Source organism: Variovorax ureilyticus (genome assembly GCF_037889935.1).
GTDB lineage: Bacteria > Pseudomonadota > Gammaproteobacteria > Burkholderiales > Burkholderiaceae_C > Variovorax > Variovorax ureilyticus.
On record NZ_JBBKZU010000003.1, the window covers coordinates 224,218 to 334,556 of the forward strand.

Below are 110,339 nucleotides of genomic sequence, written 5' to 3' on the forward strand. Positions count from 1 at the left end.
GGACCTCGCCGAGGTTCTTCTCGCGCTCGATGCCTACCGCGAACCCAGCTACGTCCTTCTGATGCAGCTTCATGCCCTGCAGGGGCACAGCGCGGGGGTCGAAGCCGCCTACACGCGCTGCGCGGACGTCCTGCGCGCGGAGTTCGGCATCCGCCCGGGTCCGCAGACCGAGAAAGCGTACCTGCGGATGACCGAAGACCTCCGGCGGCTGTGGTCCCACCGCGTCGAACGGCCCGGCGTGCGGTTCGCCGAGAGCGCCGCGGGGGCCATTGCCTACACGGTGATCGGCTCGGGCGAGCAAGCACTGGTCGTTTGCCCTGGCTTCTTGTGCCACATCGAGATTGCGTTGGAGCATCCCCCGATTCGCGCGTGCATCGAGGCGCTGGCCGAGCACTTCCGCGTGGTGCTGTTCGACCGGCGCGGTATCGGCATGTCCGAGCGTCTTCGCGCCGCGAGCACGCCCGCCGCCCTGGCTCAGGACATCGAGGCGATCCTCGACGACGCGCAGGTGGAGAAGGCGTGGCTCTTCGGTTCGTCCGAGGGCTCCCTCGGCGCGATGCGCTTGGCGGTGGACCAGCCGGATCGCGTCGCGGGACTGTGCCTTTTCGGGGCACTGGCGCGGGGATCCGCTGCGCCGGACTATCCGTGGGCCTTGCCCGCCGCCGCCTACGACGTCTGGCTGAAGCGGCTCGTGGCCGGATGGGGCGGCCCGGTCGGCATCGAGACCTTCGCGCCGAGCGAGCAGGACGATCCCGCGGTGCGGGCCTGGTGGGCACGCCTCGTGCGCCATGCCGCGTCGCCCGGCGGCCTGGAAGCCATCCTGGCGGGCCTGCGCGATGCCGACATGCGCCCGGAACTGACGCGCATCAGGGTGCCGACGCTCGTGATGCACAGGCGTGGCGATCGCGCGGTCCGGTTCGAAGCCGGCGAGCATCTGGCCCGGACGATTCCCGGCGCGGTCTGGCATCCACTGGAAGGTGCCGATCACTTCTGGTGGGCGGGCGACAGTCGACCGGTCGTCCAGGCGATAGCGGACTTCGCCGCTCCGGCGGAGCGTTAGCATGTCGATCGCACCCTGCATCCGTCCGTCCACGCCGTCATGTCTGCACCTCTGATCGCGGCCCTGTTCTTCACGGTGGCGCTGCTCGTCATCACGACCTATTTCATCTTCGGGTCGGTGCCGCTGCTGATACTCAAGCACGACACGCCCATGGACTCGCGGTTCGTGCAGGGCTTCTTCGACACCTACTATCGGATCGCGATGTTCGCCGCCGGTGCGACGGCCGTGAGCTACGTGCTGGCCGGGCGCCCGGCCTTTGCGGCCGAAGCCGCGGCTCTCGCGGTGCTGGCCATCGCGCTGCGCCGGAAGATCGTCTCGAAGATGAACGCGGTGCGCGATCAGATGCAGGTCGACGCGGCAGGCGCCATACGGGCATTTCGCCATGTCCACATCGCGGCGATATCGATCAACCTGGTGCAGCTCGTGCTGATCGTCTGGACCCTGATCGCCGTTTCGATGGCGCAGCGATAGCGCCAGGCAGCGCCAATCAGCACCGATCGTCCAGACGACGGCATCCGGCCGCAGATTAGGATGTCGCATGCCATCCGCAACCGACATCTCCGATTTCCTGGCCGCCGAATTTCCACAGACCAAGTGCAGGGTGGATGCCGTCGGCGGCATGTCCGCCACGGTGCGCCACGAAGTCGGGCCCCACGAACTGCGTCCCGGCGGAACGGTCTCCGGGCCGGTTCTTATGACGGTCGCAGACGTCGCCCTGTACGTCGCGATCCTCGGCGAGATCGGCATCGTGCCGCTGGCGGTGACGACCAACCTCAACATCAACTTCCTGCGAAAGCCGCCGGCGGATCGAGCCATCGTCGGTGTCTGCAAGCTCATCAAGGTGGGGCGGACGCTGGCGGTCGGGGAAGTCGCCCTGTATTCGGAGGGCCTGCCCGAACCGGTCGCGCACGTCGTGGGCACCTACGCATTGCCGCCAGACAGGCCGCGGTGAGACCGCTGCCCTTCAACTTTCGCCCGGGCTGCCGATAACCCGTTCCGGACCCTCATCGAACGGAAAGAACCATGGTTTCAGCAGTCGGCACAAGCACCAGCACTGCCACGGGCGCAAGCAGCAACATCAGTTCGCAGATCGCGGCGCTGCAACAGCAGTTGACTGCGCTGCAAAAGCAGTTGACCAAGCTGCAGAAGGGCGACAGCACGCAGGACATCCAGATGCAGGACAACCTGCTGTCCCGCCAGAGCGCGATGATCCAGACGGAAATCACCGCGCTGCAGGCCGCCTCGACGCAGAAGAGCGCCATGCACGGTGCCCAGGCCGCGAGCAATTCGCGGGCTGCGATGGACGCGGTATCGGCCAGCTCGATCGACACGCGTATCTGAAGGCGGCTGCCATGGCGCAGTCGGGGGCTTCGTGCCGACCCTCATGGAGAACGGCCGATGCCGGCCGACAATGAGGCGAACGCCAAGGAGATCGCATGACCTGGAGCCGGGCAGCCACCGTGATCGTCGTCCTGTGCAGCGCGTTGTTGGCCGGATGCGCCAGCGATCCGTCGCGCCTGCCGCTCGGCGTCGATCGCGCCCAGGCGCTGCAGCAGCTCGGGCCGCCCACGTCCGTCTATCCGATGCCCGATGGAGGGCAGCGCCTGCAGTACTCGTACGGGCCGGCCGGCTTCGCGGTGTTCAACGTCGATGTCGATGCCACCGGCCATGTGCGGTCGGTGCGGCAGGAACTGAACGAAGGCCTGTTCGGCAGCACGATCCGTCCCGGCGAATGGCGGGTGGAAGACGTGTTGCGCACCTACGGCCCACCCTACGAGCAAAGCCGCGTGACCTCCTTCGACGGCGTGGTGTGGTCGTGGCGTTACCTGCAGATCAACAACCGGCGCTTTCTCTACATCTACATCGATCCGACGGGGCGGGTCGATCACTACAACGTCGGCGACGACCTGCTGGACCGTCGGTGGCGGTGGTGACCGGCGCGTCCGCTCAGAACACCCCGAAGACCTTGAGCAGGATGATCACGCCGATGGGCACGCCACAAAGCCAGAGAATGAGACTCTTCATGTTGGACTCCTGTCGATGAGCCCATGATGGTCGGCACGGGTGCGGGCGCAAGAAAGACAAAGCCACTGACGGGCGTCCGCATCCGGCCTACGCGCTGCGCCTTGGCCCCCATTGGCGGCGCGGGGCCGATGCGGTGTCTACCGTAGCGTCTGCACCAGCCGCAGCATCGCCTCGATGCCCGCATCGAACCGCGGCGTGAGCATGGTGCCCAGATGGGGCATGAGCAACTGCAGCATGCCGATGCCCGCGAGCAGGGTCAGCGGGAAGCCGACCGCGAAGATGCTGAACTGCGGCGAGGCGCGGTTGAGGATGCCCATCGCCAGGTTGAGCGTGAGCAGCGTGGTGACCAGCGGCAGCGACAGCATCAGACCGGTCGCGAAGATCTGCCCCCCGCCGCTGGCGATGACCATCCATCCGTTGGTGTTGAGCGGCGCGTCCGAGATCGGCAGCGCCTGAAAGCTCTCGGCCAGTGCTGCGATCATCATCAGGTGGCCATCGACCGCGATGAAGATCAGCATCGCGAGCATGTTCAGGAAACGCGCCACCACCATGGTCGCGCCGCCGTTCATCGGGTCGAAGAAGGACGCGAACGACAGGCCCATCTGCAGGCCGATGTATTCGCCCGCCGCCAGAACCGCGGTGAAGACCAGCTTCATGGTGAAGCCCATGGCCGCGCCGATGAGGACCTGCTGGATGATGATCCAGACGCCGCCCGCCGAGACGACCGGCACGTCGGGCATCGGGCCGAGCGTCGGCGCGAGCAGGATCGCGAACACGGCCGCGAAGCCCACCTTGACCTGCCGCGGGACGGTCGCCTCGCCGAGGACCGGCGCGGTGCTGACCAGCGCCAGCATGCGAACGAAGGGCCACAGGAAGGCCACCAGCCAAGCGGTGAGCTGTGCGGAGGTGACCGAGAAGACCTGCGGCATCAGGTTGGCGCCGGGCCGCCCCAAGGCAACCTGCGGCCCCCTTGGGGGGCAGCGACACACGAAGTGAGGAGCGTAGGGGTCATGCAGGCCCTAGCCCACGAGCTGCGGAATGCTCATGAACAGTGCGCGGATGTAGTCGAGCATCTTCTCGAGCATCCACGGTCCGGCAACGATCAGCGTGAGGAAGATCGCCACCAGCTTGGGGATGAAGGAGAGCGTCGCTTCGTTGATCTGCGTGGCCGCCTGGAAGATGCTGATCACCAGACCGATCACCAGCGCCACCAGCAGCAGCGGCGCGCCGAGCATCAGCGACACCTGGATGGCCTGGCTGCCGATGGTCATGACGGTTTCGGGGGTCATGGCCGGCCTCCCGCCGGGCCGCCCCAAGGGAGGGCCGCGCCCCCTCGGGGGGCAGCGACGACACGAAGTGCGGAGCGTGGGGGCATCATGGCCTTAGGTGAAGAAGCTCTGCGCGAGCGCGCCGATCAGGAGTTGCCAGCCGTCCGCCAGCACGAAGAGCATCAGCTTGAACGGCAGCGCGATGCTCGCCGGCGGCACCATCATCATCCCCATCGACATCAGAACGCTCGCGACCACCATGTCGATGATGAGGAAGGGGATGAAGATGGTGAAGCCGATCTGGAAGGCGGTCTTCAGCTCGCTGATGACGAAGGCGGGCAGCAGGATGCGCAGCGGCACGTCCTCGGGGCCTTGCATCTCGGGTGCCTTGGCCAGCTTCGCGAAGAGCGCGAGGTCGTTCTCGCGCGTCTGCCGCAGCATGAAGGTCTTGAAGGGTTCGATGCCGCGTTCCAGTGCCTTCTCGGCGCTGATCTTGTTGTCCGCGAAGGGCTTGTAGGCGTCGCTGTAGGCCTTGTCGAACACCGGCGACATCACGAAGAAGGTGAGGAAGAGCGACAGCCCGACCAGGATCTGGTTCGGCGGCGAGGCCTGCGTGCCGATCGCGGTGCGCAAGAGGCCCAGGACGATCAGGATGCGCGTGAAGCTGGTCATCGACAGCAGCAGCGCGGGCAGGAAGGTGATCGAGGTCAGCATCACCAGCGTCTGCACGCTGAGCGACCAGGTCTGGCTGCCGCCGGGGCCGGGCGTGCTGGTCAGGCCCGGCAGGCCCTGCGTCCAGGCCGCGAGCGGCAGCGTGGCCGCGAGCAGCACCACGCCGCCCCGAAGGCTTCGGCGAAAAAGGTTGCGCATCATGGAGCCGGGCGGGTCTTGCCGGTGATGGATTCGCGCAGCTTCTGCGCGAAGAGTTCGATGGGTTTGAGCGCTGCGGCGTTGGCGGCAACCGGGTCTTGCGGCATCGCCTGCGCGGGCAAGGTGTGCAGCGTGTTGATCTGGCTGTGCGTCACGCCGAGCACGAGCCAGTTGCCGCCGACCTCGACGACCACGACGCGCTCGCGCTGTCCGATGTTCGAGCTCGACACCACCTTCACGACGTTGCCGCCATTGAAGCGCTGCAACCCGAAGCGCCGCGCGAGCCACGCGCAAAGAAAGATCAGCCCCAGCACCACCACCATGCCGAACCCCGCCTGCAGCAGCCCGCCCGCGCCGACCGCCGGCGCAGCCTCTGCACCGCCGTGCGAAGGCACCGTAGGCAGCACCGCATGCGCCGGCAGCGCCGCAAGCGCCACCACAGCCGTAGAAAAGCGAGCGCACAAGGCCAGAAATCCCGTGGAACCGGCTTTGCCGGGCCACCGGGATTGCCCCCTGGAAGGGGGTGCAGAGCCACACGAAGTGGGCGAGGCTGGGGGTGAGCCAAGTGATCCCGTGGAACCGGCTTTGCCGGGCCACCGGGATTGCCCCCTGGAAGGGGGTGCAGAGCCACACGAAGTGGGCGAGGCTGGGGGTGAGCCAAGTGATCCCGCGGAACCGGCTTTGCCGGGCCGCTGGGATTGCCCCCTGGAAGGGGGTGTCAGAGCCACACGAAGTGGGCGAGGCTGGGGGTAAGCCATTACCTTGCGAGTTTCTGCATGCGCTCGGAGGGCGTGATGATGTCCGTCAGGCGAATGCCGTACTTCTCGTTCACCACCACCACTTCGCCCTGCGCAATCAGGTAGCCGTTGATCAGCACGTCCAGCGGCTGGCCGGCCAGCGCGTCGAGCTCGACGACCGAGCCCTGCGAGAGCTGGAGCAGGTTCTTGATGGTGATGCGGGTGCGGCCGATCTCGGCGGTGAGCTGCACCGGCACTTCCATCACGCGCGCGATGTCGAGCGCGGTGACGCCGGCCGCGACCGATGCCGTTTCCTGGATCTGCTGGAAGACCTGCGACGCGGCGGGCGCGGGGGCCGGTTCGGGCGATGCTGCGGTCTGCTCGGCCAGTGCGGCGGCCCAGTCGTCGGCTTCGCTGGCTGAAGAAGTGTTGTCAGTCATGGTCGTTCTTCGAATCGCTGTCTTGGTGAGTGATCATGTTTTGCACGCGCAGGGCGTAGCGGTCGTTCGAGATGCCGTAGCCGCACTCCATCACCGGCACCCCGTCGACCTTGGCGACGACGCTTTCGGGCAGGTCGATGGGCAGCACGTCGCCCACCTGGAGCTTGAGGATCTCGCCGATCGTGGAGGACATCGTCACGAAATCCGCGGTGAGCTCGACGTCGGCGGCCTGCATCTGCCTGGACATCTGCTTGACCCAGCGCTTGTCGATCTCGACCTCGTCCTGGATCGGGTTCGAGAGCAGGTCGCGGATCGGCTCGATCATCGAATACGGAATGCACACGTGCAGGAAGCCGCCGATGGGGCCGAACTCGATCTGCAGCGTGGTGTTCACCACCACTTCGTTGGGCGCGACGATGTTGGCGAGCTTGCCGTGCATCTCCGCGCGGATGTAGTCGAAGGCCAGCGGATGCACCGGCTGCCAGGCCTCGGCATAGCACTGCAGCGAGAGGTCGAGCAGCCGCTTGATGATGCGCTGCTCGGTGCGCGTGAAGTCGCGGCCTTCCACGCGCACGTGGTAGCGGCCGTCGCTGCCGAAGAGGTTGTCCACGACGAGGAAGACCAGCTTCGGATCGAACACGAAGAGCGCGGTGCCGCGCAGCGGCTTCATGTGCAGCATGTTGATGTTCGCCGGCACCGGAAGGTGGCGCACGAACTCGCCGTACTGCTGGATCTGCACCGGGCCCACCGAGATGTCGGGGCTGCGGCGCATGAAGTTCAGCAGTGCGCTGCGCAGGCCGCGCGCGAAGCGGTCGTTGATGACCTCCAGCGTGTGCATGCGGCCGCGCACCACGCGGTCGGGCGCACCGAGGTCATAGGCTGGAAGTCCGTCGGCGGGCGGCGCGGGCTTCGATGTCTGGTCGACGCTGCCGCCGGTGACGCCGTTCAGCAGCGCATCGACCTCGTCCTGCGAGAGGACCTGTTCATAGGCCATGGGTCGCTTGCCTTCGGGTGGTTATTGCACCACGAAGGTGTTGAACGAGACGCTGGCGATGCCTTGCGGCGGCAGGGTGTCGTTGAGCGGACGGTTCAGCTCGTCGCGCACTTCGCCCGCGATCCGGGACTTGTCCTCGGTGGACATCAGCGTGTCGGGCGCGCGGTTCGACAGCAGCAGCAGCGCGCGGCTGCGCAGCTCGGGCATGAACTCGACGATCTGCGCCTTGGCGGCCTCGTCCTTCACCTTGAGCGTCATGCCGACGTGCAGGTACTTCCGGCCTTCGGCCTGGAGGTTGACCGTCATCGGCTCGAGCGTGACGAAGATCGGCTTCTCGGGCACGGGCTTCGCGGCTTCGGCCGGCGCGGCGCCCGGCTTGTGCTGGAAGTACATGGTGCCGGCCACACCGGCGGCGAGCACGGCAACGCCGATCAGCAGGCCGATCATGAGCTTCGACGAGCGGGGTGCTGCGGCAGGCGCGGCGGTAGCGGCGGGAGATGAAGTAGCCATGTTGAAGCGAGGTAACTGGTTCGGTCTATTCTTTGCGAACTCCCCTGCAGGCGAACGGCTGATCAAGCGTGGAAAAACGCTTCAGATCCGTTCATTGCAGAAGGCAAGGTTCACGCGAAGGTGTCCAGGCCGGCGGTGGCGCGGCGCGGGCTGGACGCCGACGCCGCCGTGGCCACCGGCTGCGTTGCGGCGCTGTCTGCGCGCGCCGAACCCGGATAGTCCGGCTGGCCTTGAGAGCGCTGCGGGTTCTGTTCGGCGAAGGCGCTGCCGCCGTTCGGCTGGCGGGCCTCCGCGCCGACCGAGGTCTGGCCGAGGTTGATGCCCTGTTCGGCCAGCGTGGTGCGCAGTTGCGGCAGCGCGGCCTCGACCGCCTTGCGCACCGATTCGTGCGCGGAGACGAACATCGCCTGCGCCTGGTTGTCGCCCATGGTCAGCGTGACCTTGAGCGGGCCGAGGTTGGCGGGATTGAGGTTGAGCTCCGCGACCTGGTGGCCGCCGGTGCTCATGCGGATCATCTGGTGGCCGATGGCCGTGCCCCACTCGCTCGTGCCGACCTCGGGGGCGACAGCCAGGGGGGGCGTGGCTTTCGCGGGCTCGGCGGCGCGGTCGAGGGCTGGTGCGGCGCTGGCTTGCAGGCCCGCCAGGGCTGGCGGCGCGGGGTCGGGGGTGGCATCGGCCGAGGCTGTGTCCGTGTGCACGGCCGGCGCGTCGGGCTTGGCGGCTTCGACGGCGGCCGTGGCTTGCGACACCGCTGCGGATGGGTCCGTGGCCGCTGCGGCCGCGTTGGCGTCGGCGGCGGATGCGGGCTTCGCGGCAACGGGCGACTTGGCATCTGCGTTTGGCGGGATGACCGGTGCAGATTCCGGTGCCGGTGCCGGTGCCGGTGCCGGCGCCGGCGCGTTGGCGGCGGCAGCCGTCGTGGCGTCCCCGTCCGAAGACGTCGCAGCCGCCGTTGCGGCCGCGGCGATCGGCAGGCTGGCGCTGTCCACACGATCCGCCGCCGGCTTCGCCGCGTGAGCGTCCTGGCCGCCGTCCTTGGCGGAGAGTTGCGGGGCGTCCCCGGCAGCGGTCTCTTTGGACGATGCGGCGCCTGCGGCGAGTGCATCTGCCGTTGCTGCGGCCCCTGACTTCGCTGCCGCCTCGGGCGTCAGCTTGGCCTGCGCGGCGGAAGGCACGATGGGCGCGGACAGCGGCGCGAGAAGCGCCATGACATCGTCCGCGCTGAGCTCGGTCTTCTTTTCCCCGGGGCGGGTCGTCTTGCGGCCTGCAAGCGTCTCGGTGCCGCGCGCCTCGGCGGTCTGCTGTGCGTCCGGGTCGCTCGTTGCGCGCGAGCGGTCGAGCGCGGCGCCGAAGCTGCGGCCGTCCGACGGCTCGGCGTTGCGCCCACGCGGACCGGAGGTGGCGCCCTGCAGGCCGGAGAGATTGATGGAAGGCGAAATGGCGGTGGGCATGGGGGCTCCGGAAGCTTCAGAGGGTCGGGTTCGCGGCGCGGTCGAAGAACTTGCGTGCCGCGCGTTCGTCGCTCTCGCGCTGTTCGCGCTTGGCCTGCGCCATCAGCTCCTGCCGGCGCACGCGCTCGGCGAGCGTGTCGAAGGAATTGAGGCGGCGCTTGTTGTTGCGCCAGTCGTCGCGGCCGCGGTCCAGCCGCGTCATGGCCTGCGCGACGATGGCCCGCTGCTGGTCGATCGCGCCGTCGAGCGTGACCAGGAAGGCCTGGTAGTTGCGCAGCTTGGCGGTGGCGAGGCCCTCGCTCATCAGCGCCTGCAGCTGCAGGGCGTAGTCCTGGCGGTACTTCATCAGCATCTCCAGCTTCTGGCTGGCGGTGAGCTGTGCGCTTTGCAGCAGGCCGAGCCGCTTGGCGGACTCGTCGGTCTGCGTGCGGGCGAGGTCGGTCAGCATTTCAAGGGGGAGTCGCTGGGGCATGGTCTTTCCTTGCGGGGTCAGCCGGGCTCGAAGAGCTTGGTCATGCGCGCAATCGATGCGGCGTAGTCGGTGCGTTCTTCCATGGCCTGCTGCAGGAAGGCCTCGATGCGCGGATACATCGCGATCGCCTGGTCGAGCTGGATGTCGTGGCCGGGCGCATAGGCGCCGACGCTGATCAGGTCGCGGTTGCGCTGGTAGCGCGAGAGCATCTGCTTGAAGCGGCGCACCACGTCGAACTGCGTGGGCGGGATCAGCGCGGTCATTGCGCGGCTGATCGACGCCTCGATGTCGATGGCCGGGTAGTGGCCCGCCTCGGCGAGCGTGCGAGAGAGCACCACGTGGCCGTCGAGGATCGCGCGCGCCGAATCGGCGATCGGGTCCTGCTGGTCGTCGCCCTCCGACAGCACGGTGTAGAACGCGGTGATCGATCCGCCGTGACCGTTGGCATCGCGTGCGCCGTTGCCGGCGCGCTCCACCAGTGCAGGCAGCTTCGCGAACACCGAGGGTGGATAGCCCTTGGTGGCGGGCGGCTCGCCCACGGCCAGCGCGATCTCGCGCTGCGCCATGGCATAGCGGGTGAGCGAATCCATGATGAGCAGCACGTCCTTGCCCTGGTCGCGGAAGTACTCCGCCAGGCAGGTGGCATAGGCCGCGCCCTGCAGGCGCAGCAGCGGCGAGTTGTCGGCCGGTGCGGCGACCACCACCGAACGCGCGAGGCCTTCCTCGCCGAGCGTGTTCTCGATGAAGTCCTTCACTTCGCGGCCGCGTTCGCCGATCAGGCCGACCACGATCACCTCCGCGCTCGTGTAGCGGGCCATCATGCCCAGCAGCACGCTCTTGCCCACGCCGGAGCCGGCGAAAAGGCCCATGCGCTGGCCCCGGCCGACGGTGAGCATCGCGTTGATCGCGCGCACGCCGACGTCGAGCACCGAGTCGATCGGCGCGCGCGTGAGCGGATTCATCGGCGGCGACGAGAGCGGCACCTTGCGCGCGATGTCGAGCGGGCCGAGCCCGTCCAGGGGCCTTCCCGCGGCATCCACGACGCGGCCGAGCATGCCTTCGCCGACGGGCAGACGCTTGGCGTGGCCTTCGCCCGCAAGAGACGAACCCGTGCCGCCATTGCGCGGAATCACGCGTGCGCCGGGAAGCAGGCCGGACACTTCGCTTTGAGGCATCAGGAAGAGCTTGTCGCCCGCGAAGCCGACCACTTCGGCTTCGGCATGGCGATGCGTGTGGCCCGGCGGCAGTTCGACCAGACAGTCGCTGCCCACCGGCAGTTGCAGCCCCACGGCTTCGAGCACGAGACCCACCGCGCGCGTGAGGCGGCCCGACTGCACGCTGATCGGCGCGCGGCTCACGTCGTGGCGCGCGCGTGCGAGCGTGTCGAGCCAGGATTGAAGATGGCGGTCGGACGACCCGAGAGGCGTGGCAACGGTCATCGATCAGATTCCCTGCGCGTCCGCATCTCGACGGAGTGCGGTGGTCACGTTCTTCCAGCGGGTTTCCAGGCTGGCGTCGCGTTCTCCGCTCGCGGACTGCACGCGGCAGCCGCCGCGCGTCATGGTGTCGTCGGCGCGCACCTGCCAGCCGGCGGCCTCCAGTTCGTTGCCGAGGCTGTTCTTCACCAACGCGACGTCGTCCGGATGCAGGAGCAGGCGCGGCTCCCCCTGCAGGGCGGGTTCGGCGTGCAGCAGATCCTGCACCAGCGGCAGCACCCATTCGGGTTCGGCACTCAGGGTGCGGTGAACCACCTGCCGCGCGATGTCGAGTGCGAGCGTGAGAAGCGCATCGGCGACTTCGCCTTCGGCGCGGCGCAGTGCTTCCGGGAGGGTGGTCGCGATGGCGCGAAGCTGTTCGGCATGAGCGCTCGCGGCCGCGAGTCCCGCGGCGACGCCTTCGGCATGGCCTTCGGCGAGTCCTTGCGCGCGACCCTTGTCGAGGCCTTCCTTGCGGCCTTCGGCTTCGCCGGCTGCGCGCGCCTCGCGGCGCAGTTGGGCAAGCTCGGCGGCATGCAGCAGGGCGGGCGAGGGCGCCACCTCGGCGGATGCGGCAGCGAGGCGCTGGCAAGCGTCTGCCGGTTGCGCTTCGGTGAGCGTGTCCATCTCCCAGCGCTGCCAGGCCGACCGCACCGGCTTGCCGGGGCGGGAGGGCTGTGGCGCCGCGGCGCGTGCGGGCGGCGCGGGCGTCGCGGGCGGCGCGGGTGGCGTGTAGGCCGACGCGAGCAGCGCGCGCGCACCGGGGGCGAAGGCGTGCCGGGCCTGCTTAGACAAAGTCATCGGTGCCAGGCGCTGCGATCACGATTTCGCCGGTCTCGGCAAGACGGCGTGCCACCTGCAGGATCGACTTCTGTTCGGCCTCGACCTGCGACACGCGCACGGGTCCGCGCAGTTCCATGTCCTCGCGCAGCGTCTCGGCGGCGCGCTGCGACATGTTGGCGAGGAACTTGTCGCGCAGCTCCTGCGGCGCGCCCTTGAGCGCGATGATGAGCGAGTCGGACTCGATGTCCTTGAGCAGGCGCTGGATGCTGCGGTCCTCGAGGCCCAGGAGGTTCTCGAAGACGAACATCTCGTCCACGATGCGCTGGGCCAGCGCGTCGTCGACTTCGCGCACATGGGCGATCGCTTCCTCTTCCTGCGCGCTCGCCATGAGGTTGACGATCTCCGCCGCGGTGCGCACACCGCCGAGACGGCTGCGCTTGAGGCCCTGGCCGGACAGCATCTCGGTGAGCACGTCGGTGAGCTCGCTGAGCGCCGAAGGCTGCACGCCGCCGAAGGTTGCGATCCGCATGATCACGTCGTGGCGCAGGCGCGTCGGCAGCTTCTCCAGCACTTCCGACGCCTTCATGCGGTCCAGGTGAATGAGCACCGTCGCGAGGATCTGCGGATGCTCGTCGCGGATGAGTTCGGCGACTTCGCCGGCTTCGAGCTGGTTGAGGCGCTCGATGCCGCTGTGCGGCTCGTCCGCCTGCAGGATGTCTTCGAGCAGGTTGCTCGCGCGGTCGTCGCCGAGCGCCTTCCTGAGCACCGCGCGGATGTAGCTGCTCGAGCCGAGATGCAGGGCGGAGAGCTGCTCGGTCTCCTGCCTGAATTCGGCGAGCACCGACGAGAGTTCCTCCTTCGAGACGGCGCTGAGCTTCGCCATCGCGAGGCCGAGCGTCTGCACCTCGGCGGTGGGCAGGTGGTGGAGCGCGGCGGCCGCGCGGTCTTCACCGAGCGCCAGCAGGAGGATGGCGCTCTTGCGGGTTCCGAGTTCACTGATCATTGCTGTTCATCCAGTGCTGGATCAGGGTGGCGACGAGCTTGGGGTCCTGCTCGGCGAGCTGATGGGCGTAGTCCATGTCGGCCTTCTGGCGTGCGGCTTCACGCACGCGCAGTGCTTCTTCCGGCGAAACCTGCGGCGCGTCGTCCAGCTTCGGTTCGTCGCCGCCGGACTCCGGCATGGCGGCCACCGGCTCCGGCGCCGGCGGCGGCGCGAGGTGCTTGCGCAGCAGCGGGCGAAGCACCGCGAACCACGCGAAGAGCGCCAGCAGCGCAACCAGCAGGTAGCCGCCGATCGTCTTGGCCAGGTCGATGTACTGCGGGTCTCGCCAAGCCGGCACTTCCGGCGCGGCCGGCTCGCGGTCGTCGGCGAAGGCGCTGTTGACCACGTTGAGCGAATCGCCGCGCTCCTGGCTGAAGCCCATCGCTTCCTTGGCGAGGTTGCGGATCTGGTCGATCTCGACCGGCGTCAGCGCGCGTTGCGTCGTCTTGCCGCCTTCGACCGCGTCCTTGTAGTTCACGACCACCGCGACCGACAGGCGCCGGACGCCGCCCGCGCTCTGCTGCACGTGGCGGATCGAGCGGTCGAGCTCGTAGTTGGTCGTCACGTCCTTGCGCGAGCTGCCGGGAGCGGAGGCTGCGGCGGTCGACACGGCCGAATTGGCTGCGTTGGCGGCAGCGGCGTTCTGGGCACCGCGGGCCCCCTGTGCGTTCTGTGCGCCCGGCGCACCTTGCACGCCGGGCTGGCCGGGCTGGGGCGGATTGGTGATCGGCGCGGTCGGGTTCACCGGCGGCTGGTTCGACAGCGCGCCCGGCACGCCGCCCGGAGGCACCGCGCCGCGCTGGTTCGATTCGCTCGACTGCTGGCTGCGAACCGCGGCGCGCGACGGGTCCGCGTTGGGGCTGTACTTCTCGTCGGTGTGCTCGACGATCGAGAAGTCGATGTCCGCCGCGACCTGCGCGCGCACGTTGTTCGCGCCGACGATCGGCTGCAGGATCGCCTCGATGCGGCGGATGTAGCCCTGCTCGATTTCCTGCGTGTACTTGAGCTGGCTCACGTCGAGCCCGCGCGCGCCGCTGTTCGCGGCCGACAGCAGGTTGCCGCGCTGGTCGACCACGGTCACGCTCTTGGCGTCCAGCTCGGGCACGCTGCTGGAGATCATGTGCGCGATCGCGCTGACCGTGCCTTCGTCGATGCTGCGGCCGCGCTGCAGTGTGAGCACCACCGAGGCGGAAGGCTTCTTCTGCTCGCGCACGAAGAGCGAAGGCTTCGGGATCGCGAGGTGCACGCGCGCCGACTCGACGCTGGCGATGGATTCGATCGAGCGCGCGAGCTCGCCTTCGAGCGCGCGCTGGTAGTTGACCTGTTCGGCGAACTGGCTGGTGCCGAACTTCTGGTTGTCCATCAGCTCGAAGCCCACGCCGCCGGCCTTGGGCAGGCCCTGCGCTGCGAGCTTCAGGCGTGCCTCGGGCACCTTGTCGGCCGGGATGAGGATCGCGCCGCCGCCTTCGGCGAACTTGTAGGGCACGTTCATCTGCTGCAGCGACGCGATGATCGCGCCGCCGTCGCGGTCCGACACGTTGGTGTAGAGCACCTTGTACTCGGGCCCGTGGTTCCACAGCGTGAATGCGGCGGCTGCTGCAACCAGCGCAGCGCCGCCGACGATCATGGGCAGCTTGGGCTGCCCACGAATCCGCTCGAGAAACGGGGGAAGCGAGGAGGCCGCCGGCGGCGCCGCGTTCGCTGGCGTTGCCGCAGCGGTCATTCGCTGGCCCTCGCCTTGGCTGTCGCGCAGTCGCGGTCCGTCGTCATGGTGATGCTTGAAGTTTTCTGTTCAGATTTCATGCCGGAGGCCGATGACTAGGGTCAGCGGACTTTTCGTTTCGCGATCGATTGTCAGGAGACGTCCGGAAATCGATGGGCCGAACAGCGGGGGTTTTTGCCATCTGTTGGCGGCTTGCATGCGGGTCTTCCCTTGATACGCTGAAGGGACGACGAAGCGCCTGCGCGCTTCCTTAGCAACCGCCAAGCGCGAATCAAGAAAGAACCCGAATGTCGATCTCCGCCATCGAATCCGTCCTGCAGCAAATGCGTGCCACGGCCGTGCAGGCAGGCTTCGCGCCCGCATCGACCGCGGCCGCTGCGCCCGCCGAATCAGGCGGCTTCGCGGCCGAACTCAAGCGCTCGCTGGTCAACATCAGCGGCGCGCAGAACCACGCCTACGGCCAGGCCGAAGCTTTCGAACTCGGCAAGCCGGGCGTTGCGCTCAATGACGTGATGGTCGATCTTCAGAAGGCGAACGTTGCGTTCCAGACCGGTATTCAAGTGCGCAATCGCCTCGTGGCCGCCTACCAGGAAGTGATGAGCCTGCAGGCGTAGTGACGCTCGCCCCCAGCCTCGCCCACTTCGTGTGGCTCGGGCACCCCCTTTCCGGGGGCAACCCCAGCGGCCCGGCGGAGCCGGTTCCGCGGGGTTTCTGGGTTTGCGGGTCGGTCAGTTTTTTGGGTTGCGCCCTAAAGGTTTGAAAGCCCCTGTCGATAACAACCTCAACGATGGAATTCGAAACCCCCCAAGGGCAAGAGCCAGCGTTAAGGACCAGAGCTTTCAACCCTTTCTTCTTACTAGGAGTCGAGAATGACGTCTGTCATTAACACCAACAGTCTGTCCCTGCTCACGCAGAACAACCTGAACAAGTCGCAGTCCGCGCTGAACAGCGCGATCGAGCGTCTGTCGTCGGGCATGCGCATCAATAGCGCCAAGGACGATGCCGCGGGTCAGGCCATCGCGAACCGCTTCACGGCCAACATCAAGGGCCTGACGCAAGCAACGCGCAATGCCAACGACGGCATCTCGATCGCTCAGACGACCGAAGGCGCGCTGACCGAAGTCAACAACAACCTGCAGCGCATCCGCGAACTGTCGGTGCAGGCCGCCAACGGCACGAACTCTGCCAGCGACCTCGACTCGATCCAGTCCGAAATCTCGCAGCGCCTTGACGAAATCAACCGTGTTTCGGATCAAACGCAATTCAACGGCGTAAAGGTCCTGTCGGCCGATGCCGGCAAGCTGAAGGTGCAAGTCGGCGCCAACGACGGTGAAACCATCGACATCGACCTGCAAGAGATCAGCGCCAAGACGCTGGGCCTCGATGGCTTCAATATCAACGGCAAGGGCGCCGCCAACAAGACCGCCACCGCCACCGATCTGCTGGTCGCTGGCTGGGCTCAAGGCGCGACGACGAACGGCAACACTGTCTACACAAAGACCCCGAGCCAGGCCGCCACCGCCAATGATGTCTTGGGCAAGATCCAGGACAAGGGCACGGTTGCCATCGGCACCACGACCTACACCTACAGCGCTGCCACCAAGAGCTACACCGCGGCCGATACGGCCCGCACCGGAGCTCCGCTGGTCTCGTCCCTGACGCCGCCTGCTGGCCAATCTGTGACTGCGACTGTGACCCTGGGCGGCAAGTCCACGGACGTCAAGATCGACAGCAATGGCGCGCTGACTGACGCTGCCGACGGCTCGGCCCTGTTCCTGGACGCAGACTTCAACCTCACCAAGACTGGCAATGGCACCACCGTTGCCGCGACGGTTTCCTCGTTGACGACGACGGCCACCGGTATGCAAACCGGCGACAAGATCAAGATCGGCGCTACGGGTGCTACCTACACTGCCACCGCAACCGCCGACACGTTCAGCGTGACGGGCGAGCCGATCTCGGCTTCTGCAGTGGGCGCGCTGGTCAACTCGGGTGTCGCCTCGTCGATCGACATCGACGGCGCCGGTGCAACTGCTGCCTATGCGGTCAGTGCCGCAGGCGCGGTCACGCAAGCGGCCGCTGCGCAGTTCGTCGACATCAGCGGCGCGCTCGTGACGAACGCGGTCCAGACCATCACGATGCATAGCAACGGGATCGTTACCGACGCGAACGCAAACACGGTCTACGCCGACGCAGCTTCGCCGGGCAAGTTGACGACCAACGCCGTCAGCAACTCCACGGCCACGACCGACCCGCTCGCCGCCATCGACGCCGCCCTCTCGAAGGTCGACAAGCTGCGCTCTTCTCTCGGTGCGGTGCAAAACCGTTTCGACTCCACGATCGCCAACCTCGGCACCACCATCACCAACCTGTCGTCGTCGCGCTCGCGCATCGAAGACGCGGACTACGCGGTGGAAGTGTCGAACATGACGCGCGCCCAGATCCTGCAGCAAGCCGGCACCTCGGTGCTGTCGCAGGCCAACCAGACCACGCAAGGCGTGCTGTCCCTCCTGCGTTGATCAACTAGCAGATAGCGAAAGGAATGCCAGGTCCCCTCCCGCAAGGGAAGGTCCTGGCGGCGCCAGGCCTCGTGGCCTGCGCTGTGCCCTGCGGCCATGGCAAGGACAAGGCCGCAGAGCACAGCGAACCCCGCAACCAAGGTGGAAATCATGTCGAACCCGATGCCAGCCATTCCCGCGAAGGACAGCCCTTGGACGCAGTTGCTTGTCGGGCGCGCCGGCGGCGCTTCGCCGGCAGCAACGGGCGCCGGTGCCGGCAAGGCGGCCGAGGCGACGCCCGCGCAGGTCGAGCAAGCCGTCGGCGAAGTGAATGCCGGACTGGACAGCCGTTCGATCGGTCTCCAGTTCGAGATCGACAGGGACACCGACAAGGTCATCGTGAAGGTGGTCGACCGCGTCAATGGCGAGGTGATCCGCCAGATCCCGAACGAGGAAGTGATCCGCATCGCGAAGGTCATGGGCAAGGCGCCGGGGCTGCTGGTCAGCCAGCAGGCCTGAGATCGCGAGCGCCTCTTCATTCAAAAGACAGGAAACCGACAACATGGCAACCATCAGCAGCGTGGGCGTGGGCTCCAATCTGGATCTGGCCAGCCTGCTCACCCAACTCCAGACAGCGGAAAGCCAGCCGCTGACGGCGCTGGATACCAAGGCAAAGAGCTTCACGAGCAAGCTGACGGCGTACGGGACGGTCCAGAGCGCTCTCAGCACCTTGCAAACCGCTGCGCAGAAGCTGTCCGATCCAGCGCTCTTCCAGACCGTCACAGGCACACCCACGGTGAGCGGCATCCTCGCTGCGACCTCGACCGACCCCAGTTCCGCCGGCAACTACACCATCAAGGTATCGCAGCTCGCGCAGGCCCAGTCGATGATCGCCACGGGGCAGGCGAGCGCGACGACCGCGATCGGCAGCGGCAAGATCACGATCGACTTCGGCACCATCACCGGCGGCACGCTGGATGCCGCGACCGGCACATACACCGGTTCCGGCTTCACGGCGTACAGCTCGCGCACCGCGAAATCGCTCACCATCGATTCGCCCAACAACACGCTCACCGGCATCCGCGATGCGATCAATGCGGCCAATGCCGGCGTCACGGCGAGCATCGTCAATGACGGCAGCGGCACGCCTTATCGGCTGGTGCTGAACTCCACCACGACCGGCGAGACGTCGAGCATGCGGATCTCGGTGAACGGCGACGCCGCGCTGCAGAGCCTGATGGGCAACGATCCGGCCGGCACGCAGAACCTGAAGCAGACCGTTGCGGCGCAGAACGCCAAGCTCGACGTGAACGGCATCGCGATCACCAGCACGACCAACACGGTCAAGGAAGCGATCCAGGGGACGACGCTGACCCTGGTGCAGACCGGCACGACCGGCCTGTCGATGAAGGCCAACACGAGCACCGTGACCTCCGCGATCAATGACTTCGTCAAGGCCTACAACAGCCTGCAAAGCACCGCGAAGAGCCTGACGGCCTACGACACCGACACCAACACGGGCGGCGCACTGGTCGGCGATACGACCTTGCGCAACATCATGAACCGCGTCCGGCAGGTGCTCGCGACGCCCCAGAGCACCGGCGCGAACGACCTGAAGGTGCTGAACGAGATCGGAGTGGCCTTCCAGAAGGACGGCACGCTGCTGGTGGATTCGACCAAGTTGGCCTCGGCGCTCGACACCAATCTGGAAGGCGTTTCGAATCTCTTCGCGAGCGGGACCGGAAGCACCTCGGGCTTCGGCAAGCAGCTGGATTCGCTGATCACCGACTTCACCAAGACCGGCGGCAGTCTGTCCGTGGCGACCGATGGCGTGACCGCGACGATCAAGGATCTCGACGAGCAGTACAACACGATGCAGGCGCGCGTCGATGCCACCATGGCGCGCTATCGCACGCAGTTCACGGCGCTCGACGTTCTGGTCAGCAGCATGAAGAGCACGCAGACCTACCTCACGCAGCAGTTCGATGCGATGAACTCGAGCTCCAGCAAGTAAGCCCCGCCGAAGCCCACCATGTACACCTCCCACAACTTCAGGACCGGCGCCAGCGCTTACGCCCGCATCGGCGTGGAAACCGGGGCGATGAGTGCGTCGCCGCACCAGTTGATCTGCATGCTGTTCGACGGTGCGAAGGCGGCCATCGGCATGGCACGGCATCACATGGCCGAAGGCGACGTGGTCGCGAAGGGCAATGCGGTCTCGAAGGCGATCAACATCGTCGAGAACGGCCTCAAGGCCAGCCTCGACGCCGATGCGGCCGGCGCGTCGGGGGCCGATCTGGTGAAGAACCTGACCGCGCTCTACGACTACATCGTGCAGCGGCTGCTGTACGCGAACCTGCGCAACGACGCGAAGGCGCTCGACGAGGCCGATCGGCTGCTCGACGATCTCGCCGGCGCCTGGCGCGAGATCGACGCCGGCGCGGCGGCCGCCTGATGCGGCCACAGTTTGAGAAGACGAGGGACAACATGGCAGTCACGAGTGAAGTCGTCCATTGCTACAGCGAGCTCGCGATGCGTGTGTCGCTGATGGCTGAGTTGGCGCGTGGAAAGGAATGGGGTCGGCTGCCGGAGCTCGAGGCGCAATGCGCTGCGCTCGTCGAGCGGCTCAAGGTGCTGCAGCCGCTGGAAGTGCTGGACCCGGCGCAGTATGACGAGATGCGTCGCCTGATCGCGCGAATCTGCGTGGACCAGGAAGAAGTCAGCGGCCTGGTGAAGCCGCAGATCGAGGAACTCATCGCGCGCATGGGCTCGCTGCATCAGCAGCAGACGCTGGGCAAGGCCTACGGGCGGCCGCACTGATCGCGACTGAGACGGCCCCATGATCGCTTTGTCCGGGTTGGTCGACACGCTCCTTTCCGCGAAGACGTCGCCGCGGCTGGACGTGCTCGCCATCAAGAGCGAGGCCGAGATCGGTCCACCCGGACCGGCGATGCAGGTGGGCAAGGTCGCGAACGACGTGCGGCTGCCGTCGGATGCGGCACTCGAAAGACTGGTGCCCGGCGCCCTGGGTGAGGCGGCGCACCGCGAAGGCTCGCCGATGCGCGCCGCCAAAGCCGAACTGTCGGCCACGGCCCGAGTCATCAGCGCGTTGCTGGCGGATGAGCATGGCGATGCCGGCCCGGTGCGAGGTGCCGCGCCGGCATGGGCTTCCGCGAAGGCGCCGGATGCGGTTGCGCTCGCGGGCACGCTGTCGCAGAACGTATCGAAGAGCGGACTGTTCTACGAATCGCATCTTGCGCAGTTCGCGGCGGGTGGCCGCACGCTGGCGCAAATGGCCGAGGAGCCGCAGGCGCGCTGGTCGGGTCCCGGGCTCGCAGTGGCGCTGGCGGCCGAGGCACAGCCGGTTGCGGCGGGTGCGGCGGTGACTTCTCCGCAGGCCGAAGCGCCGCCGCAGGCTGTCGCGCAAGGCATCGTACCGGCGGTGGATGAACTGGCCGCGAACACCGGGAAGCCTGCAGGGCAGGGCGGCGCCGCCGGGGTGCACGAGCCGAAGCCTGCGACGGCACCATCGCCTTCGGGCGAGGTGCCGCCCGCCGCCGATCCAGACCTCGAATCTCATCATGAGGCTGCGCGTGTCCAGGCGGCCTACCGCTGGGCCGAAGCGCCCGCGGTGACGACCGAAGCCAGGCCCGGGCATGCCGACGCAGAAGCCGCGACGGTTCGCCACGCCGTCCACGCTCAGGTCGCCGGCCCCGCCCCTGTTGCGAACGAGATGATCCATCCGCAGTCCATCGCGCTGGTGCATCAACAGCTCGATCTGCTCGCCACGTCGGTCTTCCGTTGGAGCGGCGAGGCCTGGCCCGGCGTGCCGATGCAATGGTCGATCGAGCAGGAGGGCGACGAGTGCGAGGCGCATGCCGGTGGCGAAGAAGCCGCTCGACCCTGGTCGACCACCGTGTCGATGCGTCTGCCACGCCTGGGCGTGGTCGATGTGCGGCTCAGCCTGGTGGGGACGGGCGTGCATGCGCGCCTGAATGCGGCCGACGCGGACACCGTCGCCCTGCTGCAGTCGGACGGCGGCGCATTGGCGCGGCGGTTGGACGCGATCGGCCTGCGGCTGCAGGACTTCCAGGTTGCGGGGATGGATCCGTCATGACCGCCGGTGCGAACGACCGCCAGAGTGCGGTGGCGCTGTCGCATGCGGACGCCTCGAAGGCGCCCGTGGTCGTGGCGAAGGGCTACGGCGTGGTGGCCGAATCGATCATGCGCGAAGCGAAGGCGAACGGACTCTATGTGCACGAGTCCGCGGATCTCGTCCGTCTGCTCATGCAGGTGAACCTCGACCGGCAGATCCCGCCGCAGCTCTACCGTGCGGTGGCCGAGCTGATGGCCTGGATTCACAGTCTCGAAAGTGACACGAATCCGAATCGGGGCCGCACGTCATGAACTATTTCACACGAAGTTTTTTGAATTGATACTTTTTGTTTCGTATTAATGAGAATTCATAGAGGTGGCGATTAATTGGCCCGAGGATTATCGAGTTATTGGCCGACTGAATACTTTTTCATCCATCAATGAATTTGCATCGGCCGTTTGCTTGTATTCATTCTACTTACTTCCCGCTGGCTGGCGTTTCTTGGGATTGGGAGTAGCTCCGGTTCTCGTCAGATAAGTCTCACTTTGTTGCACGACAGATTGTTCAGATGTTAATAATTGTTAAGACCTGCCGATAGACTAGAACCTGTATCAAACGGAGTGCAGAGTGGAATTGGAAAACGAAGGCGCCGCGACGAATGGCGACATCTCGAAAGAGATCGGTGACATCAATCTCGCCTACATGCTGCTCGCGCAAAAACTCGCCAAGCAGGATCGCGCCGCGGCCATGTATCGTCTGGGAGTCGGCCGCGAACTGGCGGATTTGCTGGCCAATATGTCCTTGACCCAGATCGTCAAAATGGCGGCGTCGAATTTCCTGCTCTGCAGTTTCCGCCTGGACGATCATCCGATGTTCGCTGTATTTGGCGAGGAAAAGGATACGACCCTCCAGCAGGCGCATATGTCGATCCTGATGGCTGCTCGGAAAATCCAGTCGCGCGAAGCGGACGCAATGGCATGACAAAAAAAAGCGTTCTCGGCGAGGTGCGCGAGGTTCAATTGGCCATCGAGCTGATCGAACTCGGCGCGCGGCTGCAATTTCTTGAATCGGAAGTCGGCCTGAGCCGCGAACGCCTGATTCGTCTCTACAAGGAATTGAAAGGCGTTTCGCCGCCCAAGGGTCTTTTGCCTTTTTCGACGGATTGGTACATGACCTGGCTGGCCAATATCCATTCCTCGATGTTCTACAACATGTACCGCTTCATGCTGGAAGAGGCGGATGAGACGCCGCTGCGTGCGCTCATCAAGAGCTACCGCCTGTACATGGAGCAGATCGAGACGCATGGCGGCGAGGTCGTGCTCGACTTCACGCGCGCCTACACGATGGTGCGCTTCTTCGAGAGCGACATGCTCCAGCTGAGCACCTGCAGCCGCTGCGGTGGCCGTTTCGTCGCGCATGCGCACGACAACAAGCACGGCTATGTGTGCGTGCTTTGCCGTCCGCCGTCGCGTGCGGGCAAGGCGCGCGGCCCGAAGCGTGTGGAAGCGTCGACCGAAACCGAAACCGAGTCCGAGTCCGACACCGTCCTGCCGCGTGCCCAACCGCAGGCTGCGGCCCGCAGCCACTGAGGCGATTCATTCAATTCGAAATCGAACCCATTTGATTTGACGCCTGAGGGCAAAAGGGGAAACGTGTGCTCGTGCTGGTCGGATACCTGGTGGTGGTGGGAACCGTTTTCGGGGGTTATGCCCTCATGGGCGGTCATTTCGGCGTCCTGTTCCAGCCGATCGAAGTGCTGATGATCGGGGGCGCCGCATTGGGTGCGTTCATTGCCGGCAACAACGGCAAGACGATCAAGGCGACGATGAAGGAATTGCCGCTGCTCCTGCGTTCGTCCAAGCACAACCAGCAGCTCTACATGGACCTGCTTGCCCTGCTGTACGAGCTGCTCGCCAAGGCGCGCAAGGAGGGCATGATGAAGCTCGAGTCCGACGTGGAGAACCCCAAGGACAGCGAGATCTTCAACCGCTATCCGGAGATCATGGGCGAGCACGAGCTCATGGAGTTCCTCTGCGACTACCTGCGCCTGATGGTCAGCGGCAACACCGACGCCTTCGAGATCGAGGCGCTGATGGACCACGAGATCGAGACCATCCGCCACGAGGCCGAAGTGCCTTCGCACAGCCTGGCGCGCGTCGGCGATGCGCTTCCCGCATTGGGCATCGTGGCCGCGGTGCTGGGCGTGGTGCACGCGCTCGGTTCGGCCAATCTCCCGCCTTCCGAGATGGGCTCGCTGATCGCCCACGCGATGGTGGGCACCTTTCTCGGCGTGCTCATGGCCTATGGCTTCGTGATGCCGCTGGCGACCGTGATCGACCAGAAGGTCGAAGAGGGCATGAAGGTCTTCCAGTGCGCCAAGGTCACCCTGCTCGCGAGCCTGAACGGCTATGCGCCCCAACTGGCGGTGGAGTTCGGCCGCAAGGTGCTGTTCTCGACCGAGCGTCCGACGTTCAGCGAGCTCGACGAGCACGTCCGCGAGGTCAAGGCCCGCTGACCGCCGGGGCGTAGACCATGAGCGCAGACAAGCATCGCGTCATCATCAAGAAGGTCGCCGGGGAGGGCGGGGGCCACCATGGCGGCGGCTGGAAGATCGCCTACGCCGACTTCATGACGGCCATGATGGCCTTCTTCCTCGTGATGTGGCTGCTGTCGATCTCGACGCCCAAGCAGCGCGAAGGCATCGCCGAGCACTTCCGCATGCCGCTGAAGGTGGCCCTGAGCGGCGGCGAGAAGAACAGCCTCAGCTCGAGCGTGATTCCCGGCGGCGGCCCGGACCCGATCGCCCAGGAAGGCGAGGAGAAGCTCTCCGACGCCGAGCGCGCCGAGATGGAAGACGCCGCGCGCCTGGCGGACATGAAGAAGCGGCTGGACGACATGATCGAGAGCAGCCCGATCTTCAAGCAGCTGCGCTCGCAGATCCTGATCGACATCACGACCGAAGGCCTGCGCCTGCAGATCGTGGACAGCGACAAGCGTCCGATGTTCGACCTCGCGAGCGCGCGCGTCGTGCCGCACATGCGGGCGATCCTGCGCGAGCTGGGGCCGACGCTCAACGACCTGCCCAACAAGATCACCCTCTCGGGCCACACCGACGCCATCGTCTACACCAACGGCGACAGGGCCTACGGCAACTGGGAGCTCTCGGCCGACCGCGCCAATGCATCGCGGCGCGAGCTCGTGACGGGCGGCATGAAAGAGAACAAGGTGCTGCGCGTCGTCGGCCTCGCCGACAGCATGCACCTGGACAACGCCGAGCCGCGCAACCCGATCAACCGGCGCATCAGCATCATCGTCCTGAACCGGCAGACACAGGACCGCATCGAGCGCGAGAACAGCGGCGAACTCGACAAGCCCAGAGTCGGCACGTCGTTGCGCCCGAGCACGGAGGCCGCCGACCTGAAGCCGGCGTCGTTCGAACCATCCGCGCCCACCCAGTAGCAGCGAAGCAAAAAAAATGGACCTCAGTCAGTTTTCCCAAGCATTCTTCGTCGAAGCCATCGAGCTTCTGGCCGAGATGGAGCAACTGCTCCTCGAGCTCGATGTCGATTCGCCGGACATCGAACAGCTCAATGCCATTTTTCGTGCGGCCCATTCGATCAAGGGCGGCGCGGCCACCTTCGGCTTTTCCGCGTTGACCGAAACGACGCATCTGCTGGAGACCCTTCTGGACCGGGCGCGCCATGCACAGCTTCGCCTGAGCGCTCCCATGATCGATGCCTTTTTGGAAACGAAGGACGCCTTGCAAGAACAACTCACCGCCTACCAGGCTGGCAAAGAACCCGCGCCCGACATGGTGGCGCACATCTGCGCCGTGCTGCAGAAACTCGCGCTCGAGACCGCCGATGGCAAGAGCCTCGCTGCGGCGCCTGCACCTGCACCTGCACCTGCACCGGCGCCAGTCGCTGCGCCCGTGGCTGCCGCGGCGCCCGCGCCCGAGGCGACCGCTTCGGACGGTGCGCTGCGCATCCGCCTGAGCGGCCTGTCGGACAGCGAATGCGAACTGCTCGCGGACGAACTCGCCAATCTCGGCAAGATCGTCTCGCGCACGCGCAGCAACGAGCAGTTGATCGTGATGCTCGACACCACCTGCGAGCCCGACGAGATCATCGCGGTGTGCTGCTTCGTCATCGACGAGTCGCAGATCGACATCGCGCGCGAGGTGGCTGCGCCCGCGGCCGAGGCCGAGCCCGTCGCAGCCGAAGCTGCAGCGGAAGCCGCAGCCGCTGCCGCGCCTGTGGCGCCGGCCGCCGCACCCGTACGCGCGCAGGCCGCCGCAGCGCCGGTTCCGGCAGCCGCCGCACCTGCCGCAGCCGCTGCCGCGGCCGGGAAGGAATCGAGCTCGATCCGCGTCGATGTCGAGAAGGTTGACCAGCTCATCAACCTCGTGGGCGAACTGGTCATCACGCAATCCATGCTCACGCAGGCCGCGACGATGCTCGACCCGGTCGCCTACGAGCGCTTCCTCAGCGGCCTGGGCCATCTGGAGCGCAACGCCCGCGATCTGCAGGAATCGGTCATGTCCATCCGCATGATGCCGATGGACTACGTCTTCAGCCGCTTCCCGCGCGTGATCCGCGACGTGAGCGCCAAGCTCGGCAAGCAGGTGCGGCTGGACACCAACGGCCGCGAGACCGAACTCGACAAGGGCCTGATCGAACGCATCGTCGATCCGCTCACGCACCTGGTGCGCAACAGCCTCGACCACGGCATCGAGACGCCCGACATCCGCACCGCCAAGGGCAAGGAAGCGACGGGCCAGCTGCTGCTGTCCGCGCAGCACCACGGCGGCAACATCGTGATCGAAGTCAGCGACGACGGCGCCGGCCTGAACCGCGAGAAGATCCTCGCCAAGGCCTTGCAGCAGGGGCTCGCGGTGAGCGAATCGATGCCCGACGAGGAAGTCTGGCAGCTCATCTTCGCGCCCGGCTTCTCCACTGCCGAGCAGGTGACCGACATCTCGGGCCGCGGCGTGGGCATGGACGTGGTCAAGCGCAACATCCAGGAGATGGGCGGCCACGTCGAGATCCAGTCGCGCGGCGGCCATGGCACGACCACCCGCATCGTGCTGCCGCTCACGCTCGCGATCCTCAACGGCATGTCGGTCAAGGTGGGCAACGAGGCCTACATCCTGCCGCTGTCCTACGTGATCGAGTCGCTGCAGCCGCTGCCGGAGCACCTGCACTCGATCACCAGCGACGGCCATGTCATCAAGGTGCGCGGCGAATACCTGCCGCTGATCGAACTGCACCGCGTGTTCGACGTGTCGGGCGCGCAGGTGAACCCGACGCAGGGCATCCTCGTGATCGTGCAGGCCGACGACGCGCGCTTCGCGCTCCTCGTGGACGAGCTGCTCGGACAGCACCAGGTGGTGGTGAAGAACCTGGAGACCAACTACCGCAAGGTGCCCGGCATCTCGGCGGCCACCATCCTCGGCGACGGCAGCGTGGCTTTCATCATCGACGTCGGCGCGATGCCGCGCATCCAGCGCGCCCAGGCCGCCAGTGCGGCGGCGCTCGCCGGCGCTTCGAGGATGGCGGCCGTCGAAGCTTGAGCTTCTTCATGCAATTGCCCCGTGCACCCGGTCGCGACCGGGTGTCTGACCTGAGAAATTGACGGAGACATTTGCAATGCGTTTTGACTTCTTTCGCCGCCAGGGATCCAAGGGTGACGTCGCGGTCGATGAACTGGTGGCACCGGTGGCGCACGGCACCCAGGAGCCATCGCCGGAGAGCGCGCTGCTGGAAGAGGCGGAGGCCAACGGCTATGTGGGCTATGCGTTGCAGCTCGATGCGCAGATGCGCGTGCAGGGCATTCGCTTCGCCTGGCGCGATGCGACCGGTGGCGCCGACGCCTCCGCACAATGCAAGGCGCTGATCGAGTGCATCGCCAAGCATCTCAATCCGCCCAAGGGCTGGCGCCTCGGGCGGCTGGCCGTGTACCTCGACGTCACGGTCGATGCGCTGTTCCACAACGAGTTGCAGGCACTCCCTCCGGGGAACGTGGTGCTGTGCATGGGCATGGACGACCTTGCCGATCCCGACACGCGCTCGATGCTGGTCTTCCTGCGCGAGCAGGGCTTCGGCTTCATGCTGCGCGACGCACCGGCGCTGCCCCAGGACCCGGAGCTGCTCGAGATCGTCACGCACTTCGACGTTGGGGCGGGCGATCCGGCGCTGATTGCCGAAGTGCGGGAGGGCGAGCCGGTCGGTCGTGCGCCGATCCAGCTCATCGCGACGCGCATGAACGGATGGGACCGCTTCGAGACCTGCGCGGATCACCGCGTCGACGTGTTCGTCGAAGCCAGCCGGCCGCCGCCGCCGGTGAAGCAGGTCGGCGAGCTGCAGCCCGAGTCGCTGCTGATCGTGCGGCTGATGCAGATGCTCCAGCGCAACGAGAACGTGCGCTCGATCGAGGCCGCGCTCAAGCGCGATGCGGCGCTCACCTACCGGCTGCTGCGTCACATCAATTCGCCGGCGATCGGCGTGGGCGTGGAGATCACATCGCTTCGGCACGCGGTCTCGATGCTCGGCTACCAGCCGCTCTTCCGCTGGCTCTCGGTGCTGCTGGCGACCAGCAATCGCACGAGTTCCCACTTCATGATGAAGCGCGCGATCATGCGCGGCCGCTTCGTCGAGCTCATGGGGCAGGGCATGCTGCCCGCGAGCGATTCGGACAACCTCTTCGTGGTCGGCATGTTCTCTCTCATCGACCAGCTCCTGGGCGTGACGATGGAAGAGGTCCTGAGCAAGGTGCAGCTGACCGAATCGGTGCAGCAGGCCATCCTGTCGCGAAAGGGCGTCTACGCGCCCTTCCTGTCGCTCGTGGAAGCCTGCGAGACGGACAGCGGCGACGCCCCGCGCCTGGCCGAGGCGCTGTTCGTCAGCGCGGGCCAGGTCAACGCCGCGCACCTGTCCGCCATGGTCTGGTCGCAAGAGGCCAGCGCGCTCGAAATGCCCTGAGTGCCCTAAACCCCCGGGGATTCGCTGCCGATATACAGGCATGCAGGGCAGGCCCGTCACCGATCGATGCATCGCAGGCGGGCTCGCCAGGCACCTTGAAAGCAACGCACCGACGATGGCAGTGAACACCGAATTCCTTTTCACCGACGGCGACTTCGCCAAAGTGCGAACGCTGATCCACCGCCGTGCTGGCATCGCCCTCGGCGAGCAGAAGCGACAGATGGTCTACAGCCGTCTGTCCAGGCGGTTGCGCGAGCTGCGGCTGCCCGAGTTCTCGGCCTACCTGGAGATGCTCGAATCGACCCAGGACGGCGACGAGTGGCAGTCGTTCATCAATTCGCTGACCACGAACCTGACCTCCTTCTTCCGCGAGGCGCATCACTTCCCGGTGCTGGCCGAGCATGTGCGCAAGGTGCAGCAACCGGTCACCGTCTGGTGCGCGGCCGCCTCGACCGGCGAGGAACCCTATTCGCTCGCGATCACGCTGATGGAGGCCCTCGGCGCACGCGCGAGCTCGGCGAAGGTGATCGCGACCGACATCGACACCGCGGTACTGGCGAAGGGCCAGGCGGGCGTGTTCACCGCCGAGCAGGTCAGCCGGCTGTCGCCCGAGCGGCTGCGGCGGTTCTTCGACAAGGGCACCGGCGCGAACGCGGGCAAGGTCCGCGTGCGCTCCGAAGTGGCGGCGATGGTGAAGTTCTCTCGGCTCAACCTGCTCGACCCCGCGTGGTCGGTCAAGGAGCCGGTGGACGCGATCTTCTGCCGCAACGTGATGATCTATTTCGACAAGCCGACGCAGAAGAAGGTGCTCGACCGCTTTGCGCCGCTGCTCAAGCCGGGTGGTCTGCTGTTCGCCGGGCATTCGGAGAATGCGTCGCTCGTCAACCAGACCTTCAAGCCGCTGGGGCATACGGTGTACGAGCTGGCGCGCGGCGCCGCGAAGGCGGTGGCGGCATGAACCCGGTCGCCCCCGGTTCGGTTGCAAGCCACCACTACTTCGACCGCGACGTGGGCAGCATGGCGGTGAAGCTGCTGCCGTCGGAGTACTACGTGACGACGACCGACACGGTGCTGACCACGGTGCTGGGCTCATGCGTGTCGGCATGTCTCGTGGACATCGACAACGGCGTCGCCGGCATGAACCACTTCATGCTGCCGGACGACGGCGACGCGAGTGCGCGAGACCAGGCCGAGTCGATGCGCTACGGCGCCTACGCGATGGACGTGCTGATCCGCGACCTGCTGCGCGCCGGAGCACGCCGCGAGCGGCTCCAGGCGAAAGTGTTCGGCGGCGGCGCGGTGCTCGCCAACATGACCACGCTCAACATCGGCGACCGCAATGCGGACTTCGTGCTGCGCTACCTGCGTGCCGAGCGCATCGCCATCGCTGCACAGGACTTGCGCGGACCGTACGCGCGGCGCGTGTGCTTCATCCCGGCCAGCGGCAAGGCGGTGGTGCGCAAGCTGCGCGGGCAGGCCGAGGTGCAGACCATTCGGCAGGAGGAGGGCGAGCTGCTTCGCAAGCTGGTCAGCCCTCGCGCGAACCCCGGCCTGTTCCGGCCCAACAACCATGCCGCCGGCGACACGAGCCCATCGGCGAAGAACAAAGGAAGCTGGTGAGCACGAACAACGCAAACAAGATCAAGGTGCTGTGCGTCGACGATTCGGCGCTGATCCGCAGCGTGATGACCGAGATCATCAACAGCCAGCCCGACATGACGGTGGTCGGGACGGCCGCCGATCCGATCGTCGCGCGCGAGTTGATCAAGCAGACGAACCCGGACGTCCTGACGCTCGACGTCGAAATGCCGCGCATGGACGGGCTCGAGTTTCTCGAGAAGCTCATGCGCCTGCGACCGATGCCGGTGGTGATGGTTTCGTCGCTGACCGAGCGTGGCTCCGAGATCGCCCTGCGCGCCCTGGAATTGGGCGCAATCGATTTCGTGACCAAGCCGCGCCTCGGAGTGCGCGACGGCTTGCTGAACTACACCGAGCTGATCGCGGGCAAGATCCGCACCGCGTCCTGCGCGCGGTTGCTGGCGGCGCGCGGTGGCGCGGCCGCCAAGCCGCAGGGAGAGGTCGCGCAGGAAGCCCTGCTGCGCAGCCCGCTGCTGAGTACCGAGAAGCTCATCATCATCGGCGCATCGACCGGCGGCACGGAGGCGATCCGCGAAGTGCTGCAGCCCTTGCCGCCCGATTGCCCGGCGGTGCTCATCGCGCAGCACATGCCGGCGGGATTCACGAAGTCCTTCGCGCAGCGGCTGGACGGCCTGTGCCGCATCACCGTCAAGGAAGCGGAGCACGGGGAACGCGTGCTGCCGGGCTATGCCTACATCGCGCCGGGCGCCTACCACCTCTCGCTCGCGCGCAGCGGCGCGAACTATGTCGCGCATCTCGACCAGGAGCCGCCGGTGAACCGGCATCGTCCGTCGATCGACGTGCTGTTCGATTCCGCGGCGCGGCATGCGGGCAAGAACGCGATCGGAATGATCCTCACCGGCATGGGCAAGGACGGGGCCGAGGGCCTGTTGCGCATGAAGAAGGCCGGCGCCCACACGCTGGCGCAGGACGAGGCGAGCTGCGTGGTCTTCGGCATGCCGAAGGAAGCGATTGCATTGGGCGCGGCGGACGAGGTCGCGCCCTTGAGCGAGATGAGCCGGCGTGTGCTTGCCCACCTGCGCACCTTCGGGGCGAGAACGAACCGTGTGTAGATGGGCCCACCCCCAGCCTCGCCCACTTCGTGTGGCTCTGCACCCCCTTGCAGGGGGCGCACCTGGCGGCCCGGCGGAGCCGGTTCCGCGGGTGCCCTGAATGGGGCCGGGGCGATAGATAGGGGCGTGAGTGTGTGAAGTTGAAGTGAACCTTTTTGGAGCGATGAACGTGATTGACAAGAGCATCAAGATCCTGGTCGTGGATGACTTCCCGACCATGCGGCGCATCGTGCGCAACCTTCTGAAGGAACTCGAGTTCCTCAACGTCGACGAGGCCGAGGACGGCGCGGCGGGCTTGGAGAAGCTGCGCGGCGGCAGCTTCGGGTTCGTGGTGTCGGACTGGAACATGCCCAACATGGACGGCCTGACGATGTTGCAGAACATCCGCGCCGATCCGGAGCTGTCGAAGCTGCCGGTGCTGATGGTGACGGCCGAGGCCAAGAAGGAAAACATCGTGGCCGCCGCGCAGGCCGGCGCGAACGGCTATGTGGTCAAGCCTTTCACGGCGGCCACCCTCGAAGAGAAGATCACCAAGATCTTTGAAAAACTGGCCAAGTGACCTTTTGCGGAGCGCATCGCGCGCCGCGGAGCAAATCAAATGAATCAAACCATCGACAACGATCACGGGAACACCGCTGAACAGTTGCTGGGCCGCATCGGGCAGCTGACGCGGCAGCTGCGTGAAGGCATGCGCGAGCTGGGCCTCGACAAACAGGTCGAGAAGGCCGCGCAGGCGATTCCCGGTGCACGCGACCGCCTAAACTACGTGGCGGAAACCACGGAGCGCGCCGCGCATCGTGCGCTGAATGCGATCGACATCGCGCAGCCGCTGCAGGAAGGGCTCGCCGCCGACGCCAAGGGCCTCACCCAGCGGTGGGACGAGTGGTTCAAGAACCCGATCGAGCTGGATCACGCGCGCCAGCTCGTGACGGACACGCGCGAGTACCTGGGCGACGTGCCACAAAAGGCCAGCGCGATCAATGCGCAGCTCATGGAGATCCTGATGGCGCAGGACTTCCAGGACCTGACCGGGCAGGTCATCAAGAAGATGATGGAAGTGGTCAACGAGGTCGAGACGCAACTGCTGCAGGTGCTGATCGACAACTCGCCGGCCGAGAAGCGGCAGGAGATTGTCGCTTCGAATAGCCTGATGAACGGGCCGCAGATCAAGCCTGGCAATGCAGACGCGGTGACCGACCAGTCGCAGGTCGACGATCTGCTGGCGAGCCTGGGGTTCTGAACCCGCTCCGGTCTCGCTCACTTCGTTTCGCGCGCGGTTGTTCGACGCGTGGGGGCGGGATCACGCCGACGGCGTACTCTGCTCCGCGAATGTCCCCCGGCCTGCGGCCTCCTCCGTTATTTCGCTGCGCAGAGCACGCCATCGGCGCGATCCGTCACCGCGGTTGTTTATCGGCCGGCTCAACACGGCGGCTCCCGTGGGGAGGATGCCGGGTGGTCCCCGCAGCGAAATAAAGGAGGAGCCCGAAGGGCGGGGGACATTCGCGGAGGGGACCACCCGGTGTCCTCCCCACGCACCCCGAAAAGCGACCGGTGATTGCCCGAGATAGAGCCAGTTACCCCCCTTGATCGGGCGATTGCTCCAGCAGCCCAGGTCGAATAATCAGCCACGAGCCGGTGGTCTTCACCGATGCTCGATGGAGCATGAATGGCTGAGGAAAGCGATCTCGAAAAAACGGAACCTGCCTCTGCGCGGCGCCTGGAGAAGGCGCGCGAAGAAGGCAACGTCGCCCGTTCCCGCGAGCTGACCACGCTGGTCATGCTGGGCACCGCCATGGGCGGCCTGTGGTTCTCCGCGGGGTCGCTCGGCGGCACCCTGGAGCGTGCACTGCAAAAGGGCCTGCGCTTCGAACGCGACTCGGCGTTCGATCCGTCGCAGATGATGGTCCAGGCCGGCTCGATGGTGCTGCACGCGCTCATGGCCATCGCACCGCTGTTCGTGATGATGGTGGTGGCCGCGGTGGTCGCGCCGATGATGCTCGGCGGCTGGCTGTTCTCGGGCAAGGCGGTGTCGCCGAACTTCGGCAAGCTCAATCCGGTCGCCGGCATCGGCCGGATGTTCTCGGCGCAGTCGCTCGTCGAACTCGTCAAGGCGCTGTCGAAGTCGGCGCTGATCGGCGGCGTTGCCTGGCTGGTGATCGCGCGCGACCTCGACGGCGTGATGCAGCTCATGGTGCTGCCGGTGAGCGCCGCGATTCCCCAGACCATCATGATGGTCGCGCGCGACTGCGCGCTGATCGCCGCCGCACTGCTGGTGGTCGCGATGATCGACGTGCCGTGGCAGCTCTTCAGCTACTACCGCAAGCTGCGCATGTCGCGCGAGGACCTGCGCCAGGAGCACAAGGAAAGCGAAGGCGATCCGCAGATCAAGGCGCAGATCCGCCGCCAGCAGCAGGCAATCGCACGGCGCCGGATGATGTCCGAGGTGCCGAAGGCCGACATCGTCGTGACCAACCCGACGCACTTCGCGGTCGCACTCAAGTACATCGACGGCGACATGCGCGCCCCGCGCGTGGTCGCCAAGGGCACGGACCTGATCGCACAGCGCATCCGAGAGCTCGCCGTGCAACACAAGGTGGCGGTGCTCGAGGCGCCGCCGCTCACGCGGGCGCTCTACAAGCACACGCGGCTGGGTGACGAGATCCCGTCCGGCCTCTACACGGCGGTCGCCGAAGTGCTCGCCTGGGTCTACCAGCTCAAGCGCTGGAAGAACGAGGGCATCGGCGATGCGCCGCGCACGCCGACCGATCTGCCGATCCCCGAGGCGCTCGCCTACACACCGAAGACCGCATGAATTCCATGGCCAGCTTGATGCGTCTGCCGACGCAATTCTTCTCCGGCAACCAGTTCAAGGGGCTGGCGGGGCCGATCCTCATCATCCTCATCCTGAGCATGATGGTGCTGCCGCTGCCGCCTTTCCTGCTCGACCTGCTGTTCACCTTCAACATCGCGATGTCGGTGATGGTGCTGCTGGTGAGCATGTACACCATGAAGGCGCTCGATTTCGCGGCCTTCCCGGCGGTGCTGCTGTTCTCGACGCTGCTGCGCCTGTCGCTCAACGTCGCATCCACGCGCGTGGTGCTGATGCACGGGCACACCGGGCCCGACGCGGCGGGCAAGGTGATCGAGGCCTTCGGCCACTTCCTCGTCGGCGGCAACTTCGCGGTCGGCGTGATGGTGTTCGTCATCCTCGTGATCATCAATTTCATGGTCATCACGAAGGGTGCGGGCCGCATCGCGGAGGTCGGCGCGCGCTTCATGCTCGATGCGATGCCGGGCAAGCAGATGGCGATCGATGCCGACCTGAACGCAGGCCTCATCGGCGAGGACGTGGCCCGCAAGCGCCGGACCGAAGTCGCGCAGGAAGCCGACTTCTACGGCTCGATGGACGGTGCCAGCAAGTTCGTGCGCGGCGACGCGGTTGCGGGCCTCATGATCATGGTCATCAACATCATCGGCGGCCTGGTCGTCGGCGTCGTGCAGCACGGGCTGGACTTCTCGACCGCCGGCACGACGTACACGCTGCTCGCGATCGGCGACGGCCTGGTCGCGCAGATCCCGGCGCTCGTGATCTCGACCGCGGCCGGCGTGATCGTGTCGCGCGTGACGACCGAGGAAGACGTCGGCCGCCAGCTCACCGGGCAGCTGTTCTCGAACCCGCAGGTGCTGTTCCTCACGGCCGGCATCATCGGCCTGATGGGGATGATCCCCGGCATGCCGAACCTGGCTTTCCTGCTGATCGCAGGCGCTCTGGCGTGGGGCGGCCGGGCATTGTTGCGCCGCAAGCCGCCCGAAACGGCGGAGCGGGGCGCTGCCGTGCAGGTCGCGCAGACGCCCGCGGCCGAAGCGGCGGCCGAGGCCAGCTGGGACGACGTGGCGATGGTCGACCCGCTCGGCATGGAAGTCGGCTACCGGCTGATCCCGCTGGTGGACCAGTCGCAGCAGGGCGAGCTGCTGGGCCGCATCAAGAGCATCCGCAAGAAGATCGCGCAGGAGATCGGCTTCCTGGTGCCCGTGGTGCACATCCGCGACAACCTGGAGATCAAGCCCAACAGCTACGTCATCAGCCTGAAGGGCGTGGAGATCGGCCGCGGCGAAGCGTTTCCGAACCAATGGATGGCGATCAACCCGGGACAGGTCACGGGCAACCTGCCGGGCACGCCGACGACGGACCCGGCCTTCGGCCTGCCGGCGGTGTGGATCGACGGCAGCCTGCGCCAGCAGGCGCAGATCTACGGCTACACGGTGGTCGACGCGTGCACCGTGATGGCGACGCACCTGAACCACCTGATCCAGACCCATGCGGCGGAACTGCTCGGCCGGCAGGAAGTGCAGCAGCTGCTCGACCAGATCACCAAGGCCGAACCGAAGCTCACCGAGGACCTCGTGCCCAAGGTCGTGTCGCTCAGCACGCTGCACAAGGTGCTGCAGAACCTGCTCGACGAGGAAGTCTCGATCCGCGACATGCGCACCATCCTCGACGTCATCGCCGAGCATGCGCCCACGATCAAGGATGCGACCGAGCTCACGTCGATGGTGCGTCTCGCATTGGGCCGCGCGATCACGCAGCAGCTCTTCCCGGGCGATGCCGAGCTGCAGGTGATCGGCCTCGACGCGTCGCTCGACGCTGTGCTGCAGCAGGCCATGACCAGCAGCAGCGGCATCGAACCCGGCCTCGCCGACAACCTCTTGCGCCAGACGCAGGCCGCCATCACGCGCCAGGAGCAGATCGGCCTGGCGCCGGTGCTCGTGGTGCAGCACTCGCTGCGCGTGCTGCTCGCGCGCTTCCTGCGGCGCAGCCTGCCTCAACTGAAGGTGCTCTCCCACGCGGAGATCCCTGACACCCGCAACATCAAGATCACCGCCACCATTGGAGGAAGAGCGTGAGTATCCCGACAGACGTGCGGACGACGGCCCGCAGATTCGTTGCCGCCACCAGCCGCGAGGCGCTGCGCCTGGTGCGCGAGGCGCTCGGCGCGGAAGCCATCGTCCTGAGCAACCGCGCATCGGCCGAAGGCGTCGAGATCGTGGCGATGCTGGAGAGCGATGTCACGCAGGCGCTGCAGAGCGCCGCGCCGATGGAGCCGGCTACTGCGCCTGCACCGCAGGTTGCCGCGCCGGTTGCGCCGGCTCCGCTCGTCGCGCCCGCGATGGCTGTCGCACCCGCGGCACCGGTTGCATCCGTTGCACCTGTCGCTGCCGCCATCCCGAGGCCGGTCCCGGTCGTTTCGGCCCCTGCGATCCAGCCCAGGCCCGAGCCGCAACCCGCCACGGCACAAACCGACGTCGTGCTCAACGAACTCCACTCGATGCGCGGCATGATCGAGGAACAGCTCGCCAGCGTCGTGTGGAACGACAAGCAGCGCCAGGACCCGGTGCGCGGCCGCCTGCTGCGCACGCTGCTCGGTGCAGGCTTCAGCGCGCGTCTGTCGAAGGCGCTGCTCGAGAAGCTGCCCACCGGCCAGAGCTACGCACAAGGAATGGCCTTCGCGCGCTCGGAACTGATCCGCGCGCTCCCGGTGCACGAGGACGAGGATGCGCTGCTGTCGCAGGGCGGCGTCTATGCGCTGATGGGCCCGACCGGCGTGGGCAAGACCACGACCACCGCCAAGCTGGCCGCGCGTTGCGTGATGCGCTTCGGCGCCGACAAGCTCGCATTGGTGACCACCGACAGCTATCGGATCGGCGCCTACGAGCAATTGCGCATCTACGGCCAGATCCTCGACGTGCCGGTGTATGGCGTGAAGGACGCGGCCGACCTGCACCTCGTGCTGCAGGACCTGCGCGACAAGCACATGGTGCTCATCGATACCGTCGGCATGAGCCAGCGCGATCGCGCGGTGTCCGACCAGATCGCGATGCTGTGCAGCACGCACCGGCCGGTGAAGCGGCTGCTGCTGCTCAACGCGACCAGCCACGGCGACACGCTCAACGAAGTGGTGCACGCCTATCGTCATGGCGGCGGCAACGAGCTCGCGGGCTGCATCTTCACGAAGACGGACGAGTCCACGCATCCGGGCGCGCTGATCGACACCGTCATCCGCCACCGCCTGCCGGTGCACTACATCTCCAGCGGCCAGAAGGTGCCCGAGAACCTGATGCCCGCCGATCGCGCGCAGCTGGTGGACAGCGTCTTCCAGCCGCGGCGCCACAACGCGCTCTTCGTGCCAAGCGAAGTCGAGATGCACGACGAGCCGGCAGGCGCCGCGCCGTCCGCGCAAGTGGTGCAGGCGCAGGTCGAGACCGATCGGCTGCGCACGCAGTACCAGAACCTCATCCGCGCGATGGCGCACGATGCGCAGGAACTCGCGACCGCCGCGGGTGCGCTCGCCGGTGCGCAGATCGGCTTCGAAGCCGCGCGGCGCTTCTGGCGCCATGCGGGCGACGAGAGCATCGGCCAGAAGACCGTGCAGGACGACCTCTTGGTGCACGCCCGCAGCGAGATCGCCGTCGGTTGCGACGGCCATGTGCTCGCGCTGTCGGGACAGGTGGGCCTGCGTTCGAATGGCGGGGACGATGTCTACGAATGCCAGAGCAGCCTGCTCCTGTCCGATCGCCACGGGCAGCCGCTGTCGGCGCCGAACCAGTGGCTTTCGACGGCTGGGACGCGCGGCGGCGATGCGCGGCGCAAGCCGGGCGTGCGCCAGGTGCAGTGGCTGGGCAGGCAGTCGCTGGGCAAGCCGGTGGTGCACCTGCTGCCGAGGATGCCCGCAGTCGAACTGATGGCGGAGTGGCAGTCGCAGAGCCAGCAATGGCTGGCCCGCGTGCCCGGCTCCACCAGCGTGATCGAGCTGCGCACCGGCGAGTCGAGCGCGTTGGCGCGCATCGATGCCGAATTCAGCGAGCCGGTACCGGCCGTCTTCAAGGGCAAGCCGGCGATGCAATGCGAGGCCCACGCGATGGTCCAGCTGCGCGTCGCTGCGGACAAGCCCGCGCTGCCGCCGATGCGCGGCGTTGTGCGGCGCGTGCTCGACGAGCGCGGCCAGAAGATCCTCGCGCAGACCTGCATGCTGTCGAACGCGGACATGCGCGTCAGCGCGCGTCAGCTCGCGCAGTGGCAGGCCTGGGCGGCCGACGCGGAGCCGTGCTTCCGCCTCATCCGCCAGGGGCTGCAGCTCGCGGGCGGAATGGGCGAGCTGGGCGATCCGGACATGCTCAAGCGCCTGCTGATCGCGGGCCAGGTGACCACCACCGCGTGGCGACTGCTGCACGCGCGGGGCGAGTGGGCGGACCGCGCGCGCATGCTGCTCAACCAGTTGACCGGGCGTCCCGCGAAGTCGGGCCGGCCGCTCACCGGCAATGCTCTGTACGTGGGCGTGAGCAAGCTCTTCGTGCTGCTGGAGGCGCTCGGCACCGAGTCCACCGCGCCGATGCAGCCGCAACTGCGCGCCATCGAAAAGCAGGCGTGAGGAGCACTGCATGAGCAAGCGGGTTGCGGATCAGGCGGACGGACTGCGCCGCCTCCTGGCGAACACGCCGACGCGCGTCATCGCGATCGCGGGCATGAGCCGCGGCGATGGCGCGACCACCACCGCGATGAATCTCGCAGCGGCGCTGGTGCACCAGGGCAAGGATGTGTCGCTCATCGACGAGCAGGACGCCGATGACGCTTCGGCCGCTTCGGTGTGGGGCGTCGACGTGCCGGGCATGGCCGCCGAATGCGGCGTGGAGGTGCGGCCGCCGCCGCATCCGCCCTGCGATCCGAGGACGCTTCGCCACGGCGGCGTGGTGCTGATCGACGCCGCGCTCGACGACGAAGGCCGTCTGTCGCCGCTCGCGCAGCAGGCCGACGAACTGGTGTTGGTGCTGCAGTCGAACGCCCCGTCGATCACCGCGGCCTACGCGGGCATCAAGCGCCTGCACTACGCGCACGGCCTGATGCAGATCCGCCTCCTTGTCAACCGCGCGTCGGGCGCGGTCGAGGCGCAGAAGATCATGACCAACCTTGCGAACACCGGCAGCCGCTATCTCGCGGTGTCGCTGGAGCCCGCGGGCTGGGTTCGCGCCGATGCGCACCATGCCGATGCCCGTCGTCTCGGCCGGACGGTGGTGGAAGCGTTTCCGGCGAGCCCGGCCTCGATGGACTTCCGCCGCATCGCGGTCGACGTGCTGGGCTGGCCGTGGCGCGCACCCGCACGCGGCGCGCGCGCGAACGGCCATGCCAAGAACGACAGCCGCATCGCGATGCCTGCGCCGCGCGCACTCCACATGCCGAGCGCGGCCGCCGCCTGAACCAGATCAACCAATGCAACAAGGACCGCACGTGTACACCGCCCAGGGAACCATCGAGAAGTCCCATCTGCTGCAGCAGCATCAGCCGCTGGTGCGCCGCATCGCGCTGCAGATGATCGCCAAGCTCCCCGCCAGCGTCGAACTCGACGATCTGATCCAGGCCGGCATGATCGGCCTGCTGGATGCGTCGAGCCGCTACCAGGACAACAAGGGTGCGCAGTTCGAGACCTTCGTGAGCCAGCGCATCCGCGGCGCGATGCTCGACGAACTGCGCTCCAGCGACTGGGGCTCGCGCGGCCTGCGCCAGTCGGCCCGAAATGTGGAGAGGGCCATCCAGAAGCTCGAGCATCGCCTCGGCCGTCCGCCCACCGAGGGCGAGATCGCCAGGGAGCTGAAGGTGGACCTGGAGGCCTACCAGTCGCTCCTGCAGGAGATCCAGGGCTGCCAGCTTCTCTACGTCGAGGATTTCGCCAAGGGCGAAGCCGAGAACCCCTTCATCGACCTGCACGCGCAGGACGCGCGGCGCAGCCAGCGCAGCAGCGACGACCCGCTGGAGCAATTGCTCGAAAGCGGCTTCCGTCATCAGCTGGTGGATGCGATCCAGCAGTTGCCCGAGCGCGACCAGCTGCTGCTGAACCTCTACTACGAGGAGGAGCTGAACCTGCGCGAGATCGGCGCAATCCTCGAAGTGAGCCAGAGCCGCGTGTGCCAGCTTCACAGCCAGGCCATCAGCCGGCTGCGGGCACGATTGAAAGAGCTGCTGTAGCGCGTCGGACGCTCGTCTATCATGCCGCCGGAGTGCCAACCAAGGTCCGGAGGGATGCCGAGATGAGGAGAGCCACCATCGCATGGGGCGCGCTGTGCGCGGCCGGCATTGCGTCAGCGCAGACGAGCGCGGTCCAGAGTTCCAGCGACGGCAGCAGCGTCACGCTCTTCGGCATCGCGGACGTGACCTACGGCTACGGCACCGGCAGCATCGCGAGCAAGTCCCAGCTCTACAGCGGCGGCAACACGGCATCGCGGCTCGGGTTTCGCGGCGTCGAGGATCTCGGCGGCGGAATGGCCGCGGGGTACTGGCTGGAAGCGGGCCTGAACATCGACGATGGCTCCACCGGAACCACGAACACCAACAACCAGCCGAACGGCTCGGTCGGCGGATTCAACTTCAACCGCCGTGCGACTGTGAGCCTGATGGACTTCTGGGGCGAGATGCGCGCGGGCCGCGACTTCACGGCGCACTACCGGAACCGGACCGACGTCGACCCCTTCAGCAACAACGGCGCCGGCACCAGCCAGCCGCAGGCCGGATCGATCGGCGGGCCCACGTCCACGCGTGCGTCGAACATCATTGCGTACTACCTGCCGCCCAATCTCGGCGGCTTCTTCGGCGAAGTGCAGTACTACTTCGGCGAGAACGGGTCGCCTGCGCCGATCGAGCACGACGGCACCGGCTACAGCGGACGTGTCGGCTATGCCACCGGACCGTTCGCGATCGCCCTGGCGGCAGGCAGGACGAAGTTCGCGCGCACCGCCACCAGCGGCGACATCGACTCGGCCAACCTCGGCGTTTCGTGGGACTTCAAGGTGGTGAAGGTCATGGGCGGCTACTACCGCGACAAGGTGGACAAGCTCCCGGAGATCACCGCGACGGGCTACCTGGTCGGCGCGGTCGTGCCGGTCGGCTTCGACCAGTTCAAGGTCTCGTGGTCCACCTACGGCACCGATGCAACGGGCGATCCGACGGCGCGCAAGTGGGCGTTCGGCTACGTCTACAACTTCTCGAAGCGCACCGCCCTCTACGCCACCTATGCGCGCGTGAGCAACAGCGGCGGATCGACGACCGCGGTGAACGGCAGCCTGACCGATCCGAATCGCAGCTCGAGCGGCTACGACCTTGGCATGAAGCTCGCCTTCTGATCAGGCGCGCAGGAAGCGTTCGGCCAGCAGCACCCAGTACGCGGAGCCGACCGCGACGTTGGCGTCGTTGAAGTCGTAGCCCGGGTTGTGGACCATGCAGGCGCCGTGGCTGTCGCCGTCGCCGTTGCCGATCAGCACGTAGCAGCCCGGGACCTTCTCCAGCATGAACGCGAAGTCCTCGCTGCCCGACAGCGGCTGTCCCTGGAGCGTCACGCGATCGGCGCCGACCAGTTCGGTCGCCACCTCGCGCGCGAAGGCGGTTTCTTCCGGCGTGTTGACCAGCACCGCGTAGCCGGGCCGCCACTCGATCTTCGCCTGCACATCGAAGCTCTCGGCCTGGGACCGGATCACCGACTTGATGCGCTTCTCCAGCGTGCTGCGCACCTCGCGGTCGAGTGCACGCACGCTGAGTTCGAGCGTCGCCGTTTGCGGGATCACGTTGTTGGCCTTGCCGGAATGAATCGCGCCGACCGTGACCACCGCCATCTGCAGCGGATCGATGTTGCGCGACACGATGGTCTGCAGCGCCATCACGATGCTCGCGGCGGCCACGATGGGATCGGCGGTGCGGTGCGGCAGCGCCCCGTGTCCGCCGACGCCGGTCAGCGTGACCGTGGCGTAGTCCGACGAGGCCATCGCCGCACCCTCGCGCAGCACCAGCCGGCCCTGCGGCATGCCCGGCATGTTGTGCATCGCGAAGACCGCGTCGCAAGGGTACTTGTCGAAGAGGCCGTCTTCCATCATGCGCAGTGCGCCGCCACCGCCTTCCTCGGCCGGCTGGAAGATGAGATTCAGCGTGCCGTCGAAGCGGCCGCGATGGGCCAGATGGTGCGCGGCTGCGAGCAGCATCGCGGTGTGGCCGTCGTGCCCGCAGGCGTGCATCACGCCGGCATGGCTGCTCGAATAGGCAAGGCCGGTTGCTTCGTCGATCGGCAGGGCGTCCATGTCGGCGCGGATGCCGAGACGACGCTTACCGTTGCCGCGGACCATGCGCCCGACGAGACCCGTGCCGCCGAGGCCACGTTCGACCTCGTAGCCCCACGCTGCGAGCTTCTCGGCCACCAGCGAGGAGGTTCGGTGCTCGTCGAAGGCGAGTTCGGGGTGCTGGTGGATGTCGCGGCGCAGCCCGATGAATTCGTCGGCCTGTTGGTGCAGTTGATCGAGCAGGGAGGTGGTCATCGGGCTTCCTTACTGCGGCTGCAGGTTGATGGACTTCGCGATCGCGCGGTAGCGGGCGATTTCGGTTTCGTAGAACTTCGCGGCTTCCGCCAGCGACATCTGCGGCGAGGCAAGCTGGGTCTGAACCGCCAGTTGCGAACGCACCGCCGGATCCTTCAGCGTCGCGCCGATGGCCTTGTGCAGGCGCTGCACCACGTCTTCCGGCGTGTTCTTCGGCACCATGAAGCCGCTCCAGATCTTGTAGGAGAAGTCCTTGAGCTCCTTGCCTTCGCTCACCGTCGGCACGTCCTTGAGCAGTTCGGAGCGCTGTCCGCCGAGCTGGCCGATGACCTTGAGGCGGCCCTGATCGGCCATCGCACCCATCGCCGCGCTGTAGACCAGCACCGCGAAATCGACCTGGCCGCCGCCGATGTCGGTCAGCAGCGGCGCGTTGCCCTTGTAGGGCGCGTGGATCATCTGCGTGCCGGTGCGGTGCTGCACGTCTTCCATGATCAGGTGATAGAGCGAGCCGACGCCGACGCTGCCGTAGGTGAGCGGCTTGTCCTTGGACTTGCGCGCGAGCGCGATCAGCTCGTCGACGCTGTTGGCCGGCAGGTCCTTGCGCGCGACGAAGACCATCACCGCATCGGTCATCGGATGCACCAGCCGGAAGTCTTCGGCCTTGAGCTTGACCGCCGCGTTGGCCAGCGGCGCCAGGATGACTTCATTGGGCGAGCCCTGGAAGAGGTAGTAGCCGTCGGCCGGCGCCGAGAGCACCTTCTGTGCGGCGATCGCGCCGGCAGCGCCGCCCAGGTTCTCGACGATCACCGGCTGCCCCAGCTCCTTGCCGAGCGGGGTGGTGAAGATGCGCGCCGCCGCGTCGGACGGGCCGCCCGCGGGGTAGGGCACCATGAGATTGACCGTCTTGGTCGGATAGGCCTGAGCGAAGACGGTGCCGGCCGCTGCCAGGAGCAGACCGGCGATCGAACGCTGGAAGAACTGTTTCATGTGACTCCTGGGTGCGCTGGCGTGAGCGTCTGCGTGTGTTGGATGACGTTGGCGTGACCAAAAAAACGGACCGCGCTCGCATCGTAGGAGCCAGTCATGAGAACATCCAATGCATTGTTGTGCGAAATAGCATGAGTTCAATGCATAGATCGATGCGAGGTTTTCCATGACGCTGGTCCAGCTCCGGCACCTGATCTCGCTGGCGGAGAGCGGGTCGTTCAGCAAGTCCGCGCAGTCCCTCTACATCACGCAGCCGGCGCTCAGCCGGAGCATCCGCGCGCTGGAGGACGAACTCGGCATGCTCCTGTTCGACCGGGTCGGGCGGCGAATCGAACTCACCGCCTTCGGCCGCGAGGTGGTGGAGCGTGCGAAGCAGCTCGTGTTCGAGGCGGGCGAACTGCGTGACAGCGGCCGCCGCATGCGCGAGGGGCGGGGCGGCGTGCTTCGCATCGGCATGGGCTCGGGCCCCGGCGCGATGCTGATGACGCCGCTGCTCATGCGCATGGCGACGCGGCATCCTAAAGTGCGGGTGGTCATCGCGCGCGGCGGGACGGACATGCTGGCGCAGTCGTTGCGCGACCGTCTGCTGGATGCCCTGGTGGTCGATGCCCGTTCGCTCCAGCCGGCGGACGATCTGCTCGTCAGCGAGCTGCGCGAGATGCGCGGCGTCTTCATGTGCCGGCGCGGCCATCCGCTGACGCGCTTGCGCAAGGGCGTGACATTCGAGGCGGTGCAGCGCTATCCGATCGCGTCGACGCCGCTGAGCGACGAGGTCGCGCGCGGCTTGATCGAAACCTACGGCCCCGAGGCGCACCCGGAGCGGTGCGTCACGGTGCAATGCGAAGAGGTAGCGAGCCTGGTCGACGTGGCCCGTCGGAGCGACGCGGTGCTATTGGCGATTCGCGCCGCCGCGCCGGACCTGGTCGAACTGAAGATGACTCCGCCGATCGATCGTGTGGCCCGCTTCGGCCTGGTGACCCTGCGGCGCCGCACCGAGGCGCCGGGCTTGTCGATCGTGAGGGAGTTGATGCAGGAGCTGATGCACGACTGAACCGAGGGTACGGGCGAGATCATCTTTTGGATGATCTCGCCGCTCTCTTCTCGTGTGTGACAGCCTGATTTCGAGTGATCTTCACCGGACCGGCGAAGAAGCTGAACTTTATCGGTCGCGCTTGACGCGGTCCATCAGACTGTTCCTAAAGCGACGCCCGCGACGCTCGGATTCAATCCCGATCGTGGTGCCGGCCTTCGTGCCGACCATGATCCCTGTGGCGATGGCCGTGATCGTCCTTGTAGTAGTAGCCCGGCGCGGGGCGGTAGTAGACCGGAGGCGGCGCGACATAGACCGGAGGCGGAGCAACGTAGACCGGACGCGGCGGAGCGACATAGACCGGCGCCGGGACGTACACGGGGGCAGGCGCAGGAACCACAGGGAGCACGCCCGGGAGATTGATGCCCACACCCACGCTCACGTCGGCGGCATGGGCCGGTGCGGCAAGAAGCAGGGCGGTCGCCGCAGCACCGGCAGCGGCCAACTGGAAGAAAGAGGATCGATCGAGGCTCAAGGGCGACTCCTGTCGATAGGTGTGCGATGCGGGCACCGGGGTGCCAAGGCTGCAGGGAGGCCGCATCGTCACAGGCCACAAAAAAGGAAAAGGGTCTGCTGCATTCTTGATAGCAACAAACCCTTTTCTACATTGGTGCCGGAGAGATGATTCGAACACCCGACCTTCTCATTACGAATGAGCTGCTCTACCGACTGAGCTACACCGGCTAAGCCCTCGATTATAGCGGTTCGTGATAGCCCGTCACGCGCTCGACCTCATTTTTTGACCCCAAAACCACAGCGACCCGTTCGTGCAGCTTGGTCGGCGCGATGTCGAGGATGCGTTGCCGCCCGTTGGTCGCGGCGCCGCCGGCCTGTTCCACGAGCCAGCTCATGGGGTTGGCTTCGTACATGAGGCGCAGCTTGCCGGCCTTTTCGGGCTCGCGCTTGTCCCACGGATACATGAAGACGCCGCCGCGCATCAGGATGCGGTGCACGTCGGCGACCATGCTGGCGATCCAGCGCATGTTGAAGTCCTTGCCGCGCGGGCCGTCCTTGCCGGCCAGGCATTCGTCGATGTAGCGCTTCACCGGGGCGTCCCAGTGGCGCATGTTGCTCATGTTGATCGCGAATTCCTTGGTGTCGGCCGGGATCTTGATGTCTTCCTGCGTCAGCATGAAGGAACCCTGCTCGCGGTCGAGCGTGAACATCGCGACGCCGTTGCCGACGGTGAGCACCAGCGTGGTCTGCGGGCCGTAGATGCAATAACCTGCGGCCACCTGCTTGCTGCCGGCCTGGAGAAAGTCCGACTCCTGCACCCCGGGCGTGTCGTCAGGCTTCTTGAGCACGCTGAAGATGGTGCCGATGCTGACGTTCACGTCGATGTTGCTGGAGCCATCGAGGGGATCGAACAGCAGCAGGTATTCGCCCTGCGGGTAGCGGTTGGGCACCACGTAGATGCTGTCCATTTCCTCGCTGGCCATGGCGGCGAGGTGGCCGCCCCATTCGTTGGCCTCGATCAGCACCTCGTTGGCGATGATGTCGAGCCTCTTCTGGACTTCGCCCTGCACGTTCTCGCTGTCGGCGCTGCCGAGCACGCCGCCGAGCGCGCCCTTGTTGACCGCCTGGCTGATGCTCTTGCAGGCGCGGGCGACCACTTCGAGCAGCAGGCGGAGCTGGCCGGGAATGAGTCCGTCGGCGCGTTGCTGCTCGACGAGGTAGCGGGTGAGTGAAATCTTTTGAGCCATGTATTTCCTTGGGAGGTCAGATCGCGAGGGCGCGAGTGACGACTTCGAGGGTGTCCTTGCTGAGATCGGGCCGTGCCGCCACGCGCGCGATCGCCTCGCGCGCGGCGCTGCGGTACGGCTCGGCGAGCTTGCTCCAGCGGTCGAGCGCACGCGCGAGGCGGGCGGCGACCTGCGGGTTGATTGCGTCGAGTTCGATCACGCGATCGCTCCAGAACACGTAACCGGCCGCGTCCGTGCGGTGCAGGGCGCCGGGGTTGGCGTTGCAGTAGCTGAAGATCACGCTGCGCGCGCGGTTCGGGTTCTTGATCGAGAAGTCCGGGTGCTTCATGAGTTGCCTGACCAGCGGCAGGATGTCGCCGCCGCGGTCGGGCGCGCCGGCCTGCAGCGAGAACCACTTGTCGATGACCAGCGCCTCGTTCTTGAAGATCTCGTGGAAACGCGCGAGCGCCTGTGCCGCCAGCGCATGGCCCGAGGAGACCAGCGCGCTGAGCGCGTTGAAGCGGTCGGTCATGTTGCCCGCGTCCTTGAAACGCTGCAGCGTCTTGCCCGGCCAGACCGCATCGCCTGAAGTGCGTGCGGCAAGGCACAGATTGACGAGCGCCATGCCCGCGAGCGCGCGGCGGCCCGAGGAAACCGGGTCAGGCGCGTAGGCGCCGGTGTCGCGGTTCTGCTCGTAGGCCTGCTCCCAGTCGGCGAAGAGGGCGGTCGCGAGCTGGCCGCGCATCGCTTCGCGCACCGCATGCACGCGCTGCGGATCGACCACGTCGAGTTGCTCGGCAATGTAGGTTTCCGATGGCAGCGTCAGCACCAGTTCCTTGAACGCGGCATCGAGCTGTGGATGCCGCAGCACGCTGCGCATCGCCTCGATGAAGGCGTGGTTCAGCGGCGGCTCGTGCGCGTCGCCGGGCGTTGCGATGGCGTGCAGCGCAGCGCGCAAGGCCAGACGCTGGCCGGCTTCCCAGCGGTTGAAGGGATCGGTGTCGTTGGCCAGCAGCGTGAGCAGCTGGGCGTCGCTGTATTCGTAGTCGAGGATCACCGGCGCGCTGAAGCCGCGCAGGATCGACGGCACCGGCTCGGCGTCGACGTTGACGAAGGTCAGCTGCTCGCCGGCGCGCGTGAGCACCAGCGTGCGCGTGCCCTGGGTGGCCTCGGCATCACCCTCGAGCTGCACCGGCAGTTCGCGGCCGTCCGTGCCGAGCAGGCCGATGTTGACCGGGATGACGAAGGGTTCCTTGACCGGCTGGCCCGGGGTCGGAGGGCAGCTCTGCACGAAGCTCAGCGTGTAGGTGCGGGCGGCCGCGTCGTACACGCCGTGCGCTGTGAGACGCGGCGTGCCGGCCTGGCTGTACCAGCGCTTGAACTGCGGCAGCAGGCGGGCGAGGTCCGAATCGGGATTGGCGTCGGCGATCGCCTGCGCGAAGTCGTCGCAGGTGACGGCCTGGCCGTCGTGGCGCTCGAAGTAGAGCGTGATGCCGCGCTCGAAGCCCTTGCGGCCGACCAGCGTCTGCATCATGCGCACCACCTCCGCACCCTTCTCGTAGATCGTGACGGTGTAGAAGTTGCTGATCTCGATGTAGCTGTCGGGCCGCACCGGGTGGGCCATCGGGCCGGCGTCCTCGGGGAACTGCGCGGTGCGCAGCACACGGACGTCCTCGATGCGCTTGACCGCGCGTGCGGACGCCTCGGCGCACAGGTCCTGGCTGAACTCCTGATCGCGGAAGACCGTGAGGCCTTCCTTCAGCGAGAGCTGGAACCAGTCGCGGCAGGTCACGCGGTCGCCGCTCCAGTTGTGGAAGTACTCGTGGCCGACCACGCTCTCGATGTTGCTGTAGTCGGCGTCGGTGGCGGTGGCCTGGTTGGCCAGAACGTACTTCGTGTTGAAGATGTTCAGGCCCTTGTTCTCCATCGCGCCCATGTTGAAGTCGCTGGTCGCGACGATCATGAAGCGGTCGAGGTCGAGCGAGAGGCCGAAGCGCGCCTCGTCCCACATCACCGAGTTGATGAGCGAGTTCATCGCGTGCTCGGTCTTGTCGAGGTCGCCCGCGCGCACGTAGACCTGCAGCAGGTGCTCCTTGCCGCTGCGCGCCTTGATGCGCTGCTCGCGTGCCACCAGCTTGCCCGCGACCAGCGCGAACAGGTAGCTCGGCTTGCGGAAGGGGTCGACCCACTTCGCGAAGTGGCGGCCCTCGGGCAGCTCGCCCTGCTCGACGAGGTTGCCGTTCGACAGCAGCACCGGATATGCCGCCTTCGACGCACGGATCGTGACGGTGTAGCTCGCCATCACGTCCGGACGGTCGAGGAAATAGGTGATGCGGCGGAAGCCTTCGGCCTCGCACTGGGTGAAGAAGGTGTCCTCGCTGACGAACAGGCCCATCAGCTTGGTGTTCTTGTTCGGGCAGCAGGTGGTGAAGATCTCCAGCTCGAAGGTGTCCGGCAGGTTGTCGATCACGAGCTGGTCGGCTTCCATGCGGAAGGACGCGCCCTGGCCGTCGACCAGCACGCGCGCGAGGTTCAGTTCGTCACCGTCCAGGCGAAGAGGTTCGGGCGCGACTTGCGGGTTGCGGCGCAGGCGCATGCGGTTGAGCACGCGCGTCTTGGCCGGGTCCAGGTCGAAGGTGAGGTCGACCGTGTCGATCCAGTAGGCAGGCGCGCTGTAGTCCTCGCGGCGGATCGCGACGGGCTGGTCTTGGGCATCACGCAACAGCATCGAATGTCTCCAGGAAGTTTGAATGGGCGAGTTCGTTGTAGTCGCGCACGGCCGCGATGACATGCGGCCCTGCGAGTTCTGCGGCACTGTGGGTGGTGCACACGGCGACGGCCCGCATGCCGCCCCGGCGTGCGGCCTCGATGCCGAAGGGGGCGTCTTCGAAGACGACGCAGCGCGAGGGCGCGACGCCGATGCGCCGCGCGGCCTCGAGGAAGATCGCCGGCTCGGGCTTGCCCGGCAGGCCCTCGTCGCCGCCGACGATCGCGTGCGGGTGCGGATCGAGCCGCAGGTTCGAGAGGGTGAAGGCGATGTTGTGCCTGTCGCCAGCGGTGCCGACCGCGATCTTCAAGCCGCGTGCGGCCGCCGACCTCGCGAAAGCGCTGAAGCCCGCCACTTCGCTGAACTGCGCGCCGAAGAGTTCGCGGTAGATCGATTCCTTCTCGTGCGTGATCTCGGCGCTTTCGGCTTCGGTGACTTCGCGGCCCATCAACTCACACGCGCATTCGAACGCAGTGCGGCCGGTGGTGCGGCGCATGAAATCCGGCACGTCGATCGCGAGGCCCTTGCGCACGCCATATTCGACCCACGCCTTGGCGTGCCATGGCATCGAGTCGACCATGGTGCCGTCCATGTCGAAGATCAACGCGCCCACCTTGTGCATCGGCCCCTTCATCAGATGCCCTGCTTCAATGAAGCTTCGATGAAGGGATCGAGATCGCCGTCCAGCACCTTCTGCGTCGCCGAGATTTCGACGTTGGTGCGCAAGTCCTTGATTCGGCTGTTGTCCAGCACGTAGCTGCGGATCTGGTGGCCCCAGCCCACGTCGGTCTTGCTGTCCTCGAGCTTCTGCTGCTCTTCCATGCGCTTGCGCATCTCGTGGTCGTACAGGCGCGAGCGCAGGCGCTTCCAGGCGACGTCGCGGTTGCTGTGCTGGCTGCGGCCGTCCTGGCACTGCACCACGATGCCGGTCGGGATGTGCGTGAGTCGCACCGCCGAATCGGTCTTGTTGATGTGCTGGCCGCCCGCGCCGCTGGCGCGGAAGGTGTCGGTGCGCACGTCGGCCGGGTTGATCTCGATCTCGATCGAGTCGTCGATTTCCGGATAGACGAAGATGCTCGCGAAGCTGGTGTGACGGCCGCCCGACGAATCGAAGGGCGACTTGCGCACCAGGCGATGCACGCCGGTTTCGGTGCGCAGCAGGCCGAAGGCGTAGTCGCCTTCCACCTTGATCGTGGCGCTCTTGATGCCGGCGGTGTCGCCCGGGGTTTCGTCCTCGATCTGCGTCTTGAAGCCCTTGCGCTCGGCGTACTTGAGGTATTGGCGCAGGAGCATGCTGGCCCAGTCGCAGGCCTCGGTGCCGCCGGCGCCGGCCTGGATGTCGACGAAGGCATTCAGCGGGTCGGCCGGGTTGCTGAACATCCGGCGGAACTCGAGCTGCTTGATGTCGGCTTCGAGCTTGGCGGCGTCATCGGCGATGGCCTGCAGGCCGTCCATGTCGCCTTCTTCCTTCGACATCTCGAAGAGCTCGGTGTTGTCCGAGAGGCCGCTGGTCAGCCGGTCGATGGTGACCACCACGTCGTCCAGCGACTTCTTTTCCTTGCCCAGTTCCTGGGCCTTCTTGGGATCGTTCCAGACGTTCGGATCTTCGAGCGATGCGTTGACTGTCCTCAGACGTTCGGCCTTGGCATCGTAGTCAAAGATACCTCCGTAGATCGACCGTGCGGGCGCTCAGGTCCGCAAGGGTTGCGCCGATTTGGTTGATTTGCTCTGCATCCATGGGGTGTCCTGACGGTGTTCGGGAAAACCGGACATTTTCTCATGCCGGGCAAGGCCGGGTCCCCAGCATGGCGGCACGCCGGCAGGGGGCATCAAGCGGCGAAGAATTCCTCGATCAGCGATGCCACGCGGGCAGGCTGGTCGTGATGCAGCATGTGGCCGGCGTCCTCCACCCGGCCGATGCGCACGTCGGGCACTTTTTTCAGGCGCTCGTGGTATTCGTCCAGCGAATAGCGGCCCTTCCACCATTGCGAGAGGCTGTCGTCGGACGCCTCCACGGCCAGCACCGGCGCGGTGATCGAGGCGTAAAGCGCCAGCATCTCGTCGACACGGAAGATGTGCGCATTGATGATCTTGTGCGCCGGGTCGCCGAGGATTTCCCAGCGGTCGCCGCCATCGGCGTGCGGCCTGGCGACCGACCAGTGCGCGGCGAGCCAGTCGGCCTTGTCCTGCGAAAGGCGCGGATTGGTCTTCATGAGCCGGCGCGCGACGCCGTCGACCGCCGGATAGCGCGCGAGGTCCATTTCGCCGCGATGCAGGCGCTTGATCTCGTCGATCCATTTGCCGTAACGCTCGGGCGCTTGCTCGGGCTTCAGCGCCGGCATGCCGAAGCCTTCCAGGTTGACCAGCCGCCGGATGCGCTGCGGCCGCACGCCCGAATACTGCATCGAGACGTTGCCCCCCATGCTGTGGCCGACCAGGTCGACGGAGCGGTCGCCTGCGTAATGGTCGAGCAGCCAGTCGAGATCGGCGAGGTAGTCCGGCATCCAGTAGTTGTCGACCTTGCCGCCGTCCGTGAGCCCGAACCCGCGAAAGTCGGGCGCGATGACCCAGCGCTCGTCCTGCATGGCGTCGACCACGAATTGCCACGACGCAGCCACGTCCATCCAGCCGTGCAGCAGCACCAGTGGCGGCCGGTCGGGCGTGGGTTCGCCCCACTGGCGCACGTGGTAGCTCAGGTTGCGAACCGGGACGAATTCGCTGCGGGAGATGCGGAGGGCTTGGTACATGGAGCCGGGATGATACGAACGAAGCCGCCCCTGAGACTGTCACCCGCGGAACCGGCGAGATACGATCCATTCATGCAAACAATCCAACTCGGTCAGAGCGACCTCCACGTCACGCCGATCTGCCTCGGCACCATGACCTTCGGCGAACAGGTCAACGAACCCACTGCCCATGCGATCCTGGACCGCGCCCTCGAACGCGGCATCGATTTCATCGACACGGCCGAGATGTATGCCGTCCCCGCCCGCAAGGAAACCTTCGGCGCCACCGAGACCATCATCGGCAACTGGTTCGCGAAGAACCCGGGCCTGCGCCAGAAGATCGTGCTGGCGACGAAGGTGGCCGGCCCCTCGCGGGGGATGCCGTGGGTGCGCGAAGGCAGCGGCATGACCGCGGCGGACATTGCCGCTTCGTGCGAGGCCAGCCTCAAGCGGCTGAGGACCGATGTGATCGACCTCTATCAGATCCACTGGCCCGAGCGCCACGTGCCGGCCTTCGGCTCGATCTACTACGACCCGACCAAGGAAAGGTCCGCCACGTCGATCCACGAGCAACTCGAAGCGCTCGGCAAGCTGGTCAAGGCCGGCAAGGTGCGGGCGATCGGGCTGTCGAACGAGACCCCGTACGGCGTCCACGAGTTCGTCCGCCTGGCCGAGCAGCACGGCTTGCCGCGCGTGGCGACGGTGCAGAACGTCTATTGCCTGATCAGCCGCGCGCTGGAGAACGGCCTGGACGAGACCATGCACCGCCTGGGTGTGTCGCTGCTGGCCTATTCGCCGCTCGCCTTCGGCCTGCTGACCGGCAAATACGACCAAAGCGGCACCGAAGGGCCGGATGCGCCCAAGGGTGCGCGCATTTCCAGCTATGAGTCGGTGCGCAAGCAGCGCTGGGGCCGCGCCGACGCGCTGGTGGCCGCCCGCCGCTACAACGCGCTCGCGCGCGAGCACGGCATGACGCCGGCGAAGCTGGCGCTGGCCTTCTGCTACACCAAGTGGCAGGTGGCGAGCACGATCATCGGCGTGACCTCGGTGGCGCAGCTGGACGAAGACCTCGACGCCTGGGGCACCACGCTGTCCCCCGAACTGCTGGCGGAAATCGACAAGATCCGCTGGGAAATGCGCGACCCTGCGGCGTGAAAAAGGCCCCCCGGCTTTTCACGCGCTTTGCGCGTGTAACTCCACCCCCCGAAGGGGCGGCGCGGCCGCCTTGGGGCGGCCCGGCGGCGGCCGCATGACCAAGAAGACGCACGTCTCGGAAACGCCCGCAACGCAGTTGTTGCGGGCGAACGGCATCGCGTTCAGCGAGCATCCCTACGAATACGTCGAGCACGGCGGTGCGCAGCACAGCGCCGAAGCGCTCGGTCTCGACCCGTTCAGCGTCGTCAAGACCCTCGTGATGCAGGACCAGGACGCCAAGCCGCTCATCGTGCTGATGCACGGCAACCGCACGGTATCCACCAAGAACCTCGCGCGGCAGATCGGCGCGAAGTCGGTGGAGCCGTGCAAGCCCGAGGTCGCGAACCGCCACAGCGGCTATCTGGTCGGCGGCACCTCGCCCTTCGGCACGCGCCGCGCGATGCCGGTCTACATCGAATCGACCATCCTCGAACTGCCGCGCATCGCCATCAATGGCGGGCGGCGCGGCTACCTGGTGGGCATCGACCCGCAGGTGTGCGTCAGGTTGCTCGACGCGAAACCGGTGCAATGCGCGCTGGCAGAATAGCCGGCTGCCTCGATGGGAGGCGAGCCGCCGGGTTTGCCGGCCCGGAGACACCGTGAGTTCCTACCTTCCTGCGATCTTCGCGATCGTTCTTTCGTACCTGCTGGGTTCGCTGTCCTTTGCGGTCATCGTCAGCAAGGCGCTCGGCATGGCCGATCCGCGCAGCTATGGCAGCAAGAATCCCGGCGCCACGAACGTGCTGCGATCCGGCAACAAGGGGGCAGCACTGGCCACGCTGCTGCTGGATGCGCTCAAGGGGTGGGTTCCGGTCTTCGTGGTCAATCACTATGGCAGCCACTGGGGTTTGGGGCAGGGCACGGCGGCCGTGGCCGGTTTCGCGGCCTTCCTCGGTCACCTTTACCCCGTGTTCTTCGGATTCCAGGGCGGCAAGGGCGTTGCGACGGCCGCGGGCGCGCTGGTCGGGATCGACTGGCTGCTGGGCTTGGCGACCGGCTGCACCTGGCTGATCGTTGCCATCTTCTTCCGCTATTCGTCGCTGGCCTCGATCGTCGCGGCGTTCTTTGCGCCGGCCTACTACCTGATCGGCGGCCGGATCGCATGGCCGCTGGATCTCACGGTGCTGCTGTCGCTCGTGTCCATCAGCCTGCTGCTGATCTGGCGGCACCGCGAAAACATCCGTCGGCTGGCCGCCGGCACCGAGTCGAAGCTCGGCTCGAAAACCAAGAAATAGGAGCACGCCATGGCATCCATCCAGCGTTTTCACGTCGGCCCGCGCCTGAGCGAAACAGCCGTCCACAACGGCACCATCTACCTTGCCGGGCAGGTGCCCGACGACACCACGCAGGACATCCGCGGCCAGACGGCACAGGTGCTCGCGATGGTCGACCGCCTCCTGGCCGAGGCCGGCAGCGACAAGTCGCGCATCCTGATGACGCAGATCTTTCTGGCCGACATCAACGACATCGGCGTGATGAACGAGGTGTGGGACGCCTGGATCCCTGCCGGCAACACGCCGCCGCGCGCGACGGTGCAAGCCGCAATGGCCAACCCGGGCTACAGGATCGAGATCGTGGTGACGGCCGCGGCGGCCTAGTACCGTTTCTCCAGCACCATCTGGTCCGCATCGCGCCGCATCGAGAAGCGGCTGATGAAGCTGTTGCCGAGCAGGATGTACGGCATCGGCTGCTGCGAGACGACCGCGTCGACGTCATAGACCTCGACGTCGCCGACTCGCACCGAATTGAGACGCACCCGATAGCCCGGCGCTACCCCGTTTGCGGTGTTCATCTGCACCGGCGTGCCTTTGGTGTAGTCGAGTCCGATGCGTTGCGCGTCCGCCATCGACATCGCCACGGCCGTAGCGCCGGTGTCCAGCATGAAGCTGACCGTGCGGCCGTTGATGGCGCCTTGCGTCAGGAAGTGGCCGCCGCTCGATACGGGCAGCACGATGCGCGTGCCGCCGGCCCCGCCGCCGCCGCCGCCGCCGATGCTGACCGGCGTGTCCATGCGAATCGAGACCCGTTTGCCGCCCGACTCGACGGTCGCCTGGTCGCCCTGCAGGCCAACGAGCTTGACACCCTGGAAGGTCTCGCCGACGGCCACGGTCTTCGGCGCGCTGCCATCCACGACCAGGATCGCGCGGCTGCCGATGGTGCCGGTCAGCATGACCGACTGGGCATGCGCGAAGGCGCATGCCGCGACGAGCAGCGCAGGAACGAGCGGTTTCACGGCGCGGCGCTCAATCGCGAAAGTTATTGAAAGTCAGGGGCAGGTCCGACACATCCTTCTTGATCAGCGCCATCGCGGCCTGAAGGTCGTCGCGCTTGGCGCCGGTCACGCGCACCGCGTCGCCCTGGATCGCCGCCTGCACCTTGAGCTTGCTGTCCTTGATGAGGCGCTGGATCTTCTTGGCGGTCTCGGATTCGATGCCGTTCTTGACCTTGAACACCTGCTTGACCTTGTCGCCGCCGATCTTCTGGACGTCGCCCTTGTCGAGAAAGCGCACGTCGACGCTTCGCTTGGTGAGCTTGTTGCGCAGGATGTCTTCGACCTGCACGAGTTGGAACTCGGCGTCGCCGATCAGGGTGATTTCCTTGTCCTTGAGTTCGACGGCGGCTGCGGTGCCCTTGAAGTCGAAGCGGGTGGCGATTTCCTTGGCGGTGTTCTCCACTGCGTTCTTGACCTCGGGCAGGTTGGGTTCACAAACAGTGTCGAAAGACGGCATGAAGGCTCCGGCAGCAACAGAATGAAAAGAGGGCCGCACGCAGTGCCGCGCGGCGTACGAATGCGACAATTCTCCCATGATCGTGGAGCACAACGTACCGCTGCAGCAGCACAACAGCTTCGGCATCGTCGCGCGCGCGCAGCATCTCGTGCGCATCGGCGAAGAAGCCGACGTGGCTGCGTTATTGGCGGACGATAGATGGCGAGAGGCGCCCAAGTTCGTGCTCGGCGGCGGCAGCAACATCGTGCTGACGGGCGACGTCAAGCCGCTGGTGCTCAAGGTCGAGATCAAGGGCCGGCGGCTGGTGGAAGAAACCTCGCGCGCCTGGATCGTCGAGGCGGGCGCCGGCGAGATCTGGCACGACACGGTGCGCTGGACCCTGGAACAGGGCTACCCCGGGCTCGAAAACTTCGCGCTCATTCCGGGCACGGTGGGCGGCTCTCCCGTGCAGAACATCGGGGCCTATGGCGTCGAACTGCAGGACCGCTTCCATTCGCTCGACGCGATCGATATCGAAACCGGCCGCTCGTTCACGCTCGATGCGGCGCAGTGCGCCTTCGGCTATCGCGACTCGGTCTTCAAGCACGTCGGCGCCGGCGAGAACGATTTCGGGCTTGCCGGACGGGCGTTGATCACGCGGGTGCGGTTTCGCCTGCCCAGGCCCTGGAAGCCGGAACTCGGCTATCTCGACCTCGAACGCAAGATGGGCGAGACCGGCAACTTCTCGCCGAGTGCCATGGAGATCTTCGACTGGATCTGCGCGATCCGCCGTGCGAAGCTGCCCGACTGGCGCGTGCTCGGCAACGCCGGGAGTTTCTTCAAGAATCCGACCGTGACGCCGGAGCAGTGCGCGGACATCATCGCGCGCGACCCGAAGATCGTTCACTACCCGATGGCGGACGGCAGCATCAAGCTGGCAGCCGGCTGGCTGATCGATGCCTGCGGCTGGAAGGGGAAGTCGGTCGGGAATGCGGGCGTCTACGAACGTCAGGCGCTGGTCCTGGTGAACCGGGGCGGCAAGGAAAACCCGGTGACCGGCGGCGAAGTGATGACGTTGGCCAAGGCCATTCAGACCAGCGTGTACGAGCGCTTCGGCATCCGTCTGGAGCCCGAGCCGGTAGTCGTCTGAGCGGCCGAGCCTGGAGGGCATTCGCCTTCCCGCGGGCACGAAAAAAGCAGGCGCGTGGCCTGCTTTTCTGTTGGTTTGCCGACTGATGATCCGGCGACCTACTCGCCCTTGCCGTCGTCGTTCGTGAGCTTCGGCAGCGCCGCACCCTGGCTCGACACGAGCAGGCCCGTCTGCGTGTAGATCTTCAGCTTGTCGCGCGTGTCGGTGATGTCGAGGTTGCGCATCGTCAACTGGCCGATCCGGTCCGCCGGCGAGAACGTCGATTCGCCCTTTTCCATGGTCAGCCGCTCGGGCTGGTAGGTCAGGTTGGGCGATTCGGTGTTCAGGATCGAGTAGTCGTTGCCGCGGCGCAGCTCGATCGTGACTTCACCCGTGACGGCGCGTGCGACCCAGCGCTGGGCGGTTTCGCGCAGCATGATGGCTTGCGGATCGAACCAGCGGCCCTGATAGAGCAGGCGTCCCAGGCGGCGGCCGTGGTCGCGGTATTGCTCGATCGTGTCTTCGTTGTGGATGCCGGTGACCAGCCGCTCGTAGGCGATGAACAGCAGCGCGAGCCCGGGGGCTTCGTAGATGCCGCGGCTCTTCGCTTCGATGATGCGGTTCTCGATCTGGTCGCTCATGCCCAGGCCGTGGCGGCCGCCGACGCGGTTGGCTTCGAGGATCAGGTCCACGAGGCTCGCGTATTCGACGCCGTTGATCGCCACGGGGCGGCCTTCGACGAAGCGCACCGTCACTTCTTCGCGCTTGACCTCGACTTCGTCCTTCCAGAAGGCGACGCCCATGATCGGCTGCACGATCTTCATGCCGCTGTTCAGGTGCTCGAGGTCCTTGGCCTCGTGCGTGGCGCCGAGCATGTTGGAGTCCGTGGAGTAGGCCTTCTCGGCCGACATCTTGTAGGCGAAGCCGGCCTTCTGCATGAACGCCGACATCTCGGCGCGGCCGCCCAGTTCGTCGATGAAAGTCTGGTCGAGCCAGGGCTTGTAGATCTTCAGCGCCGGGTTGGTGAGCAGCCCGTAGCGGTAGAAGCGCTCGATGTCGTTGCCCTTGTAGGTGCTGCCGTCGCCCCAGATGTTGACGTCGTCTTCCTTCATGGCCGACACGAGCATCGTGCCGGTGACCGCGCGGCCGAGCGGCGTGGTGTTGAAGTAGGTCAGGCCTGCCGTCGTGACGTGGAAGGCGCCGGCCTGCAACGCGGCGATGCCTTCGGCCGCGAGTTGCGTGCGGCAGTCGATCAGGCGGGCCTTCTCGGCGCCGTAGAGCATCGCCTTGCGCGGGATCTCGTCGTAGTCCGGCTCGTCGGGCTGGCCGAGGTTGGCGGTGTAGGCGTAGGGGATGGCGCCCTTGTTGCGCATCCAGTGCAGCGCCGCGCTGGTGTCGAGGCCGCCGGAGAAGGCGATGCCGACCTTCTGGCCGACCGGAACGTTCTGAAGAATGGTGGACATGCTCGAATCCCGTTTCAACCGAAGTGGCAGATGTAGCTGTAGGGCTCTCCGCTCACGCGGATCTCGAAGGACGAGTTGCCGGGAACGCTGAACTTCTCGCCCACGCCCGAGGCCACCCAGGTGTCGCTGCCGGCGAGCTTGTACTCGCAGCGGCCGCTCGTGCCTTCCATGATTTCCGGCGCGCCGGTGTTGAAGGTGAGCGTGGACGGCAGGATCACGCCGACCGATTTCTTGGTGCCGTCGGCGAGCGTGAGGCCATGGCTCACGCACTTGCCGTCGAAGTACACATTCGCCTTGGTCGTGACCGAGACGTTCTGGAGGGATTCGGTTGTGCTCATGAATAGGAGGGCGTGGTGCCGGCTGCGCTGGGCATCCGGCGGCGCGCCCCTTGCAGGACGCGCCCGTGCGTTGATTGGAAAGCCCGTGATTTTAGGCTTCCGGCCGGCCCTCCCGGCCAATCGGGCTCAACGCCAGCCGCGCGAGTAGCCGAAGCCCAGCGAGATGCCGATCGGCGGCCAGGCGTAGGCAGGCGGCGCGTAGTAAGCGGGGGCCGGGTAGTAGGCCGGGGCCGCCGGCTGCACGTAGACGGGGGCGGGACCATAGACCGGCGCCGGTGCGACGGCACCGCCGCCGGAGACCACCACGCCCTGCTCGGGCACGACGTTGTCCCAGCTCTGGGGAGCGGGCGCCTGCGGTTGCGCGTACTGCTGCTGTCCGTATGGCTCCTGTCCATACTGCTGCTGTCCATACTGCTGCTGACCGTACTGCTGCTGACCGTACTGCTGCTGCGCAGGAACGGGCGACGTGATGCCGTAGCTGTTGGCATCGACCCAGATGCTCGCGCCCGGCGGCGTGCGGGTCTGCGTCGTGTACTGGCGGCCGGCGTATTCGTAGGTGACGTGGTAGCTGACGCTGCCATTGGGTTCGGTGATCGGCGACGAGGTGATCACGCGGGCCTGCACCTGTTCCGCGTGGGCCATCGTGGCGGCGCCGCCGAGTGCGGCGGCGAACGCGGAAATGGCGGAAATCCTGCGAATCATCTTCGTGTTCATGTCAAAAAAACTCCTGAAATGGCCTCCGTGGCCTCCGTAACGAGATTGGACGCCGTTCGGCTGACTGGGTTCAACTGTTTACACGGGCGACACAACGTGGCTTTTCCACTGAGCCGCGTCGAATCCCGTTGTCACGTTCCGCCCGGAACCCCACTGAACGACGGGTCGCTTGATGAGGCTGGGATGGGCCAGGAGAACGGCTCGCGCCGAGGGCGCGTCGACGACTGCCGCGCGTGTGGCGTCGTCGAGGCGGCGCCACGTGGTTCCGCGTCGATTGACCAACGCCTCCCAACCCGGCGATTCCAGCCATCGAGCGAGTTCGGCCTCGGGCACGCCGTCCTTCTTGAAGTCATGGAAGCGGTACGCGACGCCATGCGCGTCGAGCCAGGTGCGGGCGCGCTTCACGGTGTCGCAATTGGTGATGCCATAGAGAGTCGTCATCCCCCGATGATGCCCGCGGTGCTCCTGGGCGACAATTCAGGGCTCCATGAAAACCCTTGCCGACTGGCTCGCGCACGCCGAGCACCTGCATCCCAAGAACATCGAACTCGGCCTCGACCGGGTCCGCGCCGTGGCCGAAAAGGTCGGCCTTTCGTTCGAATGTCCCGTGATCACGGTGGCCGGCACCAATGGCAAGGGTTCCACCTGCGCGATGCTGGAGTCGATCCTCACGCATGCGGGTTATCGCACCGCCGTCTTTACCTCGCCGCACCTGGTCCGTTTCGAGGAGCGACTCCGCCTGCGCGGAGAGGCCGTCGACGGCGCCGAACTCGCGAAGCATTTCGAAACCGTCGAGCGCATGCGCGGCGAAGTCGCCCTGACCTATTTCGAGTTCACGACGCTGGCCATCCTGCTGTGCATCGCCGCGAACAAGCCCGATGTGGCCATCCTGGAAGTCGGCCTGGGCGGCCGGCTCGATGCGGTGAACATCGTCGATGCCGATTGCGCGGTGATCACCAGCATCGACCTCGATCACATGGAATACCTCGGCCCCGATCGCGAGAGCATCGGGCGCGAAAAGGCCGGCGTCCTGCGAGCGGGCCGTCCCGCGATCGTGAGCGACCCCGTGCCGCCGCAGAGCGTGATCGAGCATGCCAATGCCATCGGCGCCGATCTCTGGCTCGTCGGGCGCGACTTCAACGTGGCGGGCGACAAGCAGCAGTGGGGCTGGAGCGGCCGCGGCCGGCGCTACAGCGGGCTCGCCTATCCGGCGCTTCGCGGCGCCAATCAGCTGGTCAATGCCGCGGGCGTGCTCGCTGCGCTCGAGTCGCTGCGGCCGCGTCTTCCGATCACCGCGCAGGCGGTGCGCAATGGCCTTGCGATGGTGGAACTGCCCGGGCGCTTCCAGATCATCCCGGGCGAGCCCGCGCTCGTGCTGGACGTCGCGCACAACGCGCACGCGGTCGCGGCGCTGGCGGAGAACCTCGACGCGATGGGCTTCTATCCGACGACGCACGGTGTGTTCGGCGTCATGGCCGACAAGGATCTGGACCCGATCCTCTCGCGCATCGGACCGATGATCGACCGCTGGTATTTCACCGATCTGCCGACGCCGCGCGCTGCCGGGGCGGACGACCTGCTCGCCCGCTGGCAGGCGCAAAACAAGCGCACCGATGTCGCAGGCAGCGTGCATCACTCCCCGATGGAGGCACTGCAGGCGGCCATCGTTCGGGCAGACCCCACTGATAGAATCGTGGTCTTCGGATCGTTCTTCACCGTGGGTGGTGTGCTCGAGCACGGAACCCCCCGTCTGCGGGCCAGGCACCTGTCCTCCGGTTCCTGAATCAGCCTGATTTCCGGCGCTCTTTCCACTTCACGCTGCACTCCATCAGGAAAACGAATTTCATGGCGTTCTTCAAGTTCCGCGAACGCGGTCCTCAGGGCAACGAAGGGCGAAATTCCGCCGTCGCCGCACCGCCGGCGGAAAGCATTGAAGCCATGCGCCGGCGCGCGCGGCACCGGCTGCTCGGCGCGGCCGTGCTGGTGCTCATCGGCGTGGTCGGCTTTCCCCTGCTGTTCGACACACAGCCTCGGCCGGTCGCCGTCGACATTCCGATCGAGATCCCGGACCGGAACAAGGCCAAGCCGCTGGTCGTCCCGCCCACCCCCGCACCTGCGCCCGCCGCGGGCGCCAAGCCGAGCACGTCGTCCGTGCCGGCCGGGGACGATGGCGTGATCACCGAGGCCGCGGACGGTACCGAGATCCCTGCTTCGAAGCTGGCGGCCGTGACGCCGCCCGCCGCGGCCAAGTCCGAGCCCGCGCCTGCACCAAAGCCCGAAGCCAGGCCGGAGCCCAAGCCCGAACCCAAGGTGAAGCCGGAGCCGAAGACCGAGGCCAGATCGGAGCCGAAGTCGGAGCCGAAGTCCGAACCCAAGCCCGCCGCCCCCAAGCCGGCGCCTTCCGATGACGGCAGCCGGGCTCGCGCATTGCTCGACGGCAAGCCGGCCACCGCCACCGCGACGGCTGCGAAGACGGCCGCTGCTTCCGAAGACAACGGTCGCTTCGTCGTGCAGGTCGGTGCCTTTGCCGATTCGGACAAGGCCAGGGAGGTGCGCCAGAAGCTTGAAAAGGCTGGCCTCAAGACCTATACGAATGTCGCGAAGACGTCCGACGGCGAGCGCACGCGGGTGCGCGTCGGGCCTTTCGCCTCGCGTGCCGAGGCGGACAAGGCGGCGAGCAAGGTCAAGGGCTTGTCTTTGCCGGCGGCCGTCCTCAGCTTGTAGCCTGCGGCGAAGCGACGTGGTTCTTCTCGACTGGATCGCGGTCGTGCTTGTCGTGGTGTCGATGTTGCTGGGGCTGCTGCGCGGACTGGTGTTCGAAGTCGTGCTGCTGGCGGGATGGGTCGCTGCCTTCCTGTGCGCCCAATGGCTGGCGGACGACGTGGGCCGGTGGCTGCCGTTCGGCGAGCCCGCAGCGACCTGGCGTTATGCGGCGGGATTCGTCCTGGTGTTTGTCGCTGTCGCCTTCAGCGTGGGGCTGGTAGCGACGGTGACTCGGAAGCTGGTGACCGCGATCGGGTTGCGTCCGGTGGATCGCGTTCTCGGTGGCGTCTTCGGCGTGGCGCGCGGCGCGCTGGCGCTGCTCGCCCTGGCGGTTGTTGTTCATTTGCTGGCGTTGAGCGACAGTGCCTGGTGGCACGAATCGCGCAGCGCCATTGTTCTCGACGCGGCATTGCAGGGCCTGAAGCCTGCCTTGCCTGAAAAGTTGGCAAGCTACCTGCCCTGAGAGGATTGCTTCATGTGTGGAATCGTCGGCGTTGTCAGCAACGCTCCCGTCAATCAGCTGCTCTACGACGCGCTGCTGCTCCTGCAGCATCGCGGCCAGGATGCCGCCGGCATCGTCACCTTGCAGCAGCGCAAGTTCTTCATGCACAAGGCCAAGGGCATGGTTCGCGACGTGTTCCGCACGCGCAACATGCGGGCGCTGCCCGGTGACATCGGCCTGGGGCAGGTGCGCTATCCCACCGCTGGCAATGCCTACAGCGAGGAAGAAGCGCAGCCGTTCTACGTGAACGCGCCGTTCGGCATCGTGCTGGTCCACAACGGCAACCTCACGAACGCCCACGCGCTGCGTGCCGAGCTGTTCTCCACCGATCACCGCCATACCAACACCGAGAGCGATTCGGAAGTGCTGCTCAACGTGCTGGCGCACGAGATCGATCGCGCGACGCGCGGCGGCGCGTTCACCTCGGCGACGCTGTTCGAAGCCGTGCGCAACGTGCACAAGCGGCTGCGCGGCTCGTATGCCGTGGTGGCGCTGATCGCAGGTCATGGCCTGCTTGCGTTTCGCGATCCCTATGGCATCCGGCCGCTCGCGATCGGCCGCGGTGCCGACGGCACAGTGATGGTGGCAAGCGAATCGGTTGCGCTCGAAGGCTCCGGCCATGTGTTCGAACGCAACATCGCCCCGGGCGAAGCGGTCTTCGTGGACCTGCAGGGGCAGGTGCACTCGGAGCAGTGCGCGGACTCGCCGACGCTCAACCCCTGCATCTTCGAATTCGTCTACCTGGCCCGGCCCGATTCGGTGCTCGACGGCATCTCGGTCTACCAGGCCCGCCTCAATCTCGGCGAGACGCTGGCCAAGCGCGTGGTCTCGACCGTGCCGCCCAGCGAGATCGACGTCATCATCCCGATCCCCGAATCGAGCCGGCCGAGCGCGACGCAACTGGCGCATTTGCTGGGCATTCCATACCGCGAAGGTTTCGTCAAGAACCGCTATGTCGGCCGCACCTTCATCATGCCGGGGCAGGGCGTGCGCAAGAAGTCCGTGCGCCAGAAGCTCAACGTGATCGGCAGCGAATTCAAGGGCCGCAATGTGCTGCTGGTCGACGACTCGATCGTTCGCGGCACCACCAGCCGCGAGATCGTCCAGATGGCGCGCGACGCCGGCGCCCGCAAGGTCTATCTCGCCAGCGCCGCACCGCCGGTGCGCTATCCGAACGTCTACGGCATCGACATGCCGACCAAGGACGAGCTGGTGGCGCACGACCGCACCATCGAGGAAATCCGCGAACTGATCGGCTGCGATGCCTTGATCTACCAGGACGTCGATGCGATGAAGCGCGCGATCGGTTCGATCAACCCCAAGCTCGACGGCTTCGACGCCTCCTGCTTCGACGGCGTCTACGTGACCGGCGACATCGACACCGAGGCGATCACGCGCATGAACGGCAACCGTCCGCGCATCGAGGAGACCGAGGAGGATTCCTCGCGCCTCGCACTGCCCAACCTGAGCTGAGCGCCGACGTGACAGACCACTCCCTTCCGCCGGGCTTGCACCGCGACACGCTGGCCGTGCGCACGGCCCTCGAGCGCAGCCAGTACGGCGAGAACTCCGAGGCCTTGTTCCTCACCAGCAGTTTCGTTCAGCCGGACGCAGAGACCTCGGCGCGACGCTTCGCCGGCACCGAAGACGGCTTTACCTACACCCGCACGTCAAATCCCACCGTCGCGAGTTTCGAGAGACGCCTCGCGGCGCTCGAAGGCACCGAGGCGGCCATCGGCGCATCGAGCGGCATGGGCGCGATCCTCATGATGTGCATGGGGCTGCTCAAGGCCGGCGACCATGTGGTGTGCTCGCGCTCCGTGTTCGGATCGACGCTCAACCTGATCGGCCGCGAGTTCGGCAAGTTCGGCGTCGAGACCACCTTCGTGTCGCAGACCGACGTCGCCGAATGGAAAGCCGCGATCCGTCCAACGACCAAGCTGCTCTTCGCCGAAACGCCGACCAATCCGCTGACCGACGTGTGCGACATCCGCGCGCTCGCCGATCTCGCGCATGACGCCGGCGCGCTGCTCGCGGTGGACAACTGCTTCTGCTCTCCGGCGCTGCAGCGTCCCACCGAACTGGGCGCGGACCTCGTCATCCATTCGGGCACCAAGTACCTCGAAGGGCAGGGCCGTGTGCTGGCCGGCGCGATCTGCGGTTCGGCCAAGCTGATCAACGAGGTGTTCGGCCCGGTGGTCCGGACCGCGGGCATGGCGCTTTCGCCGTTCAATGCGTGGGTCGTGCTCAAGGGCCTCGAAACGCTCGGCATCCGCATGCAGGCCCATTGCGCCGGCGCACTCGCGCTCGCGCAATGGCTCGAAACGCAGCCGGGCGTTTCGCGCGTCTACTACCCGGGGCTGAAATCTCATCCGCAGCATGAGCTTGCGATGCGGCAGCAGTCCGGCATGGGCGGCGCGGTCGTGTCCTTCGACGTGCTCGGCGATACCCCCGAAGTGGCGCGTGCCAATGCCTTCCAGGTAATCGACAGCACCCGTGTGCTGAGCATCACCGCCAACCTCGGCGACACCAAGACGACCATCACACATCCGGCCACGACTTCGCACGGGCGCCTGACCGAGGCGCAGCGACAGGCGGCCGGCATCAGCCAGGGCCTGATCCGCGTCGCGGTCGGGCTGGATCACCTCGACGACATCAAGGCCGACTTGCTGCGCGGCCTCGGCACCCTCGCATGACGCAAAAGACCCGTACCCGTTTCGCCCCTTCGCCGACCGGCTTCATCCACCTCGGCAACATCCGCTCCGCGCTCTATCCGTGGGCGTTCGCGCGCTCCACCGGCGGCGATTTCATTCTGCGGATCGAAGATACCGACCTCGAGCGTTCGACGCAGGCGGCGGTCGATGTCATCCTCGAAGGCATGGAGTGGCTCGGCCTCGACCACGATGAAGGCCCGTACTACCAGATGCAGCGCATGGACCGCTACAAGGCAGTCCTCGCGGAGATGCAGACGGCCGGCCTGGTGTACCCGTGCTACATGAGCGTTGCGGAACTCGATGCGTTGCGCGAGAAGCAGATGGCCGCGAAAGAGAAGCCGCGCTACGACGGCACCTGGCGCCCCGAACCCGGCAAGACGCTGCCGCAGATTCCCGAAGGCGTGCAGCCCGTGCTGCGCTTCCGCAATCCGCAGGGCGGCGTGGTCGCGTGGGACGACAAGGTCAAGGGCCGCATCGAGATCAGCAACGACGAGCTCGACGATCTGGTCATCGCGCGCCCGGACGGCACGCCCACCTACAACTTCTGCGTGGTGGTCGACGACATCGACATGGCGATCACGCACGTCATCCGTGGCGACGACCACGTGAACAACACGCCGCGCCAGATCAACATCTTCCGCGCACTGGGCAAGGAACCGCCGGTGTACGCGCACCTTCCGACCGTGCTCAACGAGCAGGGCGAGAAGATGAGCAAGCGCAACGGCGCCAAGCCCGTCACGCAGTTCCGCGACGAAGGCTTCCTGCCCGATGCCATGGTTAACTACCTCGCGCGCCTGGGCTGGAGCCACGGCGACGACGAGATCTTCTCGCGCGCACAGTTCATCGAGTGGTTCGATCTCGATCACCTGGGCCGCAGCGCGGCGCAGTTCGACGAGGCCAAGCTGCGTTGGGTGAATGCGCAACATCTGAAGGCCATGGCCGACGAGGCCTTGGCACCGCTCGTGGCGGACCGGTTGAAGAAGCGAGGCATCGGGGCCGACGAACGACTGCCGGCGATCTGCGGCCTGTTCAAGGATCGTTGCGAGACGACCGTTGCGCTCGCCGGCTGGGCTGCGGCCTTCTATGCGGACGTGTCGGCGAGCGAAGCCGATCGTGCGCAGCACCTGACCGATGCGGTTCGGCCCGCGATCGCGACGCTGGCGGACAAGCTCGCCACCGCCGTCTGGGACAAGCCTTCGATCGCCGCAGCCATCAAGGAAGTGCTCGCTGCACATGGCCTTAAAATGCCGGCTCTCGCGATGCCCGTGCGGGTTCTGGTGATGGGAACACCCCAGACTCCGTCGCTCGACGCAGTGCTCTCACTCTTCTCTCGCGAAAAAATTTTGGAGCGGTTGAAGAAAGGCTAAAAAGCTGTATATAATTTGAGGCTCGACACCCGGTAGGGGAAACCTTCAAAAGGGGGTATAGCTCAGCTGGGAGAGCGCTTGCATGGCATGCAAGAGGTCAGCGGTTCGATCCCGCTTACCTCCACCAACAGGGCGTCGAGAAGTGTTAGTCAGTCCAGGTTTTGACCCTATCGTCTAGAGGCCTAGGACATCACCCTTTCACGGTGAGTACCGGGGTTCGAATCCCCGTAGGGTCGCCAAGTTTTGTGGCACTTGGCTCAAGCATCGCAAGATGTGAGAGCGAAAGTCACACCGACGCGGAGTGGTAGTTCAGTTGGTTAGAATACCGGCCTGTCACGCCGGGGGTCGCGGGTTCGAGTCCCGTCCACTCCGCCAAAAAACGGAAAGCCGTTGCAAGTCACCGACCTGCAACGGCTTTTTCCTTTTCTGCCCCCCAAAATTGTTCCGCTGACCTCCTCAATTTGCAGGATGCGCGATGCCGCGTCCCACCGGCAGACTCGCACCCTCATAACGAGGAGGTTCCAGATGGGTTTCGTTCATGTCGTCTGGGGAGGCGCAAGTCTTGTCGCGATCGCGGTGGGTTGGCTCTTGATCGCCTGGCGCGGTGGCAAGCATCTGAACGAACGCCTCACCGAGCAGCTTTCACGCTCGGCCGCCCTCGAGCGGGAGTGCAGCACCCTTCGCTGACCAGAGGCGCTGCCGGGTCGCTCTTCTCTCAACTTTCATCCTTCCCTGTCGATAAGCGGTAGCGGTGCGCGAACGCTTTCGGTTTCACGTGCCGTGCATCGTGGAGCCAGGAAGAAGTGAAACGCAGCAAATCGCGAACAGAATCGGTCTTTGAAACAACCGCCGCATTGATGCTGGCCCTGTCGCTGTCCGCTTGTGGCGGCGGTGGAGGTGGTGGGGGAGGCGGCTACATTCCCTCGGGGACGACAGCGACGAGTTCGGGCGACGTGAAGTCGGACGGCAGCAACGCGGTCAAGGCGTCCTGCGTCAACTGCGCGGCGATCAACGACAGCACGTACGCAGGTTCGGGCACCGGCGTCTGGCAGGCGGCCAACGGTTCGTCCGTCCCGGTCGATATGCCGCTCTCCATCTCGGGCCTCAACGGACAGACGGTGACGCTGGTGTTCACCAACGAGAGCACCACGGCTGAAGCGCTTCCGGGACTCGTGGTGCGATCGAGTTCTGAAATCGCAACGACCATCAACAAGGCGTCGGTGCAGCAACCGATCGACGAAGACGATGCTGCCAAGGGCGCGATCCGCGAATTCAACCGATCCGGTTTCGGCAAGCTGCTCGACCCCGCGTCGAAGGCGTCGCCGGGCGTCATGAAATCGATGGCGCCGTCGGCCGCCTATGCCGTCGCCGATCAGCGCAGCATCTTCCTGTATGACCACACGCAGCGCACGGTGCAACTCGCCGCCCAGCGGACCACCGGCGACGGCACGCTCGTCAACGTGTGGGTCCAAACAGGCGAACTCGACGCGGCCCGCGTGTCGAGCGCACTCGCGGCGCGGATGCTCGACAAGTTCGCCACGCAGGGCGGCATCTATGACATGCTGGTCCGCGTCGGCGGACCGCTTTGGGGCGAGCACGGCATGAGCCAGCTGATCGCCGGCAGCGGCCAGCCGCTGGACATCTTCATCGTGAACTTCAAGCCCGACCACCAGCCTTATGGCCTCGTGGGCTACTTCTGGGGATTGAACAATTTCAAGACCGGGAGCGGCGACCTCGCCTACAGCAACGAATCGCTGAGCCTGTATCTCGATTCCGAGTCGCTCTATCTCGATGGCGAAAACGGCGTGAAGCAGATCGCCACCGTCATGGCGCACGAAGGCATGCACATGCAGAACTTCTACCGGCGCGGCGTGAAGATGGGTTCGGACTACACCTACGACACCTGGCTCGAGGAGATGTCGGCGCTGATGATGGAGGACTGGGCGAGCTTCAACATCGACCCGAGCCACAACGCGATCCGCGATTCGCGCTACCCGTACTACCTGAGTTACAACGGCGCCGGCAGCTACAACTGCGGCCTCACCGAGTGGACGCCGATGGGCGCCACCTGCGAGAGCTACGCGGTCACGGGCTCGTTCGGCGGCTTCCTCAACCGCCAGCTCGGGCTCGACTTCTACAAGGCACTGCTGGCGAGCAGCGGCGCGAAGGACTCGACCGAGATCCTCGACAAGGCGATCAAGTCGCGGCGACCCGATTCGAGCGTCGGCCAGGAGCTGCGCCGCTTCGCGGCGGCATCGGCGGGGCTGATTCCGCTGGGGGCCGGCATCGCCGAATACAGCATGCCGGCGCGCATCGAAGACGTCTTCAATCTGCCAGCCATCGATCCCGCGAGCCTCGGCAGCGGCAACCGCAAGCTGCCGCAGGCCGCGCCATCGCTGCTGCAGGCGCTCGCGAGCTTCCCGGTGATCCGGTCGAACGTCGCGGGGACCTACAGCGAAGCGGTGCGCGTTCCGCCGGGCACCACGCTGTCCGTGATCATCAACTGATCGAGCCGGTCGAGGCCCGGGCTCCGCGGGAGCCCCGGCTTTCGTCTAGCGCTTCGTGACGACCACTTCGAGGTACTCGCTCGGCACCACCAGGGAGTGGGGTCCGGCGCGGTTCATGTCCTCCAGCAGCGCTGTCAGATCGTTTTCGAGGGCCTGCGCACCGTCAACCGGCAACGCGGCAAAAGCCTTGTGCACCGGGCCGTACCAAGTGCGAAACACCTCGACGAAATGCGCGGCCGAGCGATACCTGAAATTGAACATCCGCCGGGTCACCGAGATCGACTCGGCCTTGTCGCCGAAGAGCGATTGCAGATGCGATTCCACGCCCCACTTCGGCGGCGGCTGCACACCGGCAGGCGGCGGCACATGGCGGCCCAGCGTCTTGAACATCTGGCCGATGAAGCCCTCGGGCGACCAGTTGGCCATGCCGATGCGACCACCGGGCCGGCACACGCGCATCATCTCGGCGGCGGACTTCGCGTGGTCGGGCGCGAACATCACGCCGAAGGTCGAGATCACCGCATCGAAGCTCGCTTCGTCGAAGGGCAATGCCTCGACGTCGGCGGTCTTGAACTCCACCTTCAGCCGTTCGGCGCGTGCACGCTCGGCGCCGCGGTCGAGCAGTGCTGCGACATAGTCGGTCGAGGTCACGCGGCAGCCGCGCCGCGCGGCGGCCAGCGTCGCGTTGCCGTTGCCGGCCGCGACGTCGAGCACACGCTCGTCCCAGCGCAGGTCGCAGGCCTCGGCCAGCATTTCGCCGACGAGTTGCAGCGTGGTGCCGATCACGGCGTAGTCGCCGCTGGCCCAGGCTGCCTGCTGGCGTGTTTTCAAGGCGTTGAAGTCGATCGGTGCATTCATGGAAAGAGGCTCCTTGTGGACTGCGAACTGGATGTCGTGAACGGCCCTGCGGCCGTGCATGCACTGTGGGCCTTGCGCCCCGATCCGTCCTGCCCGCGCGTCGCCCGTGTCTGCCCGATCGTCCGCATCTCCGCCGACACAGCCATGGGAACCGGCCGATGGTCCGGGTTTCATGACCCCTCATCCGGCCATGCGGCATAGCTCTTCCCGCTGCTGTTCGCGCTGCGTCATCGCGCTCAGAATCTTCAGGTTCCGAGTCCCTCACATGGAGGCAACCATGGCAGCGGACAGCATTGCAGCAGCGTGGCACCGTGCCGAATCGGCCTTGCAGCGCCACCCCGAGATGGGTCTTCACGACGATGCGCCGGCCACCGCGCGCTGGGCAAAAGGCTTGCGCGTGATCGCGAGCCACGCCAACGGCACGCAGGTGCAGACGGACATGGCCACCGAACTCGGCGGCACCGGAGACCGTGTCACGCCGGGCTGGCTGCTGCGCGCGGGGATGGCATCGTGCACGGCCACGCGCATCGCGATGGCCGCCACGGCGCAGGACATCGAGCTCACATTGCTCGAAGTGGTGACGAGCAGCCGCTCCGACCTGCGCGGTCTGCTGGGCATGCACGAGTCCGACGGCTCGCCGGTGCCCGCGACGCCGCGCGACGTGCAGATGCACGTGCGCATCGCTGCGCGCGGTGCTTCCGACGAGCGGCTTCGCACGCTGGTCGAGCAAAGTTGCGAATGCTCGCCGATGGCACGCGCCGTGCGCGACGCGGTGCCGATCGGCCTGCGCATCGACATCGCCAGTGGCTGATTCCGGCCATGGACGCGCTGTCTGAAACGCTCCGCGTGGTGCGCCTCGTCGGGGCCATCTTCATCAACGCGCGCTTCACTGCGCCATGGTGCTACCAGTCGCCGCGCGCGGACGCGGTCGCGCCGCTCCTGGAGCCCGGCGCCGAGCGGCTGGTGATCTTTCACCTCATCACCGAGGGGGAGTGCCACGTCGAGATGGGCGGCGATGACGAACCGGTGCGCCTCATCGCGGGCGATGCAGTCATCTTTCCGCAGGGCCATGCGCACCGCATGACCTCCGAGCCCGGCCTGGTGCCTGCGGCGGGCGAGCAGCTCGACCGCGTGCTCGCGCGCCGTCCGCGCCAACTGGCCTATGGAGGCGGCGGGCCGACGACGCGGCTGGTGTGCGGCTATCTGGCCTGTGACGCGCGGTTGGCGGGCATGCTGCTCGCCGGCCTGCCACCGCTCGTGCGCGTGAACGTGCGCGGATCGAACGCCGGCGCGTGGCTCGAAGCGTCGGTGCGCTATGCATTGGGGGAGGCGCGCTCGCCTCGGCCGGGCGGGGCGGGCGTGCTCGCCAAGCTCGCCGAAGTGCTGTTCATCGAAGTGCTGCGCCTGTACATGAACGAGCAGGGCGAGGGCCGCACCGGATGGCTCGCCGGCGTGGGCGACCGCATCGTCGGCGCGGCGCTGCATTCGATGCACAAGCAGCCCGCGCATGCGTGGACGCTCGATGAGCTGGCTCGCGAAGCTGGGAGTTCACGCTCCGTGCTGGCAGAGCGCTTCCAGCATCTGGTGGGCAACTCGCCGATGCAGTACCTCACGCAGTGGCGCATGCTGCTGGCGGCCAATCTGCTGACCCGCAGCAACGCACCGCTCGCGAGCATCGCCGAGGATGTGGGATATCAAACGGACACCGCGTTCAGCCGGGCATTCCGGCGCGAGTTCGGTGCGCCGCCGGCGGCTTGGCGGCGCACACAGGCGCTGCGCTCTCAGGAGCGCGGTGCGCTGATCAGGCAATGAGCTCGGCCGGGACCTTGCCGCCGTTGGCCGCGAGCCGGGTCATCACCTGGCGGTGCAGCCAGATGTTCATCTTGGCCGAGTCGCTCGTGTCCTCGCCGTAGCTCAGTTCGAAGGCGAGCTGCTTGCGCGCGGCGAGGCTGCTGTCCAGGCCGAGCAGCTTCATCAGGTCGACGATGGACGTGCGCCAGTTGAGGCTGCTGGCGCCGGGCATGCCGTCGAGCAAGGCTTCGACGTCGACCACCGTGATCGCGGCCGGCGGCGCCGCGGGCGCGCTGGTTGAGGCGGCTGCGTCCGTGGGGGCCGGTGCGGGCTGCTCTGCCGTGGCGGCGTTGGCCGACGGGAAGATCTTGGCGAGGATGCTGCTGAAGATGCTCATGAATGACTCCGCTGCGTGTTGGAGGGCTGATGGAAAGGCGGATTCTGCGATCGGCGTGTGTCACAAGAACCCGGAGACTTGTGCATTTCGCCACGATGGGCGATCGGAAGAGACTTTGTTACATCGGTCCGCGTGCCGGTGGGGCGGGCTTGCCACCGGGCGTCGCGAGCCATTCGCAGGAGGTGCCCGGCTGCACCGAGACGAACCGGTCGACCACCATGTGCTCGCGTGGCGGGCCTTCCATCGGTTCGCGCACCTCGATGCGCCCGTCGAAGTTCGCGAGCAGCGGAGCCTTGGGCGCGCCCTGCCAGCGCAGGTACGCCTCCTCCAACGCGAGATAGTCGCCGGCCTGTGCCACGGGCCAGCGCTGGCCGGTCGTGCAGTCGGTGAAGATCGCCGAGTCGGCAAAGTAGACGAAGTCGCCGCGCCAGCGCACGGGCTGCTGCGCATGAAGGCTGGTCGCGAGGACCGCCATCAGGAGGCTGGCCGCGGCCCGCATCCGTCCGCGCATGGGCTGTCGATTCATTTTCGGCTTCCCCGTGTGATGCACATGGGCCGACAGCTTAGCGGTGTGCAGGAGCGCACGGATCGCGTACAAACCTCCTTCCGACGATTCCCCGAATTCCGAAGGCATCTCATGTCCAGTTCTCCATTCGATCTCGACGACACGGCCGACAGCGGCGGCATGCGCAAGGGATTGACCAGTTACGGCGACCAGGGCTTTTCGCTCTTCTTGCGCAAGGCGTTCATCAAGGGCGCGGGCTTCACCGATTCGGCGCTCGATCGTCCTGTCGTCGGCATCGCAGACACCGGCAGCGCCTACAACCCGTGCCACGGCAATGCGCCGCAGCTCATCGAGGCGGTCAAGCGCGGCGTGATGCTCGCGGGCGGGCTGCCGATGGCGTTTCCGACGATCTCGATCCACGAGAGCTTCGCCGCGCCGACCAGCATGTACCTGCGCAACCTGATGTCGATGGATACCGAGGAGATGATCCGCGCGCAGCCGATGGACGCGGTGGTGCTCATCGGCGGCTGCGACAAGACCGTGCCCGCGCAGCTCATGGGCGCGGCATCGGCGGGGTTGCCGGCGATCCAGCTCATCACCGGCTCGATGCTCACCGGCAGCCATCGCGGCGAGCGCGTCGGCGCCTGCACCGACTGCCGCCGCTACTGGGCTCGCTTTCGCGCCGAGGAGATCGACGCTGTCGAGACCGCCGAGGTCAACAACGAACTGGTGGCCAGCGTCGGCACCTGCTCGGTGATGGGCACCGCGAGCACCATGGCCTGCCTCGCGGAAGCGATGGGCATGACGGTGCCCGGCGGGGCCTCGCCGCCGGCGGTCACGGCAGACCGCATCCGCATCGCCGAGCAGACCGGCGCGCAGGCGGTGCAGATCGCGCGCGATCGGCTCACCATCGACAAGGTGCTCACGCCCGCCGCCTTCGAGAACGCGATGCGCGTGCTGCTGGCCATCGGCGGCTCGACCAATGGCATCGTGCATCTCGCGGCGATCGCGGGCCGCGTGGGCCTGGACATCGACCTCGCCACGCTCGATCGCATGGGCCGCGAGACGCCGGTGCTGCTCGATCTCAAGCCCTCGGGCCAGCACTACATGGAGGACTTCCACGCGGCCGGTGGCATGGCGACGCTGCTGCGTGAACTCAAGCCGCTGCTGCGGCTCGATGCGCTCACCGTCACCGGCCGCACGCTCGGCGAGGAGATCGAGCGCGCCGGCCCCGGCTTCAGGCAGGACGTGGTGCGCAGCGTTGCGAAGCCGATCTATCCGCAGGGCGGCATCGCGGTGCTGCGCGGCAATCTCGCGCCGGGCGGCGCGATCATCAAGCAGTCGGCCGCGGATGCGGCGCTCATGGAGCACGAGGGCAGGGCGGTGGTGTTCGAGAACCTCGAGGACCTCGCGCGCCGCATCGACAGCGACGAACTCGACGTGACGCAGGACGACATCCTCGTGCTCAAGAACATCGGCCCCAAGGGCGCGCCTGGCATGCCGGAGGCGGGCTACATGCCGATCCCGCGCAAGCTCGCGCGTGCGGGCGTGAAAGACATCGTGCGCATTTCCGACGGACGCATGAGCGGCACCGCCTTCGGCACCATCGTGCTGCACGTCACGCCCGAATCGGCGGTGGGCGGCCCGCTGGCCTATGTGCGAAGCGGCGACCGCATCCGCCTGAGCGTCGCGAACCGCGAACTCTCGCTGCTCGTGACCGACGAAGAACTCGCACGCCGCGCGGGCGAATCGCCCATCACCCCGCCGACCGCCGAGCGCGGCTATCGCAAACTCTTCCTCGATGCGGTCACGCAGGCGGATCAGGGAGCCGACTTCGATTTCCTTCGCGCAACCAGGAAGACAGGAACCCAACCATGACGCAGTACTGGCTCATGAAATCCGAACCCGACGACGTCTCGATCGACGACGCGATCGCCGCGCCCGATTCGACGGTGGGGTGGACCGGCGTGCGCGGTTTCCAGGCTCGCAAGTACATGAAGGAAGTCATGAAGGTCGGCGACGGCGTGCTGTTCTATCACTCCAGCTGCCCGCAGCCCGGCATCGTCGGTATCGCGCGCATCGTCTCGGGGCCCAAGCCCGACCCGACGCAGTTCGATCCGAAGTCGCCGTACTACGACCCGGATTCCAAGCCCGAGTCGCCGCGCTGGATCCTGGTGGACGTGCAGGCGCTGCGCAAGACGAAGCTGCTGTCGCTGCCGGAGATGCGGGCCCATCCCGCGCTGGCCGACATGATCGTGCTGCGCAAGGGCAACCGGTTGTCGATCACGCCGGTCGACGAAAAGCACTGGCGGCTGATCACCGAGGAACTGCTGGCCTGATGTGGCCGCACGCGGCCTCAGGCGCTCTGGATCACCGCCATGATGTTGCCCTCGCTGTCCTTGAACCATGCGGCCATTGCCCCGCCGGCGGTCACGATGCCATCGGCATCCCTGCCGGGCATGTCGTAGTTCTCGAACACCACGCCGCGCGCCTTCAACTCGGCCACTTCCTTGCGAATGTCCGCGACCTGCCAGAAGGCCTGGCTGGCCTGCGAGCTGCCTGCGTTCGGCGTCGGGTACAGGAACGCGCCGGTGCCGCCGCCGAAGTCGTAGTGCACGCCGCCCGCGATCTCGGCCTTCGGCTTGAAGCCGAGCTTTCCTTCGTAGAACTGCCGGGCGCGGGCAAGGTCCCTGGCCGGGATGTAGGCGTAGAGCGGAGACTGCTGCAGCATGGCGTTCCCTTCGCAACGTTCGAACGACAGCCATTCTTGCGCCGCGCAGCGGCCCGCGCGCGGAGGTCCCCCGATGCACCCTGTGTCAGTGGGTGGTTGCCGTCGCGCTCTGCTCGTCGGCGGACTCGGACTTGTCGCCTTCGAGGGCGACTGCGTCCTCCTTGGCTTCCCGCCACCACGCCAGCAGCTGGTTGAAATCTCCGGCGAAACCACGCCGGAGCAGTTCTTCCGCATAGCGCGAGCAGAAGGCGGCGGCCGCCATGTCCAGGATCGTGCGGGCCGCTGCCTGCTCGCACGTGAGGTAGACCGTTTTCAATTCGGCCACCTGGGCGCGCTGCGGGTCCGCAAGTGCGGGTGGGGCCGCCACTCCGGCCAGAGCGGCCATCGAAAGGGAAAGAGCCCGAACGAGTTTCATGGCGTACCCCTTTTCCGTCTGCTTCACCGCTTTTCCTCTTGGAGATCAGCATAGGCGCCGGACGGACGACTTGCATCCCTCGCCCGGGGGTAGCACGTAAGATCGGCGCTCCACCCCGCCTTTTGTCTTACATCCCGTGTCGCTGCTTTTCAAGTGCATCCTCGGTGCCGTTGCGGTGCTTCTCATCGCGCTGCTGTCGAAGACGAAGAACTTCTATGTTGCGGGCCTCGTGCCGCTCTTTCCCACCTTTGCACTGATCGCGCACTACATCGTGGGCACCGAGCGGTCGGCGGCCGACCTGCGCACCACCGCTCTTTTCGGGCTCCTGTCGCTGGCGCCCTATGCGATCTATCTCGCGGTGGTGTATTGGCTCAGCGTGAAGACCTCGCTGCCGGTGACGCTGGTCGCGGCGACGGTGGCCTGGTGCGTGGGGGCGGCGCTGCTGCTGGGCATCTGGTCTCACTGGACTTCCGGCCTCGGTTGAGCGCAGGGCGCACAATGCGCGCGACATGGAGGAGTGCGTTCGCATGCCGTTCATACTTCAACTGCTCGCCGACTACGGCTATCTGGCCGTCTTCATCGGCTGCCTGCTGGAGGGCGAGACCATCCTCGTCCTCGCAGGATTCGCCTGCCATCAGGGTCATCTCTCCGTGCCGGTGACCCTCGCGGTCGCGGTGATCGGCGCGACATTGGGCGACCAGCTCTTCTACTGGATCGGCCGCTATAAGGGGACGATGCTTCTGGCGCGACTGCCCTCGCTGGCGCAGCGCGCGGAGCGCGTCGCCGCCTCGCTGAAGCGCTATGACGGGCTGGTGGTCATGGGGGTGCGCTTCGTCTACGGATTGCGCATCGCGGGGCCGATCGCGATCGGCGCCATGCGCATGCCACCGCGCCGCTTCGTCGCTTTCAATCTCCTCGGTGCGATCTTGTGGGCGCCGCTGATCGCCTCGGTCGGATTCCTGTTCGGCTCCGCGCTCGATGTGTTGCTCGGTGACGTGGAACGCATCGAGCTGATCGGCACGGTGCTGATCGTCGGCATCGCGCTCGCGATTGCCCTGGTCCGGCGGTGGCGGCGGTCCAGGGCGACGCCGCGCTAGAGGGGCCGGCCCGAGGCGACGATTGGCAACAGCAGGCGACGCCTCTCGCCGCACAATGGCACTCACCGGGAGATGCGCCATGAGACACGCGAACACACGGCAATCCAGTGGGCTGAGTCGTCCCGGCGTGGCGTCGCGGAACGTGCGAAGCGCGAAGGTGCTGCGATGACCGCGGAACTCGGTGGACTCGACGCGGTGAACCCTGCCGACCGTGCGAGTGCGTACGAGGCACTGGTGGTGGCGGGCCGCGCATCGACGCCGGTCTTCCTTCGTGGACTGGCGAGCGCGGATGCCGACGTGCGCGAGAAATCGGCGCAGGGTCTTGCTGAAACTGGCGATCCGATTGCAGCCGATGCCTTGGCCGACGCGCTCTCCGACGCCGAGCCGCTGGTGCGCGGCCGCGCGGCGCAGGCGCTGGCGGCGATCGGCGACTGGCGGTCGCTCGACGCGCTGGTGCGCACCATCGACGACTATCCCGATGTGCTGCACTCGCCGCACACCATCGCGACCTATGTGCTGATCGCGCGCGGCCGCGACGTGCTGCCGGCGGTCGCGCCGCTGCTCGATGCGCCGCATCCTGTCACGCGACACCGTGCGTTCCTGGTGGTTCGGACACTGGTCTGCGCCATGCCCGAGGCGGGCGGCTGGGAGACGCTCTGGCAAGCGCTCGGCGCCTACGACCCCGACGGCCGCGACGATGCCGCACGCGCGGTCTCGGCGGCGAAGTGGGCGCAATGGATTTCGGCGCGCTGCCCGTAAGTCCGGCCCTGCCATGCGCAGCGGTGGATTCGGACGATTCTCGTAGATCCAGCCTGGCGCCATTCCTAGAGTGACCTCCCGCAGTGCCCGGGCGCCGAAGCACTGCGCCATCAAAAAGGCCACAAGGAGGAAACGAAATGAAAAGTGCCAATCGCCCGGCTCAGAAGGGCTTCACGCTGATCGAACTGATGATCGTCGTGGCGATCATCGGGATCCTCGCGACGGTGGCAGTGCCCACCTACCACGACTACACCGCCAAGGCGCAATTGGTCGAAGCTTTCACCATCGCAGACGGCGTCAAGGGCGAAGTCGAGATGAGCTTCATGCAGGAGGGGCAGTGCCCGGCCAACGCGTCGGGAGGCGTCGGGAATATCGACAAGGCCGCCGACATCGCCGGCAAATACGTTGCGTCGGTCACGACTGCGGGCGCCGTCGCCACCGGCTGCACGGTCGAAGTGGCGTTTCAGTCCTCCCGAGTGAACTCGAAGCTCAGCAACAGGAAGATGAAGTTCACTTTGGACTACGGCAAGAATTCATCGAGGTGGAAGTGCGAAACAGATGTCGACACCTCGATCCGCCCAAAGACCTGCGGCGATTCCGGTTCCCCGATCTGACCCGGGGCGCTCCTTCCTCGCTCGCTTCCTATTCGGCCAACCCGTCGAGAATCGGGCAGTCCGGTCGATGATCCCCATGGCAGCAATCCGCGAGCCGCTCCAGGGTGCGCTTCATCGCCTCCATTTCCTCGATGCGCCGATGCAGATCCTGGGCATGTGCAAGTGCGATTCGCTTCACGTCCGCACTCGCTCGCTGCTTGTTCTGCCAGAGCTTCAGAAGCTCCGCGATCTCGGCCATGCTGAAGCCGAGATCGCGTGCCCGGCGGATGAAACGCAGGGTGTGCACATTGCTTTCGGTGTATTGACGGTAGCCCGCGTCGGTGCGCGCCACGCCGGGCACGAGGCCGAGCGATTCGTAGTGCCGGACCATCTTGGCCGAGACGCCCGAACGCGCGGCAGCCTCGCCGATGTTGAAGGGGCCGTTCATCGCGCAATTCCTTTCCAGCGGCGCAGCAGCAGCGCATTGCTCACTACGCTCACACTGCTGAAGGCCATGGCCGCGCCGGCAATCACCGGGCTCAGCAGGCCCAGGGCCGCGAGCGGTATGCCGATCACGTTATAGGCAAAGGCCCAGAAGAGGTTCTGGCGGATCTTCGCGTAGGTGCGGCGCGAAATGTCGATCGCATCGCTCACCAGAGCCGGGTCGCCGCGCATCAGCGTGATGCCGGCTGCATGCATCGCGACGTCGGTGCCGGTGCTCATCGCGATGCCGACGTCGGCCGCCGCGAGCGCCGGCGCGTCGTTGATGCCATCGCCGACCATCGCGACGCGTTCCCCGTCGCGCTTGAGTTCGGCGACGATGGCGGCCTTGTCTTCGGGTAGCACTTCGGCGCGTACGGTGTCGATCTTCAGATCGCGGGCCACGGCTTCGGCGCTGCCGCGGTTGTCACCCGAAACGAGCGCGGTTCGGATGCCTTGCGCCTGAAGCTGCTGGATGGCCGCTGCCGCGCTGGCCTTCGGCGTGTCGCCGAAGGCCAGCAGGCCCAGCAGCACGGGGTGATCCGTCACCTCCGCCAGCCACGAGACGGTGCGGCCTTCCGACTGCAACTGGAGCGCTCGCGCATCGAGCTTGCCGAGCGGCACCGCGAGCTCGCGCATGAAGCGCGTACTGCCGAGCCGGAGCTGGCGGCCTTCGACGACCGCCGACATGCCGCGCCCGGCGACTGCGCGGACGGTGCCTGCCTCGGGGATGTCGATGCCGTCGCGCTTTGCTGCGTCGAGCACTGCGCGCGCGAGCGGGTGTTCGCTGCCCCACTGGATCGCCGCGCTCGCACGCAGAAGCGCCCTCTGGTCGTTCTCGTCGACCGGCTCGCAGGCGACGAGCACCGGCTTGCCTTCGGTCAGCGTGCCGGTCTTGTCGAATGCGACGACCTTGATGCTGTGCGCCACCTCGAGCGCCTCGGCGTCCTTGATGAGCACGCCGTGCCGCGCGGCGACACCGGTGCCGGCCATGATAGCGGTGGGCGTGGCGAGCCCCAATGCACACGGGCAGGCGATGACGAGCACCGCGACCGCGTTCAGGATCGCCGCTTCCCAGTTGCCGGTGGCGATGCCCCAGCCGAGGAGGGTGAGCGCCGCGATGCCGATGACGACCGGCACGAAGACGTTGCTGACTTGGTCGACCAGGCGCTGGATCGGCGCCTTCTTCGCCTGTGCGGATTCGACCAGCCGAACGATGCGGGCGAGCGCGGATTCCGCACCCACGGCGGTGGTGCGCACCACGAGCAGGCCCTGGCCGTTGACCGAGCCGCCGGTCACCGCGTTCCCGGCCTGCTTGCCCACGGGCAGGCTTTCGCCGGTGATGAGGGATTCGTCGACTTCGCTTGCGCCTTCGACCACCACCGCGTCCACCGGCACCCGCTCGCCGGGGCGGATGACGACGAGGTCGTCGAGGCGGACGCGCGCGAGCGGTAGTTCCTGCTCGACGCCCTGGCGCCGCACGCGCGCGCGTTCGGGGCGCAGTGCGTTCAGCGCGCGGATGGCTTCGGTGGTCTGCCGCTTGGCCCGCGTTTCGAGCCACTTGCCGAGCAGCACCAGCGTGATGACGACCGCCGAGGCCTCGAAATACAGGTGCGGCATGCCATGGTCGCCATGGGTGAAAAGAAGGTAGACGCTGAGTCCGTAGGCGGCCGACGTGCCAAGCGCCACGAGCAGGTCCATGTTTCCGGCGCGCGCCTTGAGCGCCTTCCAGCCCGAGCGGTAGAAGCGCGCGCCCAGCCAGAACTGCACCGGCGTGGCCAGCGCGAGTTGCAGCCAGCCGCCCGGCATCCAGTCCTCGCCCAAGAGCAGCCCGAACATCGGCAGCACCAGCGGAACGGAGAGCAGGGCGGCCGCGATCACCGGCCATGCGTCGTTTCGGCCGCGCGCCTTGCCAGTCGCGCCTTGCGATGCCGAGGCGTCGGTGGCCCCGTCCGGTGCTTCCTCGCCGAGGCCGTAGCCCGCTTTTTCAACCGCAGCGCGGAGGGTGTCGCGCACAACGGAGCCATCGGTGCGGACGGTGGCTGCCTCGGTGGCGAGGTTGACGCTCGCCTCGGTCACGCCGGGAACACTCGCCAGCGACCGTTCGACCCGGGCGACGCAGGACGCGCAGGTCATGCCTTCGATGGGGAGCGACCATTCCTGGAAACCGGGAGTCGACGGGGGAGAAAGCGTCAGGCTGGAATTCATGTTGACCATATGGGACGCAGTTTCAACCTTTCCATCATGGGAGGGTCAAGTGCCTGCCAATTGACCAGAAATGCCGACCTTTCGTACTACCGTACTACTTCGATCGGCCTTTTGTATTTTTGTGTTACATAAAGTATGCTTTCCCGATTCCAGAAGGAGCAATGCATGGGCGCCAGCCATATGGACAGGATGTCGTCCACGAGTTCTGACTGCCGGATGTGGGTGGACGATCCGGCCGGCTTTTCGACGGGCAAGGTGGGCCGGCTTCATCACGACTACCACCGCCATCCGCTGTTCCAGTTGCCCGAACTGGAAGCGCTCGCGAAGGAACTCTCGCCGCTGAAGCAATGTCGTTTCGTCCGCCCGGGCATCACGCAGTCGTCGGCCTTCGCCCATGACAGCGTTCCACCGGACGGGCGCAGCATCGAAGACGTCTTCCGCCGCATCGAGGAGCCCGGCTCGTGGATCGCGCTGTACGACGTCGAGGTCATCCCGCGCTACAAGGAACTGCTTGACCACATCCTCGGCAACGTGCGCGACGTCATCGAGCGCGAGCAGGGCGAGATGTTCCAGGTGACCGGCTTCATCTTCATTTCGGCGCCGCCGTCGGTGACGCCATTCCATATCGATCGCGAGAACAACTTCTGGCTGATGCTGCACGGCCGCAAGGTGCTCAATGTGTGGGACCACACCGACCGCACGGTGGTGCCGATCGACGCGGTGGAGGACTTCATCGTCGCGCATTCGCTGCGCAGGGTAAGGCTCAAGGACGAGTACCGCGCCCGCAGCCACGAGTTCGACGTGCGCGCGGGAGACGGGGTCTATTTCCCGAGCACCTCGCCACACATGACCCGGTCCGATCCCGAATGGGCCGCGGCCGGCGACCGTGTGGCGATCTCGATCGGCGTCAATTTCTACACGCCCGTGACCCGCCGCGCGGCGCAGATCCACCAGATCAACCGGCTGCTGCGCAAGTGCGGCCTGTCGCCCGCGGGGCCGGGGGAGTCGGCGGCGGTGGATGCGGTCAAGGCGCCGATCGGCAAGTTGACCGGCATCGCGCGCTCGTCGCTGGCGCGCGTCCTGCGGCCGATCCTGCACAAGGGAATGGGCCGCTACAAGGCGCCGCCCGGCTCCTTCTGAGCGATCGCGCGCGCCTCACTGGCGCAGCATGTCGCGCGCCGTCACCGGCGGCGCGTCGTTGCCCCATGACCCACGGACGTAGGTGAGCACGGCGGCCACGTCGGTGTCGTCGAGCACGATGCGGAACGGCGGCATGCCGTAGGGGCGCGGGTTACCCGCTGTGGTCGGCAGGAACCCGCCGTGGCGCACGATCTGGATCAGGTTGACGGGCGAATTCATCAGCACCGCGCGATTGCCGGCCAGCGGCGGATAGGCGCCGACCGCGCCCTGGCCTTGGTCGCCATGGCAGTAGGCGCAGCGCTGGTCGAAGATGCGCTGGCCGTGCTCCATCACGCGGGCCTCGCGCTTGGGCGAAGTCGTCGAGGCCACCGCGGTCGAGGTGCTCGGCAGCTCCTTGAGGTAGCTGGCCATCGCGAGCAGGTCCGCCTCCGTCAGATGCTGCGTGCTGCCATACACGACGTCTGCCATCGGCCCCATCACGGAGCCGCGTTCCGAGCGCCCGTTCTTGAGCAGTTCGACCACGTCGTGCGGTGCCCATTCGGCCACGCCGGCCTCGCGGTTCGAGGTGAGCGACGGCGCATACCAGTTCTGCACCGCGATGAGTCCTCCCGAGAGGCCGAGCTTTTCCTGCGTGGCGCCGAGCACGTTGCGCGTGCCGTGGCATGCGATGCAGTGGCCAAGGCCGTCGACGAGGTAGGCGCCGCGATTCCACTCTGTCGACTTGTCGGGATTCGAATCGAAGGTGCCTGCCGTGAACGAGAGAGCGCGCCACACCGCGAGGGCGGCCTGGGTGTCGTACGGAAAGCGCAGCTCGTGCGGCCGGTTCGGCTCCGGCGAGGGCGGCACCGTGCGCAGGTACGCGAAGATCGCGTCCGAATCCTCGCGCGTCACGCGGGTGAAGTTCGGGTAGGGAAAGGCGGGATAGAGCAGGCGACCGTCCTTCGACCGCCCGTTGTGCAGTGCGCGCCAGAAGTGGTCGGAATTCCAGCGCCCGATGCCGGCGGCGGGGTCGGGCGTGAGGTTGCTCGCGAAGACCGTGCCGAACGGCGTCTCGATGCCGACGCCGCCGGCATAGGGGGCGGCGCCCAGTGCGGAGTGACAGCCGGCGCAGTTCCCGGCCAGCGCGAGATAGCGCCCGCGCTCGACGAGCTGGGCTGTGGAATTGAAGGCAGTCGGCGGGTCCGGCAGCTTGGTCTCGCCGCGCAGGTTGAGTCCGACGATGGCGAAGGCGGCAAGGATGCCCAGCGTCGCCAGGAAGATCAGGACATAGAGAAGACGTCGCATGGCGGTGCGTGGGGCTCAGTTGTTGAGCGCGCTGCAGGCCATCGGCACCGGGCTCGGCGGTGCGGCGATGGGCTTGGGGTCCGCGGGCACGGGCTGCATCGCGAGCCAGCTCGCGACCGCGTTGATGTCGGCGGCGGTGAGCTTGCGTCCGACCTCCGTCATGCAGTCGGGCGCGAGTGCGTGGCGGTCGTCGGTGAGCCACGCGCCGAGTTGCGACGAAAGGTAGAGCCGCGGCAGGCCCACGAGTGCGGGGATGCCCGGCAGCACACCGGTCAGCGCCTCTCCATGGCAGCGCACGCAGGCCGGGATGTTGCGGCCCGGATCGCCTTCGAATACCAGCGCCTTGCCGCGCGCGAGCATCTCCGGCGTCGCATCGGTGGTGCGGGGCGGGGCGGGGTAGGGCAGCTGGATCGACGCGAAATAGTCGGCGATCTCATGCAGGTAGGCGTCGGACATGTGCCGCACCATGTGCGTCATGTCGGAGTTCAGGCGCCGTCCGTCGCGGAAGCTTTGCAGCTGGTTGAAGAGATACGCCGCCGGCTTGCCCGAGAGGCGCGGGAAGTAGCCTGCCTCGGTGCTCGAACCTTCGCGGCCGTGGCATGCAATGCAGGCGGCCACGCGCTGCTCGATGGTGTCGGGAACACGCCCCGGCGGCGGTGCGGCGAGGCCCGGTGTCGCCGCCAATGCGCAGGCGGCAAGCAGGGCCGCCGTGCCCAGGTGGCGCAGGGATCGTGGGTTCTTCTTCATTCGTGCGGAGCGTAACCCGCGGACGGGAATCGCGACAGCCCCGCGCGGCGCACAGAAGAACGGGCGCGCTACAGTGGCCGCATGCGCACACGCTTCGAGATGATGACCGGCTGGCAGCGTCTGCTGTGCGGCGCGCTGGTGGGCCTTGCCGTGGGCTTCGGGCTCCGGTTTCCGTCATCGCGGCTCGATGGCATTGCGTGCGGCCTGATCGGCTGGTGCGTCGGTGCGGCGACGTATCTCCTGCCGGCTTGGTGGCTGGCGGAAGTCTCCGACGCGCAAGGCACCCGGCGCCGGGCCCAGGCCCTCGACCAGCCCCGCGCGTCGATTCTTGCGGTGATGCTGATCGCCGTCGGCGTCAGCGTGATCGTGATCGGGATGCTCCTGCAGCGCGTGCCGCAGTTGTGCGGTACGCAGCGCCTCGGACACATCGCGCTTGGCTTGCTGGCGCTCGCATGTTCGTGGCTGCTGATCCACACCATCTACGCATTCCACTACGCGCACCGCTACTACCAGGCGGAACCCGGCGAGAAGGACGGGCATGTGGCGGGTCTCGACTTTCCGGGCGAGGCCGAGCCGGACTACTTCGACTTCCTCTACTACAGCTTCGTGGTCGGCATGACCTCGCAGGTGTCGGACGTTCAGGTGCTCTCGCGCGAGATGCGGCGGATCACCCTGGTCCACGGCGTCCTGTCGTTCGCCTTCAACATGCTCGTGCTGGCCTTGTCGATCAACGTGGTGGCCTCGGCCATGCAGGGCTCGTCGTCGCCATCGTGCGGCTCAGGCGCCGCGTGTTCCGCCGCCGAGCCTGACAAGACCTGTCGATAGCGCGACGCCGCACACGATCACCACGGCGCAGATCAGCATCCACTGCGTGATCTCCTCGCCGAGGAACACGGCGCCATAGAACACCGCGAAGACCGGCACCAGGAAGGTCACGGTCAAGGCGCGTGCCGGTCCCGCGTTCTCGATCAGCCGAAAGAACAGGATATAGGCCAGCCCGGTGCACGCGATCCCCACCGCCGCCAGTGCCAGCCATGCCCGCAGGCTCGGCATCTGGACGGGCCAGAGCCAGAGCGCCGGCACCGCCAGCGCGAGCGTGGCGCCGATCTGGCTGCCTGCGGCGGTCGCGAGCGCGGGCACGCCGACGAGATGCTTGCGCGTGAGGCTCGCCGCGAAGGCATAGCAGACGCACGCTGCGAGGCATGCCGCGATGGCCCATCGCGCGGCACCTTCGTCGGCGCCCGAATGCAAGCCCGCGCCACGCCCCGCCAGCATCGCGACCCCGATGAAGCCGATCACCAGTCCGACGATGCGCGAGCGGTCCGGCCGGTCGCCGAACCATGCCCATGCGACGAGCGCGCCGAACATCGGCACGGTGGCGTTGAGCACCGCCGCGAGTCCGCTGTTGATCGTCAGCAGCGCGAAGGCGAAGAAGGCGAAGGGCATGCCCGAATTGAGCACGCCAATGCCGAGCGCCGGCTTCCAATATTGGCGGAACGACGACCATTGGCCGCGCAACACGAGCAGCGGCAGCAGGAAGACCGTCGCGATCGCCACGCGCACCGCAGCCGTCGGCAAGGCGCCGAATTCGGCCGCGCCGATGCGCATGAACAGGAAGGAGGCCCCCCACAGGGCGGCCAGCAGCAGCAGATCGACCAGCCAGCGCCGGTTGGCTGCCGGCGCTGTCGATGCGGAAGGCGATGTCTTGGCGGGGACTGTCTCGTTGGCCGCGTATTCGACGTCGCTCATGGATGGGCGCCCTCGAGTTCGAGCAGCGCGCTCTTGCGCTCGAGTCCGCCGGCATAGCCGGTGAGCGAACCGTCCGAGCCCAGCACGCGATGGCACGGGACGATCACGCTGATCGGATTGCGGCCCACCGCCGCCCCGACGGCGCGCACCGCTGCCGGCCTGCCGACGCCGGCGCTGACCGCGCCGTAGCTGGTGGTCTGTCCGGTCGGAATCGCGAGCAGCGCGCGCCACACCGATTGCTGGAATGCGGTGCCGTGCGAGAGATCGAGCGGCAGATCGAAATGCTGCCGGCGACCGGCGAAGTAGTCGTCGAGTTGCCTGGCCGCCTCGCGCAGCACCGGATGGTCGTCGTTGCGTTGCCAGCCCGTCATGTCGGGCGAGTGGCGCTGCCGGTCGAACCAGACGCCGGCGAGGCCCCGGTCCGTCGCTGCCAGCGTGATCCTGCCGAGCGCGCTGTCGAAATGCAGGGTGTGGATGGTGGAACTCTTGAATTTCATGGTGATGAATCCGGTCACGCCGGCAAGGGCGCAAGTGGGGCGGACGAGGTGACGGCCTCCGTCGCGACGCCTGGCGAAGGTGCGGGGCTGTACCACGCGCGCAGCACCGCGTAGCCGCGCCATGGCCGCCAGGCGAGCGATGCTTCGGTCGCGGCGCGCGCCGTCGTCACGCCGAGCGCCTTCTGCAGCGCCACGTCGCCGGCCGGGAAGGCATCGGGCCAGCGCAGCGCGCGCATGGCGATGTACTGCGCGGTCCAGTCGCCGATGCCGGGCAACGATTGCAGCGTCGCGATCGTCTTCGGGACGTCTGCGCCCGGATGCAGCGCCAGCCGCCCGTCGATGATCTCGCGTGCGACCGCGAAGAGCGCGGCTTGCCGCTGTCGCACGATGCCGAGCTGGCCGAGCGCATCGCTGCTGGCGACGGCGATGGCGGCGGGCGTCGGAAAGAGCCGGTCCAGCCCTTCGATCGGAGTGATGATCGGCTCACCGAAGGTCTGCACCAGGCGCGAGCCCAGCGTGCGCGCCGCCGCGACGGTGATCTGTTGCCCAAGCACCGCCCGCACCGCGAGCTCGAAGCCGTCGGCTGTCCCGGGCACGCGCATGCCGTCGCCGTGCGGAAAGCTCTCATGCAGGGCGGTATTGATCGCCATCGGGTCGGCATCGAGATCGAGCATTGCGCGCACGCGGCTGATCACGATCGGCAGCACCGTCGCGAGCGAATCGCCCACGCGCAGCACGACCTGCTCGCGCTGCGTGTCGAAGCGAAGCCGCAGCCAGCCCTGCAGGGTATGGCCGCCGTGCGTGACGCGCAGCGTGCGCGCGAACTCCGGCACACCCCGATGGGCGCCGGCGACCTCGACGCCGCGCAGGGCGCGCCGCGCGAAGAAATCCAGCATCGCGCCACTGTCGTAGGGCGGGCGGAAGCCGAGCCGGACCTCGATGCTTTCGTCCACGCGACTGCCGCTCGAGGCACCCGCGCGCCGCAGTGCGCTGGGATTCAGCCCGTAGTGCGCGAGGAAGGCCGCATTGAAGCGGCGCACGCTCGAAAACCCGCTCGCGAGCGCGACCTGCGTCATCGGAAGCCGGGTGTCGGCGATCAGCTGCTTCGCCGCGAGCAGGCGCCGCGTTTGGAGGTATTGCAGCGGCGAGACCCCGAACTGCGATTCGAAGATCCGGCGCAGGTGCCGGTCGCTCACGCCCAGACGTGCGGCGATGCGCGCCGCCCCTGGGCCGTCCTCGGCCCAGGCGTCCGGTTCGTCGATGAGCCGTGCCGCCTGCAGCGCCAGGATGCGCGAGGCGTCCTCGGTCGACCAACTCGCTGCGCGCGGCGCGAGTTCGGGGCGACACCGCAGGCAGGGGCGGAATCCGGCGGCCTCGGCCTGCGCCGCATGGCGGAAGAAGCGGCAGTTCTCGCGCCGCGGCAGCTTCACGCGGCACACCGGCCGGCAATAGACGCCGGTGGAAGTCACGCCGGTGAAGAACGAGCCGTCGAAGCGCGCATCGTGTGCCTTCATCGCCAGATAGCAGGCGTCGCTCTCGAGTCCTTGAGTGGAATCCGGGGAAGACATGCCCGCATGATACGGCTGGCCCTCGTCAAGAGTAGCCGTTTTCGGACATCTGGCTGCCAAAGGCCATGCCTACAATCGTCTTCATTTGTGAACTTCAGGGGTAGCTTTTCATGCAGCTCAGCGCATCGATCTTCAAGGCCTACGACATTCGCGGGGTCGTCCCCTCGACCCTCAACCCGGAAGTCGCCGAAGCGCTCGGCAAGGCCTTCGGAAGCGCGGCGCGGGCCGCCGGCGAGAAGGCCGTGGCCGTCGGGCGTGACGGACGCCTGTCGGGGCCCTCGCTTTCAGAGGCGCTGATCAAGGGCCTGGTCGCTACCGGCATCGAAGTCATCGACGTCGGCGCGGTGACCACGCCGATGCTGTACTTCGCGGCGCATACGCTGTGCACCAGCGGGATCCAGGTGACGGGCAGCCACAACCCCAAGGACTACAACGGCTTCAAGATGGTGCTCGCCGGCCGCGCCATCTATGGCGACGAGATCCAGAATCTGCGCAAGGTGATGGAAGTCGACAGCGCCACGCTCGCGCCCGGGGGCAGCGTGCGCAAGGTCGACGTGACCGAGGCCTATACCCAGCGCATCACCAGCGATGTCAAGCTCGCACGGCCGCTCAAGATCGTGGTGGATTCGGGCAACGGCATCGCGGGCGCGTCGGCGCCGGCGATCCTGCGTGCGCTCGGCTGCGAAGTGACCGAGCTCTTCAGCGAGGTCGACGGCGACTTTCCCAATCACCATCCCGATCCCAGCAAGCCCGAGAACCTGCGCGACCTGATCGCGGCCCTGAAGGCCGGCGACGCCGAACTGGGCCTGGCCTTCGACGGCGACGGGGACCGTCTGGGCATCGTCACCAAGGACGGCAGCAACATCTTTCCGGATCGGCAGATGGTGCTGTTCGCGCAGGATGTGCTTTCGCGCGTGCCGGGCGCGACCATCATCTACGACGTCAAGTGCTCGCAGCGCCTCGGCCCGGCCATCGAGGCCGCGGGCGGCAAGCCGATGATCTACAAGACCGGCCATTCGCTCATCAAGGCCAAGATGAAGGAAATCGCCTCGCCGCTCGGCGGCGAGATGAGCGGTCACATCTTCTTCAAGGAGCGCTGGTTCGGCTTCGACGACGGCACCTATGCGGGTTGCCGACTGCTCGAAATCCTCAGCAAGAGCCCGAACGCGAGCGAGGTGCTCAACGCGCTGCCGACCAGCTTCTCGACACCCGAGCTCAACGTGAAGTGCGCCGAAGGCGAGCCGCATGGCGTCGTCGACCAATTGGTGAAGACGGCGAAGTTCGACGCGCCGGCCCAGGTCTCGACCATCGACGGATTGCGCGTGGACTGGCCGGACGGCTTCGGTCTCATCCGCGCGTCCAACACGACGCCGGTGCTGGTCTTGCGCTTCGAAGGCCATACGCAGGCCGCGCTCGAGCGCATTGAGGGCGAGATGCTGGCCTTGCTCAAGCGCGTGAAGCCCGATGCGACCCTGGCCGAGGCCGCGCACTGAATGAAACCTGTTCAGTTGCCCGCTGCGCTGTACGCCGCCCGCGACGCATGAAACTGCGCAGCCCGGCCCAGGGCACCTGCGGAACCGGCTTTGCCGGGCCGCTGGGTGCGCCCCCGGAGAGGGGGTTGGCGCAGCGACACGAAGTGCGCGAAGCCTGGGGGAGATTTTGAATATGCGATCGCTGCTGCTGCGCCTCTACGGCGCCTTCACGACGATGGCCAAGCCGCTGGTGCGCCGCAAGTTGCGCCGCCGAGCGGTGGCCGAGCCCGGCTACGCGGTGGCCGTGGAAGAACGCTTCGGCCACTACGACGACTCGGCGCAGGGGACCGGCTGGTGCTGGATCCATGCGGTGTCGCTCGGAGAGGCGCGCGCGGCCGGCATCCTGATCGCCGAACTGCGCCGCCAGATGCCGGGCATTCCGATCCTGCTGACCAACGGCACGGCAACGGGGCGGGAGGAGGGCGCCAAGCTGCTCGAACCCGGCGATCTGCAGGTGTGGCAGCCGTGGGATTCGCCCGACGCGGTCGCGCGTTTTCTCGACCGCTTCCGGCCCCGCATCGGCGTGCTGATGGAAACCGAGGTCTGGCCCGAGATGACGGCCGCCTGCGCGGAACGCCACATCCCGCTGGTGCTGGCCAACGCCCGCCTGAACGAGAAGTCGCTGGCCGGCGCCGAGCGCCTGGCCTGGCTGGCGCGGCCCGCCTATTCATCGCTGGCGGCAGTCTGGGCGCAGACGGAGGCCGATTCGCACCGGCTGGTGTCGCTGGGCGCGAAGGTGTCGGGCATCTTCGGCAATCTCAAGTTCGACGCCACGCCCGATGCGCGGCAGCTTGCGGGGGCCGCCAAGCTGCGCGCGCAGCTGCCGCGGCCGGTGATCGTGTTCGCGAGCTCGCGCGATGGCGAGGAGCAGCAACTGCTCGACGTGCTCAAGCGCTTCGGCGCACTGGCGCCGGTTCCGCCGGAGCGCGAAGGGGTGCAATCGATCGTCAAGCGGGTGCACGACGTGCAGTGGATGATCGTGCCGCGGCATCCGCAGCGGTTCGACGAGGTCGCGGCGCTCATCGAATCCAACGGCTTCACCGTGGCCCGGCGCAGTGCCGCCGGTGCGCCGACGGAGTCCGAGATCTGGCTCGGCGACTCGCTGGGCGAAATGGCGCTGTACTACGGCCTGGCGGACGCGGCGCTGCTCGGCGGCAGCTTCGAGGCGCTCGGCGGCCAGAACCTGATCGAGGCGGCCGCGTGCGGTTGTCCGGTGATCATGGGGCCGTCGACCTTCAACTTCGCGGAGGCAGCCGAGCTGTCGCTGGCGGCGGGCGCGTCGATGCGCGTGCCCGACATGGAGCATGCCGTGACCGCGGCGCTCAAGCTGGTCGAAAAGACGGAGCGGCGCGACGCGATGGCCCAGGCGGCGGTGGCGTTCGCGTCGTCCAATCGCGGTGCGGCCGAACGCACGGCCGCCGCGCTGCTGGCGATCGCAGAAAACGCCGTGGCCATGGAAGCGGCGCCGGTGCCCCCGGAAGAGCGTACCGAGCCGAGGCTCGACTGAAGCCCTACCAGGCGTACCGCATGCCGGCGCGCACCGTCCACGCCTGATAGGACTGCTGGCCCCATTGCATGCCGAGGTCGCCCCAGGCGGCCATGCCCGGCGAAACGTCGACGTTGACGCCGGTCTTCAGTTCGTATCGATTGCTCGGGTAGAGCGTGCTGGACGAGTAGGTATTGGCGATGACCTCTGCGTTCGACTCGTCATGCCACCAGTTCGCCGCAGCGAACGGGCGCAGCTTCATGCCCCAGGCCTGGAGGCCTTCAGGCTGCACGCGCACGCCCACCCGCGACATCCATCCGCTGCGCCGCATGCCATCGACGGTGGTGAACTGTGTATCCGCGAGGTTGTAATTGTTGCTGCGCAGGTAGATCAATTGACCCTGCGGCCTGATGGTCCAGGGGCTGCCGTCGCCCAACTGCAACGAGTAGCCGGCCTCCGCGGATGCAACCCCGGCGTTCGACGCGTAGTTCGTGCGATTGACCCAGGGGGTTTCGGCGCTGTTGTCCATCCAGGCGACCTGGCCATACACGTCGGTGTACCAGCCCAGGCGTGAGCGGTCGTCCTGATACCAGGTGCTGTACACGCCCGCACTGCCGCTGCTGCCGCGGCCCGTCGTGTCGAAGGCGTTGCCAGGAGCGGCGGCGCTACCCTGGCCAAAACCGTAGCCGCCCATGGCCCCCAGATGCAGCTTGTCGGTGGTGTTGAAAAGCGACCACTGGCTCGCATCGCCGCCGAAGCGGGCGGCGCCGGTTCGGGTGTCGGTCCTTAAACTCATCCCGCCCAGGGTCGAACCCGGCCCCTGGCCCGCCACGCGCATCGTGAGCGGCCGCGCGGCGGAGCCGTCGCCGAGCGTCTGGCCATTGCTGCGCGACGAATCGCCCCAGCGCTCGTCGAGCGAATGAAGAAAAAGGATGCCGGAGGTCTGCTGATCGCCGAGATACGCCGCCGCCAGGGGCGGGCGGCTCGGTGCGCAAAGGCTCGTCGATCCGGCGGAAGGCGGGCCGCACTGGGCGAAGACCGCATAGCTGCCGGCGCAAAACACCGTCGCGACGGCCCGCGGCAGCACGGGTCGCCACAACTTCTCCCCAATTTTTTCCGCCTTGCGTGTCAGCACCCAACGCATGGTGTACCCCCATCAGGCAAGTCCGGCGATTTGTAAGAACCGTCAGGAAACGGATCAGCCCGCGGACATTCTGCGTCGGATCGGCGGCCGAAGCCAGCCCCCGTCGATGTGCGGAGGCGATTCGAGAAATCAGCGGGTCGGCGGGGGGACGATCGTCGGGGGCGGCAGGGGCGCGCCTTGGCCTTGCGGATTGACCGGCGGCGCCTGCGACGCCGGGGGCGCGAAGGGCTGGGTGGGAGGCACCGGAACCGGGCTCTGCGTCGCCGCCGAAGGCCGGTCGGGCGATGCGGCGCTGTTGCTGCTCGGCGGGCCGTTGGTCGCCAGCGTGTTGTTGATGGCCTGCAGATCGTCCTGCTTGAGCGAGCCGTTGGCCTGCCGAAGCTTGAGGTTGCCCACCAGCACGTTGTAGCGGGCCACCGCGAGATCGCGCTTCGTCTGGAACAGCTGGCTTTGCGAATTCAGCACGTCGATGTTGATGCGCACGCCGACCTGGTAGCCCAGCCGGTTGGCGTCCAGGGCGCTCTGGCTCGAGGATTCGGCGGCTTCGAGCGCCTTGACCTGCCCGGCACCGGAAACCAGCCCGAGATAGGCCGACCGCGTGGCCTGCGAGACGCTGCGGCGCGTCGATTCGAGCGACTGGCGCGACTGCTCCTCGAGGGCCAGGGTCTCCTTGATCCGGTTCTCGGTCGCGAAGCCGGCGAAGAGCGGCAGGTTGAACACCACCCCGATGCTCGCGGCGCGCACGTTCACGCGGCCGGTCGAGGTGCTGGTGGTGGTGCCCTGCGGGTTGTTCGTCGCGTTGTAGCCGAGCTGCGCGTCGAGCGTCGGCTTGTGGCCGGCGCGCGCCTTGTCGACTTCGAGCGAAGCCACTTCGACGCCGAGCCGTGCCTGCTGGATCGCCGGGTGCGTCGCGTCCGCCTGCGAGACCCAGGCCTCCATGTCCGCCGGGAGCACCGGCGGCAGCAGCACCGGCGCCGCCAGCGGGGTCGGATTGGTGCCCGGCCGGCCGACGAGCTGGTCGAGCGCGATCTTCTTGACCTGCAGGTCGTTCTCGGCCGCGATCTCCTGTGCGACGACGAGGTCGTAGCGGGCCTGCGCTTCGCGCTGGTCGGTGATGGTGGAGGTGCCGACCTCGAAGTTGCGCTTGGCCGAAGCCAGCTGCTCGGCGGTCGCGACCTTCTGCGCGCGCACGAGCGCCAGTGTGTCCTGGCTCGACAGCACGTCGAAATAAGCCTGGCTGACGCGAACGATCAGGTCCTGCTCGGCGATCGTGAGCGTGTCCTGGGCGATGTCGACCTGCCGCTTGCTCTGCTCGTACGCGGCCCAGTTGGCGGGTCGGTACAGAGGCTGCGTCGCGTTGACGCCGGCCGTCTGCGACGGAAGGGCTCGGCGGATGCTCGCGTTGGCGGTCGAAAGCTCCTGCTCGGTCGAAGTCGCATTCGCCGACAGCCCGACCTGCGGAAGGATCCCCGCCTTGGCCTGCGCGGCCCGCGCCACGCTGGCGTCGTACTGCGCGAGCGCGCCCTGGTAGGTCGCGTCGTACCCGCGCGCCGATTCATACAGATCGATCAGGCTCTGGCCGTGAGCCGGCAGCGCAAGCGCAGTGGCGAACATCGCCGCGAGAGCTGCCGAAAGGGGAAGAGGCCTGGGAACGGGCATGAATCGTCCTTGAAGTCAGTAGCTTGGTTTTGTTATTTAGGCCAGGAACACCGCGGAACCGGCTTCGCCGGGCCGCTGGTGTTGCCCCCGGTAGGGGGTTGGCGAAGCGACACGAAGTGCGCGCAGCCTGGGGGCGAGCATCAGTACTTTGGAACGGAAGAATCGTGCACCGACCACGCATCGATCCCGCCGGCGATGTTCGCGACCTCGGTGAAGCCGTTCTGCGCCAGGAAGGCCGCCACGCGCTGGCTGCGTGCGCCGTGGTGGCACAGGCACGCGATGCGCTGGTCGACGTTCAGCTCCGAGATGCGGGCCGGGATCTCGTTCATCGGGATCGTCGCGAGCGTGAAGCCCTTGGGGACGACGCTGGCGGTCTGCAGTTCCCAGGGTTCACGCACGTCCAGCACGACCGGCGTCGCGCTCGGGTTCCTGGCGAACCAGTCGGCAACGTCGGCCGGGCGGATTTGATCGATCATGGAATAAGTGGGCGGATCAGAAGTTGAAGCGCGAGGGCTCCGGGAAGTTCAAGAGGCGCGGTGCGACCGTGTCCCACGGCTGCACCGTGTCCCACTTGCCTTCGCCGACGCGGGTGACGAAGTGGGCGCGCATCATCGGCTCGTCGCCGACGATGGCCGCGAGGCGGCCGCCCATCTTCAGCGAACCGAGCAGGCCCTGCGGAATGCGTGCGACGGAGCCGCTGAGGACGATCACGTCGAAGGTCGGACCGCTGGCGAGCGGCTGCGCGCCGTCGGCGTGGCGCACTTCGACGTTCATCACGCCGTTGCGGCGCAGGGTCTCGGCCGCGGTAGCGGCCAGCTTGGAATCGATCTCGAGCGTCAGCACTTGTGCGGCACGTTGCGCGAGCAGGGCGGCCATGAAGCCGGAGCCGGTGCCGATCTCGAGCACGGTCTCGTGCTTCTGGATGTGCAGGTCCTGCAGCATGCGCGCTTCCACTTTCGGGGAAAGCATGCACTGGCCGGGCTCGCGTGCCGTGGCGACGTCCTCGAGCGGAATCTCCATGTCGAAGAAGGCGAGCCCGCGATGCGCGGCGGGCACGTAGTCCTCGCGGCGGATCTTGGCGAGGACGTCGAGGATCTCGAAATCGAGCACATCCCAGGGGCGGATCTGCTGTTCGATCATGTTGAAGCGAAGGTGCTCCAGATCAGGGGTGGCGTTCATGTGCTTTTCCTAGTGGGGCTCAGGACAAACCTTCAATTTTAGAGGCCGCATCCGGCGCCCCCATGACGGAGGCTGCCTTGGGCTGCCGGTTCCACTTGCGGCGCGCCCAGTTCGCGAGGTCGTCCATGTAGCAGTAGACGACCGGCACCACGACCAGCGTCAGCAGCGAGGAGGTGATGACGCCGCCGATCACCGCCTGGCCCATCGGCGCGCGCTGCTCGGAGCCCTCGCTGATCGCGAAGGCCAGCGGCACCATGCCGAAGATCATCGCCAGCGTGGTCATGAGGATCGGGCGCAGCCGCACGCGGGCGGCCAGCAGCAGGGCTTCGGAGCGCGGCAGGCCCGGCACTGCGTTGCCCTGGTCGTCGACGCCGGGTTCGCGCGCCCGGATCGCGAAATCCACCAGCAGGATGGCGTTCTTGGTCACGAGGCCCATGAGCATCACGATGCCGATGATCGAGAACATCGAGAGCGTCGAGCCGAACAACAGCAGCGCCAGCACCACCCCGATCAGCGTGAGCGGCAGCGAGGTCATGAGCGCCATCGGTTGCAGGAAGCTCTTGAACTGGCTGGCCAGGATCATGTAGATGAAGATGATCGCGAGCGCGAGCGCCGAGACCGCATAGCCGAAGGACTCCTGCATGTTCTTGGTCGAGCCGCTGAACTGCCAGCCATATCCGGGCGGAAAGGCGATGCCGGCGAGCGCTTTGCGGATGTCGGCCGAGACCTCGCCGGCCGAGCGTCCGTCGACATTGGCGGTGATCGCGACCTCGCGCGAGAGCGCGCGCCGGTTGATCTGGTTCGGGCCGGTGGATTCCCGGACGTCGGCCACCTGCGCGAGGCGCACGATGCGGCTCGATCCGTCGGCGTTGGCGCCCATCGCGGTGCTGATGAAGGGCAGCCGTGCGAGGTCCTGGGGCGAATTGCGCACTTCCGGCGCGAGGCGCACGTTGACGTCGTAGGTCTGGTCGTCCGGCGCGCGCCAGTTGCCGACGGTCGTGCCGGCCACCAGCGTGCGCAGCGAGGCGGCGATCGGCGCGACGCCAAGGCCCATGTCCGACGCCGCGTCGCGCCGCACCACGACGCTCACCGTGGGCTTGTTCGGTTTCTGGCTGGTGTCGAGATCGACCAGTCCCCCGATCGGACGCACCGCGTCGAGCACCTGCTGAGTGAGCCGTTCCAGTTCCTTGAGGTCGGTGCCCTGCAGCGAGAACTCGATCTGCTTGTTGCCGCCGACCGAGTCGCGCAGGCCCACGTGCGTGACGGTGATGCCGGGGATCGTCCGCAGCTTTTCGCGCAGCACGCTCGACATCTGGTCGACGCTGCGCGTGCGCGCCCTGCGGTCGACCAGCCGCACATAGATGCTCGCGTACATCTTGCCCTGTGCGTCGCCGGTGTTGATGGTGGTGAGCGTGTAGCGCACCTCCGGCATCTCGCGCAGCACGGCTTCGACCTGCCGCGCCTTGGCTTCGGTGACCTCGAGGGCAGAGCCGACAGGCGTGTAGAAGCTGATCGTGGTTTCCGAAAAGTCCGCCTTCGGCACGAACTCGGTGCCCAGCAGCGGCACCATGAAGATGCTGCCGACGAAGATGCCGATCGATGCGAACACGGTTGCCAGCTTGTGTTTGAGCGACCAGCGCAGGATCGACTGGTAGGCCTCGGCGAGCCGCTCGGTGGCCGCATCGAACCAGCCGGTCACGCGGCCGATGGTCTTGTCATAGAGGGTGACCGGCGGCCCGCGCTTGCCGTGCCGGTCGATCGCGGGGTCGTGCCAGATGCTCGACATCATCGGATCGAGCGTGAAGCTCACGAACATCGAGATCATCACCGCCGCGACGATGGTGATGCCGAACTCGTGGAAGAACTTGCCGATGATCCCTTCCATGAAGCCGATCGGCAGGAACACCGCGACGATCGACAGCGTGGTCGCCAGCACCGCGAGGCCGATTTCCTGCGTGCCGTCGAGCGATGCCGCATAGGGCGCCTTGCCCATCTGCACATGCCGCACGATGTTCTCGCGCACCACGATCGCGTCGTCGATCAGGAGGCCCACGCACAGCGACAGCGCCATCAGCGTGACCATGTTGATCGTGAAGCCGAACATGGCCATGAACCAGAAGGTGCCGATCAGGGCGATCGGCAGCGTCAGGCCGGTGATGACGGTCGAACGCCATGAGTTCAGGAACAGGAACACGATCAGCACGGTGAGCGCCGCGCCTTCGATCAGTGTCTGCCTCACGTTCTGCACCGCGACGCGGATGGGGCGCGACGCATCGGCGATCGGCTGGAGCTTCACGCCTGCCGGTAGTTGCGGCTGGATCTCGGCGATGGCCCTGGTCAGGCCGTCCACCACCTGGATGGTGTTCTCGTCCTGCGCCTTCTGCACCGACAACAGCAGCGTGCGCTCGCCGTTGTAGAGCGCGAGGCTGTCGAGTTCCTGCGCGCCGTCCTTCACGGTGGCGACCTGGTCCACGCGGATCGGCGCGCCGCCCTTGCGGGTGATGATGATGCGGCCGAAGTCCTCGGGGCGCTCCATGCGCGCGTCGACCTGCACCACGCGGTCCTGCTCGAGCGAGCGCACCGAGCCCACCGGCAGGGCCTGGTTCTCGTTGCGCACCGCATCGACCACCTGCGTGGCGCTCACGCCGAAGGCTTCCATCGCCTGCGGATTGAGGTAGATGTTGATCTCGCGCTTTGTGCCGCCGACCAGCGTGACCGAGCCGACGCCGCGGACGTTCTCTAGGCGTTTCTTGAGCACCTGGTCGGCCCAGTTCGTGAGTTCGACCGCGCTCGGTCGATTGTTTTTCTCCCCCTCGGGCAGCACCGCCACCGACCATACCGCGCGCGATGCCGGGTCGAAGCGCAGCACGCGCGGTTCCTTCACCTCATCGCGGAAGAGCGGCCGCACCGACGCGACCTTCTCGCGCACGTCATCGGCCGCCTTGCGCCCGTCGACGTAGAGCTGGAATTCGATGATGACGACCGACTGGCCCTCATAGCTGCGCGAGGTGAGGGCATTGATGCCGGCGATCGAGTTGACGCCTTCCTCGACCTTTTTCGTCACTTCGCTCTCGACGATCTCGGGCGAGGCGCCGGGGTATTCGGTGATGACCACCACCACCGGAAAGTCGATGTTCGGGAACTGGTCGACTTGCAGACGCTGGTACGAGAACGCCCCCAGCACGACCAGCGCGAGCATGAGCATCGTCGCGAAGACGGGGTTTTTCAGACTGACGCGGGTGAACCACATGGCGCTCTCGTCGCTCAGGGCGCGGAACGGGCCGCTGCCGGCGTGCCGCCGCTGGCCGCCACCGGGGCGAGGCGCACCGCGGTGCCGTCGCGCAGGGTACCGACGCTGCCGGCCACGACCACGGCACCTTCGTCGATGCCGCGCACCGCGATCATGGTCTGGCCGTTGGCCTGTCCACGCAGTCCGGTCTCGACCTGGCGGTGGACGATGCGCCCTTCGGTCACGAGCTGGACGTAGGGCGCGGGCTTGTCGGTGCGCACCGCCGTCAACGGCAGGGCGAGCGTGTCGGTGCGGCCCACGTCGATCGAACCCTGCGCGAACAGCCCCTGGCGGAAGCCGGTGCTGCGGTCGAGTTCGAGGTAGACGAGCACGCTACGGCTGCCCGCCTGCGCCGTGGGGTTCACGCGCACCACCGTCGCACCAACGCTGCGTTCACCGCTCTTGGGGTCGAGCGCGCCTCCGCCTTCGATCTGCAGCGTCGCGCGCTGTCCGACACGCACCGCAACCGAGTCGGCGGCGGCCAGCGTGGCTTCGACCTCGATGCGGCTGAGGTCGACCACCTCGATCACCTTGGCGTCGATGCCCACGCGCTCGCCGGGCTGCGCGAAGCGCTGCGACACCTGTCCGTTGATGGGGCTCTTGAGCACCGTGTCGTCGAGCGACTTGCGCATCACGTCCACGGCCGCAAGGGCGGCGCGATGCGTCGCCAGCGCGGCATTGAGGTTCGATTGCGAGGTGTCGAGCGCGGTGCGCGAGATGAAGCCCTGGTCCACCAGCGCCCGGTTGTTGTCGTAGTTGCGCTGCGCGACCTCTGCCTGGGCGCGCGCCGAATCGGCCTGCTCCTGCGCCTGCCGCATGCGCGAGTGGAATTCGATCGGATCGATGCGCGCGATCACCTGCCCGGCCTTGACCGTGTCGCCTTCGCGCACCGTGAGGCCGATGAGCTCGCCCGCAACACGCGCCTTGAGCTGCGCGGAATCGACTGCCCGGAGCGTGCCGGAGACGGGGAGCGTCTCGGCCAGCTCGCGCCGCTTGGCGCGGACCACGTCCGCGGCCGAAAGCTCGATCAGGGTTTCGGCAGGCTTGGCACTGGCCGCGGCGGCCGCCTGGTGTGCCCTGCGCGCACCGATGGCACGCAGCACCCCGCCGATCACGAGAACGAGGATGAGGGCCACGACGACCCATTTGATGGAGCGCTTCATGCCGCCGCCTTGGACTTGCAGAGCCCATTGAGCACGATGTCAGTCTGGATCGCGAGGTACTTTTCCGGATCGATGTCGGATTCTCCGTCGACACAAATGGGCGCGGAATGCTTCCACAGCATCAGAAAGATCATGGGTGAGATGACGGCATAGATGGCGTTGTCCACGTCGACCGGCGCGAATTCGCCGCTGTCGACGCCGCGCCGGATGATTCGCCGCAGCAGCGTGTGCCCCGGCTTGACCACCTCGCGCCGGTAGAACTCCGCCAGTTCGGGAAAATTGCGGCCTTCGCTGAGCATGAGCTTGGTGAGGCCGGACGCCTTGGTCGATCCGACGCGCTCCCACCAGATGCGCATGCAGTAGCGCAGCATGTCGATGGTGGATCCTTCGAACTCGTCGAACTCGCGGTTCCATTCGGTGAAGCGGCCGGCGAGGTTCTCGACGACGACCGCCTTGAACAGCTCTTCCTTGCTCGGGAAGTAAAGGAAGAGGGTGCCCTTGGAGACGCCGGCCCGGGCGGCGACTTCCTCCGAACGGGTTGCCGCGAAGCCTTTTTCGACGAAGAGATCGAGCGCCGCTTCGAGCAATTCGCCGGGACGGGCTTCCTTGCGACGTTCGCGCTTGGCGCGCACGGTGCAGATCTTGTCGCTGAGGAATCGGGGCGCTGGCATGGGAGTTAATGACTGGCGGGTTAGTAATGTAGTGAGGGCCTTGGTTGCCGTCAAGCCGCCACAATCTCTGGTTTTGGCCTGTCAAAGCCTCTTTGTTTTCAACGCCAAGAATCGGAGTTCCCATGACCCATCCATCCACGCAAACCGAAACCATCGTCCTCGGCGGTGGCTGCTTCTGGTGCACCGAAGCGGTTTTCGACCGCGTGCGGGGGGTGGTCGACGTCGAGTCGGGCTACAGCAACGGCCAGGCGCTGAACCCGAGCTACGAGCAGGTCTGCACCGGCCGCACCGGGCATGCGGAGGTGGTCAAGGTCGTGTTCGACCCCGAGGAGATCTCGCTGCACGAGATCCTCGAGATCTTCTTCGTCGTGCACGACCCGACCACGCTCAACCGGCAGGGCAACGATGTCGGCACGCAGTACCGCAGCGGCATCTACTACACGAGCGACGAGCAGAAACGGATGGCCGATGAGGTGATCCGCGAGATCTCCGACAGCAAGACCTACCGCGCGCCAGTTGTGACCGAAGTGCAGCCGCTGGCCAACTACTCGACGGCCGAGGCCTATCACCAGGACTATTTCCTGAACAACCCGAACCAGGGGTACTGCGCCTTCGTGGTCGGTCCCAAGGTCGAGAAGTTCCAGAAGACCTTCGCGAAGTACCTCAAGTCCTGATGCATTCCCACCCCGTCTCCCGATCCACAGCGACCCGCACGCTCGTCTGCGTGCTGGCGCTCTCGCTGTGGGTCGCGGCGACGCTGGGTCTCGTGCACAGCACCCTGCACGTGCATGCGACCGGCGATCTTCCTGCACTGGCCGGGAAGGCGAGTCCTGCCTCTCCTTCTTCTTCGCACGGCCTGTTCGCGCTCTTCGGCGACCACACCGATGCCGAATGCCGTCTGTACGACCAGTTGTCCCACGGGCCGGCCGCCATCGGTGTGCCGCTCGTGGTCCTGCCCGTGACGCTGCCCGCCGCCACCTTCGCATGGCTCGAAGGTGAGGTGCTGGCGCGCTGGGCCGCGCTCTTCGACGCGCGCGGCCCGCCTTCCTCTCGCTGAATCCCCTTCCGTTCGCAGTCGCCTCCCGCACGGCGGGCGGCGGCCTGCGTCTGTCGATTCAACGAGTGTTTCAACATGCCATTTCCATTCCGTCGCAATGCCGTGGGCATTGCCGTCCTGTCGCTCGCGTGCTGCGCATCGTGGGCCCAATCTTCCACGCTGGGTGAAGTCACCGTCACCGGCAATCCCCTCGGCGCGAACGACCTCATCGCGCCCACCACGTCGCTTTCGAACGACGCGCTGCTGATGCGCTCGCAGTCCACGCTCGGCGAGACCCTGAACGGCCTTCCGGGCGTCAGCAGCACCTACTTCGGGCCCAATGCCAGCCGGCCCACGATCCGCGGGCAGGACGGCGACCGCATCCGCATCCTGCAGAACGGCGGCGCCGCGCCCGACGCCTCGTCGCTGAGCTACGACCACGCGGTGCCGGTCGACGCGCTCGTCACCGAGCGCATCGAAGTGCTGCGCGGCCCATCGGCGCTGCAATATGGCGGCAGCGCGGTGGGTGGCGTCGTGAACCTGCTCGACAACCGCATCCCGACCGAACCGATCGAAGGCTTCGGCGGACGCGCGGACCTGGGCTACGCCACCGGCAACCGCGAGACATCCGGCGGCGTGGTGTTCGAAGGCGGCAACAACCGCTACGCGCTGCACGTCGATGCGTTCCACCGCGATTCGGACGGTGTCTCGGTGCCGATCGACCTGCAGTGCGCCAACCCGCAGCGACCGGGCATCGCCCGCAAGATCTGCAATTCGGCCAACCAGGCCGAGGGCGGCGCCTTCGGCGGCACGCTCTTCTTCGACCAGGGTTGGATCGGCGCATCCGCCAGCACCTACCGGAGCACCTACGGCACGGTGGCCGAGGACGACGTGACCATCGGCATGAAGTCCGACCGCTATGCGCTCGAAGGCGAGTGGCGTCCCGGCGGGTTCTTCAGCAGCGTGCACGCCAAGCTGAGCCGCACCGACTACGGCCACACGGAGTACGAGGGCCCGATGCCCGGCACCGTGTTCACGAAGAACACCGACGACGTCCGCATCGAGGCGCGCCATCGCAGGATCGGCAATCTGGAGGGCCTGGTCGGCTTCGCCAACGAGACCGGCGATTTCTCCGCCGACGGCGAGGAGGCCTTCGTGCCGGCGAGCCGCACGCGCAGCAATGCGATGTTCCTGCACGAGGAACTGGGCACCTCGTGGGGTCGGCTGAGCTTCGGTGCGCGCACGGAGCAGGTCAAGGTGCAGTCCTTCGGCTCGGACGATCCGTCGGTCACGCGCTTCTTCACCGGCGAGCGCGACTTCAGCCCGCACAGTGCGGCGATCGGCGCGCTCGTCGACCTCGCGCCGCAGTGGCAGTTGACCTCGAACCTCGCCTACACCGAGCGCGCACCCAAGGACTACGAGTTGTTCGCCAACGGCCCGCACGTGGCCACCGGCACCTGGGAACTCGGCAACCCGGATCTGCAGAAGGAGAAGTCGACCGGCTTCGACCTCGGCGCACAGTGGCGCGCGGGTCCGGACAACGCAAAGGTCAATGCCTACGTTACGCGGTTCAGCAACTACATCGGGCTCAACGCCACGGGCAATGTGCGCGGTGAGGACGGCGAGGTGAATCCGGCCGCGTCCGACGGCACGCTGCCCGAGTACGCATATAGCGGCGTGCGTGCGCGCTTCACCGGCCTCGAGGCCAGCGGAACCTGGCGCCTGTTGGGCAACGATGGCTTCTCGCGTCCGGACGATGCGGGCACGCTGGACCTGGAGTGGCGTGGCGATCTGGTGCGTGCGACCGACATCGATACCGACCGGCCCCTGCCGCGCATCGCGCCGGCGCGTGCCGGAGCGACGCTCGCCTACGGCAATGGCCCGTGGACCGCACGCTTCGGCTTCGACCACTACGCAGCGCAGCACCGCGTGCCGCCGGGCGATCGCGAGACCGATGCCTACACGCTGTGGAATGCCTCTCTCACCTACAAGATGAAGGTGCAGCGCGCCAACCTCACCTGGTATGCGCGCATCGACAACATCACCAACGAACTGGCCTACAGCGCGACGTCGATCCTGACGACGACGGCCTTCCCGAACGTGCCCTTGCCGGGACGCTCGGCGAAGGTGGGTCTGCGCGCGACCTTCTGAGCCTCCGAGACCAGCCGCCGCAGGCCCGTTCACCATTTGAAACTTGGCGCGGCGGGCCTGTTCGACGATGCTCGCGCTTCATCCGGGAAGAAGCCATGGCGATGGATGGAGGCGACAACACGGGCACGATCGATTGCCGCTTGATCCGGGCGGTCGGCAGGGTGCAGGGCGTGGGCTACCGACAGGCCTGCGTGCGCCATGCCCGCGCGCTCGGCATCACGGGCTGGGTTCGCAATCGGCTGGACGGCTCTGTCGAGGCGATGCTGCAGGGCTCGCCGAATCAGATCGCGCACATGTGCGACTGGTTGCGCAGCGGGGTGCCCGGTGCACGGGTGTCGTCGCTCGAAGTGAAGGAAGTGCCGCGGCCGTTCGATCGCCTTGCCGTGTTCGAACGCCAGCCCACGGTCTGAGCCCCGCGCGGACGAGGCTTCGCGATCAAGGGGCGAGGCGTTCCCGCACCCACTCGCCACCTTCGAGCCGATAGCGCAGCCGGTCGTGCAGCCTGCTTTTGCGGCCCTGCCAGAACTCCCAGCGATCGGGCACGAGGCGGAAGCCCCCCCAGTGCGGCGGACGCGGCGGCGAAAGCAGGTGCCTGGCGGCGTAGATCGCAGCGTTCTTCACCAGCACGTCGCGACCGCTGATGACCTCGCTCTGCGGGCTGGCCCAGGCGCCGATGCGCGAGTCGAGCGGCCGGCTCGCGAAATAGGCGTCGCTCTCGGCATCACTCACTCTCTCGACCCGGCCTTCGATGCGCACCACGCGTTCGAGTTCGACCCAGTGGAACTGCAGCGCGGCGAAAGGGTTGCCGGCGAGATCCTGCCCCTTGCGGCTCTGGTAGTTGGTGTACCAGACGATGCCGCGCTCGTCATAGCCCTTGATGAGCACGATGCGGGTGGAGGGACGCAGATCGCCGCTGACCGTGGCAAGCGTCATCGCGTTCGGCTCGGGCAGCTTGGCGTCGATGGCTTCGGCCAGCCAGCGCTCGAATTGCTTGAGCGGGTCGTCGGCACTGCTGACTTCGTCGAGTTCGGCGCGCTCGTAGCTCTTGCGCAGGGCGGCCAGCGATTCGGTGGGAGAGCTCATCATGCCGCCATTGTTGCGCAAGCAAAGCGGAGATACTGCGGCGCATGAACGCCGCATCGTCATCTTCCAGTCTGCCGACCGTCATCGTCCTCGCGTCGGGCCGTGGCGAGCGATTCAAGGCGGCGGGAGGTGCCGGCCACAAGCTGCATGCGCCGCTGGCCGGGGCGACGGTGCTCGAGCACACGCTGGCCACCGTGCGTGCAAGTGGACTTCCCTGGCATCTGGAGGACGTCGGGCACCCCGGCATGGGCGATTCGATCGCCGCAGCCGTGCGGGCGACGGCCGAGGCCCCTGGATGGCTGATCCTTCCGGCCGATCTGCCGCTGGTGCAGCCGGCCACTCTGCAAGCGGTGGCGCATGCCTTGCAGGGCACGGTGCTCGCGGCACAGCCGAGCTATCGGGGTGCGCGCGGGCATCCGGTGGGTTTTGCCGCACCTTGCGGGCCGCGGCTTGCGGCCTTGTCGGGCAACCAGGGCGCGGCCCCGGTGCTGCGCGCCTTGCGCGAAGCGGGGCAGGTTGCTGAACTCGAGGTCGACGACGTCGGCGTCGTCACGGACATCGACACGCCCGACGAACTGGCGCGCGCCGAAGCCCTGCTGCGGGATCGGCTCAGCCGCGGGTAATCACGCCGCAGGCGATGCGCGGGCCGGAATTGCCGGCCGGTTGCGTCGTGAAGTCGTCGCGGTCGCGATGCACCACCACCGCACGGCCGACCACGTTGTTGGCGGCGCCTTCGGTGAGGGAGAGCGCGTGCACCTCGACGCTGAACTTCGCCACGCCGCCGGCGTCGGCCACGAGACTCGGCAACTCGCCGGCATGGCTGCCGGGCGCCGCGAACTTGCCGTGCGTTCCGCCGGCAGGGTTGAAGTGGCCGCCGGAGGCATTGCCGTTGTCGCCGCAGTCGCCCTTTTCGTGGATGTGGAAGCCATGTTCCGTTCCCGGGGGGAGTCCGCGCACGTCGCCGGACACGCGCACGCCGTTGGCGATCGGCGTGAAGGTCACCTTGCCCATGGTCGGATTCGGCGAGATCGCGCCGGTGGGTGCGAGCGTGGCCGTGGCCGCCGCGCCGCCCTGGCCCATGGTGCCGCAGGCGGCGAGCGTGCCGGCCGCGGCGAAGGCTGCGGCGAGGGCGATGATTCGACGGGACATGCGAACTCCTTGAATGTTGATCACGACTGAGATGGAGGAGGGTATAGCGAAGCCGGCGGCTTTTCGCTATCGGCCTCGGCCGACAAACGGAATTCGGCCAGCTTGACGAGCCGCGCCAGTGCGGCATCGTGGATCGAGTGGCGCTTGAGCTCCAGCAAGGTCTGATGCGCATAGTCGAGCGAACTGCCGTAGCGGCCGACTGCGCTGGCGAAGATGTGACGGTAGCGCTCGTCGCTGAGCTCGCCGGTGAAGTTCGGGCTGCGCCTCGACAGCGTGAACGCCAGCGCCTTCACCTTGGAATGCGGCGTGTTGCATTCGAGCCAGCGCGGGTCGTAGACGCCCGTCGGCATCTCTCGCAGCCAGAGGCGGCCCAGCGTCTCGAGCCCGTCGGTCGCCGGCACGCGGAAGACCATCCCGCGGCAACTGCCGCCCGACAGCAGCCCGAACACGAGGCCCGGGTTCTCCACCGTGCCGCGATTCACCCGGCTCCACATCTTCAGGGCGCGATGCCAGCCATGCACGCGCGCCGGGTGCCGCTCGATGAAACCGAAGTCCGGCCGCCAGATCAGCGAGCCATAGCCGAAGAGCCACAGGTCCTGGTGACCGCCCCATTCCTCGATGACGCGATCGAGCATCGGCTTGGGATCTCGCAGCGGCTTGGGCAGCGGATCGAGGCCAGGAGGACCCGGATCGCCCTTCGGCGGCTCGGGGGCGACACCTACAATTTCGCGGTCATGGTTCACCGCACCATTATTTACCGGCCCCTCAACTACGGAGATCCCCCCATGTCCGCCATCAGCGACGACGAGAGTCAACAGAATTTCATCCTGGCCTTCGTGCTCGGTCTGATCGCGCTGGTGATCCTGTTCGTGATCGGCATCGTGCTTTACTTCAAGAGCCACGGCGCTACCGTCCCCGAGCAGCCGGTGGCCGCAGCCGCGCCTGCGACGACCGTGGCGGTGGTGACCGAGACCGTGACGGTCGTGATCCCCGACGGCGCGAGCATCCGTGTCGCGGGCGGCGTGGTGAACTTCTACTTCGCCACCGCCAGCGCCGACATCGCGCCGGGCGCTGCCGAGGCGCTGGCCATCGTGCTCAAGGGCGTCGAAGGCGGCAAGAAGGCGCTTGTCTCCGGCTTCCACGACACCACCGGCGATCCGGCGCTCAACGACGAACTCGCCAAGCGGCGCGCCCAGATGGTGCGAGACGTGCTTGTCGGCCTGGGCTGTCCGCCCGACAAGGTCCGGATGGAACGTCCCGCGGTGACCACCGGCAGCGGCGACGACGCCCAGGCGCGGCGCGTCGAGGTCAAGCTCATCGATTGAGAGTCCCCAAGCCGGGGCTTCGGAATTGTTGACAGGAATACCGCGGAACCGGCTTCGCCGGCCCGCCGGTATTGCCCCCGGTCCGGGGTTGGCGAAGCGACACGAAGTGCGCGAAGACTGGGAGCGAGCTTGATACCATGCACCTTCGAGTTGCCGATTCGTGGCGACTCAACGGCAGTGCGACATATTCCATGACTACACACTCCACAGTCCGCGATGTCACCGAGCGCATCCGCGAGCGCAGCCGAACGCTGCGAAGTGCCTACCTCCAGCGATTGAACGAAATCCGCCACCGCGAACGCGGCTCCGATCGGATGGGCTGCGCCAACGTGGCCCACGCGGTCGCGGGGATTCCGGCCAACGACAAACTCAAGGTGGTGACCGAGCGCGCGCCGAACATCGGCGTGGTCACTGCCTACAACGACATGCTTTCGGCGCACGCGCCGTTCCAGGGCTATCCGGACATCGTCAAGCACGAGGCCCGGCGGCATGCCGCCACCGCGCAGGTGGCGGGCGGCGTGCCGGCGATGTGCGACGGCGTCACGCAGGGCACGCCCGGCATGGAACTCAGCCTTTTCAGCCGCGACGTGATCGCGATGGGCACCGCGGTGGCGCTCACGCACGACATGTTCGATGCGGCCCTGCTGCTCGGCGTGTGCGACAAGATCGTGCCGGGCCTGCTCATCGGTGCACTGCACTTCGGTCATCTGCCGATGGTCTTCGTGCCCGCCGGGCCGATGCCTTCGGGTCTTTCGAACAGCGCCAAGGCCAAGGTCCGCGAGCAGGCTGCGCAGGGGCTCGTCGGCAGGCAAGGCTTGCTCGACGCCGAGATGCAGGCCTATCACGCACAAGGCACCTGCACCTTCTACGGCACCGCCAACAGCAACCAGATGCTGCTCGAGGCAATGGGCCTGCATGTGCCCGGCACGGCGTTCATCCAGCCGGGCGATTCGATGCGCGAGGCGCTCACGCGCGAGGCGGTCCGTACGGTGCTCGGCCGGGCTTCCGACAAGGCCTACGCGGTACCGCCGATCGGCGAACTGGTCGACGAGCGCGTGATCGTCAACGCGATGGTTGCGCTGCTGGCCACCGGCGGCTCGACCAACCATCTGATCCATTGGGTCGCGGTCGCGCGTGCGGCGGGAATCCTCATCGACTGGAACGACTTCTCCGAACTGTCGGAAGTCGTGCCGCTGCTCACGCGTGTCTATCCCAACGGGACTGCCGACGTGAACGAGTTCCAGGCCGCAGGCGGCCCCGGCTTCGTGATCGGCGAACTGCTGGATGCGGGGCTGATGCACGCCGACGTGCAGACGGTGCGCGCCGGCGGCATCCGCGAGTACGCGAACATTCCCTCGCTCGCCGCAACGCCGTCGGACGAGCACGCGCTGTCGTGGCACGCTGCCCAGCCGACCAAGAACGACGCGGTCGCGCGCCCGGTGGCGTCGCCGTTCAGCGCCACCGGCGGGCTCAAGGTGCTGGTCGGCAATCTCGGCCGCAGCGTGATCAAGGTGTCTTCGGTGCCCGACGACCGGCATGTGATCGAGGCGCCGGCGCGCGTGTTCGATTCGCAGGGCGCGCTGCAGGACGCCTTCAAGGCCGGCGAACTCCAGCGCGACGTGGTCTGCGTCGTGCGCTGGCAGGGACCGCAGGCCAACGGCATGCCGGAACTGCACAAGCTGACGCCGCCGCTGTCCGTGCTTCAGGGCAAGGGCTTCCGCGTGGCGCTCGTGACCGACGGCCGCATGAGCGGCGCTTCGGGCAAGGTCCCGGCCGCGATCCACGTGTCGCCCGAGGCCGCTGCGGGCGGGCCGCTCGCCAAGGTGCGCGACGGCGATCTGATCCGACTCGATTCGATTGCCGGCACCCTCACCGTGCTGGTGCCCGACGACGAATGGGCGCAGCGCGAAGTCGCCAAGCAACCCGAAGAACAGCGCACCGACAACGCTCACGGCCTGGGCCGCGAACTGTTCGCCGGCATGCGCCGCAACGCATTGACAGCAGAAGAAGGAGCCTGCACATGGTTGTGATGACCCCACCCCCAGGCTTCGCGCACTGCGTGTCGCTTCGCCAACCCCCTTGCAGGGGGCGCACCCAGCGGCCCGGCGAAGCCGGTTCCGCGGGCGCCCCCGGCTCGGCCGTGCCAGTTCATGGGTCGCGGGTGGCATGTGATCGTGAAGGAGAACTGTGAACATGAAGACAAGTTGGACCGCGCTCGACGTGATGCGCGATGCACCGGTGATCCCCGTGATCGTGCTGCATGACGTGAAGGATGCGGTGCCGCTGGCACGCGCGCTCGTGGCCGGCGGGATCCGCATGCTCGAAGTGACGCTGCGCACGCGCGAGGCGCTCGAGTGCATCGAACTGATCGCCAAGGAAGTGCCCGAGGCCGTGGCCGGCGCCGGAACCATCCGCAGCGCGGCCGACGCGCAGGCTTCGGCGCTCGCCGGCGCGAAATTCGGCGTGAGCCCGGGCTACACGCGCGCGGTCGGCAAAGCATGCCACGACCTGGGACTGCCGCTCTTGCCCGGCGTGGCCACGGGCAGCGAAATCATGCTGGCCCAGGAAGACGGGTTCACCGAGCTCAAGTTCTTCCCGGCGGTTCAGGCGGGCGGCCTGGCGATGCTCAAGGCATGGCAGGGGCCTTTCGGCGAGGTGAAGTTCTGCCCGACCGGCGGCATCCACGCGGGCAACGCGCCGGAATTCCTTGCGCTGTCGAACGTCGCGTGCGTCGGAGGTTCCTGGATCGTGCCGACCGATGCGATCGCCGCCGGCGATTGGTCGCGCATCGAGGCGCTCGCCCGCGAAGCGAGCCAACTGGCACGATGATCGCAGTGCGGCGCACGGAGCTTGGGTGATGAGCGCGGCATTCGACGCCAGCGACCTGAAGGTCATCGCCTTCGACGTCTTCGGCACCGTGGTCGACTGGTACTCGGGCATCGCCGCAGAGGCCGAGCGGATCCTCCCGGGCATCGATGGCGGCGCGTTCGCTCTGGCTTGGCGCGCGGGTTACCAGCCCGCGATGAAGGGCGTGATGGAGCGCCTTGCGGCCGGCGAGGGCGGCTTCACGCTGCTGGACGAACTGCACATGAGCATCCTCGGCGGCGTGCTGCGCGACTTCGGCATCGAGGACCTCGACGCCGACCGCAAGCGTGATCTCAACCGGGCCTGGCACCGGCTGCCTGCGTGGCCCGATGCCGTCCCGGGGCTCGCGCGGCTCAAGCGCAAGTACATCATCTGCTCGCTCTCGAACGGCAACATCGGCCTCTTGACCGAGATGGCGAAGAACGCCGGCTTGCCGTGGGATTGCGTGCTGTCGGCCGAGGTCTTCAAGGCCTACAAGCCGGACCCGCGGACCTACCTCGGAGTCGCGGCGGTCTTCGATGTGTCGCCGGGGCAGGTGATGCTCGCCGCCGCGCACCATGACGACCTCGCGGCTGCGCGCACCTGCGGCCTGCGCACCGGCTACATCGAGCGGCCGATGGAGTTTGGCCCGTCGCGGCCGAAGGATGTGTCGCCGC

General features: G+C 66.9%; 114 protein-coding genes and 4 tRNA genes (2 of these 118 only partly in view). 68 read left to right on the plus strand and 50 right to left on the minus strand.

Features of this window, described 5'->3' with window-relative positions:
- The 5 genes from WKW77_RS08415 to WKW77_RS08435 all read left to right on the plus strand — a co-directional run.
- Window positions 1–1,060, plus strand: partial view of a bifunctional AfsR/SARP family transcriptional regulator/alpha/beta hydrolase gene (locus WKW77_RS08415; RefSeq protein WP_340356404.1) — the 3' portion only. The gene continues 572 nt to the left of window position 1, outside the view; the window shows 1,060 of its 1,632 coding nt (coding positions 573–1,632); its start codon lies beyond the left edge, outside the window; the stop codon is at window positions 1,058–1,060.
- A gap of 39 nt (window positions 1,061–1,099) precedes the next feature.
- Window positions 1,100–1,531 carry a hypothetical protein gene (locus tag WKW77_RS08420; protein ID WP_340356405.1) on the plus strand — a complete coding sequence of 144 codons (432 nt, stop codon included), beginning with the start codon at window positions 1,100–1,102 and terminating at the stop codon, window positions 1,529–1,531.
- A gap of 67 nt (window positions 1,532–1,598) precedes the next feature.
- A complete protein-coding gene (locus WKW77_RS08425) occupies window positions 1,599–2,012 on the plus strand; it encodes a PaaI family thioesterase (protein ID WP_340356406.1) in 414 nt (137 codons plus the stop codon).
- 71 nt (window positions 2,013–2,083) lie between these two features.
- Window positions 2,084–2,401 carry a FlxA-like family protein gene (locus WKW77_RS08430; protein WP_340356407.1) on the plus strand — a complete coding sequence of 106 codons (318 nt, stop codon included), beginning with the start codon at window positions 2,084–2,086 and terminating at the stop codon, window positions 2,399–2,401.
- A 95-nt stretch (window positions 2,402–2,496) separates the two neighbouring features.
- Entirely contained in the window at window positions 2,497–2,994 is a 498-nt protein-coding gene (locus WKW77_RS08435) for a hypothetical protein (protein ID WP_340356408.1), read from the plus strand.
- A gap of 228 nt (window positions 2,995–3,222) precedes the next feature.
- Here WKW77_RS08435 and fliR read toward each other — a convergent pair whose 3' ends face one another.
- From fliR to fliF, 13 genes are all read right to left on the minus strand, one after another.
- Window positions 3,223–4,014, minus strand: coding sequence for a flagellar biosynthetic protein FliR (gene fliR / locus WKW77_RS08440; protein WP_340356409.1), 792 nt, complete (start codon window positions 4,012–4,014; stop codon window positions 3,223–3,225).
- A gap of 90 nt (window positions 4,015–4,104) precedes the next feature.
- Entirely contained in the window at window positions 4,105–4,374 is a 270-nt protein-coding gene (fliQ, locus tag WKW77_RS08445; RefSeq protein WP_340356410.1) for a flagellar biosynthesis protein FliQ, read from the minus strand.
- Window positions 4,375–4,467: 93 nt separating this feature from the next.
- The gene (fliP, locus tag WKW77_RS08450; protein WP_340356411.1) at window positions 4,468–5,226 is read right to left on the minus strand and encodes a flagellar type III secretion system pore protein FliP; all 759 of its coding nucleotides are present in this window, start codon (window positions 5,224–5,226) and stop codon (window positions 4,468–4,470) included.
- Complete coding sequence (gene fliO, locus WKW77_RS08455; RefSeq protein ID WP_340356412.1) at window positions 5,223–5,687, minus strand: flagellar biosynthetic protein FliO; 465 nt, start codon at window positions 5,685–5,687, stop codon at window positions 5,223–5,225. Before fliO ends, fliP begins: the two co-directional genes overlap by 4 nt.
- Window positions 5,688–5,980: 293 nt before the next feature.
- Window positions 5,981–6,400, minus strand: a complete 420-nt coding sequence (fliN, locus tag WKW77_RS08460; RefSeq protein WP_340356413.1) for a flagellar motor switch protein FliN — start codon at window positions 6,398–6,400, stop codon at window positions 5,981–5,983.
- Window positions 6,393–7,394 carry a flagellar motor switch protein FliM gene (gene fliM, locus WKW77_RS08465; protein ID WP_340356414.1) on the minus strand — a complete coding sequence of 334 codons (1,002 nt, stop codon included), beginning with the start codon at window positions 7,392–7,394 and terminating at the stop codon, window positions 6,393–6,395. The genes fliN and fliM overlap by 8 nt, the downstream gene beginning before the upstream one ends.
- A gap of 21 nt (window positions 7,395–7,415) precedes the next feature.
- Entirely contained in the window at window positions 7,416–7,904 is a 489-nt protein-coding gene (locus tag WKW77_RS08470; protein WP_340356415.1) for a flagellar basal body-associated FliL family protein, read from the minus strand.
- A 110-nt stretch (window positions 7,905–8,014) separates the two neighbouring features.
- Window positions 8,015–9,355, minus strand: coding sequence for a flagellar hook-length control protein FliK (locus WKW77_RS08475; RefSeq protein WP_340356416.1), 1,341 nt, complete (start codon window positions 9,353–9,355; stop codon window positions 8,015–8,017).
- Window positions 9,356–9,371: 16 nt separating this feature from the next.
- Window positions 9,372–9,827 (minus strand): flagellar export protein FliJ, encoded by a 456-nt coding sequence (fliJ, locus tag WKW77_RS08480; protein ID WP_340356417.1) that lies wholly within the window; start codon window positions 9,825–9,827, stop codon window positions 9,372–9,374.
- 17 nt (window positions 9,828–9,844) lie between these two features.
- Entirely contained in the window at window positions 9,845–11,266 is a 1,422-nt protein-coding gene (gene fliI / locus WKW77_RS08485; protein ID WP_340356418.1) for a flagellar protein export ATPase FliI, read from the minus strand.
- A gap of 3 nt (window positions 11,267–11,269) precedes the next feature.
- On the minus strand, window positions 11,270–12,103 hold the full coding sequence (fliH, locus tag WKW77_RS08490; protein ID WP_340356419.1) for a flagellar assembly protein FliH: 834 nt from the start codon (window positions 12,101–12,103) through the stop codon (window positions 11,270–11,272).
- Window positions 12,090–13,088: a flagellar motor switch protein FliG gene (gene fliG / locus WKW77_RS08495; protein WP_340356420.1), complete on the minus strand. Its 999-nt coding sequence runs from the start codon at window positions 13,086–13,088 to the stop codon at window positions 12,090–12,092. Before fliG ends, fliH begins: the two co-directional genes overlap by 14 nt.
- Window positions 13,078–14,850 carry a flagellar basal-body MS-ring/collar protein FliF gene (gene fliF / locus WKW77_RS08500; protein WP_340356421.1) on the minus strand — a complete coding sequence of 591 codons (1,773 nt, stop codon included), beginning with the start codon at window positions 14,848–14,850 and terminating at the stop codon, window positions 13,078–13,080. Before fliF ends, fliG begins: the two co-directional genes overlap by 11 nt.
- Before the next feature lie 287 nt (window positions 14,851–15,137).
- Here fliF and fliE point away from each other — a divergent pair, with 287 nt between their 5' ends.
- The 25 genes from fliE to WKW77_RS08625 all read left to right on the plus strand — a co-directional run bounded on the left by fliE (window position 15,138) and on the right by WKW77_RS08625 (window position 41,302).
- Complete coding sequence (gene fliE, locus WKW77_RS08505) at window positions 15,138–15,464, plus strand: flagellar hook-basal body complex protein FliE (RefSeq protein ID WP_340356422.1); 327 nt, start codon at window positions 15,138–15,140, stop codon at window positions 15,462–15,464.
- A 255-nt stretch (window positions 15,465–15,719) separates the two neighbouring features.
- Entirely contained in the window at window positions 15,720–17,369 is a 1,650-nt protein-coding gene (locus WKW77_RS08510; protein WP_340356423.1) for a flagellin N-terminal helical domain-containing protein, read from the plus strand.
- Window positions 17,370–17,519: 150 nt separating this feature from the next.
- On the plus strand, window positions 17,520–17,867 hold the full coding sequence (locus tag WKW77_RS08515; protein WP_340356424.1) for a flagellar protein FlaG: 348 nt from the start codon (window positions 17,520–17,522) through the stop codon (window positions 17,865–17,867).
- Window positions 17,868–17,910: 43 nt separating this feature from the next.
- Window positions 17,911–19,362, plus strand: coding sequence for a flagellar filament capping protein FliD (gene fliD, locus WKW77_RS08520; RefSeq protein WP_340356425.1), 1,452 nt, complete (start codon window positions 17,911–17,913; stop codon window positions 19,360–19,362).
- Between the two features lie 18 nt (window positions 19,363–19,380).
- Window positions 19,381–19,803 (plus strand): flagellar export chaperone FliS, encoded by a 423-nt coding sequence (gene fliS / locus WKW77_RS08525; RefSeq protein ID WP_340356426.1) that lies wholly within the window; start codon window positions 19,381–19,383, stop codon window positions 19,801–19,803.
- Between the two features lie 32 nt (window positions 19,804–19,835).
- Window positions 19,836–20,168, plus strand: coding sequence for a flagellar protein FliT (locus tag WKW77_RS08530; RefSeq protein ID WP_340356427.1), 333 nt, complete (start codon window positions 19,836–19,838; stop codon window positions 20,166–20,168).
- A gap of 19 nt (window positions 20,169–20,187) precedes the next feature.
- A complete protein-coding gene (fliK, locus tag WKW77_RS08535) occupies window positions 20,188–21,465 on the plus strand; it encodes a flagellar hook-length control protein FliK (protein WP_340356428.1) in 1,278 nt (425 codons plus the stop codon).
- Window positions 21,462–21,755 carry an EscU/YscU/HrcU family type III secretion system export apparatus switch protein gene (locus tag WKW77_RS08540; protein ID WP_340356429.1) on the plus strand — a complete coding sequence of 98 codons (294 nt, stop codon included), beginning with the start codon at window positions 21,462–21,464 and terminating at the stop codon, window positions 21,753–21,755. Before fliK ends, WKW77_RS08540 begins: the two co-directional genes overlap by 4 nt.
- 316 nt (window positions 21,756–22,071) lie before the next feature.
- Window positions 22,072–22,425, plus strand: coding sequence for a flagellar transcriptional regulator FlhD (gene flhD, locus WKW77_RS08545; protein ID WP_340356430.1), 354 nt, complete (start codon window positions 22,072–22,074; stop codon window positions 22,423–22,425).
- Entirely contained in the window at window positions 22,422–23,033 is a 612-nt protein-coding gene (gene flhC, locus WKW77_RS08550; protein WP_340356431.1) for a flagellar transcriptional regulator FlhC, read from the plus strand. Before flhD ends, flhC begins: the two co-directional genes overlap by 4 nt.
- Window positions 23,034–23,098: 65 nt before the next feature.
- Window positions 23,099–23,959, plus strand: coding sequence for a flagellar motor stator protein MotA (motA, locus tag WKW77_RS08555; protein ID WP_093161249.1), 861 nt, complete (start codon window positions 23,099–23,101; stop codon window positions 23,957–23,959).
- Window positions 23,960–23,976: 17 nt separating this feature from the next.
- Window positions 23,977–24,903 carry a flagellar motor protein MotB gene (motB, locus tag WKW77_RS08560; protein ID WP_340356432.1) on the plus strand — a complete coding sequence of 309 codons (927 nt, stop codon included), beginning with the start codon at window positions 23,977–23,979 and terminating at the stop codon, window positions 24,901–24,903.
- A 16-nt stretch (window positions 24,904–24,919) separates the two neighbouring features.
- Window positions 24,920–27,016: a chemotaxis protein CheA gene (gene cheA, locus WKW77_RS08565; RefSeq protein WP_340356433.1), complete on the plus strand. Its 2,097-nt coding sequence runs from the start codon at window positions 24,920–24,922 to the stop codon at window positions 27,014–27,016.
- Window positions 27,017–27,092: 76 nt separating this feature from the next.
- Window positions 27,093–28,424 carry an EAL and HDOD domain-containing protein gene (locus WKW77_RS08570; RefSeq protein ID WP_340356434.1) on the plus strand — a complete coding sequence of 444 codons (1,332 nt, stop codon included), beginning with the start codon at window positions 27,093–27,095 and terminating at the stop codon, window positions 28,422–28,424.
- Window positions 28,425–28,539: 115 nt separating this feature from the next.
- On the plus strand, window positions 28,540–29,382 hold the full coding sequence (locus WKW77_RS08575) for a CheR family methyltransferase (RefSeq protein ID WP_340356435.1): 843 nt from the start codon (window positions 28,540–28,542) through the stop codon (window positions 29,380–29,382).
- A complete protein-coding gene (gene cheD, locus WKW77_RS08580; RefSeq protein ID WP_340356436.1) occupies window positions 29,379–30,044 on the plus strand; it encodes a chemoreceptor glutamine deamidase CheD in 666 nt (221 codons plus the stop codon). The genes WKW77_RS08575 and cheD overlap by 4 nt, the downstream gene beginning before the upstream one ends.
- A gap of 65 nt (window positions 30,045–30,109) precedes the next feature.
- Entirely contained in the window at window positions 30,110–31,135 is a 1,026-nt protein-coding gene (locus WKW77_RS08585) for a protein-glutamate methylesterase/protein-glutamine glutaminase (protein ID WP_422823164.1), read from the plus strand.
- A 172-nt stretch (window positions 31,136–31,307) separates the two neighbouring features.
- Window positions 31,308–31,694, plus strand: coding sequence for a chemotaxis response regulator CheY (gene cheY / locus WKW77_RS08590; RefSeq protein ID WP_184529189.1), 387 nt, complete (start codon window positions 31,308–31,310; stop codon window positions 31,692–31,694).
- A 39-nt stretch (window positions 31,695–31,733) separates the two neighbouring features.
- The gene (gene cheZ, locus WKW77_RS08595) at window positions 31,734–32,375 is read left to right on the plus strand and encodes a protein phosphatase CheZ (RefSeq protein ID WP_340356438.1); all 642 of its coding nucleotides are present in this window, start codon (window positions 31,734–31,736) and stop codon (window positions 32,373–32,375) included.
- Window positions 32,376–32,801: 426 nt separating this feature from the next.
- Window positions 32,802–33,947, plus strand: coding sequence for a flagellar biosynthesis protein FlhB (gene flhB / locus WKW77_RS08600; RefSeq protein ID WP_340356439.1), 1,146 nt, complete (start codon window positions 32,802–32,804; stop codon window positions 33,945–33,947).
- A complete protein-coding gene (gene flhA / locus WKW77_RS08605; protein ID WP_340356440.1) occupies window positions 33,944–36,040 on the plus strand; it encodes a flagellar biosynthesis protein FlhA in 2,097 nt (698 codons plus the stop codon). The genes flhB and flhA overlap by 4 nt, the downstream gene beginning before the upstream one ends.
- Window positions 36,037–38,562, plus strand: coding sequence for a flagellar biosynthesis GTPase FlhF (gene flhF / locus WKW77_RS08610; protein WP_340356441.1), 2,526 nt, complete (start codon window positions 36,037–36,039; stop codon window positions 38,560–38,562). The genes flhA and flhF overlap by 4 nt, the downstream gene beginning before the upstream one ends.
- Before the next feature lie 10 nt (window positions 38,563–38,572).
- Complete coding sequence (locus WKW77_RS08615; RefSeq protein WP_340356442.1) at window positions 38,573–39,385, plus strand: flagellar biosynthesis protein FlhG; 813 nt, start codon at window positions 38,573–38,575, stop codon at window positions 39,383–39,385.
- Between the two features lie 13 nt (window positions 39,386–39,398).
- Window positions 39,399–40,151 carry an RNA polymerase sigma factor FliA gene (locus WKW77_RS08620; protein ID WP_340356443.1) on the plus strand — a complete coding sequence of 251 codons (753 nt, stop codon included), beginning with the start codon at window positions 39,399–39,401 and terminating at the stop codon, window positions 40,149–40,151.
- Between the two features lie 62 nt (window positions 40,152–40,213).
- Window positions 40,214–41,302: a porin gene (locus WKW77_RS08625; RefSeq protein ID WP_340356444.1), complete on the plus strand. Its 1,089-nt coding sequence runs from the start codon at window positions 40,214–40,216 to the stop codon at window positions 41,300–41,302.
- Here WKW77_RS08625 and WKW77_RS08630 read toward each other — a convergent pair whose 3' ends face one another.
- Window positions 41,303–42,481: a M20 aminoacylase family protein gene (locus WKW77_RS08630; RefSeq protein WP_340356445.1), complete on the minus strand. Its 1,179-nt coding sequence runs from the start codon at window positions 42,479–42,481 to the stop codon at window positions 41,303–41,305.
- Between the two features lie 9 nt (window positions 42,482–42,490).
- Complete coding sequence (locus WKW77_RS08635) at window positions 42,491–43,468, minus strand: tripartite tricarboxylate transporter substrate binding protein (RefSeq protein ID WP_340356446.1); 978 nt, start codon at window positions 43,466–43,468, stop codon at window positions 42,491–42,493.
- A 166-nt stretch (window positions 43,469–43,634) separates the two neighbouring features.
- Between WKW77_RS08635 and WKW77_RS08640 the strand changes: the two genes are divergently transcribed.
- On the plus strand, window positions 43,635–44,519 hold the full coding sequence (locus WKW77_RS08640; RefSeq protein WP_340356447.1) for a LysR family transcriptional regulator: 885 nt from the start codon (window positions 43,635–43,637) through the stop codon (window positions 44,517–44,519).
- A 172-nt stretch (window positions 44,520–44,691) separates the two neighbouring features.
- Here WKW77_RS08640 and WKW77_RS08645 read toward each other — a convergent pair whose 3' ends face one another.
- The 7 genes from WKW77_RS08645 to WKW77_RS08675 all read right to left on the minus strand — a co-directional run bounded on the left by WKW77_RS08645 (window position 44,692) and on the right by WKW77_RS08675 (window position 51,754).
- Window positions 44,692–45,033: a hypothetical protein gene (locus WKW77_RS08645; protein ID WP_340356448.1), complete on the minus strand. Its 342-nt coding sequence runs from the start codon at window positions 45,031–45,033 to the stop codon at window positions 44,692–44,694.
- A 133-nt stretch (window positions 45,034–45,166) separates the two neighbouring features.
- Window positions 45,167–45,242 (minus strand) — tRNA-Thr (locus WKW77_RS08650).
- An 11-nt stretch (window positions 45,243–45,253) separates the two neighbouring features.
- Window positions 45,254–46,261: a class 1 fructose-bisphosphatase gene (locus WKW77_RS08655; protein WP_340356449.1), complete on the minus strand. Its 1,008-nt coding sequence runs from the start codon at window positions 46,259–46,261 to the stop codon at window positions 45,254–45,256.
- A 16-nt stretch (window positions 46,262–46,277) separates the two neighbouring features.
- Window positions 46,278–48,968 carry an aminopeptidase N gene (gene pepN / locus WKW77_RS08660; RefSeq protein ID WP_340356450.1) on the minus strand — a complete coding sequence of 897 codons (2,691 nt, stop codon included), beginning with the start codon at window positions 48,966–48,968 and terminating at the stop codon, window positions 46,278–46,280.
- Window positions 48,955–49,641, minus strand: a complete 687-nt coding sequence (locus tag WKW77_RS08665; RefSeq protein WP_340356451.1) for an HAD family hydrolase — start codon at window positions 49,639–49,641, stop codon at window positions 48,955–48,957. The genes pepN and WKW77_RS08665 overlap by 14 nt, the downstream gene beginning before the upstream one ends.
- Window positions 49,641–50,745, minus strand: a protein-coding gene (prfB, locus tag WKW77_RS08670; protein ID WP_340356452.1) for a peptide chain release factor 2 whose coding sequence is annotated in 2 segments (ribosomal slippage) — window positions 49,641–50,663 and window positions 50,665–50,745 — 1,104 coding nt in all. Because the reading frame shifts where the segments join, the coding sequence is not laid out codon by codon here. Before prfB ends, WKW77_RS08665 begins: the two co-directional genes overlap by 1 nt.
- A gap of 91 nt (window positions 50,746–50,836) precedes the next feature.
- Entirely contained in the window at window positions 50,837–51,754 is a 918-nt protein-coding gene (locus tag WKW77_RS08675) for an alpha/beta fold hydrolase (RefSeq protein ID WP_340356453.1), read from the minus strand.
- Between the two features lie 72 nt (window positions 51,755–51,826).
- Here WKW77_RS08675 and WKW77_RS08680 point away from each other — a divergent pair, with 72 nt between their 5' ends.
- The 4 genes from WKW77_RS08680 to WKW77_RS08695 all read left to right on the plus strand — a co-directional run bounded on the left by WKW77_RS08680 (window position 51,827) and on the right by WKW77_RS08695 (window position 54,525).
- Window positions 51,827–52,888: an aldo/keto reductase gene (locus WKW77_RS08680; RefSeq protein WP_340356454.1), complete on the plus strand. Its 1,062-nt coding sequence runs from the start codon at window positions 51,827–51,829 to the stop codon at window positions 52,886–52,888.
- Between the two features lie 94 nt (window positions 52,889–52,982).
- Entirely contained in the window at window positions 52,983–53,474 is a 492-nt protein-coding gene (locus tag WKW77_RS08685) for an aminoacyl-tRNA deacylase (RefSeq protein ID WP_340356455.1), read from the plus strand.
- A gap of 52 nt (window positions 53,475–53,526) precedes the next feature.
- Entirely contained in the window at window positions 53,527–54,162 is a 636-nt protein-coding gene (gene plsY, locus WKW77_RS08690; protein ID WP_340356456.1) for a glycerol-3-phosphate 1-O-acyltransferase PlsY, read from the plus strand.
- Window positions 54,163–54,171: 9 nt separating this feature from the next.
- Window positions 54,172–54,525: a RidA family protein gene (locus WKW77_RS08695; protein WP_340356457.1), complete on the plus strand. Its 354-nt coding sequence runs from the start codon at window positions 54,172–54,174 to the stop codon at window positions 54,523–54,525.
- On the opposite strand, the gene WKW77_RS08700 is transcribed toward WKW77_RS08695, so the two are convergent.
- Together WKW77_RS08700 and WKW77_RS08705 are read right to left on the minus strand one after the other, a co-directional pair.
- Entirely contained in the window at window positions 54,522–55,097 is a 576-nt protein-coding gene (locus WKW77_RS08700) for a retropepsin-like aspartic protease family protein (RefSeq protein WP_422823165.1), read from the minus strand. The genes WKW77_RS08695 and WKW77_RS08700 overlap by 4 nt on opposite strands.
- A 73-nt stretch (window positions 55,098–55,170) precedes the next feature.
- Window positions 55,171–55,656: a YajQ family cyclic di-GMP-binding protein gene (locus WKW77_RS08705; protein ID WP_340356459.1), complete on the minus strand. Its 486-nt coding sequence runs from the start codon at window positions 55,654–55,656 to the stop codon at window positions 55,171–55,173.
- A 76-nt stretch (window positions 55,657–55,732) separates the two neighbouring features.
- Here WKW77_RS08705 and murB point away from each other — a divergent pair, with 76 nt between their 5' ends.
- Window positions 55,733–56,785 carry a UDP-N-acetylmuramate dehydrogenase gene (gene murB, locus WKW77_RS08710; protein WP_340356460.1) on the plus strand — a complete coding sequence of 351 codons (1,053 nt, stop codon included), beginning with the start codon at window positions 55,733–55,735 and terminating at the stop codon, window positions 56,783–56,785.
- Window positions 56,786–56,883: 98 nt separating this feature from the next.
- Here the strand turns inward: murB and argG are convergent, their stop codons facing one another.
- The 4 genes from argG to WKW77_RS08730 form a co-directional block, all read right to left on the minus strand.
- The gene (gene argG / locus WKW77_RS08715; protein WP_340356461.1) at window positions 56,884–58,227 is read right to left on the minus strand and encodes an argininosuccinate synthase; all 1,344 of its coding nucleotides are present in this window, start codon (window positions 58,225–58,227) and stop codon (window positions 56,884–56,886) included.
- Between the two features lie 14 nt (window positions 58,228–58,241).
- A complete protein-coding gene (gene ppnP, locus WKW77_RS08720) occupies window positions 58,242–58,565 on the minus strand; it encodes a pyrimidine/purine nucleoside phosphorylase (protein WP_340356462.1) in 324 nt (107 codons plus the stop codon).
- A 126-nt stretch (window positions 58,566–58,691) separates the two neighbouring features.
- Window positions 58,692–59,279: a hypothetical protein gene (locus tag WKW77_RS08725; protein WP_340356463.1), complete on the minus strand. Its 588-nt coding sequence runs from the start codon at window positions 59,277–59,279 to the stop codon at window positions 58,692–58,694.
- A 78-nt stretch (window positions 59,280–59,357) separates the two neighbouring features.
- On the minus strand, window positions 59,358–59,720 hold the full coding sequence (locus WKW77_RS08730) for an ArsC family reductase (protein ID WP_340356464.1): 363 nt from the start codon (window positions 59,718–59,720) through the stop codon (window positions 59,358–59,360).
- Window positions 59,721–59,754: 34 nt separating this feature from the next.
- Between WKW77_RS08730 and folC the strand changes: the two genes are divergently transcribed.
- The 11 genes from folC to WKW77_RS08785 all read left to right on the plus strand — a co-directional run bounded on the left by folC (window position 59,755) and on the right by WKW77_RS08785 (window position 69,132).
- Window positions 59,755–61,062 (plus strand): bifunctional tetrahydrofolate synthase/dihydrofolate synthase, encoded by a 1,308-nt coding sequence (gene folC / locus WKW77_RS08735; protein ID WP_422823166.1) that lies wholly within the window; start codon window positions 59,755–59,757, stop codon window positions 61,060–61,062.
- A 62-nt stretch (window positions 61,063–61,124) separates the two neighbouring features.
- Window positions 61,125–62,003, plus strand: coding sequence for an SPOR domain-containing protein (locus tag WKW77_RS08740; protein ID WP_340356466.1), 879 nt, complete (start codon window positions 61,125–61,127; stop codon window positions 62,001–62,003).
- A gap of 16 nt (window positions 62,004–62,019) precedes the next feature.
- Complete coding sequence (locus WKW77_RS08745) at window positions 62,020–62,505, plus strand: CvpA family protein (protein ID WP_340356467.1); 486 nt, start codon at window positions 62,020–62,022, stop codon at window positions 62,503–62,505.
- Window positions 62,506–62,517: 12 nt separating this feature from the next.
- Window positions 62,518–64,017, plus strand: coding sequence for an amidophosphoribosyltransferase (gene purF, locus WKW77_RS08750; protein WP_340356468.1), 1,500 nt, complete (start codon window positions 62,518–62,520; stop codon window positions 64,015–64,017).
- Window positions 64,018–64,025: 8 nt separating this feature from the next.
- Complete coding sequence (locus tag WKW77_RS08755) at window positions 64,026–65,240, plus strand: O-succinylhomoserine sulfhydrylase (protein ID WP_340356469.1); 1,215 nt, start codon at window positions 64,026–64,028, stop codon at window positions 65,238–65,240.
- Window positions 65,237–66,625 (plus strand): glutamate--tRNA ligase, encoded by a 1,389-nt coding sequence (gene gltX, locus WKW77_RS08760; RefSeq protein WP_340356470.1) that lies wholly within the window; start codon window positions 65,237–65,239, stop codon window positions 66,623–66,625. The genes WKW77_RS08755 and gltX overlap by 4 nt, the downstream gene beginning before the upstream one ends.
- Before the next feature lie 51 nt (window positions 66,626–66,676).
- A tRNA-Ala gene (locus WKW77_RS08765) sits at window positions 66,677–66,752 on the plus strand.
- Between the two features lie 36 nt (window positions 66,753–66,788).
- A tRNA-Glu gene (locus WKW77_RS08770) sits at window positions 66,789–66,864 on the plus strand.
- 59 nt (window positions 66,865–66,923) lie between these two features.
- A tRNA-Asp gene (locus WKW77_RS08775) sits at window positions 66,924–67,000 on the plus strand.
- 15 nt (window positions 67,001–67,015) lie between these two features.
- Window positions 67,016–67,312 carry a hypothetical protein gene (locus WKW77_RS08780; RefSeq protein WP_340356471.1) on the plus strand — a complete coding sequence of 99 codons (297 nt, stop codon included), beginning with the start codon at window positions 67,016–67,018 and terminating at the stop codon, window positions 67,310–67,312.
- Window positions 67,313–67,428: 116 nt separating this feature from the next.
- Window positions 67,429–69,132 (plus strand): M30 family zinc metallopeptidase, encoded by a 1,704-nt coding sequence (locus WKW77_RS08785; RefSeq protein ID WP_340356472.1) that lies wholly within the window; start codon window positions 67,429–67,431, stop codon window positions 69,130–69,132.
- A gap of 45 nt (window positions 69,133–69,177) precedes the next feature.
- Here the strand turns inward: WKW77_RS08785 and WKW77_RS08790 are convergent, their stop codons facing one another.
- Complete coding sequence (locus WKW77_RS08790) at window positions 69,178–69,990, minus strand: class I SAM-dependent methyltransferase (RefSeq protein WP_340356473.1); 813 nt, start codon at window positions 69,988–69,990, stop codon at window positions 69,178–69,180.
- 277 nt (window positions 69,991–70,267) lie between these two features.
- Here WKW77_RS08790 and WKW77_RS08795 point away from each other — a divergent pair, with 277 nt between their 5' ends.
- Together WKW77_RS08795 and WKW77_RS08800 are read left to right on the plus strand one after the other, a co-directional pair.
- Window positions 70,268–70,801 carry an OsmC family protein gene (locus tag WKW77_RS08795; protein ID WP_340356474.1) on the plus strand — a complete coding sequence of 178 codons (534 nt, stop codon included), beginning with the start codon at window positions 70,268–70,270 and terminating at the stop codon, window positions 70,799–70,801.
- 8 nt (window positions 70,802–70,809) lie between these two features.
- Window positions 70,810–71,802 carry an AraC family transcriptional regulator gene (locus WKW77_RS08800; protein WP_340356475.1) on the plus strand — a complete coding sequence of 331 codons (993 nt, stop codon included), beginning with the start codon at window positions 70,810–70,812 and terminating at the stop codon, window positions 71,800–71,802.
- On the opposite strand, the gene WKW77_RS08805 is transcribed toward WKW77_RS08800, so the two are convergent.
- Both WKW77_RS08805 and WKW77_RS08810 read right to left on the minus strand, forming a co-directional pair.
- Window positions 71,792–72,178 (minus strand): DUF3597 domain-containing protein, encoded by a 387-nt coding sequence (locus WKW77_RS08805; protein WP_340356476.1) that lies wholly within the window; start codon window positions 72,176–72,178, stop codon window positions 71,792–71,794. The two genes, WKW77_RS08800 and WKW77_RS08805, sit on opposite strands and share 11 nt — an antisense overlap.
- 118 nt (window positions 72,179–72,296) lie before the next feature.
- Complete coding sequence (locus WKW77_RS08810; protein ID WP_340356477.1) at window positions 72,297–72,704, minus strand: hypothetical protein; 408 nt, start codon at window positions 72,702–72,704, stop codon at window positions 72,297–72,299.
- A 111-nt stretch (window positions 72,705–72,815) separates the two neighbouring features.
- Between WKW77_RS08810 and WKW77_RS08815 the strand changes: the two genes are divergently transcribed.
- A complete protein-coding gene (locus WKW77_RS08815; protein ID WP_340356478.1) occupies window positions 72,816–74,561 on the plus strand; it encodes an IlvD/Edd family dehydratase in 1,746 nt (581 codons plus the stop codon).
- Window positions 74,558–75,022 (plus strand): EVE domain-containing protein, encoded by a 465-nt coding sequence (locus WKW77_RS08820; protein WP_340356479.1) that lies wholly within the window; start codon window positions 74,558–74,560, stop codon window positions 75,020–75,022. The genes WKW77_RS08815 and WKW77_RS08820 overlap by 4 nt, the downstream gene beginning before the upstream one ends.
- Window positions 75,023–75,039: 17 nt before the next feature.
- Here WKW77_RS08820 and WKW77_RS08825 read toward each other — a convergent pair whose 3' ends face one another.
- Both WKW77_RS08825 and WKW77_RS08830 read right to left on the minus strand, forming a co-directional pair.
- Complete coding sequence (locus WKW77_RS08825; RefSeq protein ID WP_340356480.1) at window positions 75,040–75,414, minus strand: VOC family protein; 375 nt, start codon at window positions 75,412–75,414, stop codon at window positions 75,040–75,042.
- An 85-nt stretch (window positions 75,415–75,499) separates the two neighbouring features.
- Window positions 75,500–75,856, minus strand: a complete 357-nt coding sequence (locus tag WKW77_RS08830; protein WP_340356481.1) for a hypothetical protein — start codon at window positions 75,854–75,856, stop codon at window positions 75,500–75,502.
- Window positions 75,857–75,965: 109 nt separating this feature from the next.
- Here WKW77_RS08830 and WKW77_RS08835 point away from each other — a divergent pair, with 109 nt between their 5' ends.
- The 4 genes from WKW77_RS08835 (at window position 75,966) to WKW77_RS08850 (ending at window position 78,299) form a co-directional block, all read left to right on the plus strand.
- Window positions 75,966–76,313, plus strand: a complete 348-nt coding sequence (locus WKW77_RS08835; protein WP_340356482.1) for a GlpM family protein — start codon at window positions 75,966–75,968, stop codon at window positions 76,311–76,313.
- Window positions 76,314–76,356: 43 nt separating this feature from the next.
- Window positions 76,357–76,926: a DedA family protein gene (locus tag WKW77_RS08840; protein ID WP_340356483.1), complete on the plus strand. Its 570-nt coding sequence runs from the start codon at window positions 76,357–76,359 to the stop codon at window positions 76,924–76,926.
- 165 nt (window positions 76,927–77,091) lie between these two features.
- Window positions 77,092–77,685, plus strand: coding sequence for a HEAT repeat domain-containing protein (locus WKW77_RS08845; protein WP_340356484.1), 594 nt, complete (start codon window positions 77,092–77,094; stop codon window positions 77,683–77,685).
- A 137-nt stretch (window positions 77,686–77,822) separates the two neighbouring features.
- A complete protein-coding gene (locus WKW77_RS08850) occupies window positions 77,823–78,299 on the plus strand; it encodes a pilin (protein WP_340356485.1) in 477 nt (158 codons plus the stop codon).
- Window positions 78,300–78,327: 28 nt separating this feature from the next.
- Here the strand turns inward: WKW77_RS08850 and cueR are convergent, their stop codons facing one another.
- Together cueR and WKW77_RS08860 are read right to left on the minus strand one after the other, a co-directional pair.
- The gene (gene cueR, locus WKW77_RS08855) at window positions 78,328–78,726 is read right to left on the minus strand and encodes a Cu(I)-responsive transcriptional regulator (protein ID WP_340356486.1); all 399 of its coding nucleotides are present in this window, start codon (window positions 78,724–78,726) and stop codon (window positions 78,328–78,330) included.
- Window positions 78,723–80,966: a heavy metal translocating P-type ATPase gene (locus WKW77_RS08860; RefSeq protein WP_340356487.1), complete on the minus strand. Its 2,244-nt coding sequence runs from the start codon at window positions 80,964–80,966 to the stop codon at window positions 78,723–78,725. Before WKW77_RS08860 ends, cueR begins: the two co-directional genes overlap by 4 nt.
- Window positions 80,967–81,131: 165 nt before the next feature.
- On the opposite strand from WKW77_RS08860, the gene WKW77_RS08865 reads away from it, so the two are divergent.
- Window positions 81,132–82,106 (plus strand): cupin, encoded by a 975-nt coding sequence (locus WKW77_RS08865; protein ID WP_340356488.1) that lies wholly within the window; start codon window positions 81,132–81,134, stop codon window positions 82,104–82,106.
- Between the two features lie 15 nt (window positions 82,107–82,121).
- Here the strand turns inward: WKW77_RS08865 and WKW77_RS08870 are convergent, their stop codons facing one another.
- Both WKW77_RS08870 and WKW77_RS08875 read right to left on the minus strand, forming a co-directional pair.
- Entirely contained in the window at window positions 82,122–83,390 is a 1,269-nt protein-coding gene (locus WKW77_RS08870; protein ID WP_340356489.1) for a c-type cytochrome, read from the minus strand.
- A gap of 15 nt (window positions 83,391–83,405) precedes the next feature.
- Complete coding sequence (locus WKW77_RS08875; RefSeq protein WP_340356490.1) at window positions 83,406–84,137, minus strand: c-type cytochrome; 732 nt, start codon at window positions 84,135–84,137, stop codon at window positions 83,406–83,408.
- Window positions 84,138–84,218: 81 nt separating this feature from the next.
- On the opposite strand from WKW77_RS08875, the gene WKW77_RS08880 reads away from it, so the two are divergent.
- Entirely contained in the window at window positions 84,219–84,962 is a 744-nt protein-coding gene (locus WKW77_RS08880; RefSeq protein WP_340356491.1) for a DUF1345 domain-containing protein, read from the plus strand.
- Here WKW77_RS08880 and WKW77_RS08885 read toward each other — a convergent pair.
- The 3 genes from WKW77_RS08885 to WKW77_RS08895 are packed head-to-tail and all read right to left on the minus strand — an operon-like array spanning window position 84,915 to window position 87,951.
- The gene (locus WKW77_RS08885) at window positions 84,915–85,886 is read right to left on the minus strand and encodes a DMT family transporter (RefSeq protein WP_340356492.1); all 972 of its coding nucleotides are present in this window, start codon (window positions 85,884–85,886) and stop codon (window positions 84,915–84,917) included. The genes WKW77_RS08880 and WKW77_RS08885 overlap by 48 nt on opposite strands.
- The gene (locus WKW77_RS08890) at window positions 85,883–86,383 is read right to left on the minus strand and encodes a methylated-DNA--[protein]-cysteine S-methyltransferase (protein ID WP_340356493.1); all 501 of its coding nucleotides are present in this window, start codon (window positions 86,381–86,383) and stop codon (window positions 85,883–85,885) included. The genes WKW77_RS08885 and WKW77_RS08890 overlap by 4 nt, the downstream gene beginning before the upstream one ends.
- A gap of 14 nt (window positions 86,384–86,397) precedes the next feature.
- A complete protein-coding gene (locus WKW77_RS08895) occupies window positions 86,398–87,951 on the minus strand; it encodes an AlkA N-terminal domain-containing protein (protein WP_340356494.1) in 1,554 nt (517 codons plus the stop codon).
- A gap of 110 nt (window positions 87,952–88,061) precedes the next feature.
- On the opposite strand from WKW77_RS08895, the gene WKW77_RS08900 reads away from it, so the two are divergent.
- Together WKW77_RS08900 and WKW77_RS08905 are read left to right on the plus strand one after the other, a co-directional pair.
- Window positions 88,062–89,444, plus strand: coding sequence for a phosphomannomutase/phosphoglucomutase (locus WKW77_RS08900; RefSeq protein WP_340356495.1), 1,383 nt, complete (start codon window positions 88,062–88,064; stop codon window positions 89,442–89,444).
- 172 nt (window positions 89,445–89,616) lie between these two features.
- A complete protein-coding gene (locus WKW77_RS08905; protein ID WP_340356496.1) occupies window positions 89,617–90,990 on the plus strand; it encodes a 3-deoxy-D-manno-octulosonic acid transferase in 1,374 nt (457 codons plus the stop codon).
- A gap of 4 nt (window positions 90,991–90,994) precedes the next feature.
- On the opposite strand, the gene WKW77_RS08910 is transcribed toward WKW77_RS08905, so the two are convergent.
- From WKW77_RS08910 to WKW77_RS08940, 7 genes are all read right to left on the minus strand, one after another.
- Entirely contained in the window at window positions 90,995–92,056 is a 1,062-nt protein-coding gene (locus tag WKW77_RS08910; RefSeq protein ID WP_340356497.1) for an autotransporter outer membrane beta-barrel domain-containing protein, read from the minus strand.
- Window positions 92,057–92,242: 186 nt separating this feature from the next.
- Entirely contained in the window at window positions 92,243–93,772 is a 1,530-nt protein-coding gene (locus WKW77_RS08915) for a TolC family outer membrane protein (RefSeq protein ID WP_340356498.1), read from the minus strand.
- 140 nt (window positions 93,773–93,912) lie between these two features.
- Window positions 93,913–94,248 (minus strand): rhodanese-like domain-containing protein, encoded by a 336-nt coding sequence (locus WKW77_RS08920; RefSeq protein WP_340356499.1) that lies wholly within the window; start codon window positions 94,246–94,248, stop codon window positions 93,913–93,915.
- Between the two features lie 16 nt (window positions 94,249–94,264).
- Window positions 94,265–94,951 (minus strand): protein-L-isoaspartate O-methyltransferase family protein, encoded by a 687-nt coding sequence (locus WKW77_RS08925; protein ID WP_340356500.1) that lies wholly within the window; start codon window positions 94,949–94,951, stop codon window positions 94,265–94,267.
- A gap of 19 nt (window positions 94,952–94,970) precedes the next feature.
- Window positions 94,971–98,201, minus strand: coding sequence for an efflux RND transporter permease subunit (locus WKW77_RS08930; protein ID WP_340356501.1), 3,231 nt, complete (start codon window positions 98,199–98,201; stop codon window positions 94,971–94,973).
- 14 nt (window positions 98,202–98,215) lie between these two features.
- Window positions 98,216–99,403: an efflux RND transporter periplasmic adaptor subunit gene (locus WKW77_RS08935; protein WP_340356502.1), complete on the minus strand. Its 1,188-nt coding sequence runs from the start codon at window positions 99,401–99,403 to the stop codon at window positions 98,216–98,218.
- On the minus strand, window positions 99,400–100,074 hold the full coding sequence (locus WKW77_RS08940) for a TetR/AcrR family transcriptional regulator (RefSeq protein WP_340356709.1): 675 nt from the start codon (window positions 100,072–100,074) through the stop codon (window positions 99,400–99,402). The genes WKW77_RS08935 and WKW77_RS08940 overlap by 4 nt, the downstream gene beginning before the upstream one ends.
- Window positions 100,075–100,196: 122 nt before the next feature.
- On the opposite strand from WKW77_RS08940, the gene msrA reads away from it, so the two are divergent.
- The 4 genes from msrA (at window position 100,197) to WKW77_RS08960 (ending at window position 103,671) form a co-directional block, all read left to right on the plus strand.
- Window positions 100,197–100,748 (plus strand): peptide-methionine (S)-S-oxide reductase MsrA, encoded by a 552-nt coding sequence (gene msrA / locus WKW77_RS08945; protein ID WP_340356503.1) that lies wholly within the window; start codon window positions 100,197–100,199, stop codon window positions 100,746–100,748.
- Window positions 100,748–101,131, plus strand: a complete 384-nt coding sequence (locus WKW77_RS08950) for a hypothetical protein (protein WP_340356504.1) — start codon at window positions 100,748–100,750, stop codon at window positions 101,129–101,131. The genes msrA and WKW77_RS08950 overlap by 1 nt, the downstream gene beginning before the upstream one ends.
- Window positions 101,132–101,206: 75 nt before the next feature.
- On the plus strand, window positions 101,207–103,261 hold the full coding sequence (locus tag WKW77_RS08955) for a TonB-dependent receptor (protein WP_340356505.1): 2,055 nt from the start codon (window positions 101,207–101,209) through the stop codon (window positions 103,259–103,261).
- Between the two features lie 95 nt (window positions 103,262–103,356).
- Window positions 103,357–103,671, plus strand: coding sequence for an acylphosphatase (locus tag WKW77_RS08960; RefSeq protein ID WP_422823160.1), 315 nt, complete (start codon window positions 103,357–103,359; stop codon window positions 103,669–103,671).
- Window positions 103,672–103,696: 25 nt separating this feature from the next.
- On the opposite strand, the gene pdxH is transcribed toward WKW77_RS08960, so the two are convergent.
- Window positions 103,697–104,344 carry a pyridoxamine 5'-phosphate oxidase gene (pdxH, locus tag WKW77_RS08965; RefSeq protein WP_340356711.1) on the minus strand — a complete coding sequence of 216 codons (648 nt, stop codon included), beginning with the start codon at window positions 104,342–104,344 and terminating at the stop codon, window positions 103,697–103,699.
- 44 nt (window positions 104,345–104,388) lie between these two features.
- Here pdxH and WKW77_RS08970 point away from each other — a divergent pair, with 44 nt between their 5' ends.
- Complete coding sequence (locus WKW77_RS08970) at window positions 104,389–104,967, plus strand: nucleotidyltransferase family protein (RefSeq protein WP_340356506.1); 579 nt, start codon at window positions 104,389–104,391, stop codon at window positions 104,965–104,967.
- Here WKW77_RS08970 and WKW77_RS08975 read toward each other — a convergent pair.
- Together WKW77_RS08975 and WKW77_RS08980 are read right to left on the minus strand one after the other, a co-directional pair.
- Window positions 104,954–105,493: a superoxide dismutase family protein gene (locus tag WKW77_RS08975; protein ID WP_340356507.1), complete on the minus strand. Its 540-nt coding sequence runs from the start codon at window positions 105,491–105,493 to the stop codon at window positions 104,954–104,956. The genes WKW77_RS08970 and WKW77_RS08975 overlap by 14 nt on opposite strands.
- A gap of 20 nt (window positions 105,494–105,513) precedes the next feature.
- On the minus strand, window positions 105,514–106,128 hold the full coding sequence (locus WKW77_RS08980; RefSeq protein ID WP_422823167.1) for a gamma-glutamylcyclotransferase: 615 nt from the start codon (window positions 106,126–106,128) through the stop codon (window positions 105,514–105,516).
- Between the two features lie 159 nt (window positions 106,129–106,287).
- Between WKW77_RS08980 and WKW77_RS08985 the strand changes: the two genes are divergently transcribed.
- The 4 genes from WKW77_RS08985 to WKW77_RS09000 form a co-directional block, all read left to right on the plus strand.
- Window positions 106,288–106,818, plus strand: a complete 531-nt coding sequence (locus tag WKW77_RS08985; RefSeq protein ID WP_422823168.1) for an OmpA family protein — start codon at window positions 106,288–106,290, stop codon at window positions 106,816–106,818.
- A gap of 191 nt (window positions 106,819–107,009) precedes the next feature.
- Window positions 107,010–108,848 (plus strand): phosphogluconate dehydratase, encoded by a 1,839-nt coding sequence (gene edd / locus WKW77_RS08990; protein ID WP_340356510.1) that lies wholly within the window; start codon window positions 107,010–107,012, stop codon window positions 108,846–108,848.
- A gap of 163 nt (window positions 108,849–109,011) precedes the next feature.
- Entirely contained in the window at window positions 109,012–109,647 is a 636-nt protein-coding gene (eda, locus tag WKW77_RS08995) for a bifunctional 4-hydroxy-2-oxoglutarate aldolase/2-dehydro-3-deoxy-phosphogluconate aldolase (protein ID WP_340356511.1), read from the plus strand.
- 28 nt (window positions 109,648–109,675) lie between these two features.
- Window positions 109,676–110,339, plus strand: partial view of a haloacid dehalogenase type II gene (locus tag WKW77_RS09000; protein WP_340356512.1) — the 5' portion only. 62 nt of this gene lie beyond the right edge of the window; the window shows 664 of its 726 coding nt (coding positions 1–664); it begins with the start codon at window positions 109,676–109,678; the stop codon falls past the right edge of the window.

What these genes read in the sequence shown, in the direction of transcription:
- WKW77_RS08420 (WP_340356405.1), top strand. Translation starts at nt 1,100, where the DNA reads ATGTCTGCACCTCTGATCGCGGCCCTGTTCTTCACGGTGGCGCTGCTC.
- WKW77_RS08425 (WP_340356406.1), top strand. Translation starts at nt 1,599, where the DNA reads ATGCCATCCGCAACCGACATCTCCGATTTCCTGGCCGCCGAATTTCCA.
- WKW77_RS08430 (WP_340356407.1), top strand. Translation starts at nt 2,084, where the DNA reads ATGGTTTCAGCAGTCGGCACAAGCACCAGCACTGCCACGGGCGCAAGC.
- WKW77_RS08435 (WP_340356408.1), top strand. Translation starts at nt 2,497, where the DNA reads ATGACCTGGAGCCGGGCAGCCACCGTGATCGTCGTCCTGTGCAGCGCG.
- fliR (WP_340356409.1), bottom strand. Translation starts at nt 4,014, where the DNA reads ATGCCGCAGGTCTTCTCGGTCACCTCCGCACAGCTCACCGCTTGGCTG.
- fliQ (WP_340356410.1), bottom strand. Translation starts at nt 4,374, where the DNA reads ATGACCCCCGAAACCGTCATGACCATCGGCAGCCAGGCCATCCAGGTG.
- fliP (WP_340356411.1), bottom strand. Translation starts at nt 5,226, where the DNA reads ATGATGCGCAACCTTTTTCGCCGAAGCCTTCGGGGCGGCGTGGTGCTG.
- fliN (WP_340356413.1), bottom strand. Translation starts at nt 6,400, where the DNA reads ATGACTGACAACACTTCTTCAGCCAGCGAAGCCGACGACTGGGCCGCC.
- fliM (WP_340356414.1), bottom strand. Translation starts at nt 7,394, where the DNA reads ATGGCCTATGAACAGGTCCTCTCGCAGGACGAGGTCGATGCGCTGCTG.
- WKW77_RS08470 (WP_340356415.1), bottom strand. Translation starts at nt 7,904, where the DNA reads ATGGCTACTTCATCTCCCGCCGCTACCGCCGCGCCTGCCGCAGCACCC.
- WKW77_RS08475 (WP_340356416.1), bottom strand. Translation starts at nt 9,355, where the DNA reads ATGCCCACCGCCATTTCGCCTTCCATCAATCTCTCCGGCCTGCAGGGC.
- fliJ (WP_340356417.1), bottom strand. Translation starts at nt 9,827, where the DNA reads ATGCCCCAGCGACTCCCCCTTGAAATGCTGACCGACCTCGCCCGCACG.
- fliI (WP_340356418.1), bottom strand. Translation starts at nt 11,266, where the DNA reads ATGACCGTTGCCACGCCTCTCGGGTCGTCCGACCGCCATCTTCAATCC.
- fliH (WP_340356419.1), bottom strand. Translation starts at nt 12,103, where the DNA reads ATGACTTTGTCTAAGCAGGCCCGGCACGCCTTCGCCCCCGGTGCGCGC.
- fliG (WP_340356420.1), bottom strand. Translation starts at nt 13,088, where the DNA reads ATGATCAGTGAACTCGGAACCCGCAAGAGCGCCATCCTCCTGCTGGCG.
- fliF (WP_340356421.1), bottom strand. Translation starts at nt 14,850, where the DNA reads ATGACCGCTGCGGCAACGCCAGCGAACGCGGCGCCGCCGGCGGCCTCC.
- fliE (WP_340356422.1), top strand. Translation starts at nt 15,138, where the DNA reads ATGTCGATCTCCGCCATCGAATCCGTCCTGCAGCAAATGCGTGCCACG.
- WKW77_RS08510 (WP_340356423.1), top strand. Translation starts at nt 15,720, where the DNA reads ATGACGTCTGTCATTAACACCAACAGTCTGTCCCTGCTCACGCAGAAC.
- WKW77_RS08515 (WP_340356424.1), top strand. Translation starts at nt 17,520, where the DNA reads ATGTCGAACCCGATGCCAGCCATTCCCGCGAAGGACAGCCCTTGGACG.
- fliD (WP_340356425.1), top strand. Translation starts at nt 17,911, where the DNA reads ATGGCAACCATCAGCAGCGTGGGCGTGGGCTCCAATCTGGATCTGGCC.
- fliS (WP_340356426.1), top strand. Translation starts at nt 19,381, where the DNA reads ATGTACACCTCCCACAACTTCAGGACCGGCGCCAGCGCTTACGCCCGC.
- WKW77_RS08530 (WP_340356427.1), top strand. Translation starts at nt 19,836, where the DNA reads ATGGCAGTCACGAGTGAAGTCGTCCATTGCTACAGCGAGCTCGCGATG.
- fliK (WP_340356428.1), top strand. Translation starts at nt 20,188, where the DNA reads ATGATCGCTTTGTCCGGGTTGGTCGACACGCTCCTTTCCGCGAAGACG.
- WKW77_RS08540 (WP_340356429.1), top strand. Translation starts at nt 21,462, where the DNA reads ATGACCGCCGGTGCGAACGACCGCCAGAGTGCGGTGGCGCTGTCGCAT.
- flhC (WP_340356431.1), top strand. Translation starts at nt 22,422, where the DNA reads ATGACAAAAAAAAGCGTTCTCGGCGAGGTGCGCGAGGTTCAATTGGCC.
- motB (WP_340356432.1), top strand. Translation starts at nt 23,977, where the DNA reads ATGAGCGCAGACAAGCATCGCGTCATCATCAAGAAGGTCGCCGGGGAG.
- cheA (WP_340356433.1), top strand. Translation starts at nt 24,920, where the DNA reads ATGGACCTCAGTCAGTTTTCCCAAGCATTCTTCGTCGAAGCCATCGAG.
- WKW77_RS08570 (WP_340356434.1), top strand. Translation starts at nt 27,093, where the DNA reads ATGCGTTTTGACTTCTTTCGCCGCCAGGGATCCAAGGGTGACGTCGCG.
- WKW77_RS08575 (WP_340356435.1), top strand. Translation starts at nt 28,540, where the DNA reads ATGGCAGTGAACACCGAATTCCTTTTCACCGACGGCGACTTCGCCAAA.
- cheD (WP_340356436.1), top strand. Translation starts at nt 29,379, where the DNA reads ATGAACCCGGTCGCCCCCGGTTCGGTTGCAAGCCACCACTACTTCGAC.
- WKW77_RS08585 (WP_422823164.1), top strand. Translation starts at nt 30,110, where the DNA reads ATGACCGAGATCATCAACAGCCAGCCCGACATGACGGTGGTCGGGACG.
- cheZ (WP_340356438.1), top strand. Translation starts at nt 31,734, where the DNA reads ATGAATCAAACCATCGACAACGATCACGGGAACACCGCTGAACAGTTG.
- flhB (WP_340356439.1), top strand. Translation starts at nt 32,802, where the DNA reads ATGGCTGAGGAAAGCGATCTCGAAAAAACGGAACCTGCCTCTGCGCGG.
- flhA (WP_340356440.1), top strand. Translation starts at nt 33,944, where the DNA reads ATGAATTCCATGGCCAGCTTGATGCGTCTGCCGACGCAATTCTTCTCC.
- WKW77_RS08615 (WP_340356442.1), top strand. Translation starts at nt 38,573, where the DNA reads ATGAGCAAGCGGGTTGCGGATCAGGCGGACGGACTGCGCCGCCTCCTG.
- WKW77_RS08620 (WP_340356443.1), top strand. Translation starts at nt 39,399, where the DNA reads ATGCAACAAGGACCGCACGTGTACACCGCCCAGGGAACCATCGAGAAG.
- WKW77_RS08625 (WP_340356444.1), top strand. Translation starts at nt 40,214, where the DNA reads ATGAGGAGAGCCACCATCGCATGGGGCGCGCTGTGCGCGGCCGGCATT.
- WKW77_RS08630 (WP_340356445.1), bottom strand. Translation starts at nt 42,481, where the DNA reads ATGACCACCTCCCTGCTCGATCAACTGCACCAACAGGCCGACGAATTC.
- WKW77_RS08635 (WP_340356446.1), bottom strand. Translation starts at nt 43,468, where the DNA reads ATGAAACAGTTCTTCCAGCGTTCGATCGCCGGTCTGCTCCTGGCAGCG.
- WKW77_RS08640 (WP_340356447.1), top strand. Translation starts at nt 43,635, where the DNA reads ATGACGCTGGTCCAGCTCCGGCACCTGATCTCGCTGGCGGAGAGCGGG.
- WKW77_RS08655 (WP_340356449.1), bottom strand. Translation starts at nt 46,261, where the DNA reads ATGGCTCAAAAGATTTCACTCACCCGCTACCTCGTCGAGCAGCAACGC.
- pepN (WP_340356450.1), bottom strand. Translation starts at nt 48,968, where the DNA reads ATGCTGTTGCGTGATGCCCAAGACCAGCCCGTCGCGATCCGCCGCGAG.
- WKW77_RS08665 (WP_340356451.1), bottom strand. Translation starts at nt 49,641, where the DNA reads ATGAAGGGGCCGATGCACAAGGTGGGCGCGTTGATCTTCGACATGGAC.
- WKW77_RS08675 (WP_340356453.1), bottom strand. Translation starts at nt 51,754, where the DNA reads ATGTACCAAGCCCTCCGCATCTCCCGCAGCGAATTCGTCCCGGTTCGC.
- WKW77_RS08680 (WP_340356454.1), top strand. Translation starts at nt 51,827, where the DNA reads ATGCAAACAATCCAACTCGGTCAGAGCGACCTCCACGTCACGCCGATC.
- WKW77_RS08685 (WP_340356455.1), top strand. Translation starts at nt 52,983, where the DNA reads ATGACCAAGAAGACGCACGTCTCGGAAACGCCCGCAACGCAGTTGTTG.
- WKW77_RS08695 (WP_340356457.1), top strand. Translation starts at nt 54,172, where the DNA reads ATGGCATCCATCCAGCGTTTTCACGTCGGCCCGCGCCTGAGCGAAACA.
- WKW77_RS08700 (WP_422823165.1), bottom strand. Translation starts at nt 55,097, where the DNA reads ATGCTGACCGGCACCATCGGCAGCCGCGCGATCCTGGTCGTGGATGGC.
- WKW77_RS08705 (WP_340356459.1), bottom strand. Translation starts at nt 55,656, where the DNA reads ATGCCGTCTTTCGACACTGTTTGTGAACCCAACCTGCCCGAGGTCAAG.
- murB (WP_340356460.1), top strand. Translation starts at nt 55,733, where the DNA reads ATGATCGTGGAGCACAACGTACCGCTGCAGCAGCACAACAGCTTCGGC.
- argG (WP_340356461.1), bottom strand. Translation starts at nt 58,227, where the DNA reads ATGTCCACCATTCTTCAGAACGTTCCGGTCGGCCAGAAGGTCGGCATC.
- ppnP (WP_340356462.1), bottom strand. Translation starts at nt 58,565, where the DNA reads ATGAGCACAACCGAATCCCTCCAGAACGTCTCGGTCACGACCAAGGCG.
- WKW77_RS08725 (WP_340356463.1), bottom strand. Translation starts at nt 59,279, where the DNA reads ATGAACACGAAGATGATTCGCAGGATTTCCGCCATTTCCGCGTTCGCC.
- WKW77_RS08730 (WP_340356464.1), bottom strand. Translation starts at nt 59,720, where the DNA reads ATGACGACTCTCTATGGCATCACCAATTGCGACACCGTGAAGCGCGCC.
- WKW77_RS08740 (WP_340356466.1), top strand. Translation starts at nt 61,125, where the DNA reads ATGGCGTTCTTCAAGTTCCGCGAACGCGGTCCTCAGGGCAACGAAGGG.
- purF (WP_340356468.1), top strand. Translation starts at nt 62,518, where the DNA reads ATGTGTGGAATCGTCGGCGTTGTCAGCAACGCTCCCGTCAATCAGCTG.
- gltX (WP_340356470.1), top strand. Translation starts at nt 65,237, where the DNA reads ATGACGCAAAAGACCCGTACCCGTTTCGCCCCTTCGCCGACCGGCTTC.
- WKW77_RS08790 (WP_340356473.1), bottom strand. Translation starts at nt 69,990, where the DNA reads ATGAATGCACCGATCGACTTCAACGCCTTGAAAACACGCCAGCAGGCA.
- WKW77_RS08795 (WP_340356474.1), top strand. Translation starts at nt 70,268, where the DNA reads ATGGCAGCGGACAGCATTGCAGCAGCGTGGCACCGTGCCGAATCGGCC.
- WKW77_RS08800 (WP_340356475.1), top strand. Translation starts at nt 70,810, where the DNA reads ATGGACGCGCTGTCTGAAACGCTCCGCGTGGTGCGCCTCGTCGGGGCC.
- WKW77_RS08805 (WP_340356476.1), bottom strand. Translation starts at nt 72,178, where the DNA reads ATGAGCATCTTCAGCAGCATCCTCGCCAAGATCTTCCCGTCGGCCAAC.
- WKW77_RS08810 (WP_340356477.1), bottom strand. Translation starts at nt 72,704, where the DNA reads ATGAATCGACAGCCCATGCGCGGACGGATGCGGGCCGCGGCCAGCCTC.
- WKW77_RS08815 (WP_340356478.1), top strand. Translation starts at nt 72,816, where the DNA reads ATGTCCAGTTCTCCATTCGATCTCGACGACACGGCCGACAGCGGCGGC.
- WKW77_RS08820 (WP_340356479.1), top strand. Translation starts at nt 74,558, where the DNA reads ATGACGCAGTACTGGCTCATGAAATCCGAACCCGACGACGTCTCGATC.
- WKW77_RS08825 (WP_340356480.1), bottom strand. Translation starts at nt 75,414, where the DNA reads ATGCTGCAGCAGTCTCCGCTCTACGCCTACATCCCGGCCAGGGACCTT.
- WKW77_RS08840 (WP_340356483.1), top strand. Translation starts at nt 76,357, where the DNA reads ATGCCGTTCATACTTCAACTGCTCGCCGACTACGGCTATCTGGCCGTC.
- WKW77_RS08845 (WP_340356484.1), top strand. Translation starts at nt 77,092, where the DNA reads ATGACCGCGGAACTCGGTGGACTCGACGCGGTGAACCCTGCCGACCGT.
- WKW77_RS08850 (WP_340356485.1), top strand. Translation starts at nt 77,823, where the DNA reads ATGAAAAGTGCCAATCGCCCGGCTCAGAAGGGCTTCACGCTGATCGAA.
- cueR (WP_340356486.1), bottom strand. Translation starts at nt 78,726, where the DNA reads ATGAACGGCCCCTTCAACATCGGCGAGGCTGCCGCGCGTTCGGGCGTC.
- WKW77_RS08860 (WP_340356487.1), bottom strand. Translation starts at nt 80,966, where the DNA reads ATGAATTCCAGCCTGACGCTTTCTCCCCCGTCGACTCCCGGTTTCCAG.
- WKW77_RS08865 (WP_340356488.1), top strand. Translation starts at nt 81,132, where the DNA reads ATGGGCGCCAGCCATATGGACAGGATGTCGTCCACGAGTTCTGACTGC.
- WKW77_RS08870 (WP_340356489.1), bottom strand. Translation starts at nt 83,390, where the DNA reads ATGCGACGTCTTCTCTATGTCCTGATCTTCCTGGCGACGCTGGGCATC.
- WKW77_RS08875 (WP_340356490.1), bottom strand. Translation starts at nt 84,137, where the DNA reads ATGAAGAAGAACCCACGATCCCTGCGCCACCTGGGCACGGCGGCCCTG.
- WKW77_RS08880 (WP_340356491.1), top strand. Translation starts at nt 84,219, where the DNA reads ATGCGCACACGCTTCGAGATGATGACCGGCTGGCAGCGTCTGCTGTGC.
- WKW77_RS08885 (WP_340356492.1), bottom strand. Translation starts at nt 85,886, where the DNA reads ATGAGCGACGTCGAATACGCGGCCAACGAGACAGTCCCCGCCAAGACA.
- WKW77_RS08890 (WP_340356493.1), bottom strand. Translation starts at nt 86,383, where the DNA reads ATGAAATTCAAGAGTTCCACCATCCACACCCTGCATTTCGACAGCGCG.
- WKW77_RS08895 (WP_340356494.1), bottom strand. Translation starts at nt 87,951, where the DNA reads ATGTCTTCCCCGGATTCCACTCAAGGACTCGAGAGCGACGCCTGCTAT.
- WKW77_RS08900 (WP_340356495.1), top strand. Translation starts at nt 88,062, where the DNA reads ATGCAGCTCAGCGCATCGATCTTCAAGGCCTACGACATTCGCGGGGTC.
- WKW77_RS08905 (WP_340356496.1), top strand. Translation starts at nt 89,617, where the DNA reads ATGCGATCGCTGCTGCTGCGCCTCTACGGCGCCTTCACGACGATGGCC.
- WKW77_RS08915 (WP_340356498.1), bottom strand. Translation starts at nt 93,772, where the DNA reads ATGCCCGTTCCCAGGCCTCTTCCCCTTTCGGCAGCTCTCGCGGCGATG.
- WKW77_RS08920 (WP_340356499.1), bottom strand. Translation starts at nt 94,248, where the DNA reads ATGATCGATCAAATCCGCCCGGCCGACGTTGCCGACTGGTTCGCCAGG.
- WKW77_RS08925 (WP_340356500.1), bottom strand. Translation starts at nt 94,951, where the DNA reads ATGAACGCCACCCCTGATCTGGAGCACCTTCGCTTCAACATGATCGAA.
- WKW77_RS08930 (WP_340356501.1), bottom strand. Translation starts at nt 98,201, where the DNA reads ATGTGGTTCACCCGCGTCAGTCTGAAAAACCCCGTCTTCGCGACGATG.
- WKW77_RS08935 (WP_340356502.1), bottom strand. Translation starts at nt 99,403, where the DNA reads ATGAAGCGCTCCATCAAATGGGTCGTCGTGGCCCTCATCCTCGTTCTC.
- WKW77_RS08940 (WP_340356709.1), bottom strand. Translation starts at nt 100,074, where the DNA reads ATGCCAGCGCCCCGATTCCTCAGCGACAAGATCTGCACCGTGCGCGCC.
- msrA (WP_340356503.1), top strand. Translation starts at nt 100,197, where the DNA reads ATGACCCATCCATCCACGCAAACCGAAACCATCGTCCTCGGCGGTGGC.
- WKW77_RS08950 (WP_340356504.1), top strand. Translation starts at nt 100,748, where the DNA reads ATGCATTCCCACCCCGTCTCCCGATCCACAGCGACCCGCACGCTCGTC.
- WKW77_RS08955 (WP_340356505.1), top strand. Translation starts at nt 101,207, where the DNA reads ATGCCATTTCCATTCCGTCGCAATGCCGTGGGCATTGCCGTCCTGTCG.
- WKW77_RS08960 (WP_422823160.1), top strand. Translation starts at nt 103,357, where the DNA reads ATGGCGATGGATGGAGGCGACAACACGGGCACGATCGATTGCCGCTTG.
- pdxH (WP_340356711.1), bottom strand. Translation starts at nt 104,344, where the DNA reads ATGAGCTCTCCCACCGAATCGCTGGCCGCCCTGCGCAAGAGCTACGAG.
- WKW77_RS08970 (WP_340356506.1), top strand. Translation starts at nt 104,389, where the DNA reads ATGAACGCCGCATCGTCATCTTCCAGTCTGCCGACCGTCATCGTCCTC.
- WKW77_RS08975 (WP_340356507.1), bottom strand. Translation starts at nt 105,493, where the DNA reads ATGTCCCGTCGAATCATCGCCCTCGCCGCAGCCTTCGCCGCGGCCGGC.
- WKW77_RS08980 (WP_422823167.1), bottom strand. Translation starts at nt 106,128, where the DNA reads ATGCTCGATCGCGTCATCGAGGAATGGGGCGGTCACCAGGACCTGTGG.
- edd (WP_340356510.1), top strand. Translation starts at nt 107,010, where the DNA reads ATGACTACACACTCCACAGTCCGCGATGTCACCGAGCGCATCCGCGAG.
- eda (WP_340356511.1), top strand. Translation starts at nt 109,012, where the DNA reads ATGAAGACAAGTTGGACCGCGCTCGACGTGATGCGCGATGCACCGGTG.